Source organism: Mycobacterium dioxanotrophicus, from assembly GCF_002157835.1.
GTDB classification, from domain to species: domain Bacteria; phylum Actinomycetota; class Actinomycetes; order Mycobacteriales; family Mycobacteriaceae; genus Mycobacterium; species Mycobacterium dioxanotrophicus.
This window is the reverse complement of sequence record NZ_CP020809.1, coordinates 1,192,544-1,303,616: the sequence shown is the minus strand read 5'-3', so window position 1 is coordinate 1,303,616 and position 111,073 is coordinate 1,192,544. Positions and strand designations below refer to the sequence as shown.

Below are 111,073 nucleotides of genomic sequence, written 5' to 3'. Positions count from 1 at the left end.
ACCGCTTCCGCTCCCAGTGGCACGGGCAATCCGCTCGCTCGGTGACCAACGCCGTCGACGCCCTGCACAACGCGGCGAACATCCTGCGCCGCAACGCCGATGAGCAGGACAATGCCAGCAAGGCCGACGGCGGCGGTACCGGAGCCAAGCACAACGCCGCGGCCAAGAACTATGGCACCGCACCCACCGGGCTGCACGGGATGTGGGATGAGATCCACAAGGTTCCGAACGGCCCGGACTCGACGGGTTACCGCGTGGTGACCGTTGACGACGGTCACGGGCACAAGCGCTACATCGTGTACATCGTCGGTACGGGCGGCTCCAGCACTCAGACGGTCCTGTCCAACGGTGATGCCGCGATCGGAAAACTCGACGAGGCCCAAGTCAAGCGGCTCGAGGCGCTCATTCCCAAAGGGGCCGACGTCATGTTGGTCGGGTACAGCCAAGGCGGAGTGGACGCACAGAACATCGCCGCATCGCATCGCCTCAACGTGCAGCAGGTCGTGACATTCGGGTCACCGGTACGCCAAGATCTCGATGTCCCGGCGATACATCTGCAGGCCAACGGTGACGGGGTGCCGGGCAGCGCGGCCGGACTCCCCGGACCGTACTTCTGGTCCGCCATCGCATCTGACAACGATCCGGAAGTGTTCCGTGGCACCGCCGAGAACTACAGTCCGTCCAACCACCTACCCCTCGACATCCACAGCGGCGCCTACGGCCCCCTGTCGTCCGAGTTCGACAAGGAAGCCGGCAGCAGTGGGATCGGCGGCGGGCGAGCTGCCACCGCAGCGGACGGTCTGACGAAGTTTCACGGCACTGTCGTCGACCAGGTTGACGTCGCCAAATCCGGTTCGGGAGGGGCCGGTTGGTGACCGATCACTGGGTCGATCCGAATCAGCCGAGCCCGATCAGCCCGCGGGCGCCGGTGATTCTCGCGGTGTCTGCCGTGGCGCTTGCCCTCGTGGTGGTCGCGACCCTGGTGGCAGTTCTGGCGTTTGCGTCCGACCGCAACTCGCCGCAGCCGACCGCCGGTGACGTCACGCTGATCAAGCGCAACGCACCGGTGGATGCTCCGTTCACCCGGTCGATACTGGTTGTCCCGGTCGCTATTTCAGACCAAGCGGAGCAGAAGTCGACCGCGCTGCTGCAACAGCTGCCGGTGCGCGCGGATCGCGGTGTGCGCCCGGTGTCCGGGCGGCAGAGTGACCTGTACGGAACCACCGGTGAGACCTCGCCGTGCGACGTGGTGACGCTGGCGAACTACCTGGACGCCGACGCCGCAGCAGCGCAGGCCTGGGGTCTGGCATTGGGACTGGGTCCGCAGCAGATTCCGTACTACCTCAACACCCTGACCGCGGTGGTGTTGATGGGTGACACCTGGGTGACCACGCATGAATTGGCCGACGGTGCAGCCCATTCCGCCCAGGCAGTGTTGCAGGCCGGCACCGGGGTGCTGGTCGATCCGCTGGGAGTGCCGCGGGTGCATTGCGTGTCCGGCGCGCCGCTGACACCGCCCGCCAACAAGAACCTCACCGACTATCGGGTCAACGGCGACAAGTGGGACGCGTTCGCGCCGCAGACCGTGCTGGCGGTCAACTACGCCGCAGCGGGCGGCCCCGCCTCGGACGGCGACTTCACCCTCATCGATGTCACGTCCGGCCAGGAGGTGACGCGAAAGACCGGCGGCACCATCAACCTGGGGACGGCCACCGTCGCGCTTCCCGATCCCGCCGTGATGAACATTCCCCCCAGCCCGACGATGCCCGGATGAGCCCGGGCACCCAACGAAAACGGAGTCACCTGTGACCAATTACGTCTCCGGCGGTTCGAGCGATCCGCACGCCTCCTACCGCCGCCAAGCGTCTGAGCATTTCGGGAGCCGGCAGCCCGGTGTACCGGTCCTGACCCTGGCCGGCGCCGCGGCCGGCGGGGACTTCGAGCATCAGGACATCGCGCTGCTACCCGGCGAACAGTCGCTGTTCGCCGCGGACTTCACCGCCTCACCGATCCTGCGTCACATCAAGACCGGGGTGGTGGTCACCCAGGATCGCGTCGTGATGCGCTATCCGCAGTACATTCTCGCGTTCATCCGGGTCGGCCACGCTGAATCATCCTGCCCGATACGCAAACTCAGCAAGGTGACGGTGGGCCGCACGCTGTCGCGCAGCCGGGTGTTCAAGGCCCTGCTGTTCGGTGGGGTCGGCGGCATGATGGCGATGTCGGGGCTGGCCTCGCTTACCGTGTCCCTCATCGGTGGCCTGATGCTGTTGGTCGGCTTGGCGCTGCTGGGGGTGGCGGCCTTTCAGCTCTGGATGGCCCGCAGCTTGGGTCTGACCGTCATCAACGACGGTGGTTCCGTGCTGCACGTGGATGTCGAAAAGGCTGAGTACCAGGACATGGTGACCGCGGGCCAACTCATCCAGGAGCTGATGCTCGGCGCGCCTGCGGCGGCGCCCAGCGCCCCCGCACCTCCCGCCGACCTGCCGAAACCACCCGCTCCCCCGCGGCCCGCGCCGCAGCCCCGACCGGTGGCCGTGGACCGTCCGGCTCCGCCCGCCCCGCGGCCCCAGCCATCGCCAGCACCCAAACCGGCTGCACCGCCGTCCATCTGGCGCGCGTAGCGGCCGACCGCTTCAGTCCACTACGAACGAGAAATCGGCGAACTCGGCAGCTCCGGCCCACACCCGGATCACCGGGTTTCCGCATCGCGCTCCGGTTGCAACACTGGACACCTGAAGGCCGTCGATGGACAGCGTGTGGGCGTTGGCATCGATGGCGATCTCGACGTTGTGCCAGTCATGGTCGAGCCGACCGGGTTGCAGCCCGTGGTCGGTGTCGCCTGGGTAGTCGGCGGTGCGGAAACCCTGCTGGCCGAAGTCGAATTGGATGGCCGTGCCGTCGAGGGCGGCTGTGGCCGGGTCTCCCGGAGTCAGCGTGGCCAACCCGATACCGAATCCGCCTGCCACACCGTCGCTGTGCGAGATGTCTCTGACCCGCCCGGTCATTCGCAGATCGCATCGGGCAGGCCCCGGTTGCGCCAGGCCCGACCACTTGGTCCGCCAGGTGTCGGTGGTGTCGTGGGTGTCGAGAACGACCGAACGGCCGTCATCACCGAATTGAGTGTCGATCCCGCCGAACGCGGTCCAGGTGCGGAAGTCGACGCGCAGGGACTTCGGAGCCGGCCAGTCGGGCATGAACGTCGGTTGCGCGGAGCCCGTGGGCGGTGAGACGGTTCCGGCGTCGCGTCGATGCGGAAGCACCGCGACCACCACGACAACCAGGGCGACTGTGGCGCACAGCGCCAGCGACACGATGACCGGCACCAGCCACCGATGCGACCCGGAGGGCATTGACGTCGGGGTTGTGCGCTTTTCGGCGTCCGCCGGGGTGTCGACCCAGAACTGCCATCCCGGCGGTGCGGGAGGCCACTGCGGGTCGGGCTGCCAGTCCGGCGTGGGCGACCATCCCGGTGGTACCGGCCAGCCCGGCGGCGGATTGAACCTCGTCACCGCACCTACAACCCGAATGTCGAAGTGCCACTGAGGATCGCCCACACAATGAAGCACGTGAGGACGACGACGATGGTGACCACGGTGGCCAATCCGGCGAGAATGAGCTTGGTGCTCTGCGGCAATTGCGCCCAGGTGGCTTTTGCGCCGGACGGTGTGACCGCAGACTTTCGGGGAACGGATCTCGCCGGTGCGGTCGGACGACTATCCGCCACCGGCACCCGACCGGTCGAGCCGGGGCGCTGCTTGTTCTGCTGACGTGCCCAGCGTTCATCGTCGATCGCGCACCACGGGCATGCCGCGGGACCGACCGGAACCTGATGCATCCCACGGGGACACACCTCGCGCCGCACTCGCAGCAGTGCGCCGCGCCATTCCTCGGCGCTGGGCCGGGCGTTCGGATTTCGCGCCCCGTCGGTGAAGGCCCGCACGAACAACCGTTGAATCTCGTTGGGCAGGAAGGTGACCGGCGGAGCCAAGGGGTGGGTCCGCAGCGGAGACCCGGGTCCGCCGGCCCAGCTGCCCGTCCGGGCCAGGCTCATCGCATCTGGTTGCTCGCCGCCGGCGGTCCAATTTCCTCGCATGAACGGGTGATTGCCCGCCATCAGCAGTTGATGGATGTGGATGGCGAGCGCGAACAGATCCGACGGTTTGTCCCGCGGGCAGGCGCGTAGGTCGACGCCTGCCAATTCGGGAGCGGTGAACTCGGGTCGCCCTACCCCGCAGAGATACTGGCGTCCTGACCCGTCAATGAACTGCATGGAATCGCAGTCCACCAAGGTGACTTCGGTGGTGTCGGAGACCAGGATGTTGCGTTCCTGGAAATCGCCGATCACCGCGTCAACGCGGTGCACCACCTGCACTGCCAGGCACAGGTTGGCCGCCGTGTTCACCAGATGCCCCCACGAGACCTTCTTCGTCCACTGCGGAGCCGACGGCAGCGGGTCCTCGCGGTTGGTCGGGTTGCTCATGGTGTGGATTTCGACGGAGGTGGCGGTGTCGATCCGCGGCATGACAAAGCCGACCGGGCCACCGTCGTCGACGATGAGGTGCTCCGGCCAGGTCAACACGACAATGCCGTTGGGCTGCACCGCACCTGGCGGGGCCCCTTGGACCATCGCCGCCACCTTGTCGAGCTTGGACGGCAACCCTTTGAGGTCCCGGTGGAAAACCTTGGCGGCCCAATCCGGCCGGTCGGCGACCCCGTACACGGTGCCTTCGCCGGCCCGGGCCAGCACCGGTGTCAGCGTGACGGGCTCTCCGGTCACCAGCCGGACGCCTGCAGGATTCGTCATCGACGCTGCCGCCTTCCCCACCAGTGGCGCTGCGCCGGTTTCGTCGACAGGGGCTCGGTGGGGGCGTCGGTCCCGGCGGCCGGTAACGGATCTGTCCGTCCCTCGCTGTCAACAGGGTTCGGCGCGCCGGCCTGCGGCGGTGGGCTGGATTCTGTGATGACCACGCCGGCGCGGTCCCCGACATCGCGTAATGCCGCCAGCACCATCGTCTTGTCGTCGCCGGTCTGGTCGTCCTCGATGCCGGCCAGCATCGCCGCGAAACTGGTGCTGCCTGCGCCCGATCGAAGATGCTGCCAGCAGCCCCGGAAGAACGGCTGGTAGGCGTCGCCGGTGGCGATGTCGGTGATCTTGTAGCTCATTCCGTCGGTGCTGAGGGCGAAGGCAGTCACATCGGTGCACACCGCGGTCCGCAACGACTCGTCGAGCGCATGGTCGGACTGGATGAACGTTGTGGTGTTGGCGTATTCGTCTTTGCGCTCGATCAGCAGCGACTCGATCTGCTCGTCGTTTTCCGCGGCGATCACACCGTCACCTACCTGGCCGAACACCGCCTTGTCCCAATTGGCCACCGCCACACACAATGTCGTCGACAGCAGGGCCACGTCGAGGCCGGTGGCGTGCGCGTGGCGCTGAACCCGTTGCAGCGCACCGTCGAACAACCACCGGAGAAGTTTCTGGGCATGCTCGGCGGTCGCCTTGCGGTAGCTTTCGATGAACGTCGGCTGCAAGGCGTCGCCCAGGACGCTCTGGCACGCCACATACGCACCCCAGGCCGACGTGCCACTCACCGAGCCGGCCCCGTCCGCAACCGCCGCGACGACGAAATCGCCTGCGACGCCGTAACTGTACGCGTCGTCGCACCCTAGACCACGCTGCTGGTGCATTGCCCCGGTGACCGAGGCACCGCACGCCGACCACCCACACCCGGTCATCCGCTCACTCGAGCGGACCGCCGTCATGCGCTCGTCCACCCACTGACCGAGGGCAACGGAATCCGGTCGCTCATGGCGCCCAACGCATCATCGTTGCGGCCGAACTCCGAGGAATTCGACACGTTGCTCAACGAGGCCGACAACCATTCGAACAACTCCGCGTACTTCAACCCCTCCAATGGGGCGGGGCTGCGCTGCACCGAAAGACGGCTCAGCTGTTGGTAGTCGACGCGTGGGCCGGCACCCACCGCGAATACGGTGACGCCCCTTGCTGATTCGGCGGCGTTGAGCCGGGCGACCGCGGCGTCGAAACCGTCGAGGTTCGGTTTGCCGTCGGTGAGGACCAGGATCCACGGCCGGTAGTACTGCAGCCCGGCGACCTTGTACGCGTGCTTGCGGTCCTCGATGATGTCGAGAGCGAGGTTGATCCCGGCGCCCATGTTCGTCGTACCCGACGCGGTGAACGGCACGGGCTGCAACATCCGCGCCTCCTGCATCGGCACCAGGACGGTCGCCACCGTCCCGAACGTCACCACCGCGACCTCGACGCGTTTGCTGGCCAGGGTCTCGTTGTGCAGGTAATGAGTGAAGGCCGCAAAGCCCCGCTCCAGTGCCTCGATGGGCTCGCCCTGCATCGAGCCCGACACATCGGCCAGCACGACGCAGGCAACCCGCGGGTCGGGGTTAGCGTCGTTGAGCTCGACGGCCCATCCCCACTCGGACACCGGCGGACCTCTCTCCCATTCGACGGGTTGCTCGACGCATCCTCTCACCGTGGCCTCGACCCGACACACCGAACCCCGCAGGAAAACGCGGCCGGGCCCTGCCACGTTCAGCGTTGCACGCCGGGCACGTCGTGCGCGCGGCCAAATTGTCCGTCGAACGGATGACGACGTGGTGGTCCGTCGCGGTGCGGCCCTAAAGTGAGCAGGTATGAGGCTTCTCTGCGCGGTCTTGGCCGCGCTGGCCCTGCTGACCGGGTGCACGACGGTGACGGCAGGAACGCCCACGATGGGGCCCGTCGACAACGAATGGCGCAACGCCGTCATCGACGCGGTGGTCCAGCTGGGCACTGCCCTCGGACCGGTGGGCGACGCGATGTCGAGCGACGACTATCCGGCCCTGCAGACGAGCTGCCGAGACCTGGGCACCTACCTCGACACGATGGAACGCAAGGTCCTGCCCGGGCCCGACCCCAACGTCAACTCCGCGCTGCGCGACGGTATCGACGGCTACCGCGAGGTGGCCACCATGTGTGAGGCGTTGACGCCGACCAGCACGCCGGCCGATCTACAGCAGCTCAGCATTGCCATCGACGGGGCCGACAAGCGGATCAAGGACGCACTCAAGCTGCTCGGAGTGGAGATTCCGAAGCGCTGAACCCACGACAGATCGGGGGTGACGGTCGAAAACCGTCACCCCCGACTGCATTCCGCTACACGTCGCCGCGGGAGAAATCCGCCAGCAGCGTCGGCACCGCCGAGTCGAACCCGGAGATGTCGAGCTGACGCGGGTCGCTCGGATCGGCGATCGAGTTGCGGGTGGCCGTCATGGCGACGACCACCAGGCGCGCGTCGATGCCCATCCGGTGCCGGTACTGCTCGAGCGCCTGGTGCGGATGGATGTTCCCGTACCAGGTTTCGTTGTCGGTGTAGATGTGGAACGTGTCCACCTCCACCCGATGCTTGAGTGCCCAGACCATCGGCAGTGCGCAGTCCGTGGCACCCATCGGCAGCCCCGCGGTGTACCGGCACACGTCGTCGAGGCGACGACGCGGACCGATGTCCAGCTCGGTGACCGCGGTGTCCGGGTATCCGCGACTGCCCGCGGTGAACCCGATGATCCGGTGCTGCGGCTCGGTGGCCGCGGCGACCATCGCCAGTGCGGACGACGCCTCGCGGCACGTCACCGGCAGACCCGACACCGGCATCACCATCGAGCCCGAGATGTCCAGTGCGAGCAGCGTCCGCTTGTTCGCCGGCTGCACCGCCCCGTAGGCCGCGTAGAACGCCGCGTCGAGCGCATCGCTGATGCGTCCGACCGGCGTCCAGGTGCTCTGCCCGCGATCCCCGCGGCCTGACGCGTAGGTACGCTGTGCCACAAGGACATTCACCGGGTGCACCCGGGCCCGCGCCAGCCGAACCGGGTCGGCGAGCTGCGTCGCCACCGTCTCACCGACCGTGCCGGCCAGCAGCCCCAGCCGGGTCAGCCGCGGGAGCTGACGCATCAGCGCCGTCTGCGGCATCCCGCGGGCGATGAGCGCCTCCCACACCGCCGGCTCCGCCAGTGCCGTGTCGGGCAGCATCTCCCACGACAGTCCGTTGCCCCGCTCGATGATCTCGAGCCACCGGCCCGGAGTCGTCGCGGCCTGCGCGTCCTCGAAGTCGGCGATGATCGCCAGCTCCTCGGGTACGACGTCGGCACGCAGCGCCGGGCGGACAGCGTTGCGCTGCCCGGCCTTGAGCTGCGTGTCGCTCAGCGGTACGACGGCTTCGGGATAGTCACCGAGACCCTTGCCGACGGCCCAGTTGAACGCCATGCGGCGAGCCGGGTCAGTGGTGCCCGACGGGCTGGCCAGCCGCAGCAGATCGCGGTGGCTCCACCCGCCGCGCCTGCGGTACTTCACCAGCTGGTAGGCCAGCTGATCGACGGGCCGCTCGGTGTACCACTGGGCGATCGCGCGACGCAGCGTCGGACCCCAACCACGGAACTGCTCGACGTAACTGGCGAACAGAAACAGCTGAGTTGCGGTGCGCGCCACTCGCGGCAGTGCCGCGAGCGCGGCGCGCCGACCGTCGAGGTCCTCAGCCGACGCGGCGATGGCCAGCGCGAACAGCGCCGGGTTGGCCTTGGGTGCACGCCCCGCCTCCGAGACCGCCACGATGCGGTTCACCAGCTCGACCGGATCGGTTGCGGCGGCCCGCAGCACCACCTCTGCGTTGTCACGCGTGAGATCGCCGCTACGGGTGTAGTACGTGCCACCGTCGGTGCCCAGAGTCAGGAATCGGTGCACCCGCGCCCAGTCGTCAACCGGAAAGGCGTAGCCGCCAGCGGTATTGAGCAACTGCTCGGCCTTCGCTGCGCGCGACTGTCGCGTCCAGCGCAGGTTGATCGTCTTGAGAATGTCCATGGGGCTACTCCTTTCCGTGTTGTGTGCCGGACATGGTGCCGCGAGCGTGTGAGGCGCCGACCGGATACGCAACAGCCGAAGCTGCTCCGTCAGGAATCGAACCCAAATCGCCAGATAACCGACCGACTTCCGGCCCGCGGCAATGAACTTGTGCGCCAGGGGATGTGAGCGTGTGAGGGGTCAACCGATATCAAGAGCTCTGCCAGACTGAGCTACCGCCCCCAAGGGACGGACGGGATTCGAACCCGCGACCTCTCCATCCGTAGTGGTAACCGATCAACGTCCGGCTCACATCACCGGGCCCGCAGAACGCTACGCGGGCGCACAGGGGTTCGCTACTGATTATTCGGACTCTCGCATTGCGTTGTGCACCAACAGACTCCGTGCGCCGGGTTCGCGGCATTGTGGGAGGTCAGCGTAATTGCGATGCGCAGAGCACCTGCGCGTTTCTACCATCGGGCAGTGATGCTCAACGTCGTCCGAGGACTGAATGCGATTGCGGAGCGGCCCGTGCCGGTCGCGGCCGTTGGTGCATTCGCAGTGTCGACGTCGGGCCTGTTCGTGGCACTGTCGGCCACCTCGCCCGGTACTGCGTCGTTCTTCCGATGTGTGTTCGCGCTGCCGCTGCTGGTGCCGCTCGCGGTCGCCGAACGACGCCACCGCGGAGCGCCTACCGCTCGCCAATATGGCTGGGCGGCCGCCGCGGGAGTGCTGTTCGCAGCGGATGCACTGTTCTGGACCCAGGCGATCTACGAGGTCGGCGTGGGGTTGTCCGCCGTGCTGGTCAACACCCAGGTGGTGATGGTGCCGCTGCTCGCGCGGTTGATCGACCGGGAGCCGCTGAGCGCCCGGTTCGTTGCGCTGTTGCCGGTCGTCGTGCTGGGCACGGTGCTCACCGGCGGCGTCTTCGAATCCGGCGTGGCGGGGACGGCGCCCATCGCCGGGACGATCCATTCCGCGCTGGCGGCGCTGTGCTACTCGGCGTTCCTGTTCCTGCTCCGCCGCGGCGGGCCGCACCAACCGCCGGTCCAGTCGTACGTGACGATCATGGGATCCGCGGCGGCCGCCGCCCTGATCGGTGGTGCCCTCTGGGGTGGCGTCACCCTGATACCGGGCTGGGGGCCGGCGGGCTGGCTCGCGCTCACGGCGATCTGCGGCCAGGTACTGGGCTGGCTGCTCGTCGCGCTGAGCAGTCCCTTGCTACGGGTCGAAGTCAGTTCTGCTCTGCTGCTGCTGACACCGGTCGGCGCACTTCTGCTGGCCGCCGTAGTCCTGGGCCAGGTGCCTTCGGCATGGCAGGCGATCGGGTGCGTCCTCATCCTGGCAAGCGCCTACTGGATCACCGCGCGCGCCCCAGCGACGTGATGGCGAGGTCGACGGCGACCGCGGCGAGCTGATCGAGCTTCGTCCGGGATATGCCGTCCCGGGCCTGTTGGGCGATGCCGCTCAGCACCGCCATCACGAACCGGCCGAGGGCTTCGGGATTCGCGTCGGCGGCAATGCGGCCGGCATCGATGTCGGCGCGGACCTTGTCGGCGAACTGTGCGACCTTGCGTTCCCGGATTTTGCGCATGGCTCGCTGCACGACGGGATCGGGAGTGCCTGCGTCGCCGCTGACGACCAGGCAACCCGCCGGAAGGCCGCGGCGGGTGTACCGTGCCGGCGCCTCGGTGAAGATGCGGGCCGCGGCCAGCTGCGCGGTCGGCTCTTCAGCGAGGGCGGCGTCGATGAATCCGCCGTACACCCGGTCATATACCTCCACCGCCTCAGCGAACAGCTGCTGCTTGCCGCCGAACGTGTTGTAGAGGCTGGGTGCAGCGATGCCCAGCTCACAGGTCAGATCACGGACCGACGTGGCCTCGTAACCGTTGGTCCAGAACATCCGGATCGCTTTGTCCAGCAGCATGTCCCGATCGAATGACCGCGGACGACCGCGCGTTGTCGCCATCCACTCATTTTATAGCGCTCGTTCCATAATGTGCTACCGTCGAATTATGTAACGCCCACTAAAGAAAGGTTGAGCATGTCAACGCTGACAGGAAAGACGGCAGTCGTGACCGGAGGTGGCCGCGGGATCGGACGCGCGATCGCTCAGCGTCTTGCGGCCGACGGGGCCCGGGTCGGCGTGCATTTCGGCACTCGCGCCGAGGCCGCCGAGCAGACCGTCCACCAGATCCGCGAGGCCGGCGGGTCGGCGTTCTCGTTCGGGGCGAAACTCGGCGAACCCGGCGATGCGGAGCGCTTGTGGACGGCATTCGACGAGCACGACGAGGGCGTCGACATCTTGGTCAACAATGCAGGAATCCTCGGCAGCCGCACCTCTTTCACCGACCTCACCCGCGAGGCATACGAGAATGTGTTCGCCGTCAACACCACAGCGCCGGTATTCGTCACGCAGCAAGGCCTGAGTCGACTGCGCGACGGCGGACGAATCGTCAATCTCTCCACGCGGTTCACCCACGGAATGCGGATCCCCGAACTGCTGACGTACGCAATGTCGAAAGCCGCGATCGACGCCTTCACCGCCACATTGGCCAAAGATCTTGCGCCCCGGGGCATCACGGTCAATGCCGTGGGGCCGGGCAGCGTCGACACCGACATGAACGCCGCGCGATTGGCCACCCCCGAGGGCCGCGCCGCCGTAGCGGCACAGTCACCGTTCAACCGGGTCGCTCAGCCGGAAGACATCGCCGACATCGTGGCCTTCCTCGCATCCGAGGACGCACGGTGGGTCACCGGCCAGTGGATCGATGCGACCGGCGGGTCGATGCTCTGATGCCGGCCGCGGTCTGGTTGATCGGATTCGCCATATTCGCCCAGGGCACAAGCGAACTCGTCCTGGCCGGCCTGATACCGGGGCTCGCAGCAGACCTGTCGGTGAGCATTCCGCAAGCAGGCCTGCTGATCTCGGGATTCGCGCTGGGGATGCTCGTCGGCGCGCCGGTGCTCGCCATCGCGACGTTGCGGCTGCCGCGCAGACTGACGATGCTGGCCTTCCTCGCCGTGTTCATCACGGCCCATGTCGTCGGTGCCCTGACGAGTGACTACGCCATCCTGTTCACCACCCGCTTTGTGGCAGCGTTCGTCTACGCCGGGTTCTGGGCCGTCGGCAGCAGCGCCGCCATGGCCGTGGTCGCCCCGGAACTGCGCGGTCGGGCGATGAGCATCGTCGCCGGCGGGCTGACGGTGGCCATGGTGATCGGACTGCCGGCAGGCACCTGGATCGGCGAGCACCTGGGCTGGCGCGGGACCTTCTGGGCCATCACCGGATTGAGTGTCGTGGCCGGTGGGGCGATCCTGTTCGGTGTACGCGACAGGCGACCTGAGACGCCCGCACGCGCATCAGCGGAGATCCGTGGGCTCGCGACACCGAGACTGTGGCTGTCCTACAGCATGACGGCGGTGTCGACCGCTGCGCTGCTGGGGACCTTCTCCTATCTCGCCGCAATGCTGACGAGCACCACCGGACTGCAGCCACAGTGGGTGCCGTTCGTGCTGCTGACCTACGGCGTCGGGTCGGTGGTCGGGATTGTCTTCGGCGGCAGGATCGCCGATCGTCGACCGCTGGGTGTTCTCGCCGCAGGGTTCACCGGACTTCTCGTCGCGTCGGTCTTCATCGCGGTGACGGCATCTCACGTCGTCCCGGTTGTCGTCGGCGTGTTCCTGCTCGGCATCGCTGGTTTCGGGACCAATCCGGTGCTCAACTCGCGGGTGGTCGGGCTCGCGCCGGCAGCCCCGACACTGTCGATGGCGGGCAATGTCTCGGCGTTCAACGTCGGCATCAGCGCCGGGCCATGGCTGGGCGGCATCGCAATCAGCGCGGGCCTCGGCTACCCCGCCGTCGCGTGGATCGGTGCCACGCTCGCGGCGGTGGCGCTGGCATTTCTGGCCGGCGAGGTGCGCAGCACTACGGCCAATCGTGATCAGCGCCAGCCGGTCTCGGTGTAGCCGTACGGTGGATGGTGATCGCGCGTCCCGCCGAAAGGATGTCTGCAGTGACCAAGAAGCGCTGGAACGACCTGTCCCCGACCGCCAAGGTGGCCATCATCGGGTTAGCCGCGGTCGACGCCGGCCTGCGGGCCTGGGCCCTGCGTGATCTGGCAAGCCGTGACGCCGACCACGTCAACGGTCCCAAGTGGGCCTGGGGTGGTGCGCTCGGGCTGCTCAGCACGTCGGGCGTAGTTCCCGTCGTCTATCTGGTGGCTGGTCGCAAGTCCTGACGAATGGGCTATCAGGCCCCCGCCCGGGCGATAGTGATGCAGCCCTCGGCCAGCTAATTAGGTTTTCACACCATTGCTGTTCCACAATTGTTTACCGTGTCTTTACAGTTCCTCCTGCTCTGCATCGTCGTGATCACGGCACTGATATTCGATTTCACCAACGGATTTCATGACACCGGCAATGCGATGGCGACGTCGATCGCGAGCGGGGCACTGAAGCCACGGACCGCTGTCGGCCTCTCGGCAGTACTCAACCTCGTCGGGGCGTTCCTTTCCACCGCGGTGGCGGCGACCATCGCGAAAGGCCTGGTCGATGCCAATCTCGTCAGCCTGGAGCTGGTGTTCGCCGGCCTGGTCGGCGGGATCGTCTGGAACCTGTTCACCTGGCTGTTGGGTATCCCGTCGAGCTCGTCGCACGCCCTCATCGGCGGCATCGTCGGCGCCATGATCGCGGCGGTCGGCGGACACGGCGTCATCTGGCACGGACTCGTCTCGACGGTCATCGTGCCCGCCGTGTTGTCCCCGCTGATCGCCGGCGTCGTGGCGGGTATCGCCAGCTGGCTGGTCTACCGCCTGATCCGCGGACTGCCCGAGGACCGCACCGCCGCCGGGTTCCGGTACGGCCAGATCGGATCGGCGTCGCTGATCTCACTGGCACACGGCACCAACGACGCCCAGAAGACGATGGGCATCATCTTCCTGGCCCTCATCTCCTACGGCAGCGTCGCCGAGTCCGCGACGATGCCGCCGTTCTGGGTCGTCGTCGCATGCGCGATCGCGATCGCGCTGGGCACCCTGTCCGGCGGTTGGCGCGTCATCCGCACCTTGGGCAAGGGCCTCGTCGACACCGCGGCCCCGCAGGGCATGGCCGCCGAATGCGCCTCGGCGGCAACGATTCTCCTGTCGAGCCATTTCGGATACTCGCTGTCGACCACGCATGTGGCCACCGGGTCGATCCTCGGTAGCGGCGTGGGCAGGCGCACCGAGGTGCGGTGGAGCGTCGCCGGCAAGATGGCCACGGCCTGGTTGATCACGCTGCCTGCCGCGGGCCTGGTCGGCGCGCTGACCTACTACCTGGTGCACGGGATCGGCGGATTCTTGGGCCCGCTCATCGGATTCCTGGTGCTCGTCGGGTCGGCGGTGCCCATCTGGATCAAGTCACGCAAGCCACCGATCGACCACAACAACGTCAACGACGCCTGGGAAGGCAGCCTGACCGGCACGGTCGAGGCTAAGTAGGGACATCACATGAACCACTGGATCAATCTCGTGGCCGTCGGCAAGATCCTGCTGTTCGGCTTGGTTTTGGGTGCTGCCGTGCCGACGCTGTTCGCCCTCGGACTGCGGCTCAACATCACCGCCACGGCCGACGGCCGGTCGAACTCCGGTCGCGCCCGGCTCATGCTCGGCCTCAGCTGGGCGATCTTCGCTCTGGTAGTGGTCGTCGTCATCACCGGCGTGCTGTTCATCGCCAACAACTTCATCGGCCACCGCACCGGCGTCTACCTGTTCGGCAACGGGTCGCACAAGTAGTTGGCCCAGCGCTGAACACGTTTCTCGCCAGGATCGTGGCTTGGATCACCGCCGGCTACCCGGAGGGTGTTCCCGGCCCGGACCGAGTTCCGCTGCTCGCGCTGCTGCGGCGCCGCTTGACCGATGACGAGGTCCGAACCATCGCCGGAGAGCTGATGGGCCTCGGCGATTTCGACGAGGCTGACATCGGGGCGCTGATCATGCAGATCACCGACGAGCTGCCCGGCCCGCTCGACGTCGACCGGGTCCGCGACCGGCTGGCGGCGTCTGGTTGGCCCCGGTGCGACTAGCCGGGGCGCGACGAGCCGCCGTCTGACGGCGGCGGCCATCCCGAACTGGGCCGACGCTGGATGCGCAGGGTCGTCGTGGCTGCTTGGAACTCGGTGGTCGGCGCCACGGGCAGCACCGTCGTCGAATCGTCCTTCAAACGTGCGATTCTCGGCATGGCCGTGGCTTGCGGCTGACGCGCGACCGTCGGAGGCGCGGAGACGTCGGCGGCCGCGGGCGGTGGCGTGGATTTTGCGGGCTTGGCGGTCCGCGCGTCGCGACGGACCAGGTAACCGGCCAACGGGCCGGTGAACAGCATCACGGCCAGCACCGTGACGCTCAGCACGCACACCGCGACGTCGAAGGTGCTGGTGATCTGCTGGGCCAGGTTGTTGCCGTAGATCGCCGCGGGCGCCGCTTCGGCATACCGGGGTGCCAGGGCGACGCCGATCGCCACGTCAGCGACGGTGAAGACGAACAACACCGCGCTGAACGCGGCGGTCACCGTCGCCGAGATCACTCCCCGGTCCAGTTGCCGGTGCAGCCACCGCGCGATGAACCCGGTCACGAGGCTGAACACCGTCATCGCCACGCTGTCGTACAGCGCACGCGGAAGGTCCAAGGACAGCGCGATCACATAGTCGACGACGCGCAGCGCCGCGGCCGCGAACGACCAGAACGCGATGAGCGTCAGGCACTTCTGCGCAGCCCCGCGGTAGGCGCCGATGGTCGGCGGCTTGATCAGCAGGACGGCGTACAGCGTCGTCGGTGCGACGATCGCAGCGGCGGCCGCCCAGGCCAGGTAGCCCTCGTACCCCACCGCGGCGGTCGAGGTGTTCTCCGCGATGCCGTGAAAGGCGTCGATGTCTCGGCCGACCCCGAGCAGCCACACCAGCGTCGCCGCAACGGCACCCGAGACACCGATGGCGGTGGTGGCCAGCCGGGCCGCGGCGGTCCGCTCGGTCAGCCAGCGCGAGGCGATGACCAACGCGATCATCGCTTCCGCGCCGTAGAGCAGTGTCGTGACGATGACGGCGACATCATGGCCGCCGAAGGCCACATCGGTGACGAACAAATACCGCAGCCGCCAATACAGGTTGAACGCGACCGACAGCGTCGCCAACGCGATAGAGATGAAACCGATGATCCGCGCGACCGCATACCAGCGGCGAAACTTGTTGTGCTCGATGGTGATCGACGTGATGGGCGGCTGTGCTGCCAGCAGCGCGCCCGCGACGCCGAGCAGCATGCCGGGGCCGACTCCCGGCGGCACGGCACCGGTACCGCCGCTGTGGACCGTCTGCACCAGATGGAAGACCACGAACCCGATGACCACGACGAGGTAGGCGACGCTCAGCAGCAGCCGGACCCCGCCGGTGCGCCGGACATCCGGTTGCGCCGAGTTGAGCCGGAACGGCCCGACGTGCGGGGCGATTGCGGCCGCGACCGCCAACAGCGTCACGACGGCCAGCACGACGAACGTCGTCGCGTCGCTGTCCGGTACGCCAACGCCGAATTCGAGGTTCCACGGGAGCAACAAAGCGAGGACGAGGAGCGCGACGGCCACCCCGTCCCGCACCCTGTTCGCCCGGCTGGGGACATAGCCGACACGTGGGGACCGCGCCACGACAGGGGCAGCCGTGGTCGCCAACTGGACGGTGGCGGACGCGTCGTAACGCTGGTCGCTCACGTACCGATTCCCTTCTATGAGTGACGTCGCAAGACGATTCAACCAGCGTGCTCACTTTTGCTCTGGCGCACAAGCAGTGCCGACCGTGATCGATTTCATCCGGCCGGGCTCACCGAGGCTGTGCGGTAGCTTTGAGGAGTCGAAAAGCGCAGCACGGGGCAAGAAGCGTCGTACGCCCAACATATGCGTGAGATGAGGAGTGGTAACCGGTGGACGTAGTCCTCGGGGTGGCAGTCGCCGGGCGGGTCGCCCGCCTGGCGATGGTCGGTTCGCCCGCCAGTGGCGGCCAATTGTTGGACCAGTACGCGCTGGACCTGTCCGACGATGCGATGACGGAACTGGCCGACACCATCATCGGCACCTACCGCGAGGTGACCGAATCGGGCAACCGGGTCGCCGCGACGCGGTTGTGCCTGCCCGACCCGTCGGCTGCTGACACCCTGCGTCAGCGAGTGGCGAGCGCCGGGGTGCAGAACGTCGAGGCGGTGGCCGAGGCCGAGGCCGCAGCGGCATTGGCCCGCAGCGCCGGCGCGGACGCCGCACTGCTGCTGGCCGACGACGACACCGTGTCGTTGACCGTGGTCGGCGAAGACGAGCAGTCGACGTCCACGCTGGCATCGGTACCGCTCGGAGCCGCCGGTGCGGCCGTTGCGTGCGCGGCGGTCCTGCAACATGTGCCCGCGGCCGCGGCCCCGATGCGGGTGATGCTCGTCGGCCAACGCCTGGACCTGGATTCCGTTGCCGCAGAACTGCGTTCGACAGCGCCCGTCGAGGTGGCGCCGGATGCCGGTTACGCGATTGCGCGCGGCGCAGCCCAGACCGCCGATGGCTCGGGCTTCGCACCGGCCGGGGCGTCGACACAGATGGCGCCCGCGCTCGACGCGACACAGATGGCGCCTGCCGCAGCCGATGCCACGCAGATGGCCCCTCTTGGCGATGCGACTCAGATGGCGCCCACCGCGGGCGACGCCACGCAGATGGCGCCGGCAAGCGCACAAACCGAAGGCGCCGTCGGTCCGGATCTGGCCTACTCGCAGGAGGGCGGCGAGGAGCCGTGGGCCGACGAGATGCCGATGGAACCGCTGGGCGAGTTCGTCCCCGAGCAGGAGGACGAGGCGGAGTACACGACCGCCATCGCACCACCGGCGCCGCGGATGCTGCTCATGGGCAGTGCCGTCATGTTCGTGGTGGTGAGCTTCGCCACGCTGGCCGTCACCGTCGCGATCAACGTCCGGCCCACCGCCGACGTCGCCGCCCAGCCGGTGCCGCCCACGCAGGCGAACACGGTGCCGGGCCGCTACCTTCCGCCGGTTCCCCACCAGGCGGACCCGGTGGCACTGCCGGTGTCGGTGCTGACGCCGCCGCCTGCGGCCCCCGTCGTGCCGAACGTGCGTAGCAACGATCAGCCGGTTCAAGCGCCGGTGAACCCCGTGCCCGTGGCACCACAGCCCGCACCGGCTCCCCCGCCCATCGAGGTTCCGCCCGCGCCGGTCCCGGTGCCGATTCCGGCGCCGATCCCGGTCCCCATTCCGGTCCCGCCACTCGTGCCGCCGTGGACACCGCCGTGGACGTTCCCCACCACGCCGACGACTCCGCCCACGAGCACCACCACGACGCCGCCAACGACCACCACGACCACGACCCCGCCAACCACGACCACGACGCCGCCAACGACCACCACGACTGTGCCGACGACGACCACAACAGTGCCGTCGACCTCAACACCGACGGAGCCGTCGACGCCGACACACACCGTGACGACGACCTCCGTAGCGCCGGTGACCCCCAAAGAAGAGCCGACCTACACCGCGCCTGCCTACACGCCGCCGGCTCAGACGGCCGCACCGACACATGAGGCCCCGCAGACCACGGTCTATCAGCAGGAGCCGGCGTACGGCGGCGGTTCATCGGGGTCGTCCGGCAGTGGCTCGTCAGGGTCGTCCGGCGGGTCCTCCGGTGGCGGAAGTTCCAGCAGCGGTGGACATTCCGGCGAATCGCCGGTCACCACGGTGCCCGTCAGCCCGTAGCCTCTCAGTAATCGTGATTGGGGCACGCAACGTCGACGTACACCGTGACGAACGTGCCCGGACCGGGCTTCTGGTTGCCGGGGTTGTTCACGCCGGTGACCCAGCACTCCGACAGCGGCTTGGTGTCGAATCCGTTGGTCCAGTTGATCTGCACGGTGTAGCCCTGCGCCTCCAGATCGCTGATGACATCATCGGCGCCTGCTGACGCCATCGGCGCCGTCACAACCGCGGCCGCGCCCAGCAGCAGCGGGGCGCACAGCAACCAGATTCGCATCACGTTCTCCATGATCCGCGTGCCGGCTGGGAATGCCATTGCATGCACGCACTCTCGTGTTCAACCGGGCAAGCCACGCGGACGTCCGCCCATCCGAGGCGGAGCCGGTCGACCAGTCATGGCGGGTTCGCCGTATGCCCATGCCCACCGTCGTCGAGGCGCTCGAACTCCAGACAGTCGAAGAGGGGAAACACCGTATTCATCACGTTGTGCAGCGAGATGTCGACTGAGGCGCGAAATGCCCAAAACGTGTACGTTCGGCCGAAATTTAACACCCACCACGTGTCTTTCCAGAGGGTCGTGTCCGCAGAGAGACTGAGGTCACACCACGTTGACCGTTAGTCCGACGGCTTCCGACGAATGTAGGACGCCAGCCCGGTATGGCGGTCGACGACGTGCACCACGATCACCGAACGAGAGATGGCCATGTCCACTATCGACGAATCCGCACCGAGCGCGGAACACCGACCACACGACGCCCCCAGCGCCGCCGGTGCCGCCCACAACAGCGACGAAGCGCACCTCATCGCGGTTGGGTACAAGCCACAACTCGAACGCAGTCTGAGTTGGTTCTCGAACTTCGCGCTCGGATTCCTCTATCTGTCCCCCATGGTGGGCGTCGTGTCCATCTTCGCGATGGGCATCGCCGCAGCCGGTGGTGCCGCGATCTGGTGGATTCCGATCGTCGGCGTCGGCATGCTCCTCATCGCGCTGGTGTTCGGCGAGATCGTGTCGCAGTATCCCATCGCCGGTGGTATCTACCAGTGGGCCCGCCGGCTCTGGAGCGGTAAGTACGCCTGGCAGATGTCGTGGGTCTACGTCGGCAGCATCACCATGGGGATCACGACCACCGCCCTGTTCAGCTCGAACTTCATCGCGAGCCTGTTCCTCGGCACACCCGAGCAGCCGTCGGTCACGGCCTCGCCGCTGCAGCGGCTCGTCATCACTCTGGGCGTGCTGGTGTTCTGTCTGATCCTGAACCTGCGCGGGACGAAGGCGCTCGGTTTCATCACGAAGATCGGCCTCGTTGCCGAACTGACCGGCGTGGTCGGCGTCGGCACCTACCTGCTCATCTTCGAGCGCAAGAACTCGTTCGACATCTTCTTCTCCACACTCGGCAAGGCTTCCGAACACGGCCTGCTCTACGCCATGCTCGGCGCCTCGCTGGTGGGTTTGTACCTCTTCGGCGCGATCGAGTCCTGCGGCGAACTGGCCGAGGAGACGCCCAACCCCGCTCGTGCCATCCCCCGCGCGATGATTCTGACCGTGACCGTCGGCGGCGGCGCCGCGATGGTCGCCTTCGCGGGATTCGCACTGGCCACGCCCAATCTGGATGAGGTGCTCTCCGGCCAGGAGACCAACCCGATTCCGACCATGTTGCAGGCGACCCTCGGCACCGTGGGATCGAAGATCTTCCTGCTCATCGCGGTGATCTCGTTCATCGCCGGCGTCATGGGACAACAGACTGCCGTGAGCCGCTTCGTGTTCTCGATGGCCCGTGACGGCATGTTCCCCGGCAGCCACGTCATCTCGAAGACCGCGGGCAGGCACCACACGCCGGTCAGCGCGTTGCTGATCACCAACGTGCTGCCCGCCCTCGTCGTGGTGTTCGTGTACTTCTCCCCCGACTCATTGTTCCGGCTGGCGGGCTTCCAGACGCTCGCGATCTACGTCGCCTTCATGATGGTCGTCTTCGCTGCCCTACGCGCCCGGATGAAGGGCTGGCGGCCCGCCGGATCCTGGAACCTCGGCAGGTTCGGTCTGCCGGTCAACATCCTGGCCCTCGCCTACGGGATCTTCGCCATGGTGATCCTCGCCCGTCCCGACAACACACAGGCGGACTTCTTCGATCGGTGGATCGCGTTGATCGGTTTGCTCGTCGTCGTCATCACCGGACTGGCCTACCTCCTCATCGCCAAGCCCGAACGCAAATCGGACGCCCCTGAAGGCGATGCAATCGAAATCGCCAACATGCTGCGCGCCCAACGCAGTCGGTAATCGACTGCTGGAGCACCACACTCGGGTAGAACGCCGCGGTTCTTTCGCGGCGTTCTACCCGAGCCGTTCGCCTCGACGTGCATTCCCGCGCCGCAATCGCAGCGTGGGTCCGTCGACGTTGTAGGCCCACACACTTGATTAGAGAGGCCGTGCCTTCGCCGGCCGCGAACGAAGGAACATAATGACCGGCCGACTGGAACCGCGGACCGCACTACCCCGTGCCCGGATCGCGGTGTCGGCGCTATTTGTCACCTACGGCCTCGCCGTGTCCAGCTGGGCTGTGCACATCCCCGCCGTCCAAGACCGAACCGGAGTCTCGACGGCGATGCTGGGCACGATGCTCCTGCTGCTCGGCGCCGGCGCGCTGGCCGGCATGCAACTCGCCGGGCCACTGATCGGCCGGATCGGCGCGCCGCTGCTCGGGGTCGTAGGCGGACTCACTGCGTCGGCCGCCCTGGCCGTGCCTTTGACCGCCACCAATCCCGTCGTCCTCGGCACCGGTCTGTTCATCTTCGGCGCGACCGGCGGCCTGCTCGACATCGCCATGAACGCGCACGCTGTGTACGTCGAACGCCGGTACGGCCGCGCAGTCATGTCCTCCTTCCACGGTGCGTTCTCGATCGGCAACATCGCGGGCGCAGCCTCCGGAACCGCTTTGATCGCCCTCGGTGCCGGTCCGATCACGTCGGCGCTGGTCGCGACCCTGGGGTGTGCGACGCTGATTCTGGTGTCTTCGCCCTGGTTGCTACGCGGTCCACATGCCGAACCGGGCACCCGTCGCGAGTCGTGCCAGCTCGCCCACGACGCCGTACCCACCCGCGCATCGGACAAGCTGCGGCGGGTTCTGACTCTGGGGACTCTGGCGTTCCTGTACTTCGTGTGCGAGGGTGCCGCCACTGACTGGAGCGGACTTCACGCCCGGCAGCACCTCGGCGCCGACGGCACGGCATCGGCCGTCACCTTCGCCGTGTTCGTCACCACCATGACGATCGGCCGGTTCACCGCCGATCGGCTCACCGACGCTCTCGGTGCCTTCCGGCTGCTACGCGCGGGCACAGTCCTGGCGATCGCCGGAATAACCGTGGTGCTCGTCTCGCCCTATCTGCCACTTACGTACGTCGGATGGGCGGTGTACGGGCTCGGCCTGGCCGGCTGCGTCCCGCTCGTCTTCTCCGCTACAGGAAGCCTGCCCGGGTCTACAGCGACGGATCTATCCCGCGTCGTCGGTATGGCCTACGTCGCCATGCTGGCGGGGCCGTCGGTGATCGGATGGGCTACGCGCGTCGTCCCGCTCAGTGCCGCCATGGGGATTCCACTCATCGCCTTGGGCATCTGCCTGACGATGTCACGGGCGATCCGGCAGCCGTCGACCGCGCCGCCCGCTGTTCCGCAACGCACCGGCTCGTCACCAACCGGAGCCGGCCGGTAAAATCCACCCGCACAACGGATCCTGACGTGCAGAGCACCTCGGCTCAACAGCACGTGCGCTGCTACCGCGGGTCGTCGACGAGGACCAGGATCTTGCCTGCGGCCTTCTGACCGCACAGGGCCACCTTGGCCTCCTCCCACTCGTCGAGCGGGTAGACGTCGGTGACGATCTTGGCGAACAGATCCTGATGACACTCAAGGAGTTTCAGCGCCAACGGAAACGTCCCTTTGGCGATGTACACGCCGTGGATCGAGATCTCCTTATCGACGATTGTCGACGGCGCAATCGTGACTTCGCCGACGCGATCGACACCGAAAACGAGAATTTCACCGCCCTTGGCGACGACCTGTAGTGCCGTCGGCAGCAACGTGCCGACGGCGTCGATCACGGTGGTGGCGCCGCGCTCTCCCACTACGGCGGCGATCTGCAATGAAGCGTCGCCGCCGCGGGGATCGACCACGTGGTCGGCACCGAGCTCGCGAGCCAGACCGGCACGCGCGGGATCCGGTTCCGTCACGACGAGCGGGTGTACGCCTGCCAACTTCGCCATAACGGTGAACAGCAGCCCGATCGGCCCGGCGCCCAGCACGACGGCCGGCTCGCCGGGCGACCAGCGAGCACGCGTGGTGCCGTTGAGAATGCAGGCGAGCGGTTCAGCGAGAACGGCAACGTGCGGTTGCAGACCGTTAGGCACGGGATGCACGAATTCCTCAGGAACCCAAATCTTTTCAGTCAATCCTCCGTCGCTGACCGCACCGATGTGGTCGAAGCGGTCACACAGGTTGATCAGGCCTCGCCGGCATGACTGACATGTACGGCAGGGATAGTTGGGAACCACCACGACGACGTCGCCGGCGGTGAAACGGCCGCTGTCTCCCGGTTCGACGATGCGTCCGACGATCTCGTGGCCGAGCACCGTGTCGGGCGTACATGGCATTCGCGGTGGGTCAGTCATGGTGCGCGCGTCGGAGCCACACAGACCACAGGCGATGACCGCGATCAGCGATTCGTTCGGGCCACCCGGCCGAGGTTCTGCCCGCTGGGTGAGCTCGACGTGCGACGGGGAGGTGAAGACGACGGCTTTCACACTGACCTCTTTCGTAGGGGCACGTGCGGTGGATGCACACGTGGGCGAGAATTCCTCGACGCGCGCTGCTGGATCCGAATTACGCTATCGGCCTCGAACATTCGGCGGAAGTGACACCGCGTGAACCCTTCCGGCGCGCCGACTTCCCGCGGCGTGTAGGGGCGTGCGGGTGCATAGACCGCCACGTCAGTGGGGCGACAGTCGGCGGGCATCAGCCAAACCGGGCGTATACCGCTGCGGGCGGCGACGGGCGTCCGGCTCCCCATACGAACGCAATAGCCCGTTGCCAAGGCTGATCCCTATCCAGGTGATCTCGTTCGGCCCGCATCCAGTCCGCGACGAATCCCTGTGGGTCGCGGTCGAGTTCGACAGTGCGGCGCATCGCCAGGTCCTCGTCGGTGTCCACCCAGATCGAGGCGTGCAACCAGGGCACCAACTCGCAACGACCGGCTCCGACGCCCTCGACGAGCACCGTGTGGGTACGGGCGGGAACATCGATGGATCCCGCCCTGCCCCGCTGCATCCAGACAGGCGGAACGTAGGACACGGGCGCGCCATGTCGGTTCAGGGGTGCGAGGATGCCCTCGACGAGCAGCAGCGTCCAGTCGAAGAACGAGTGGTGCCAGGCGATGTCGTCGGTGTGCACGATCGCGACGCTGGGGTCGTCGTCCGCCAGGATCGTCGCCAGCGATGTCTTGCCCGACCGGCTGCGCCCGTCGATCGCCACGACCACCGGCGCGGGATCGCGTCGCGGCGCACGGTCCACCACCTCGCGGAGGAAGTCGGCGGCGGCTCGAACCTGCCAGTGTTCATCGGGTGGCGGTGCCGTCACCGTGAGCCCACCCGATCCGTGCGCACCGTGCGATTCATCGTCAACCGGAGAGGGCGGCATCGCGGGTGAGCAGACTGCTGGTTCTGCGGACCGCGTCGGCCGCGCGCGCCAGCTGCGATCGGGACAGCCGACCGGAGCGGACTCCTTCCGCGATCCCGTCGGCAACCTCGGAGACCGAGCTCCCGCCGGGGACCAGCATCAGCTGCACTCCGGCCGCGACGGCCGCCACCGCGACGCCGGCGACACCGCGGCCGAGCATGGTGCTTTCGGCGCTGAGGTCGTCGCTGACGACCAGTCCGGAGAAGCCGAGCTCGTGGCGCAGCAGGTCGACGACGACCCGGGAGGTGGCGGCCGGAGACTCGGGGTCGATGGCGGTCACCGTGACGGGGCCGAGCATCACCGCCGCGGCGCCACCGTCGACCAGGGCGCGGAAGGGCAGCAGGTGGTGCAGCACCTCGTCCTGGTTGATCGTCAACGCGACCCGCTCGTGGACCGGGTCGCCGATGAGGCGCGGGTGGCCCGGGAAATGCTTGGCGGTGGCGATTATCCCGGCCCGTTGGGCGGCGGCCAGGTAGCGCAGGCCGACGGATGCCGTGCGGGTATGGTCCTCGACCATCACACGGCCATCCAGCCAAGCGTTGGGGCCACTGAGCGTGTCCACGACTGGTCCCAGGAACATCGTCACGCCGAGTCGGCGCGCCGCGACAGCGTGGGCGGTGAACGCCGCGTCGAGCTCGGCGTCGCTCATCGTCGAGGCCGCCACAGCGGTCGGCAGCGGCGGGCAGAGGTGTTCCAGGCGTTGCACGCCGCCGCTTTCGGCGTCGACGGCGACGATGACCTCCGCGCCGGCCGATTCGCGCACAGCGGCAGCGAAGGCCTCGACGTCGGCGGCTGTCTCTGATCGACGCCTGCCGGGGCCGATCCGACGCACCGCATACTCCTCGGCACTGGAGGCCAGGAACACACCGCGCCCGCCGTGGGTCAGGAAGGATTCCAGCCAGCCGTCGACCCGTGGGGTATGGACCGTCGGCAGCAGAACGGCGTGAGCATCGGCCTCGACAGGCCGGTCGACCGTCAGGTCGTTGATGATGCTCATGATGCTCCCCCTCCGTTTCTGTTGCGCGGCAGGCACGTTGGTGCCGGAATGTGGGCCGGGGGGGACGTCCGGGTGCGGGCCGGTCCGCCGACACTGTCCTTTCGTAACTTAGGACGTGCTGAAGCAATGGCACAGTGGCACGGCGAGCAGCGTTTGTAGTGCCGAGCTACACACTGTGGGAACGTTATTGGGCCCGGTATGCGCGGGCTACGCTAACCCTGCATCAGATCCAGGGCTTTGACGGCGAGGGTGAGCCGCTGCCGGGTGTCCGCGTCGTCGAGGGATCTGCCGAGGATGCCTGCCATGCGTTCGAGCCGGTTGTAGAGCGTGCGGCGCTGGATGTAGAGGGCGTCGGCGGCGTCGGTCTTGCGGCCGTCGTGCTCGAGGAACGCCCGCAGGGTGGGCAGCAGTGGGGTGTGTGAGGCGGCGTCGGCACTGAGCAGCGGGCCGAGTTCGTCTTCGACGAAGGCGGCGAGTTCGGGACCGTCGGCCAATCCCACCAGGATGCGCTCCACTCCGAGTTCGTCGAAGTTGAGCCAGCGGCGCGTCGTGCGGGCGACGGCCGCGGCGCTCTTGGCCTGCCGCACCGCGAGCCCGATTCGGTCGGCAGGAAGGTCGCGGCTGCAGCCGCCGCCGAGGAACCCGTCATCGGCGCGGGCGGCCGTCTCGAAGCGCGCGCGCCCGGCGCGCGGGGCGACGGTGATGACGTAATCGCCCATGTCGGCACTGATCGCATCGGGCCCCAACGGGATTCGCGTCTGATTCGGGTCGCGCGCGACGGCGTCGCCGGCCTTGTTTCCGACCGCGACGAACAGGTCGGCGCCGCCGAGCTGGTAGCCCAGGTGCGCCGCCTGCTCGACGAACTCCGGGCCGCTGAGCTCGCCCAGCATCAGGTGCGTCAACAGCGCGGTGCTGCGCTGGTCGTCGATGGCCTCGCGGCTGCGATCGGTCAGCAGCGCAATGGCGATTGCGGTGGCTGCCCGTTCGGTGACGACGTCTGTGGAGAAGTCCACGTCGGCGGATCTCCCGTTGAGCACGTGCAAATTACCCCAGAGCTGTCCGCGTGCCAGCACTGGACGGCGCACGCACTCGGTGTGCGAACCGTGCAGAACGCGGGCGTGCCGTTCCCAGGAGGCCGCGTCGAATACACCGCCCGCTGCTTCGCATACGGCGATGCGGTGGTTGACGTCTTCGAGCACGACTGTGCCGCCGACGAGACCTGCGAGCGTTTGGACGACGCCGACGTGGTCGCCACCGTCGAGTAGCTGTGTCGAGAACAGCGTCTCGATCTCGCGTTCCCGCTTGATGGTCTGCAGCTGTTGTTCGGTCAGGACGTCGTGTACCTCGGCCGAGACCGCGGCGAAAGGCACCTCGTGGGTCAGCGCGATGACGGGTAGTCCGCAGCGGATGCCCTCGTCGACGACGGTGCGGGGGACGCGGTGGAAAGCCCGGCCGGATTCCTCGATGACCAGCGCCGCGGCCCCCGCGGCGGCGATGCCGCGGACGTAGGCGCGTTGCTGTCCGTCTGTCGATCCGATCCCCAGCCCGGCTGTCAGCAGCATCTCGCCACCCCGCAAAAACCGCGCGATGTCGGAGATCTCGGACGAGTGCACCCACCGGACCGGAGCATCGAGCCCGTCGTCCCCGGTCAGCACGCGGGCCTCGCCGGCCCGCAGCGTCTCCAGTCGCAGGACGTCGGCCACTGTGAACGTCGCCCCCCGCCGGCTCCCGTGGCCGAGCCCGGCGGGTTCCGATGCGGCCCCAACCGCCGGGGACGGCACCAGTTCCAGTGTCGGCGACAGTCGTCTGAGCGCACTCACGGTTGTCCCCCCTCGCAGACGGCGGACCCGGCGACGACGACCGACTTGACCCGACCCCATGGTGTCCGCCGGTGGCGGAGTGGAGCGGAGCGGTTGCCCGAACAGCCTGTGGGAGTGCTCATTCCGGTCACCGGAGGCTGTGGGTACGCGGGTCGGTTCGGCATGTCAGTCTCCGTCGGTGTGACCGGCGGGAACGGGTGAGAAGTCCTGCCCGGTGCTCCCGATCCGGTTGTAGACCTCGGGCCTCGTGCGGCGCCAGCGCAGTCCCAGCACGATGCCAACGACAAGGATCGCGGCGACGACGCCTTGGAACAGCCAGGCCAGCGACGTCGATCCGCCGATGGACATGGCGAAGTACGTCGAGCTCAGCACCGCCAGATAGCCCAGACCGAGGAAGCCGAGGACCGGTGCCACCAGGACGTTCCAGCTGCGTTCGCGGTGCTGGATGAGGCGGAAGTAGCGGATCACGGCCAGGCTGGTGAGCAGCATCAGGATGATCAGGATGAACGTGCCGACTGCGAACATCCAGGAGTACAGGGTTACCGGTCCCAGTCCCGCGACGATGAACGGGATGGTTATCACGACGGCGCCGACCGTGGCCAACGCCGAGGCCGCGGAAGGGGATCCGTGCTTGGGGTGCGGCTTGCCCAGGAACGCCGGCAGGACACCGTCACGCCCCAGGGAGAACGAGTAACGGGCCAGCGCGTTGTGACACGCGAGTGCGGCGGCGAACACGCTGGTCACCACGAGGCAGGTCATGACGTCGGTGAACGTCGTGCCCATGTAGTGCCGGAACCCGCCTGTGAAGAGCGCCGACGGGTCCTTCTGACCGACGGTCGACACGTCGCCCACGCCCCAGAACGTGACCAGGGCCCACGAGGTGATCACGTAGAACGATCCGATCGAGATGATGGCGATGTAGGTGGCCCTCGGAACGGTCCGGTCCGGATCGTGCACCTCCTCGCGGTAGATCGCCGAGGACTCGAAACCCATGAAGCATGCGATCGCGAAGAGCACGGCGACACCGACGTTGCCGGAGAAGACCTCGCTGGGCAGGAACGACTGGAACTGGTAGCCGTGCGGACCACCGGTGGCCAGCACGGGCACGTTGAACAACATGACCAGGACGACTTCGATCACCATCAGGAAAGCCAGTGCGCGCCCGGAGATCTCGACGTTGAAATGTCCGAGCGCCGTCACCACGAGGCAGCAGATCACCGCCCACAGCCACCATGGTGTGTCGCTCGCTCCGAACTGGGTGAAAAGGTTCTGAACCGACACCCCGAAGAACGCGTAGTTGCCGACCAGAAGGATGAGGTAGCCAAAAGCCGCCAGCAGCCCGGCTCCCAGACCCACCGGGCGGGTGAGCCCGGCGGTGATGTAGGTGTAGAAGGCGCCGGCCCGCGGCAGGTTGCGGGTCATGGTCGTGAATCCGACTGCGAACAGCAGGAATATCGCGCCGAGGATCATGTAGATGACCGGCGCACCGACGCCGTTGCCGCCGGTGATTCCCAGCGGCAGCACACCGACGACATTCCCGATCGGTGCCGACATCGCGAGCACTGTGAGCGCCAGCCGCGCCGTGCCCATTCGGCCACTGAGATGGCGCGACGACCGGGATCCGGTGATTTCGTCTTCGACGTTGTTGATCATTGAGTCGCTCTTCGGGGTGGTTGACAGGGAAGACGCGCGGCTAGATGCGCGTCGGTTGAGTGGACGAGGTCGCGGACCGATCGGCGAGGGCGTCAACCGCCGCAGCGGCGGATTGCAGCGCCTCCGGGGCGAGCGCACCGGTGTCCACGGCGTGCACCAGCGCGTTCACACACTCCGAAACATGCGGTCCGGCACCGGGAATGAGCAGCATTTGGACCCCTGCAGCGACGCTGGCCACGGCCACCTCGCCGAGGCTGCGGCCGCGCATCGTGGACACCGCGTCGAGGTCGTCGCTGACCACGATGCCCGAGAAGCCCTGGGCCCGGAGCAGGTCGATGACGACTTTCGAGGTGGCGGCCGGCTCGACGGGGTCGATGCCGGTCACGATGGTGGGACCGACCATCACCGATCCGACGCCCGCGGCGATGAGCCGGCGGAACGGCTCGATGTTGCGGTCGACCTCGTCTGCGGCTAGGTCGAGTACCACGTCCTCGTAGATGGCGTTGGCCGGCAGATCGGGGTGGCCCGGGAAGTGCTTGGCCATGGCGGTCACGCCGTGGGCCTGCACCGCGGTGGTGTACGCCGCGCCGATCCGGCCTGCCTCGTCGAGTTCGGTCGCCATGGTGCGGTCGGTGAGCCAGGCGTTCGAACCGGTGATGACATCGAGCACAGGGCCGACGAACATCGACACGCCGAGTTCCCTGGCGGTGGCACCGTATCCGCCGAAGGCGTCGCGCAGTTGTTCGTCGGTGAGCGACGGCAAGTCGGCGCGGCCGGGGATGGGTGGCAGTAGGTGCTCGAGCCGCTGCACCCCGGCCGGCTCGGCATCGGCGGCCAGCACGACCGGTCGTCCGGCGACTGCATTTGCGCGGGCGCCGAAATCCCGGATGTCCTCGGCGGTTTCGCGGGCGCGCCGCTCATCTCCGATACGCCGGGCCGCATACTCTTCGGCGCTGGATGCCATCAGTACGCTGCGTCCACCCCCGTGCAGGAAGTCGCCGAACCACCCGTCGGTGGCGAAGGTGTCGGCGATCGGGAAGAGCACCGCGTGCGCGGCGCGTGAAACGTCGTTCATATCGGCTTCTTTCAGGGGTTCTTGGCGAGCATGCCGACGTCGACGGGGATCTGGGCGCCGGTCATGTACTTGGCTTCGTCGGAACAGATGAACAGCACGGTGTTGGTGATGTCGATAGGGTGGATCCACGGCACGTCGGGCATGACGTGGATGGACGCGAACGCGTCGACGCAGTCGTCGAGTGTCGGGTTCTCCAGGTCTGGGCGAAACATGTTCAGGACGCCGTCGTTGTCGACGCCCATCACCGTGCGCGTGTTGCTCGGGTGCACGGAGTTCACCCGGATATGGTGCGGGCCAAGCTCGTTGGCGAAGGCCTTGGCGAGGGCCACCACCCCGTGTTTGGATGCGGCATAGTGGCCGATGTTGCCCATGGTCCGCAGGCCGGCGGTCGAACTGGTCAGCACGATGCATCCGCCGTTTCCGGCGTCGACCATGTGCTGCACGCCGGCCCGGACGGTCTTCCACACCCCGGTGAGGTTGATGTCGATCATCTCCTGGAACTGGTCTTCGTCCATCGACGAGAGCAGCCCGTAGGACACGATGCCCGCATTCGCCAGGATGAAGTCCAGCCGGCCGAAGCGTTCCACGCCGTTGGTGATCACCTTGGACAGCCCGGCCAGGTCGCGGACGTCCACGGTGGCCGCCAGGATCTCGCCGCCGAGGCCCTCGACCAGACGCACGGTCTCGGCGAGATCTTCGGCGGTGGCGGTCGGATAGGGGGCCGACGGCACTTGCTGGTCGATGTCGATCGCGATGACTCGTGTGCCGCGCCGGGCGAATTCGATCGCGTGACTGCGGCCCTGACCGCGCGCCGCACCGGTTATGAACGCGACCTTGCCGTCGAAGCTTCCCATGTCCGTTTCCTCTCGAATCCGTTGCTCAGTAGTGCTGTTCAGACTTCTTCGTCGAGGCGTACTGATCGGCCCGCTCATCGGTGACGTAGGTCGGGATCGGCCAGTCCCACCAGCCCGGCGTCCACGGGCCGGCGGCGTCGCGGTCGGTCGGGATCTCGATGAGCGTGGGCTCGTTCGCGTCAATGGCCTTGCGCAGTGCCGCCTCCAGTTCTGACGAGGAGCCGACCCGAATCGAGGACAAGCCGTAGGCCTCGCCGAGCGCGGCGAAGTCCGGCGAGTAGGGGTTGCCGTCGGGGCCGGTGAACTCGCATCCGATGAACCGTGAGGTCTGCTTGCGCATGCCGCCGCGGATGGACATGTAGCCCGCGTTGTTCTGCACGAGGAAGATGACCGGCAGCTGCTGGATGACGCTCAGGGCGATCTCCTGCGAGTTCATCAGGAAATCGCCGTCGCCGAGGATGCACACGACGGGCACCCCGGGCTTGGCCAGCTTGGCACCGACTGCTGCAGGCACGGCCCAGCCCATCGGCGAGAACCCGCCCGAGGTCAGGTGTGTGCGGGGTTCGTACACCGGGAAGGTCTGGCGGACTGCGCCCTGGGTGTTGCCCGAGCCGGACACGATGATGCCGTCACGGGGGAAGATCTCCCGCAGGATCCCGACGGGACGCTGCGACGTGAACGGGAAGCGGTCGCTGTCTCGGCGGGTGGCGAGGGTGGCCTCCCATTCGGCCTTGAGCGACTCCAGTTCGGCGGTGTACTCAGCGCGTTCGGGCGCCTCGGTCAGCGCTTCCAGCAGCGCCGCCGCGGTCACTCTCGCGTCGGCGACAATGCCGACGTCGACGGGGTAGTTGCGGCCGATCTCCTGGGGGTCGATGTCGACGTGCACGAGCTTGGTGTCCGGTATCGAGTAGGTGACGCCCTTGGCGAAACTCGACGAGGTCCAGTCGGTGAAGCGGCAGCCGACGGAGAGGATGACGTCGGCTTTGGACGAGGTCGCGTTGCCGGCACTGGTGCCCGTGTGGCCGATCGCGCCCATCGACAGCGGGTGGTCTTCAGGGAAGGCGCCCTTGCCGTTCCACGTGGTTACCACGGCGGCATTCCACTTTTCGGCGAGCTTGATCAGCTCCGGTGAGGCGTTCGAGGCGATGGCACCACCACCGAGCACGATGACCGGTCGCTCGGCGGTCTTCATGACGTCGACGGCTTTGGCGATTGCGGTCGGGTCCGGATAGGTCACCCCGGTCGGGATGCGCGCCTCGAGGTCGTGCAGTTCGACGTCGGCGCTGGCGGCCTGCACGTCCATCGGCACTTCGAGGTGTACCGGGCCGGGCCGGCCGGTGAGCATGGTGTTGAACAGTCGGTGCAGCGCGAAGGGCAATTCTTCGACGGTGTTGGCGACCCAGCTGCGTTTGGTGAGGGCTTCGGCGATGCGGGGGAAGTCGTTGTCGCGGAAGCGATCCAGTACCTGCAGCAGGCCGTGGCCGCGCATGTGGGTCGGCGGTCCGCCGGTGATGAGCAGCATGTTGACCGAGTCCTGTAGCGCGGTCGCCAGGCCGAGCACGGTGTTGGATGCGCCGGCGCCGATGGAGGTCAGGGCCAGCATCGGCTTGCCGGTGACGCGGTAGTAGCCGTCGGCCAGGTGTAGAGCGCTCTGCTCGTGGAAGACCTGAATGAATGGGATCTTGGATTCCTCGTCGAGGAAGGCATCGGTCACCGACCAGATGCCGTGGCCGGGAATGCCTGCGCAGTGTTCGATTCCGTAGTTCTTCAGGGTCCGGGCGATGATCTGGCCACCGGTGAGTACGGGCATGATGTCCTCTAATCCTTTGTCTCTGAGTGGTTTAACGGGTTTCGTTGCTTCGCGCCGCCCACGCGAAGCCCTGCTTCATCAGGCGGCTGACGGCGGGGTGCTCGAGGTCTTCGATGTAGTGACCGATGGCGTTGTAGTAGACGCGTCCGTGACCCCACTGGTTTGTCCAGATCTGGGGCATGCGCTGACCCTCGATCCAGGCGATGTGCTCACCGTCGAAGACGGTGTCGGCCAACACGTGCACGCGCGGATCGACGTTCATGTAGTACTGCTCGGATGCGACATCGAAATCGGTTACCCCGCGGGTGATCTCGTGCTCCTTGTCGACGATGCGCAGCTGGTAGGGATGCTTGACCCCCTCGCCCGCGGGATGGTCCAGTACGTCGGCGCCGATCAGCCAGTGGTATTTGACGCTGGCGCGGAAGGCTGCTCCGGCGCCATGCCAGGCGACGAAACCTGTGCCCTGCTCGACGGCGCCAAGCAGGTGGGATTCCTGCGATGCGGTCAGCCCCTCCCACAGCGTCGCGTTGTTCCAGTTGCAGGCGATCAGGTCGTACCCGGTCAGGTCGCGATCGAGGGTGAAGATGTCGTTGGACTCCTCGACAGCGAAGCCCAGTTCGTCGAACAGGCCCTTGGCCCAGTCCGACACTCCGTAGGGATTGTGTCCCGGCCAGCCGCCGTAGAGGTACAGAACGCGTGTCATGAGTTGCCTTCTCGGATGTGATGCGCTTCGGAGTTTCACTTGCCAGATTTAGTTGATACGTATTACCTAGCGGTGAGCACGAACATAGCAGTGTGTGTGATGCAGCGCTAGAGGAAGCGTGAAAGAAATCCGGCGCAGATCAGCGCGCGGCGATGCAGCTGTCGCGCACGATCAGCTCGGTCGACAGCGTGATGGAGCGGCCACTGCGGCCGGCGATCAGGTCGATCAGCAGTTGGGCAGCCTCACGACCCTTGTCGATGAGCGGCTGGCGGACCGTGGTCAGCCCGCGACGCGCAGCCGCCGGGACGTCGTCGAAACCCACGACCGACATGTCTCCCGGTACGGACAGGCCGCGCTCCGCGAGTTCATCCATCAGGGCCATCGCCAGCACGTCGGATGCGGCCACTACGGCGGTGACCTCGGTGTTGTCGAGCAGATGGCGGGCCGCGCTGCGCGAGGCCTGGTAGTCGAATCCCCCGGCCTCCAGCACGTAGACGGACGACCAGGGCAGACCGTGATTTCGGAACGCTTCGGCGTAGCCTCCGAGGCGTTCACGCATGACATAGTCGCGCGCCGAGCGGATGCGCGCCGCGCTCACCCGGCCACGCTTGCCGTCGGGGGCCAGCCGGTCGACCATCACCGCGACCCGAGTGTGCCCGAGTCCTAGGACATGTTCCGCGATGCCGATCGCACCGGCGGCGTCGTTGATCCCCACGCTGGGCAGGTTGTCTGGATTGGGCCCGTCGATCACGACGACGGGCAGCCCGCGCCCCACGGCGATCTCGAAGCTGGGGTGGCCCTCGGGGATGGCGTAGGCGAGGAACCCGTCGACCGAGCCAGTGACCAGAACTCCCGACCCGGATGCCAGGCGCTCGCCTCCGACCAGTGGCAACAGCGTCAACGCTACCTCGGCCATCTCGCCGACCTCGGAGATACCTTTGAGCAGTTCGGAGGTCGCCGGGTCGTCGAACGCGTAGTGCAACGATTCGGTCAGCAGCAGTCCCAGCGCCCCGACGCGCCCGGTGCGCAGCGACCGGCCGGCCGGATTCGGTCCCGCGTACCCAAGCTCGGCGGCCACCCTGAGGATGAGTTCGCGACGCCGCGTCGAGACCTTGTGGGGGTGGTTGTAGACGTTGGATACCGCCGCCTGCGACACGCCCGCAGCTCGGGCCACATCGTGCATGGTCACCATGTTCTGCTGGCCCCTTCGGCGATCACTGCTTCGCTGGTCACTCTAGCGTGACGTAATCACCGTCAGTGGGAACGGGCGCGCGGCGCTGCGTCGTCGTCATACATGAATCGTATAACTAAAATTCGGCAGTACAGCTTCCACCCTGGAACTGATCACGCCTCCCGTTCGAACATGCCCGGTGAATCTGTCCCCCGCACCGAGCGCACTCGACACGACCGTCGCGGTCTGGGTCAGCGCCGATCAGGGCGCTAGGCATACATTTCGGCGTAGATGGTCTCTATCTCGCCGGCGGTCGGTACGACGGGGTTGTTGCCCGGCGAACCCGACGCCAGCGCTTGTTGCGCCATCAGCGGGGTGAGATCCGCCCACCGCTGCCGGTCGATGCCGTAGCTCGCCGGGGTCGGCACCGCGAGGCAGTCGCACAGCTCGATCAGGGCGTCGACGAAACGTGCTGCGGCACTGATGTCGTCGAGATCGGTGAAGCCGTAGGCCCGCGCACAGTCGGCGTAGCGCTGCTCGGCGCCGGTGATCGAGAAAGCCGTCACGGCTGGGAACAGCATTGCGTTGGACAACCCGTGCGCTACATGGAAGTGGGCTCCGATCGGGCGGCTCATGCCGTGCACCAGGGCGACACTGGAGTTGGAGAACGACATCCCGGCCTGCGTCGAGGCGATCATCATGGCTTCTCTGGCTCCCCGGTCGGAACCATCCGTATACGCGCTACGGATGTTGTTCGAGATGAGCCTGATCGCCGCCAGGGATAACGCATCGCTGATCGGGTTTGCCTTTCGGCTGACGTAGGCCTCGACCGCGTGCGTCAGCGCGTCTACGCCGGTGTCGGCCGTCAGGCGGGGCGGCATCGACATCGTCAGTTCGTAGTCGACAATCGCCGCGACGGGCAGGAAGGACAAGCCAGGGCACAGCATCTTCTCGTCCGTGTCGCTGTCGCTGATCACGGTGAACTGCGTTGCCTCCGAACCGCTGCCCGCCGTGGTCGGGACGGCGATGATCGGAAGTGCGATGCCCCGGTAGTCGGTGGGTGCCTTGTACCGTCGCATCGGGCCGCCGTTGGCGGCCAGCACGGCGAGAGCCTTGGCAGAGTCCATGGGGCTGCCGCCACCGAATCCGATGACACAGTCGGCTCGGTGGGCTCGGACGGCCTCGACCCCGTCGTCGAGCGAGGCGGTCGTCGGGTCCGGTACCGTGCCGTCGAACAGGCAGGGGTGCATGCCGGCCCGTTTCAGCAACCCGAGGACGCGGTCGGCGGCGCCGGTCGACGTCAGGTATGCGTCGGTGACCAGCAGTGGTCGCGAGAGTCCGAGATCGCCGATGATCTCCGCGATCTCGTCGAGGGCGCCGCCTCCGATCCGGGTGTTGCGGGGGAACGAGATGTGGGTGGACATGGCTGTACTCCGTTCGTGCCGCGCCGAATCTGGTGTCTTACGCGGCGGGGTTGCGATTGTGGGTCAACTGTTTTCGGGTTGCGTGATCGTCGAGCCGGTTGCCGGGATCGTCGAGAACTCCACGGGCACGGTGCGTTCCGACCGGGCCGAGTCGAGAACGGCCAGTGCGACGGCGAGGGCGTCCGCGGCGTCCCGGCCGTCCACGACGGGGCGGCCCTCGCCCGCGGTGGCGGATGCGAAGTGGTGCAACGTGATGTCGTAGGTGTGCCGGCGATCGCTGACTTCGACCTCCCGCTCACCGCGCGCGTCCCGGAGCACGAGCGTGCCATCGGGTTCCGGCGTCATCACGCCGTCGGCCACGATGCTGCCGCCGTCCCCGTACACCTCGAGTCGTGTCGGCGCGTACGGCGTCGTGAACGCATCGTGCAGGCGCACGACGACGCCGCCCTCGTATTCCAGCGCCGACACGGCGACGTCTTCCGCGTGTCCCGGTCCCCAATCATGTTGGCGCGCCGCGATTGCGCTCGCGTGCAGGGCTCGCGCCTCTACCAGGGGGTTGACGACCGACGCGTCGTGACAGGTCAGATCCATGACCACGCCGGAGCCTGCCGCATCGCCGAGTCGCCACCCGCGCAGCCGTTCCGGTAGCAGGGACGTGTGCTGCACATTGACCGCCAGCACTCGGCCGATCGCGCCGTCGCGGACGAGTTCCCGCACGACGCGATGCGTGCCGGCAGCGGGGAGATGGTGGTTCACCCCGAGCACGACGCCATGGGCGGCGCACACGGCGGTCATCCGGTGTGCGCTCTGCAGATCCAGGGCCACCGGCTTCTCGCACAGCACGTGTTTACCGGCGGCCGCGGCCGCCGACGCTTGCGCGAGGTGCCGCGCGTTCGTGCTCGAAATATAGACCGCGTCGATGTTTGGGTCGTCGAGCAGCTCATCGAGACCGAATTCGCCTGTCCCGTATGGTATTTCGTTGCGCCCCGCGAATCGCGCCGCGTGGGCGGCGTCTCCGCTGGCCAGGCGTGCGACGCGGTGACCGACCCGGCGCATGGCGGGGATCATGCGCGTCTCGGCGATGTCGCTGGCGCCGATCAGACCCCAGGTGATGCGCGGTGTCGTCATCGTCGACCTCTCTGTGCGCCGTGTTTACCTTGGGGATCCGTCAGAACCCGCGCTTGGCGACGTAGTCGTCGCGGACCTCGCCGTGGTAGGCGGGGACGGTGATGTCCCACCAGCCCGTGGGATGCATCTCCGTCCACGGCAATTCGCGGGCGCTGATCACCTCGACGACCGCCGGACCCGGCGTCGCGATAGCTCGGCGCACCGCAGCTTCGACCTCTGCCGGATCCTCCACGCGTTCGGCGGTCGCCCCGAGCGAGCGGGCGAACTCCGCGATGTTGGCGAAGTACGGCTTCCCGTCCGGAGTGGTCCAGCCCGAGACGATCTCGCGGTCGGCGCCGAACAGGTTGATCTGCAGGTCCTTGATCGCCTCCCAGCCGCCGTTGTTGAGCACGACGATGGTCAGCGGCACGTTCTGCATCACCGCGGCGGCAAGCTCGGTACCGGTCTGCAGGAAGGCACCGTCACCGACCAACGCCAGCACCGGCGCGTCGGGGTTGCCGACCTGCGCGCCGATAGCAGCGGGTACGCCGAACCCGATCCCTGAGAATCCTCCTGCGACGATGTTGGTCCGCGGTTCGTACATGGGAAACTCGTTGAACGCCTGGTTGGCTGGGTTGCTCGAGTCGGTCACGAGAACGCCCTCGCGCGGCAACGCCTTCCGGATCTCGACCATCGCGCGCGAGTTCGTCATCGGCAGATAGTCGGTGGTGCGCATCGGTCGCAAGTGCTCGTCCCACTGCGCCTTGAGATCCTGGAGTTCGGCGAAGTACTCCGTGCTGCGGTAGTCCAGCGCAGGTTTGATCGCGGCGAGCGCCTGGAGCAGTGCGGTCAGCGTGGATTTGGCGTCGCCGACGACGCCTACCTCGACCGGATAATTGCGGCCGATCTCGAAACCGTCGATGTCGATCTGTACCAGCTTGGTGTCGGGGATGCTGAACGTCACGCCCGGCCGGTACGACGAGGTGATGCGGTCGCTGAAGCGGCACCCCACCGCCAGTATGACGTCTGCGGTGCGGGTGACGCCGTTACCGGGGATGGAACCCATGTCACCGCACGGCCATGCGTAGAGGTCGTGGTCGGCGGGGAAAGCGCCCTTGCCCTGGAAGGAATGGGTCACCGGCGCGCCCAGGTGCTCTGCCACGGCCAGCAGCTCGGCGCTCGCCTCGGCGGCGATGACCCCGCCGCCGGCGAGGATGACGGGCCGCTTCGCGCCGGCCAGCACCTCGGCCGCGGCCTGCACGGCCTGCGGATCGCCGGTGGCGCTGTGATGCGCGCGCCGCGCCCCGGTGGTGGGGGTGTACTCGCCGTACTCGGCCTGCAGATCTTGGGGAATGTCGACGAGCACCGGCCCGCGACGTCCTTCCAGCATGGTGTTGAACGCCTGCTGCAGGGCGGTGGGGATCGATTCGACCCGGTTGGGCTGCCACCAGCGCTTGACGACCGGTTCGGCCATGCGCGGGAAGTTGTTGCCGTGTGGGCGATCCAGCTCCTGCAGCACACCGTGGTTCTCCATGTAGGTGTGCACCGCACCGGTCAGCAGCAGCATCGGCTGCGAGTCGACGAACGCGGTCGCCAGCCCCGTCAACGTGTTGGTCGCGCCGGGCCCGATCGAGGTGCACACCGCGGCGACCTTGCCCGAGGACCGGTAGTAGCCGTCGGCCATGTGGGCCGCGCCCTGCTCGTGGATGGCAGGGATGACCTCGATCTCGTCGGCGCGGTCGACGAACGCGTCGAGGAGCGCGGTATTGCCATGGCCGGGAATGGCGAACACCTTCTCGACACCGTTGCGGATGAGGACGTCGACGACCATCTGGCCACCGGTGAGCTTCTGCGTTGTCATGACACTTCCTTCGTTCGTGCGGCTAACGGGCGGGGCGCGCACCTGCGGATGCGCTTCGTCGTGCGGTCTGCGCGATCACCGGCGCGACGCGCAGAGCGTTGGCCGCGATCGTCAGTGCGGGGTTCATCACCGGCAGGGAGGGAAAGAACGCGGAGTCGACGACGAAGAGGTTTTCGACGTCGTGGGCGCGGCAGTCAGGGTCGAGCACAGAGCTGGTGGGGTCCATGCCCGCCCGCACCGTGCCGGCCTGATGGGAGTTCACCTCGATGCCCGGCGACTCGCTGATCACGATCGGGTAGCCGAGCTTGCGTAGGAGCCTGCGCATTTCGCGTACCAGCACCCGGTGCGTGGCGAGGTTGTTCGGTGTCCAGGCAACCTGGATCGCGCCGTCGGCGCGCAACGTCACGCGGTTCGCCGGATCGGGCAGGTCCTCACTGAACAGCCACCAGTCGATGCTGCGCCTGGTCGCGGCGTTGAGCGCCCACATCGGGAGGTGGGGCCGCTGGCCCTTGATCATCGCGCCCTGCAGCTTTCCGATGAGTTGGACGTGCCCCAGCGGGTACGGGTGATCCTCGGTGCCCTTGCGGTAGTAGTCGTTGACGTAGAGCGTCTTCTGGAACGTCGCCTTGTTACGGCGCAACGGGTTGATCGCGACCATGATGGAGTTGTTGTGCACCATGTAGTTCCGGCCCACCTGGTCCGAGGAGTTGGCCAGCCCGGCGGGGTGTCGGTCAGTCGCTGAGCGCAACAGCAGCGCCGCGGAGTTCACCGCACCGCACGACACCACGACGCTGTTGGCCGACACAGTGTGGGTCTGCTCCCCCGCCCGGTATTCGATGCCGGTGACGCGGTCGCCGGCCGAGTTGGTCGTGACGCGGGCGACGTAGGCGCCAGTCAGCAGCTCCACCGCACCCGAGGCGACCGCGGGCCGGACGCCGCACACGTCGGCGTCCCCCTTGGCCAGGACGCGGCACGGGAATCCGTCGCACGTCGCGCATTTGATGCACGCGCCGCCCTGGCGCAGGTCGACCCCGAGGGACAGATGCGAGGGCGTCAATCCGATGTCACGCAGGCCTCTGGCCGCCCGCGCAATGGCGTCCTCGTGTTCCAGCGCGGGAAAGGGATACGGCTCGGTCCGGGCCAGCGTGGGATCGTCGAGATCGCCGTGGACTCGGTAGAGGCGCTCCGCGGCGGCGTAGTGCGGCGCGAAGTCGTCGTAGTCGACGGGCCAGGCCGGTGACGGCCCCTCGGCGAGGTCGGTGTGCTGGAAGTCCTCGCGGCGGAACCGGACGAGGGAGGCCCCGTAGAACTTGGTGTTGCCGCCCACGTAGTAGTAGGTGCCGGGGTGGAATGGCGTACCGTTGCTCGCGTCGTACCACTGCTCGGCGTTCTTGTAACGGCCGTCGACGAAAACCGCTTGCGGATCCCAGTTCTCGGTCTCCTGCGGCAGGAATCCGCCACGTTCGACCAGCAGGACCGTCAGACCGGAGTCCTTGAGCCCGTGGGCCAAGGTGCCGCCGCCCATGCCGCTTCCGACGATGACGACGTCGTAGTGGTCGCAAGTGGGGCGGTCGACGCTGCGTGGAGTCGATGGGGTCATAAGTGCCCTCCTGCCATCTCGGATGCCGACGCCGGCGCGCCGGCCCTGACGAGGTTGTGCGGGCTCAGGATTGACGCCAGATGTTCCGCCGAGATCAACCCCTGTTCCAGCGCCAGGTCGCTGACCGTTCGTCCTTGTGCGAGCGCGTCGGCCGCCAGTCGGCTGGCCGCCGTGTACCCGATGTGCGGGTTGAGCGCCGTGGCGATGCCGATAGAATTCGTCACCGACTCGGCCAGGCGATCGACGTTGGCCGTGATACCCACCACGCAGCGCTCCCGCAGTACCGTGCAGCCCCGCGTGAGCAGTTCGACAGTCTCGAACAAGCTGTGCGCAATGATCGGCTCGAATGCGTTGAGCTGCAACTGCCCTCCTTCGGCGGCCATCGTCACGACGAGGTCGTTCCCGATCACCCGGAAGGCGATCTGATTGACCACCTCGGGTATCACCGGATTGACCTTGCCCGGCATGATCGACGAACCGGCCTGCACTGGAGGAAGATTCAGTTCCCCGAACCCAGCCCTGGGCCCCGAGGACAGCAGCCGCAGGTCGTTGCAGATCTTCGACAGCTTCACCGCGGCACGCTTGAGCACTCCCGAGAGCTGAACGAACGCACCGACGTCCTGGGTCGCCTCGATGAGATCCGTTGCCGTGCAGACCTCGATGCCCAGGATGGCGGCGAGGTGCTCACGCACCCGGTCTGCATAGCGAGGATGTGCGTTGACACCGGTGCCGATCGCGGTGCCGCCGAGGTTGATCTCGGTGATCAGCGCAGCCGCTTCCTTCAGCCGCTCGACGTCCTCCAGGAGCATGACCGCGTACGTCGCCACCTCCTGCCCCAGCGTCATCGGCACGGCGTCCTGAAGTTGGGTGCGGCCGACCTTCAAGATGTCGGCGAACTCGGCCGACTTGTCCGAGAAGGCCTCGGCCAGCGCCGACATGGCGTCCGTGAGTCGCGAAAGACCCTGGTGCAGACCCGTTTTTATGGCGGTTGGATACACGTCGTTGGTGCTCTGACTGCGGTTGACGTGTTCCAAAGGGTGCAGGTGCTCGTACCGGCCACGCTCGTGCCCCAGCAGTTCGAGAGCGCGGTTGGCGATGACCTCGTTGGCGTTCATGTTGGTCGACGTGCCGGCCCCGCCCTGTACGACGTCCACCACGAAGTGCTCGCGTAACGCACCGCCGCGGATCTCGCGGCACGCCCGCACGATGGCGTCGGCTTCGCGGTCGCCGATCAGGCCCAACTCCGAATTCGCCAGCGCCGCAGCTTCCTTGATGGTGACCAGCGCCGTCACCAAGTCTGCGTGGCTCGACAGGGCGACGCCGGTGATCGGGAAGTTTTCCAGAGCACGCAGTGTGTGGATGCCGTAGTAGGCGTGGTCCGGAACATCCCGGTTGCCCAGCAGGTCGTGTTCGACTCGAGTCATGACGCTCCCGACCCGGCCGGCAGGTCGGCCCAGTGCAGCGGTACCCCGCCGAAGCGTGCGGCGCGCAGGTCCCCGGAACGGGCGTGCCCCTCGAACCGCTCCAGTCGTGACAACCGGCCGCAGATCTCGCCGATGCGTGCACTCGAGGCGGTGTCGCGCACCTCCTGGTAGGTCAACGTCTTCAAGAATTTGCCGACCCACAGGCCGCCGGTGTAGCGCGCCGCGCCCAGCGTGGGCAGCACGTGGTTGGTGCCGATCACCTTGTCGCCGTATGGGACACATGTTCCCTCACCCAGGAACAGCGCACCGTAGTTGCGCATGTGCCCAAGCGCCTGCCGTGGATCCGCGGTGAGGATCTGGACGTGCTCCGACGCGAACCGGTCGGCGAGTGCGTAGGCCTCCTCGATCGTGTCCACGAGGTGTACCTCGCCGTGATCCCGCCACGCAGGCCCGGCGACCGCGTTGGTCTGCAGACCGGGCAGCAGCGCTTCGATGTGGTTGAGGACGTCGCGTGCCACGCGATCGGAGGTGCTGATGAGTACACACGGCGAGTCGGGCCCGTGCTCGGCTTGACTCAGCAGGTCGACGGCGATGGTGAACGGGTCGGCGTGTTCGTCGGCGACGATGAGGGTCTCGGTGGGCCCTGCGAACAGGTCGATGCCGACCTCGCCGAAGAGTTGGCGCTTGGCCTCGGCGACGTAGGCGTTGCCCGGGCCCGTGAGGATCGACACCGGATCGACGGTTTCCGTGCCCAGCGCCAATGCGGCGACGGCCTGCACTCCTCCCAGGACGTAGATTTCGTCTGCGCCGGCCAGGTGCATGGCTGCCACGCTGATCGGCGGTGCACCACCGTCGCTGGGCGGCGTGGTCGCCGCGACGCGGTCCACCCCGGCGACCTTGGCAGTCAGCACGGTCATGTGCGCCGACGCCGTCAACGGGTAGCGGCCACCCGGCACGTAGGCACCCGCGGCCTCGATGGGCACATTGCGGTGACCGAGGAAGACACCGGGGAGGGTCTCGATCTCGACGTCGCGCATCGACTCCCGCTGCGCTTCGGCGAAGGTGCGAATCTGGTTCTGCGCGAAACGCAGGTCGTCCAGCACAGTTTCGGGCACCGAGGCCACGATGCCGAGGACCTCGTCGTCACTCAGGCGAAAGGACGCGGGAGCCCATCGGTCGAACTTCTCGGAGTACCGCCGGACGGCGTCGTCGCCGTTCGTCCGGATGTCGGCGATGACGTCGGCAACGGTGTCGACGACGGCTGGATCACTTGACCTCTGCGCCGATGTACCCGTAGCGCCCTTGACAACCGTTGCCATTGAACTTGCTCCTCCACGTGAGAGACACGGACCAGTTACCAGACGAGCATTCCCGACTACCGCGGACGTCGGGAGACTCATCGCGGGAACAATGTTGAGTTCCGAGAACACATTTCGTGTATCTCCGGTCGACGCCTCCGCACCACGTGGGGTGACACCGTGTGCACCGGTGGGGGCTGTGGCGCCGCCCGCGGCGATACGTTCCGTGTCCCCGGTGGCGCCTAAACGGTCACACCGTGTGTCTTACGGAGCGACTCCCTCTGGGCGGACCATTTCGGAACGGCGTCGCAGGGTGACCCAGCGGTCACGGGGTTGCCGGCGGACGCGAAGGATACAAGACCCGAAAAAGGAGCCACCATGGGACAACTCGACGGCAAGGTCGCATTCATCAGCGGCATCGCTCGCGGTCAGGGGCGCTCACACGCCCTCACGCTGGCCCGCGAGGGCGCCGACATCATCGGGTTCGACCTGTGCGCCAAACCCGCGTCCACGCCGTACCCCGGCTCGACGCCCGAGGACCTGGCACAGACGCGCGACCTCATCGAGAAGGCCGGGCGCAAGGTCGTGGCCGACATCGCCGATGCCCGCGATTTCGAAGCCGTCAGGCGCGTCTTCGACGATGGCATTGGCCACTTCGGGCGCGTCGACATCGTGGTCGCGAACGCGGGCATCTGTGCAGGTGGTCTGGCGTGGGAGATCACCGAGGAGGCATGGCGCGAAATGCTCGACATCAACTTGACCGGGGTCTGGAACACCGTCCGGGCGGCCATCCCCACCCTCATCGAGCAGGGCACAGGCGGCTCGATCGTGATGACCGGCTCCGCGGACGGAATCAAGGGCCATCCCAACATCGCGGCCTACACCGCGTCGAAGTTCGGCGTGAACGGACTGGTGCAATCACTCGCGATGGAGCTCGGGCAGTACAACATCCGGGTGAACTCGGTGAACCCCGGACAGGTCGACACCGACATGATCGGCAACCAGTTCGTGTGGGGACTGTTCCGCCCGGATCTGGAGCATCCGACCCGCGAGGACGTCATCGACGTGTTCAAGGGCGTCAACCTGTTGCCGATCCCGTGGATGACACCTCAGGACGTCAGCAATGGCGTGCTGTATCTGGTGTCCGACGCGGCCCGCTACGTCACCGGCCACGCCCACGTCATCGACGCGGGCAACCTGCTCAAGTCCTGACGCGGGCACGGCGGTCCACGCTGGGTGCTGACGAGAGCGTCGGCGCTCAGTGTGTGCCGTTACCAGCTGGACCAGAAGACCGGTCACACCGTCTAGGCCCTGCGCGGTAACCCGACGCGTGAAAATACTTGCCCTGGAGGGGTTTTCGGAGCCACCCGGGCGCGGAATACCAGGTTCGTGGGTTTGCAGGTGTTCGCCGTCCGCAAGGCTCCGAGGACTTCTTCACTGATACCCGTCGCGGCAGCTACGTCAGGAATGTTCGGACTGATTCGCTGACCGACCCCAGGCCTCTCCGGACTTGCCGGTCGGCACTGACGCTGAACGCGAACGAAAATCAGTGGGCGCGAACAGCCTCAGGCCGTCGGGGTTCGGCATGGCTTGGCCACGCATCGAAGACATCCCAGCGCCGACAGAAAGCACCGAGCCCGACAATTCTTACGGAGCTTACGGTCGGGTGTAGGTGCAGTGCGCAGACCCGGCAGGCTGCTCGGTCACCACCTGGCCGTTGAGAGTAATCCGGCAGCCGGCGTTGTCAGCGCCTACGGCAACCACCTGAAGCAGTTGTACATCGGGTCCGACGGTGATGGTGCGCTGCCATGGCAGCGGCGCGTCATACACCCGATCAGTCGTCGGGTCGGTGTCGATGGTGATCGCCGTTCCCGAGCCGGTGACCTCGAAGAGCACCGTCGCATCAGCTGCGGCAGCGGGCGATTGAGAAGGAGTCGACTCGGGCGCTTCCGCAGGTGTGGACGCGGGTGCTTCGGGTGTGGGTTTGGCTTCATCGGCTGACTTCTGGCAGCCCGCCGCGGTGAAGGTGAGGGCCACGGCAGCAATGGCCGCAGGCAACAAAATGCAACGCCTCGAGACTGGCATCAAACCACTGTGCGGCAAAGCCTGGCGAAATGCGCGGAAACAGCAAATTGTGCGGGCGTAAAACGCGGACTTCGTCGCATTGCCGGTGAACCGGGCCAGGTCGCTGGGCGGGGTGCCGGGGTGAGACTCGGAAACTCAGTCCCAACCCAGCGCCGCAACCCTCTCACCAGTGTGGCAGGTAGTGGATTCGAACCACTGTAGGCGTAAGCCGACGGATTTACAGTCCGCCAGATATCGTTCGGGACCGTTCGGCGTTGTCCGGTCAATACCGCCTGACCTGGGCCGATTGTCCGCAACTGTCCGGCATTGTCCGGCGCTGTTCGGGCCAGGTTGTGACAACTCCGTGACAACTCTGCGGGCGCCGAATCTTGCCGGGGCAAACTGTCACGGCCGTCAAGACGGTGTCGTACGATTCCGCGCATGCACAGGTGGTTCACAGGTGGGCTGGTCGCGGCCGGGCTCGCGGCGGCTGGCGTTGGGCTCGCAGCGCCGGCCAACGCGGGGTGTGAGACGCAGCCGTTCGCGCAGTACTGCGACGGCCCGGTCCGTCCGGACGGCACCTGGGACCGGTGCTTCTCCAGTCAGCCGCAGGCCATCAACGGCCAGTACGGGCAGATCACCGGGTGGGTGCCGTCGGTCGGCCGCTGCTACCCCGTCGACCCGAACGCGTGGCCACCGACGCCGATCGGTCAGCCCCAGTACCACATCTACCCATAATCGAGGTCCCCGTGAGCACGTTCAGATTCATCGCGTCAATCATCGGGTTTGCGCTGCTGACGCTGGCCATACTCGCCGGGTTGGCGTACGCGTTCGCCCCTGCGTTCCCCGGCCCGCTGCTGTGGATCGCGGTGACACCGGGAGCCTTGTTGCTGGGCCTGACCACCACTGCCGCGCTCGACGATCCCATCGGGCTGTAGTCCGTCGGAGCGGTTGCGCCACGCGAGGGTGAACGCCAGCGTGACGCACGCGGTGCTGTACGCGATGCCGGCCCAGCACATCGCGTAGACCGCGGCCATGGTGTCAGGCGGCTGCTGCTGGTGTGGCGGCTGCGATGGCGCCGAGGTGGTCGACGGCGTATTGGATTCCGGTGCGTCCGTCGGCGGTGACCAGTCGCCATTCGTAGGTGATGTGCGGGCCGGTGGGCGGGTTCTGGGCGACGAACTGCAACGCCACCGCGACGCTCTTCGCCAGGGCGCCGACGTTCAGCGGATTCGAGAGCAGCTCGAGCACCTGCTCGGCCAGGCCGCCCTTGCCGGTGAGCGCCGACAGGATCGCGGTGGCCGAGTTGATGTCGAGACCGAGCTGGATGGCCGCCATGTAGCAGGCGGTGATGTTGTCGCCCGCCTGACCGATCGGCACCGAGCCGTACATATCGCCCGGGTTGACGATGTCCACCACGGTGTCCGGGGTGTTCCTGAGGCGCTTGGCGGCGATGCCGCGGCCGCCGGAGAAGAGCAGCCCGGGTCCGCTGTGGTTCTCTTCGCGCATCGGATTGCCGAGGCTGTAGCCGCCGATGAAGTTCTGCCGCAGGTGATAGAGCCGCCCTCCCGGGGTGATGATCTCCAGCAGCACCCGCGACATCGCCTCGGCGCCCTGGGAGTAGCCGCCGAGCCCGAATGTCTGCACCGGGTGAGCCAGGATCCAGGCGATCGCCCATTCCACCGCGATGTCGACGGACTCCGCGTAGCTGGGGGCTTTCGGGTCTGGGGAGCCGATGAACCCGAACGACCACGGCGCCTGCACGGGCACCTCGAACACGGGAGCGTCGAGGGTGTCCGCTGCGCCGGCCACCACCCACGACGGATAGCCGGTGCCGGGCGCGGCCCAGGTGCCGGAGAACGTCAGGATGGCGTGCCGGACGAACTCGACGCCGCGGCGCCCGGCCAGCAGCTCCGCCATGCCGGTCATAGCCACACCACCGCGGCGACGTTGATCAGCATGTGGAGCACGTTGTCGGCGATGATGAGCAGCCACACAGCCAGCCAGTCGGGTCGGTCTGCGCCGTGGCCAGTCGCGGTGTGCGGCGGCCGGAACGCGCTGGGGGCGAACTGATTCTTGAACCACACGACGTGCCGAGCCAGCCGATACCGGTCGATGACGGCGTGCGTGCTGATGATCACGAGCAGCGCCAGCAGCGACTGGGTGACGAACAGGAACGGGATGCCGTACGTCAGCGCGTGCGCGACTGCCGGCCACCACCGCTTGGTTTTCTCCTGGGCCATCCAGTCGGACTGGATCAGGTAATCGCCGACCATGTGCGCCAGGCCGGCGGTCGCGATGGCCGCCGCGATGCTCATCGCTACTTGGCCTTGAGCGCGTCGCTGGCCGGGCTGGTGGACTGTCCGGCGGCCTTGCGTCGGGCGATGAGGTCCTCCATCAGCTCGATCATCACGTCCCCGTGGTCCCGGACGATGCCGTCGGAAAACTCGTTGCGCCAGGCGATCTGCTCACCGATGGTGACGGTCTGCTCGTCGCTGTCGGTGTGGCCGTTCTGCCAGCTGCCGTCCGGCTGGACACGACCCCACGGGCCGCGCGCCGGGTCCTTCACGATGCTGTTGAACGGGCGAGCAAAACGTGAGAACACGAACCGCCACGGCTGCGGCCAGCCGGACCGCTTGGCGGGGTCGGACGGTGGGAACACACCGCGGGACTGGGCTTCGAGCTCTTCGGCTGCGGACATGGTGATTTCTCCTGACTGGGGTGAGGTTTCGAGGTTGAGAAGTTGGCGGAGCTGCGTGGGTGTGCCGCGGAACGCGTTGGCGTCGACCGATTTCCCGGCCACTAGGGCACGGTCGGTGAACTGCAGAATGTCGGGCGTCCGGCCGCCGTACGCGCCCCACATCGCCCAGGAGTTGCCTGGGTACAGCACCGACGCGTATCCGCTGCCCGAGACGTACTCGGAGCGGATCAGGCCCGGCACCTGCGACAGGTCCGGCTTGCCGATCGTCTCCCAGTACCAGTCGGGGATATACGACAGCGCGACCCGGACGCCGAGCTTCTCGATCTCGGCCTTGACGGCCCAGAACTGGCCGATGCCACCGGATCCGGCTTCGAAATCCAGCATCGCTGGGATGGACTTGTCGCCAAGCTGGTCGACGAACAACCGTGCCTGCGCCGCCGGATCGTCCGGGCGGACGTAGTGGTAGCCGGCCAGGATCAGGCCGAGCCGTCGGGCGTCGTCGCGAGTCTTGGGCCAGAACGGATCCCGATAGACCGTCCCCTCGGACACCTTCGCGAACACGAAGTCGAACCCCTCGGCCTTGACGCGGTCGAGGTCCATCACGCCCTGGTGGTTCGAGATGTCGATGCCGTAGGTGACAGCGTTGGGGTCCGGTGCCACTTCGGTGCCGTCCTCGGTGATCGGGCCGGGTAGGTAGGCCCAGTCGTTCGCGTATCCGGTGTCGTAGACGCTGCGGGCACGATCACCGGTGACGCAGCCATCGGTGCCGTTGGATTCCATTCGGACGCCGTCAACTTCGATCCACATGTGCGAGTTGGCACCGCCGCCGGGCCCGTGGTGGATCGCGATCTTCACCGCGGCGTCGGCCGGGAAGTCGTTGGGGTGTGCGACGGTGATGGTGCCGAACGGTCCGCGGTCCCCCACCTCGATGGGGCGCCACGATTCGGTGGTGATCCATGCGCCGGTCGCCGGGTCGAGGCGCCGCCACTGCATGGCCTCGCCGTAGATCACGCCGTTGAGCCCGTGAGCGGCCAGCGCGGAGCAGTCGCAGCCCTGCCGCACGTTGGTCTTGGACCACTCGCCGCCGTAGACGTAGTCGTTGCCGACGCGTTCCCGGAACCGGGCCTTGAGATACTCGACCGCTGCCCGTGTCGGCATCAGCGGCCACCGCCGAACAAGCCGCCGAGGTTGGGAAGTCTGCCGACGAATTGCTGCAGCTGGGCCACCACGGTGGTGAGTGCGCCGAGATCGGGCAGGTGACCGGCGATTATCGGTGCGAGACGACGCGCCAGGCTGTCGAGGACCTGGTCATCGAGCTGGCCGGGGATGACGTTGGTGGCCTTGTCGACGAGGGACGGCAACACCTCGGCCACCTGCTCCCGCACGAACTTGGTTGCTGAGTCGATGTCGTCGCGGTTGGCGGGGTCCTTCAACCACGCCACCGCGGCGTCGAAGATGGCCTGGCCAAGGATGGGCATCAGTTTGGCGAGCACGACCACGGACGGTAAAGCCGCAGGGTGCAAGCCCTATCCGGCCTCAATCCAGTCGATACCCGCCGAGAACCGCCGCGGCCCCAGCAGGTCCTTGGAACCATCGACCCGGGCGCCGACGCTCTTGTAGCCGGTGCCGCTGGCGGCCGACGCGCCGGTGTCGTTCCACTCCCCCGCGAACTGGCCGTTGCGGCGCAGCGTGTGCAGGTTCCCCACCCCGGATAGGCGGATGATGTCGCCGGCGGCGAACGCGCCGCAGTCCGCAGCCATGATGGTGTCGGTGCTGGCGACGCGGCGCACGATCGCCAACTTGCTGTTCAGCAGCTCGACCCCGACACCGTGAGTGAACGCCGCATCGGAGACGCGGGCGAACACCTGGGTGCGGTGCTTGGTGCCGGTGATCGAGTCACCCGAACCCTGTGTGCCGACACGGAATTCGACGTAGTAGTCCGTGCCGGACACCTGGGCGGCGTTGAACCGGATCCGGTCGGTCTTGAGCGCCGCCGAGATCAAACCGTCGGGGACGTCCAGGCGGAGCATGCCGTTGACGATGTTCGCGACGTAGTCATTGGCTGGGCCGTAGTGCGTCCACGTGGCACCCAGGGCGCCGTCGGCGCGGTTGAAGTCGTCCCGCACACCAGATTTCGACCAGACCAGCGTGCTGCCCTTGTAGAGCTGCTGCACCGGCGTCGAACCGATATAGAGCCCCTGGACCGGTGCGCTGCCGATATACAGGCCGGCCATCAGATCACCGCGTACATCACGTTCGGGTTCTTGCTGGGCAACGCCCCCCAGTCCGCTGCGGTGATCGGTACGACGTCGAGTGTGATGGCGTTGCCGTCCTTGTCGTGTGCTGTGACGACCCCGGTGCCGGCCTTGTCGGCGGTGACCGCGTCGTCGTCGAGCTTCGCGGTGGTGACGGCGCCGGGCGCGAGGTTGACGGCCTCCACACCGTCGGTGGCGATCTTCTCGGTGGTGACAGCCCCGTCGGCGAGCTTGCCAGTGGTCACGGCTTTCTCGGCCAGCTTCGCTGTGGTGACAGCCCCGTTGGTCAGCCCGGACGGTGCGACCTCTTCGATCTCCTGCTGCATCTGCGGCGACAGCCGTTCGCCAACCGGCTTTTCCGTATCGAGGTAGGGAACGAGCTTCGCCATGCCCGCAGGTTATGGGCTCAGCGTGCAGCTACCGCATCCCCGACATCGCTCGGGTGAACGCATCGAACGATGCTTCCACCTCCCCAGGGGTGAAGCCCTCGGGCGGCTTGACCTGCGCGCGATAGTCCTTGCCGTTCAGGCGTTCCGCCCCCTCGGGTGCCGGTGCATACAGCCGGTCCATCAGGTCCTCGCGGGCACGGCGGTCCCGATCCTTGTCTCCCGTGCTGGCCGTGCCCTCCAGGGCGAGGGTTTCGATCTCATCGATGACGGCGTGCATGTGCGGTAATTCGCGCATCGGGTCGGCGATCCCGTCCGACCGCATCCGCTGCCGAACGGTGCGCCAGTGCGTGCCGGCCATCACCGCCAGGATGATGACGGCGACATAGGGGCGGGCGGTTCCCCACGTCGCCAACCCGCGGGCCACGAGCGTGGTCGTGTCGCCGGGGAGTTCGTCGGCCATCATGGCGGACAGCAGGCGCTCATACTCCCCGTCATCGAGGTGGTCCCGGACGAATTGGGTCAGGTAGCGGTGCCGTTCCTCCGGGGTGATCTTCGGGTTGCCTGACATTGCCAGCGCGGCCGCCGATCTCGGCATCGGTCGCCGGGCGCGCACGACACCGACGTCCGGCACATCGAGGTCCAGCACCGGGCCCGTCAGCGGCGCCAGGGCGGCGTCGCCCAGCATGTCGTCGAAACCCTCGGGCGGATCAAACATCTGGGCTGGCTCAGATGACGGGGGTGCCGGGCACCAGCACCGACAGGGCGATCGCGCGGCCGGACCACTGGGGTTCCTTGGTCGGGGTGAACGACCGGTCCAGCGTGGGCCGCGGCGGACTGGCCAGCGCGGCGACCGCCATGGTGGAGCCGGTGGCGTCGACGTCGGACAGCGCGGTCATGCCGGCCGGGGGTGCCTGGTTGATCGGCGCCTGCAGCGGCGTGTGAGCGATGTGGGAGGCGCACAACAGCAGTTGGCCGCGGCTGTCGATGCTGGGGCACACGTGGCCGCCGTCGCCGCGTTCCCAGAACCTCCGGGACAGGGTGGAGGCGAATCGCCACTCGGTGAAGTCCGTGGAGGCGTCGCGCAGCACCACGAGCGTGACGATCTCCTCGGCCAGCACGCCGGTGGTGAAGTGGTAGGAAGCCGGTTCGGCTGCCGACGCGATGCGGCCGTACACCTTCATGTGGACGTCGCCGATGCCCATCAGTCCGTCATTGCGGACGTGCAGCTCGGTCCAACCGTCTTCGGATGGGGTGATGTCGGAGGCCAGGCCGATGTTGTTCGCCACGATCGCCAACATGGCGTCGCCCGCCGCTGTTCCGGCCGGCACATCGACGTCGGTGGGGAATGTGTTGTTGGTGGAGTGCTCCACCCCCACGACCGTGGGGATTGGACGTGATGGCAGCGGACCGCCTGCGACGCTGGGGATTCCGAACAGGTCGATACGGGTGTCGCCGGAGATGAACAGCGACTCGGTGTTCTGGTCGCCGCCGTCGATGGTGGTGTTCTCCCAGAAGTCGGAGACGAATCGGACGGTCACGCGCGCGAAGAACGTCTCCCCCGGCGCCACTATGGGCCACCCGGGGGTCTGTGGCATCAACGGTGCGCTCTGGCTGTTTGCGCGTACCTCGTGCACACCGAAACCAGTGCCCAATGCGAGGGTGCCGCCTTTGCCGATGTCCATGCCGCACCCGAACCGCGAGACCTCCACCATGTCGAAGCTGCTCGGTGGTGTCGCGGTGGGGCGGATGTCGATGCCGTGCGAGGTGACGAGGTAGCCGCGGGATCGGGCCTGCAACGTCACCTGCGCGCCGGCCCGGGTCACGAGGCCGTAGACGTGTTGTGGCACTGGGCTGTTGTTCGTCCACTGAATGTCGACGGTGTGCACCAGGTCTGCTTTGTTGCCGCCACCGCTCGTGTCGTAGCTGCGGGATACCGATGTGGCTGTCCGGCTGGCCAGCTGGCGGTATTGCGTCCATGGCTGCGGTTCGATCGCTTCGTCGACGATCGCGAAGTGCTCACTGTTGGCGCCGCTCATGCTGACCCCACCGGGGTGGCGAATACCAGCAGGCGGGCCCAGCGGGCGTGCGCTTCCCACCGTGACTCGAACTCGCTGGCCGACGTCCACACGCCGGGAGTCTGGACCGCGGCGAGGTAGCGGAAGTGCAGCGAATGCTTCGCCGGCAGGACGCCGATCGGCACCCACGCCTGCGACGCGTCACCGTCGATGAACAGGCGCCCGTATTTCAGGTCCTCGGCGCGGGTCTCGGGCCGGTCGACCTGGGCGCGGCCACCGAACGCGTCCTGAACGATGCTGGGGTAGTCGGCGGTGGGGCTGACACCCTGCGCGTGCGACCAGGCGTCGTGGATCACGACGGTTCCGGGGTTCTGCGCGACGATGCTGCGCGGTGCTCGATTGACCTGCACGGCAACGACTTGCGGGTCACCGGTGTTGTTGTACCAGTCGATGTCGCCGCTGATCATCGTCACCGGGTCGGGGGCGCGGCTGATCGTGCCGTCCTTGGTGGATTCGAGGAACCGTTCGGCGACGATGCGGGGAAACCAATGCCGCGCCATGTCGAGCCCATCGACCGTGGCCAGCATCCCCTCCATGGTGCAGGGTTTGACGGTCATCGCCGGCCCCTCCAGTAGCGGCCCCACGCCACGCCCCAGGACGCGACGTAAACCGCCGTCCAGACCAAGATCCCGATCAGGATGCCCACGAAGAGGTTCATCCGGTCACCACATTTCCTTGCTGTCCGAACGCGATCAGTTGCAGCCGAGCCCAATTCGCTTTCGCCTCATGCTTCGGGCTGTTCTTGTTCGCGTTGTCCGAGAACGGCGGAGGCGTCCACACGTAGCAGCGATACCAGGCCTTGAACGACTGGCCGGGCCCGATCGGGTACGGCACCCACTCGTCGACCATGTTGGTGTCGGTCCACATCCACTGCTGCCCCGGCTCCGGCTCGGCGACACTGTTGGTGCCGAGGTCGATCGCAGAGCCGGTCTGCCCGTTGAAGATCCCCGACGTGATCGGCGGCCCGGGTTCGGCGTCTGTCGCGTAGGTCCAGCGGTCACGGAACTGGATCGCATTCGGGTTCGACGTCAGCCAGTAGCGTGGGCCGCGCACCACGCGGATCAACACCTGCTGCTCGAGCGGAGTGTCATTGCGCCACCCAGCTTTGATGTCGATCAGCAGCTTTCCCGGCAGCGCAGTGGTCGGGTACACCTTCCCGTCGCCACCCGAATTGCCACGCACATCAGCGACGAGACGCGGCACCGCCCACGGCTGCAAACGGAGCTGGCCGGCGTCATCGGTGGTGAGGTTCTCCCCGACGCAAACGTTCGGCTCGGTGTACTCCGTGATCGCCACGAGCGCGAGGTTACGGAGCCCGGGTGCTAGCGCTCGTGCGGTGAGCGGCTGGTCATGATGGCCATCGTGACGGTCCAGCTACCAACCAGCCCACCGAGCATGAACGCGAGAATCAGCAGGTGCCAGGGCACTACACCCTGGTCCAAATCCTCGCTGGCGCGGTGGCGAGTTCAAAGTCCTTGGCGTACTTGTTGGTCAGGTTGGTCTCTTTGAGCGTCTTGAGCGCGGCCCGTGCGTCGGCCTCACCGCCGGGCAGGACGGTCAGCGCCGTCTGCCAGCTCGCGGGGTCGGCCAGCGCCTGGTCCACGATGTCCTCGCGCGCTGCCACCGCGGCCTCGTAGGTCTTGAGGTCGGCGATGTACTGGTCCTGCAACGCCTGCTGCTCAGGGGTGAGCACCGGTGGGATGGGGTTGCCCGTCGCCGGGTCATAGGTCGGCAGCGGCAGCTCGGGCCGGGCCGGCGGGCTCGGTGGCGCGGGTACGGTGCCGTCGTCCGGCAACGTCGCGACCTGCCAGATCACGGCCCACTCGTAGTCGGTGCCCTGCGGCGTCGGGGTGCTCATCGAGGTCTCCTAGTTGGCGGCGATCGGGCTGAACGACAACGTGTCAGTGGCGATGCGGATGATGTCGCCGTTCACGCCGCCCTTCGACACGCTGGCCGCGGCGGTCCACAGGCAGTTCCCTCCGGCCGGGCCAGCGGAATCCCAGAACGACACATAGGCAATCGTCTCGGTCGCGTTGAGGGTCCACTCGGGGGTCGTATTGGCCGAGATGCTGCCGGACGCCGCCGCGGCAAACGAGAGGGCAAGACGGGCGGTCTGAGCCGAGGCGCCGTTCGCTCCGGCCGCGCCGGGGTCGGTGAGATGTGCCTTGGCGTAGACCGTGGCGGGCGGGGTGTACGCGACGTTGCGGCACACATGGTCAAGCAGCTTGTTCGCGAGGTACGCGGTGATGCCAACGGTCACGGCGGTGATGTTGTCAGGGCGGGGTGTAGCTACTGGCGGGCAAGGTAACTGGCCTGGCCTCGCGCGCCCGCTCCGCCAGATCCGAATGTGGTCTGCGCTCCCGCGCCTGCGCCGCCCGGCGCATTCCCCGTCCCGCCGTTGGAGTTCTGCTGAGCGCCGCCGATCATCGTGAGACTGCCTTGAGTTCGGTTGCCCGGACTGAGCCCCGCGACTCTGCCTGCATCCGAGGTTGTCGACCCTGCACCGCCCGTCCCGGTCAGCGTCGCGGCACCCGTGCAAACCGAGGTGGTCGACGCTCCACTGCCGCCGTTGCCGGTGCCGCCGGACGCTCCACCAGTCCCGACGGTCCCGGTGATCGCTGTGACGGAGTACGGCACGCCGCCGGGGCCGCGTGTGATGGTGTCGCTGGCGTAGCTGCCTGGGGTACCGCCCGCGCCCCAGACGCAGCAGAAGCCGAGACCTTTACCGGCGCCGCCGCCGCCGAGGACGATGCGGTCGATGATCTCGCTGTTGCGGGGGAACGTGTAGCTGTAGGCGCCGGTGGCTGTCTGGTCGAACTGGATCGGCAGGCCGGTCGGCGGGAACGCGGCGGCCACACCAGCGGACAGGGCGACGGCTTGGGCGAAAGCCAGATCCAGGCGTTTGGCCAACTCTTGAGAACTTGACAGCGACAGCGCCCGAGACAGGCTCAGCGGTCCTATGCCGGTGAACGTCACACCGCCCGCCAGGCCGACGTCGCGCGACGCCGACAGCGGGCCGATCCGATCCAGATCCACCACCGCAGCGGTGAGGATCTGCCGCTGCAGATCAAGCACGCGCACCTTGTCCAGACCCACCGTGCGGCCAACGGAAAGCGACTGCGCCAGATCCACACCGGCGACCCGCAGCAACGTCAATGCCCGGTTCACCGTCACGGTCTGCGCCATGTCCAGCATGGCCAGCTTGGTCAGGCTCACCGAGGCACTGGCCACCACGGTCCGCGCCAGGTCCAAGAACTTCAGTGCCATCAGGTCCACGACCCGCCCGGCCTGCACCGTCTGCGCGACGTCGGCCGTGCCGATCTTGGTCAGGTCGACCTGGCGCCCCGCCGTGATCGTGGTGAGCAGACCGAACGCGGTGAATTGGGCGAGCTCCACCGTGCTGGTCGTGACGATGGGGGCGTTCACGTCGATGGTCGAGATACGGGTCAGCGCCACCGACCGGGCCAGGGCGACCTGGTGGGCGACGTCGAGGCCACCGAGGGTCGACAGGCCAACCGTGCGGATGACAGAGAGACTCTGCTGGGCGGCGATCATGCCGAGCTTCTGCAGGGCCACGCTGCGGTCGAGCGCGACGGCGCGCACCACTCCGAGGTTCTGGAGTTGGCCCAGCTCGACGGCGCTGACCATGTGCAGGGACAGTGCACCGTCGATGCCGAGCACGGCCCACCAGGACGGCGCGACGACCTGGCTACCGGAGTGGTCCGGTGCAGCGCCCCAGCCGTTGCGTAGCAACGAGGTGTGAGGGCGATCCGGGAACCAGGGCATGGATGCTCATCTCACTGGCCCAGCGTGCACCGGCTGACTGTCGCAGTCGTCAATACATCGAGCCGGTTGATGGCATCATGAGCGCGTGGGGAGACCGCCAATCGGATGTCCAATCGACGATTGCGACGGCGCACACCTGGCTGAGAGGGTGTGTCACTTCGAGGACGGCAAGGTTTACGCCCGCGGGCTGTGCAGTTGGCATTACCACCGGTTCCTCAAGGGCAGACCGTTGGAGCCTCCGAAACGCCACGAGGGACGCACCCGCGTCCTCACCGCGGATGACGTCGAACAGATCCGCCAATTGCGGGCGAAGCCGGGTTACCAACACCAGGAACTGGCCGAGATGTTCGGCGTAAGCGAGTCCGCGATCAGTCACATCTTCACCGGCCGAACATGGTCGCGAACGGACTAGAAGAACGCGAAAAACCTTCCCGTATCGGCAGGTATCGGCGGGATATCAGTCGGCAAGTTGATGTTGTCAACCTCGGACAGATCACTGCCAACCCCGCTCTGAATTAGCGCCATCCTCACAGTGGAGGGCAGCGGGTTCGCCGCCGTTCCTCGCGATGTCCAGTTCGATCCGTCTGGCGACGTCTCCAAAATTAGGGTGCCTGACTCGTCTCGCAGCTTCCACCACCGGAGCGCCGCCGGGTCAAGAGGCCCTGTGTGGATCAGAAACTCCGTCGCCAACAGGTCGACAACGCCGATGCCGCCGATACCGTCCAACCCGAACTGGATTGCCGTCGAGAAGTCAGCCGAATACAGGGTAGGGGCCGGATTGCCTCGAACAATCTCAAGCAGCAGATGCGAGTCGGTGAACTCGTAGTCGCTTTGCGCTTCCAGGTAGTCGTCTTCGCCGAGGTGCAGTGTGCCGCCGCTGACATACGGGCCACCGCCCAGTATCGCCCACTTGATGGTGGTGTCCAGGGTGGTGAAATCATCGGTGAGGGTTTCAAGTTTCGCCATCAGACCTCCTGGCCTACAGCGATCACATCGAGCACGGAGTCGGCGGCGTTCCACTTGCAGCCGACATAGAGCCATTTCCCGGCAACCGTTGTTGTTGGCAGAGTTACGCCAATAGGTCTAAACCATGAAGCGCCGCCGCCGATAGTGGCCCACCCCAATGGGACCGCGGTTCCGGTGTCCTTGATCCGAATAAGTAAGGACTGACCGTCAAGGGGAGAACCGGAGAACTGCCAGCCGATACTAGTCCCTACAGGCACGGAGAGGTTCAACTGCTCGGTGGTATTCAGGTTGATGGTTCCAACAGCTCCGCCTGCGCTTGTCATCGACACCACTTTCGGTGCCGAGACAGGCAACTGCGTCCGCCTCAATAGCGCGTTGGTGTCCAGCGTCGGAACATTGCTGGCCGTGTCGGTCACCAACAACGACGTTGCAACCTTCCCCGACCCATTCAACCCCGCCACACCATTGTTGACGTTCGTCTCCAAATAGCTCGTCGGCACCTTAGACGATGAATTCAGCGGGGCAACGCCATTCGCGGAACCCTTCTGCGACAGCGGAATGGCGTTCGACGATCCGCCGCCGAACCATTGATTCCACCAATCTTTCACCGACTGCACGATGGAGTTGACCGGCGTCACAACATTGTTGTTGAAGATGTCGCCGATCTGATTCAACGTTGTCTGCAACGAACCCAGATCGCTAGGCAGATTAGTGATTATCGACTGCGGGGCTGTCCCATTCGCCGTCGACAATTTCGTGACATCGAACAGACCACCGGAAGTCAAGAACTGAATCTTGTTCGTCAAACCAGCAATCAGCGACTGCGGGAGGCTTCCCAACACACTGGCCGGATTATTGGCCAGCGCATTACGAAGCGTGTCCCACTGCCCCGACAGCCAGTTGTTCCAGTCACCGATACCAAGTTTGTCGGACAAGGCGCCGAGTGCGTTTTGCGCGTTGGCGAACGCGTCCTCGGCGGCGTCCTGCAGATCCGACAGGCCATCCTGGAAGTCGAGCAGCTTATCCGCCAGACTGCCCAATGCCGGGATGCCCAGCGCACCCAACCCGGCGTTGACCGTGGCCTCGATCCACCCGAACAGTGACTGGAGATCCGCGGGCAGATCCTTGACGTACATCTGCAGGAAACTGCCGGTCTTGCGGGCCTCGGCGTCGTCGAACTTCACAGTTCCCGCTGTGGCGCTGGCCATTACGGTCAGCTCGACGGTGACGAGCACCGCGGTGTCCGGCACCGTGTAGGTGCCGCTGATCGTGGTGCCCCACCCGTTGGTGCCGCCGCTGTTGCCTGACGGGCTGGCCACCGACGCCACCATCGTGGGGGCGCCGCCGATCATCACGCCGCTTGCGTCGTAGGCGGCGACGTTGAGCCGGATCGCATCACTGCCTGCCAACGCTGTCAGGCCAACCCATTTCACCGCCACCGACAGGTTGAGCTTGTCGTCCTTGGCGACCTGGATGTCGTTGCTGTAGATGACGTGCGAGGTGCCGTCGGCCGTTGTGACGGCACAGCCGGGCTGGCTGCGGCCGTCCGTGTCGTCGTGGGCCCAGTCCGGCAGGCCCAGCAGGGTGTCGCCGGTGTCGAACCCGCCGTCGAGGATCAGGTTGCGGTTGATGTCTCGGATATGCGTCAGCGGTATCAACGGGATCCGGTCGGCGCTGATCGGGCCGCCCAGTTCGATGCGGAAGAAATCGGACAGGCTCTTGAGCGCATCAACCGGATTCAGCTGCCCGGTGAGCTTCTCGTAAAGCTCCTGCCACGCCGACGTTTTCGCCTCGTTGACGACCTCTTCACGGTCAGTGCTGGTGAAGCCGCGCAGGCTGCCCAGGTCGACCGACACCGGGCCAGTGGGGTTGTCCAGGTTGACGGACTGGCCGGGCCGCGTCGCGATCAGTTTCCCGTCGACAGAATTGATCACCCAGTCCGACACTCGCAGTGACCGCGGGTTCTCGAGCACGTCGAGCCGACGTGAAATCTGCCGCGCCCATTCCTGATCGGTGCGCGCGGGACGCTGCAGGGTCGCGACGCCGCTCATCGACGGCCCCGCTGCGCCTGCTGATCAAGCTCAACCAACTCGGGCAGATCGTCGTTCACCGACTCCAGATCGATCCCGACGGTCACCCCGCTCGAAGAGCAGTTCACCGTCACCCCAGCCAGTTCCATGGTCGACAACAGCCCGTACGCCTCCACATTCAGCCGCACCGACGGCACCAGCAGTTGCATGGAGATTGGCGTGTCACGGTGCAGCGACGAACCCGGCGGCACCTTGATGGCGTCACGGATAACCCCGTTGTAACGGGCGTACTTGTACGCCTCCCGATCAGTGTTGGACACCCCGAACATCGAGTCGATGTTCACGATGCTCTGCAGGCTCAGACCACCCATTTCGACTCGGCCGCGTGACACCGCGTCCGCGGCGCGCAACAGCACATCGTTCGACGTATTGGAGCCGTCGCGGATCACCGACAGTCCGCCGTCGACGAAGTCGTCCTCGCTCAGCGTCGCGACCGCTTCGAACTTCGCCGGGCCGAGCAGTGGAATGCCGGCCACCACCGACCAGTACAGGCCGCGGTCGGTCAGGTCCTTGATGACGTTGTCGGTCATCGCGGTGTCTGCGGTGCAGGAGAATTCGAACCGGTCACCACGCGGGTCGGGCCGCGAGATCGGTTTGATGTTCAGGCCGTGGTGGTCGATCGCCGCGTCCCACAGTTCCCGCGCGACCTCGGCCGGGTCGGCGGCGTCCCACCGTTTCGTCAGCGGGCACCGTGTGCGGCCCATCAGCGAGCTCGCGTCGCGCGCCGACAGCGCCAGCCAGTCGCGACCCTGCTCGGCGGACTGGATCGGGCCGGACCAATAGAGTTCGCGGCCCTGACCGTCCCACACGTCCACCCAGTGCATCCACGGCGTGATGTCCGGGATCCGCACGTAACCGGCCTTCGGTGGAACACCCAGGTTGCAGATCGACACTTCCCGCAGCTCCCGGGTCCACTTCAACTGTGAATAGCCACTCGACAGGAACTGGTAGAGCTGCTTGCCGCTGGCGGTGCGGACCGACACGATCTGCTCATCCGAGACGATCACGGCTCTATGCCTCCCGGTCGGTCAGCACCATGTCGACCTCGAATTCAGCGGTGCTGGCGGCCTGGATGATGAAGTCCCAGCAGCCTTCCCGGTCGATCACCGGTGGCCGCCACGGCGCACCGTTCGGCGTTCCGACCACGCCGATCACCGCGCGGGTCCGTTCGTCGTAGTGCGCCCAATACCGGCCCGTGATGCCGTCGAGCACCAGTTCCGCCCCGGCCGGCAGACCAGAGATCTGCAGGGGGAACCGGTTGTCCTCGCAGCGGATGTCCGAGCCGCATTCACGCCAGAACGCCTGCAGCGTCAGGGATGTCTCGCCGGTGTTGCGGATGATCGTCGTCACCACGGTCTCTCGGCAGCGGAACGCGTAATCCATCGTCGGCACCCGGAAGCTGTACTTGTCGATCTCCCCGACGGGCAGGCAGCCGCCGCACACCGGCGGCGGCGTCGTGATCGCGGCGATCTCTTCCGGTGCGCATTCGGTGGAGAACATGACGGGCATGTCGACGCACGTCTCCGGCTTCTCGCAGTCGGCGGCGTGAATCCAGTTGATCGACTGGCGGGTGATCTCGTCCCAATCCACCGATACCGAAACGCCGGGAAGGTAGGCGTAGGGGCTCAGAACGGTCATCTCCCAGGAGATCCGGTAGAGGGTGGCCTGTTGGTGCTGGCGGGGCTCTGTGTTGACCTCCTCGACGATCGTGGGGGCTTTCGTCAGGACGACGCCGTGCACCTCACGCACCAGGCCGGCCGGGTCCACCGCGGAGTGCGATGGCGACGCCGCCAGGTACCGCAGCGTGCTGGTGGTGTTGTCCGTGGTGTCGCGCAGTAGGCACGACAGCCACTGCAGCCCGTACTCCACGCCGGCGTGGGTGCAGGCGATCAGCAGCGCCTCGAACGTCAGCGTGCGGGCTGTGTCGCGGCTCGGCCCGGCCGCCGAGCCCGGCCCTGCCATCGGGGTGATGGACCGCTCCACCGGTGTCGGGCCCAGGCCGTCGAGGCGTGTCAGCCACACACCGCCGAACTCGCCCGACTCCGGCAGTTGGGTGGTGTACCACGGCGCCAACTCGGGCCGATACTCCGTGTCGCCCAGGAACTCCCGCAGACCGGGCCAGGTGTCGTCGTAGACCACCGCGGTGGAGCACGACGAACAGATCGCGGCGGGCCCCCAGCAGGTGCCGTCGACCTCGAACAGGCCGGGCCCGTAGCGGCGAGCACCGTTGGGTGGCGTCAGCAGCCCGGGTGACACCTCGACAGAGCTGTCGGGGATCTCGAACATGCCCGGGTAGTCGACGGACTCGACCAACGCGCACGGCCCGCCGCCGGGGTTCAGGTCATCGCCGGGGTACACGTCCCCGCCGGGATACGTGGCCCCCGAGTCGGTGATGAAGATCCCGACGTCGCTGGTCGGTGTCTCGGCGCCCAGGTGGGCGATCAGCCGTGAGGTGTTGGCGATCTCGACGCCGTTGAGTCCGATCCATCCTCTGTAGGCCATCAGCTCATCAACTCCAGTAGCGAGTCGCGGACGCGGCGGCCGGCTTCGGGTCCGCCGTCAACGTGAATCTGGGCCTGCACCAACGTCTGGCCGGACTGACCACCACCGCCGTTGCGTTCGAGCGCGGAGACCATCCGCGCGAACAGGGCAGTCTGTTCAGGGTTGAGCACCCGCTCAGGTCGGATCGTCGCCTTCGGCATCATGCCCACACCGTTGGCGACACCCCCGTTGTCGAACGACGCGCCACCGACGATCGCGGCCAACGGTGCGAACAGTCCCGACAGTCCGCCGGTGAGTGCGCCGATCATCGCCAACGGCATCGCCAGCGCCGCGGTGATCGGCGCCGCGATGAGGTTCTCCATCATGGCGCCACCGAAAATGCCGGTCATCACGCCGGGGAACGATGACTGCAGACTCTCGGCCGTGATGTTGATCAGCTGCTCGCTGATCGCCAACGCCAGATCGGTTCCCACCTCAGCGGCGATATCCACACCAGCCGAACCTGCCGACGAAATCAGCGACGACACCACACTGCCCGCGCCCGGGGCCTGACTGTTGACCGCGGCGCCGGCGGCCGATGCGCCAGCATTGATGGCCGCGTTGGCGACCGCCTTGCTCAGCGGGACGATGACCTTTTCGATGATGTACTTGATCAGCGCCTGGATGACGATCTTGAGGATCCGGATGCGTTCCTGCGCAGCGATTTCCTCGCTCGACTGCGACCGGTCCATCAACGCGCTCGTGTCGTTGAGCAGGCGGCCCGACGCGTCGAACGCCTGGAAATCCCCACGGAACTTGCGGAATTCGTCGGTCATCTCGTTGAGGGTGTCGCGGGCCTCGATCTGCACACCGAGCACCTGCAGCAGCACCCGCACGAGCAGGTTTACGATCGCGCCGAGGATCGGGACCTGGGACACCCCAAAGAACTCTGCGCCCACGGTGTCGTTCACGATGACACCGCCACCGGTGGCGAACCCGGGGGCATTGTGCAACGCGCGGCGGAACGCGTAGACGCCTGCGTGGCCGCCCATCGCGTTCACGTCGTCGACGGTGAGCATGTGCTCGCCGGGCATGGCCATGATGGGTACCGAGTCCTTGCCTGGCACACCGCCCCAGATCGGGCCGCCCGTGGCCTTGCCGGCTGCGGCTTGCACACCGTTGACGGCGTCGGCGGCCAGGCTCGTGCCGGTGGAGTTGCTCGGGATGGCCGACCTGACAGCGTCGGCGATAGGCGGGGCCGCGGCCTGGCCCATCGCGGTGCCGATCGCCGCGCTCACACTGTCTTTCAGGCCCTCGAGAGCGTTCTGCACACCGGTCTTGACGATCGGCTCCAGTGCCTCGTCGTTGAGTTTCTTGTTGGTCTGCTCGATCACGCCAACCAATTGCTCACGCATGGCTACCAGCTGAGCGTTGAGATTGCTGAACGTGCGGTCCAGCAGTGACGACGTATCGGAGAACACCCGCCCGGTGGAGTCGAACGCCGGTCCGTCGTTCTTCATGACGTCGCCGCCGTCGCCGCCCTGGCGGGTGAAGTCCTCCACGTTGAGGCCGAGCGCCTTGGCCAGTGCGAGCGGGTTACGTTCCCGCACGAGCTTGTTCAGCTCGGCGTAGGTGGCGTTTTTCGTGTTCCACGGTTCCTGGCCAAGGCCGGCGACGGCGCTCATCGCATCGCCGGTCACGTTGGCTGCTGCTTGGCCGCCGCCCTGGCCGAGCGCGTCGAGGATCGACCCGCCCAGGCCGGTCATCTTGCCGTCGAAGTTGGTGACGTACACGGGCACCACACCGCCCGCGCCACCCAGTCCAGCAGTTGACAGACCCATGGGCACAGCGCCATTCACCGGCAGTGACCAGTGTTCGGTGAACTGCTTGTCGCCCGCCCCGACTGCGTTGCCGCCGTACGTTGCGCCCTGGCCAGTACCGCCGCCGGACTCGAAGTTCACACCGTTGGGCAGGGTCGCCGCCATGTGCCCCGAGTTGAAACCGATCTGCAGAGTGCCCGGGATCAGGCCGGGCGTCGCACCGAGGGACTTGAGCACGCTGGCGGCGTCAGCCGTGGAGAACAATCGCTCTGGCCCAGCCTGGCCCTTCGTGATCAGCTCCACCAGATCGGACACCGCACCGGAGCAATCGGACAGGCCCTTGGCGAGATCGGAAGCTCCCCAGCTGTACTGGCCGCCGCTCGTCTGCTGAGCAAAGGCGCTGACCGCGTCCATGGGCAGCCCGGACATGGGTACACCCGTCGGGCCCGCCACGTTCGCGTAGCCGCCCCGCGCGCTGGTGGATCGGCCGGGTCCCTTGGCCAGCTTGTCGCGGAACGTCTGAAGGGAGCTGATTAGGCTGCTGTTCGAACTGTCGAGTGTGCCGGTGTATCCGCCGCCGCCGACCACCTGCGTGACGAGGTCGGCGATCGCGTCGCCGCCGAGCGCGCCCTTTTTCTTGTTCCGCGCCGTCGTGATCGCCTTGACGACAGGATCGTTCGCGTCGAGACCCAAGCTGGTCAGGTCGGAGCCGAGGTTGCCCGATCGTGCGAATGCTGACAGCACCGCCGCATACTTCGCGAAGTCCGCGCCACCACCCGGCAGGCCAGCAGCGGTCATGATGGGATTCGGCAGGATGCCGCCCTGCGCCACGGTCAGCGTCGCCGGATCGGCGCCCAGCCACTTTTCCGGGTCGCCGCCAAGCGCCTGAATCGCCGCCGCAGCAGCCTCGTAGCCGCGGTGACGCGGCTTGATCGGAGTACCGAACGGGCCGAGCTGCTGGCCGGTGGCCCCGGCCTTGTCGACCGCGGTGCTCATGTTGCTGGTGTTCGCAGCCGTCGCCGCCAACGGATTGCTGGCCGTGCCGCCCTTGCCGGCCAACAGATCCCGTATCTGAGTCAGCAGCCCCAGCACAGTGGTGTCCTCGGGCAGTCCCGGCATTCCGCCGACCACACCGCCGTCGGCGTAGCCGCTGCGCGAGATGCCATTGCGGAACGACGAGTTCAGGTTGTACAGCCACGCCGGGCCCAGGGCACGCATGGCCTCCGGGATGATGACGCCCTCACCGCCGGACATCGGCACCAGCATGTTGTCCACGCCCGGCGAATAGCCAGGCAGCACACCACCATCGGCGCGACCGCCCTTCGGGACCGTGGTGTCCCCAGGGAAGGCCGGAATGAAGCCTGGGGTGCGGAGCTGCGACGGGTCGATCGGGTTGCCGTTCGGATCCCGGAACACCACCCGCACGGTGACGTTTCCGTCTGGCAGCTTCTGCACCTCGTAGCCGAGGTCCTTGACCCGCTGGATCGCCTCGGGGGTGTCCTCTTTGAGCACCACCTGGCCATCGGGCAACGTCTTGATGTCGTTGGCCAGCAGCTCGGTGTTCTTCCGCGCGTTGGCTGCTTGCTCCGCAATCTGCGCGAATGTCGCGTCCGCATTGGCGGGGTCGACGCCGGGGATCTGAAACTTGCCGTCCTTGACGTCCTGCAGCATCTGGTCGTAAAGCAGCGACCCTTTCTCAGGCATGCCCAGGTTGGCCGGATCGGAAGCGTTGGGGAGCCGACCCAGATCGGGGTAGAACTTCTGGACGGTGGCCTGGTCCTTGACCTCCTGCGGCACGTTCGGATCGCCCTGCAACTTCACGTACTCGTTGTCGGACTTGATCTTCTCGACCAGCATGGTGATCGTCGTGAACAGCGCAGTGAGCCCCAGCGTGACGGGATTGAACGCAGAGGCGAACCCCGTCGCCGAACCCTTTGCCTTGCCCGGCATTCCGTCGAGCAGGCCACCCATGTTGGTCAAATGGCCGATCACATCGGTGATGCCGGTGATGGTCTTCCACGCCAGGAACGCCGTTACAACACCAGTCACTCCACCGGGCATCGCGGCAATGACGTCCGTCACGGTCTTGAGGATCGGCAGCAACACATCCGCCCACTGCTTCACACCGTTGTAGACGTCGACCACGCTGGACGCGATATTCTTGAGAATCTCGATCCACCTGCTCAGCTGCTCTTTGCCCTCACGGAAGAACTCAGTGAGCTTGGTCTGCCCCTCGGTGCTGGTCAGGAACGCGTGCAGGTTTGTGGTGGCGTCCTCCAGCCACTTCAAGAATCCGCCGTCACCACCGGCCGCGGTGGTGAGGTCATTGAGGATCTTGCCGATGTTCAGGAACGTCTCACCGAGGTGGCCGGCGGCGTCGATGCCCTCGTTGATCCACTTGTCGAGGTTGCCGTTTTCGACCGACTTGGTGATCCAATTGTCGAACCGGGTGGTGAGGCCCTTGAACCCATCAGCGAGACGCGGCAGGAAATCGCTCGACTCCGACGTGAGTGTGCCGATCGCGTGGATCAGTGGTTCGATCGCCGCGTTGGCGCGGGTCTGCGCCTCCGCGGTGTTGCCGAACAACTTGTCCAGGAACGACTGTGTGGTGTCCAGGCCACCGACGCGGCCCAGTTCCTTGAACGTGCCGTTCCACGCCTTCGAGATGCCGCCGAGACCCTTCTCCAAGGTAGGCATCGACTTATTCGTCAGGTCCGTGATGGTCTGATCGATGCCCTCGAACATGTTCTGCTGCACGATGTCGCGCTGCAGATGCTCGACCTGCGGCCGGACCGCCACGATGGCCTGGACGGTCGCCTTCGCGGAGTCGGCGAGGTCCTTTTGCGCCTCGACGGCCTTCAGGAGGTCTTTCGGGTCGCCTGACTTGGCTGCTTCCCAGGCGGCCGAGATCGCATCGGACATGCCCAAGAAACCAAGCTTCGCGGTGCCGACGGACGACACGATGCCACCGATCACGCCGGGCACCAGGCCGCCGACCTGGATGAGCTGCTGGATCGCGCCCGTGAGGTTCACGACCGCAGTCGCTGCGGCAGGGAAGCTACCGACCCCGAGCGCGATGGAGTTCAAACCCAATGGGCTGGTGAGGAATCCACCGAGACCACCACGACCGCCACCACCGCTGCGGCCGCGGGAACCTCCCCCGCCACCACCGCCGCCTGGTGTCCGGGGCGGCGGAGGTGGTGCCGTAGGCTTCGGCGCCGCAGCAGCCGCGGCCTGAGCCGCAGCCAGCCGAGACCACGCCGCGGCCTGCTTATCCACTGCACGGGTGACGGCGTTGATCTGCCGAGTCGTCATCGTCGCCGACGCCTTGGCCTTCGCTGCCGTCTTGGTGTGCTCGTCGCCGACGTGCTCGACAGCTTCGGCCACAGCCTCGTTCGCTGCGGTCTGCTTGGCGGCACCCTTCTCGGTTTCCCGCGTCAGGTGCTGCTCCGCGCGTTCGACCGCTTCGAGCCGGCGCTGGATGTCCGCCAGGACCGGCGCCAACGCGCTCTGGATCTCGCGCAGCGTCTCAGCCGGTATCGCTGACCCGTCGATCTTCAGGTCAAGCTTGATCGATCCGACGGGCGTGGTCACCGGGCCAAGCTAGCGAGACAGGGTGCTACGCCTTGGTTTTGCCGCTCTGCACCGCGAGGAGCGCCTCAGCGTCGCGGGTGGCGCGATCCCCACCGATCTTGGCGATGATCCGCAGCAGGTCACCCCATACACCGATCTCCACAGCCGCGTACTCTTCGTCGTCCGGGTCCGACATGCGCTCGAGCACTCGCTCGATGCTCTCCTGGGAGATGTGGCGCTTCACGAACTTCTGTGTGAGGTCGGCCTGGAATTCGGGGCTGCACTGCTGGCCCGCTTGGAACAGTGCGGTGAGCGCGTTCTGGTGGGGGACGCGGATCGCGAGCTTGTCGCCCTTGTAGTCGAGCCAGTCGTACTTCCATTCGGACTGGTGCACCCACTTCTCATCGGCAGCGGGTTCGTCGTCGGCCACGACGACTTCGGCGTCGTGAATCGCATCATCGTCGTCGCGCACCACCGCCAGCGAATCCGACTCCACAACTTCGGGTTCGACGACGACGGCCGCGTCCGGCTCGACGACAGGCGGTTCAGGGACAGCGGGGCTGGTCAGTTCAGTTCCATCCGAGGCGAAAGTAGACATGCCGAGCATGGTGCTAATCCCCGGTGCAAACCACCGGTCAGCGTTCGCGGGATGCGATGCGCAGACCCGCATTACGCAGGAACGGCCGTGCCTTCGTGCCCGGGTGCCGCACCAGCTTCGCGAACACCGTGCGACCACCGATCTGGAATCGCAACGCCTGCGCGTTGCGGGGCCGGATCAGGTGCGGCCGACTGCCCTCGTGAACCGGGGCCGCGTACTTCGCCAGCGCGTGGACGCTGCCCTCCACGGTGCGCGGCCCGGTGAAACGGATCTGCCCCTCACCGATCGACTGCCCAAGGTGCCCGGTGTCGACCGGGACGTCAGCGCGCGCCTGATTGGCGATACGCCGCTGCAGCGACGCCATACGGCGCCGCTCGAACGTCCGCACCTGGTCGTTGAGCTCGCGTTCGTCGAGTTCGACGTGCGCTCTAACCATCGCCATTTGCCTGCTGCCAGATCTCACGCAGCTCGTCGCGGGACTTGCCCTCGGTCACCCCGAGGCCCTGGCTGGCGATGAACTCGGCCCAGTCCTCGCGGCTGGCATTACCTGCCGGCACCGGGTACCCGGGGACCTCGCGCACCTCGGCGACCTCGCCGACGGCGTCGTCGCTGTCACCGTAGGCCACAGTGTCGGGCTCATCGAGGCTGCCGGCCACCACGATGGCGCCGCCGATGGCCACGAGCTTGCGGATGTCCTCGGTCACCTCGACGGTGCGCCGCACACCGCGGGGCAGCCAATCAGTCGGGGTAAAACTGCCTTCGATAGTCACGTGATGCGCCACAGCACAACCTCTCTCAGAGTTGGACGTAGGCCATTCCGGTCCACGCGATGATGCCGCCGGCCGGCCCGTACGGCGCCACGGTATCGGTGGCCACTGCACGGTCCGGGCCGCGTAGACGGCGAGTGACGGCCTGCAACGTCTGTTCGATGCGCCACGAGTCGTCGAGGCTCATGATTGCCTCGTTGTCGAGGGTGTCCCAGTCGGGTTCGGCGTCCATCGTGGTGCAGCGGCCGACGCCGATCTCCACGGCCAGCACGCGGATCGGCTGGACCGTGCAGTCAGCGGTGTTCCCTGTGAATGGATCCGGGAACGTCCGGGGCAGTGAGTGGTACCGGTGCGCGGCCCGCACCCATAGGAACGGTGCATCGCAGTCGTCGCCAGCGTTCCACGCGGGGAGCGCGCCGTCGCCGGCGAAGAACCGCACCGTGATGCTGCCGCCGCCGTCGGGTGGGCACGGTCCCGCTGGGTCGAACCCCTGCCGCAATCCCTTGGCGAAGGCGGCGATGACCTCCACTGCCGGGTCGACACACTGCGGTCTGCTCACAGCACCTCCGGGGCCTCGGCCAGACGGTTCGGGTTCACCGCGGCCAACCACAGGTCGACCTCGGCCAGACCGGTCTTGCCGTTGGCGTAGATGTCGCGCGGGTCGTACACCTCGTAGGTGACCCCTTGCCGCGCCACATTGCGAACATTGCGGGGCAGTCGGCATTTCCCGCCACCGCAGGCCGCCAGGAATTCTTTGGCCAACAGGCCACCGAGGCGGTCGACACCCGCCGGGACGGGGTTGCCGCGCGTGTAGGTCACCGACCACGTGCTGGACTCACCCAGCGGTCGGCCGAGGTCTTGACGTGGCCACGGTGTGCCCTTGCGGTACAGGACGTTTCCCTCCAGCTGGTACTCGCTGAGGTCGAGTGTCACGCCGTCGATGGTCACCGCGGTGATCTCGTCGACCGGTCCGGGTAGGTGCACCACGCGGGGCCCGCTGAGTGTGCAGCTTCCGACGCAGCCGCACGGCCAGTTGAACCAATGGCCCTCGTCGAGGGTCAGGACGAACGGTGCCGCCCAGGGCATTTCGTAGCCGGCCAGGCTCACGTTGGTCGGGCAGGGCCGCACGGTCGTTTCCCAAGTGCCGAACTGCCGTCCGGACAACGCCCACAGCACCTGCACTGCGAGATCCTCGGCGCCGTTGCGTTGCGCCAGCGCGACGTCGTAAGCGGCCTGCTCGTCGGCGGTCGGAGTGTCCGGCAGCACCGGAAGCTCCGGCAAGCATTCTCGCGCGATTGGCCAGACGAAGGACATGTCAGTAGCCAGCCGTGTTCGCGATGGTCCCTGCCCACTTGGCCGCCGCCGCGTCGTACCGGTACGTGCACACGTGGGTCTTGCCTGCAACCGTGGTGGTGAGCAGTGTTCCGACGAAACTGGCTCCGTGCGCGATGGCCTGCGCGGTGCCGTTGTCCTTGAACCGAATCGTCAGCTCTTGTCCATCCCGCGGGGTTCCGGTGACCGTGATGCCGGTTATCGGCACGGCCTGTGCGGTGATGTTCAGCTGATCGGTGGTGTCGCAGTTGATCGACGGGGTGGCGCTGGAGGCGATGGACGCGGTGCGCTGCGCGCGGGTTGCTATCTCGTCATGGAAGATCGCCGCGTCGGTGGAGTCCCCGCCGGTCCGGCGTGCCGTGACCTGGCCCAGGTCCATGTGGTTGATCAGCGCGGAACTGTTGGTGGCCGTACCGAAGTCGATGGCAGGGCGTGACGGGGTGGTGCGGGTGTTGGAGTTGTCGACCCAGTTGTTGACGACCAGTCTCGACGTGCCGAACATGCGGAACACCGGATTCGACGCTGACCCCGAGAACGTGTTGAAACGCGCCGTCCCGGAGTTGATCACGGCCCGCGAATTCGACAGGTACAGCAGGGCCGCGCCGTTGAAGCTCGAGGTGATCTTCTCGAAATGCAGATCGTTGACCACCAGGTTGTTTACTCGGATCAGACCGAAAACGTCTGTGGTGTTGACGGTTCCATGCTCGATGTTCAGCTGATTGAACACCACCTCGTCCCAGTCGCGCAGCAGAACTGCATACGACGAGCACGCGGTGCCGTCGGAGGTGTTGTTGATGTAGACGTTCTGGAAGACGCAACCGGTCGCGTAGGCGCCGACGTCGTTGCCGCCGGTGAGGCTGATCGCCGAAATGCTGTAGCTGGGAATGTCGATGCCGAAGAACATGCACGAAAACAGGCCCGCCACTGTCGCGATGTCCGGGTTCATCGCCAACGCGGTGGCGCAGTTCACGAACCGCAGATCGCGGAACTCGCTGGCGAAGCACGAGCCGACGGTGTCGTCTCCGAATGCCATGCCGATCGCGGAGGTCTGGACACTGGTCTGCTGTGAGGTGTACCGGAACCCGAGACCGCGGATCAGTTGGTGCTGGCCAGCCACCTTCACGATCGGAATGTTGTTGGTGCCCTGTAGGATCTGCGACTGGCGGGAGCCATCACCGATGACGACCAGGTCGTTGACCATCCAGTCCAGCGTGCTGGTGACCTTGTAGGTGCCCTTCGGGATGTAGAGCGGCAGACCCGCCGCCACCGCTGCCGACTTGGCGTTGTTCAGCGCCGTGGTGTCGTCTGCGGTGCCGTCACCCTTCGCCCCATACGCCCGGTCCTTGACGTTGACGAACGACGTCAGCGCCACAACGCCTTGCTCGATCCGATTCAGCTCCGCAGCAGTGATCGGTGTCGACCTGTCAGGGATGTCATGCCAAGTCTTCGGGGTGAAAGTCACGCGGCGCTCCGATCAACCATGGGGAAGGTGAAAGACCCTGGGCGGGTGGCACCCCCCAAGCTGTGAGTGCCACCCACGACCAGAACTGCCTACAGGGGCGTGACGGTCACAGTGCCGCCGGTCAGGCCCGTGCTGTCCGCGGTCAGCGCAGGCAGCGACGGATCCAGCGTGACGGTGTAGTTCCCCGCAGTACCGACCACCTGCACCTGGCCCACCTCGACGTTGGACAGTGCCTCGATCGCCGACTGCACAGCGGAGGCCAGTGCCGTGTGCGCGATGTTCGCCGACGGGACGGTGCCGACCTTCGCCTGCCAGTTGCCGGTGCCGCTGACCGCGACGGTGTACTTCTTGCCGTTGCAGATCGGCTGCGGCGGAGCGACATCCGCGGCCGGCTCGGACGCCGGGCCACCGAAGTAGTAGTTTGGCGCCGCGAACACCGACGAGATGTTCAGCTCGCACGCACCATCGGTCGGCTTGGGCGGCTCGACGGGGGTGCGGAAGAACAGCAGGTGGTTGTCGTCTTCCTTGCTGTACGCCGGCACCAGCAGACGACCCGGCGTACCGGAGCTGTCGATAGCGGCGACGTTGTAGGGGCCGCGGCCCCAGTTCTTCGGCGCGATGGTCCGACCGGTCAGGGTGAACGTAGACACCTGGGCACCGACGGGGATAGCTCCCGACACGAACTCGGAGCCGGCGAAAGCCAGGTAGCCGTACTGCTTTCCAGTCGACGCCGCGGTGAAGATCGAATCGTCGGTCGGGGCCGGGCAGTCGTCGTCGCCCTCACCGCCGGTCCAGATCTCGAACATGACACCGGTGTCTGCGTCGACGGACTTGCGGTCGCGGACACCGATCGGGTTGCCGTCGTAGTCGAGGATCCGGGCCCAGGACAGCATCATCGACCACAGGTCCGGGTCGACGCCACAGAGCTGCAGTTCGGTGTTCCACCAACGACGCTCGGGCGGGGTGCGGTCGGACACGCATTCCTTGCCGGCCGCGTTTTCCTGCGTCAGCTCGTTGGCGTCCTTCATGTTCGGGTCCAGGTTGGCCTGGATGAACCCGTCGGTGACGATGCGATTCGCGAGGCCGGGCAGCGGGGTGCCGCAGCGGTCCACCTTGGTCGCGCGAAGTGAGAGTCCTTTTACGACTGCGAATGCCATGAGCTGGCCTTCCTCCTGCTATCAGGCGCTTCGCGCCGGTCGGTATCCGAGGCTGCGCCGAACAGTAAGAGCAGTGGGTGCACCAGCAATCCGAGCGGAACCATCCACGCTGGCGCTGCGTCTAAACCGGTTGTGAGAGCACTCCACGCCATCGAGGCCGAACTGCGCGTCCTGGCTACCTACCGGGCACTGTGCGCCGAGTCCGGCCGACCTGTTCGGTCGACAACCGTGCCAGACCAACTGCTCGACGAACGTGCTGCTGTCACAGCGGATCCTCACCGGGATGTACCCGCTTGATGAACCCGTTGACGCCGGCCTTGAATTCACGCAGGTTGGTGCGGTCGTCGCGCAGTTCGCCACGGAGGCCGCCGACATCGTCACGCACGGCGCCGACGTCCTCGCGGAGACCGCTGATGTCGCGGCCGTGCGCGAGCTGTCGCCGGCTCATTTCGGTGATATGGGCTTCCATGCGGTCGAGCTGGTCCCGCAGATTCTCTTCGTCAGGATGATCGTTCTTCACCTGGTACCGGACGACGTCGGTGTTGGCCTTGACGTCGCTCAGCACCTCGCGGTCCTCGTCGCGGCGTTTGATACCGCGGCGCTGGCCAATGATCATGATCACCAGATTGGTCACAAGGCCTGCTAGCACAGCGAGGAATGCCCAGGCGTTGTCGATCTCACCCCAGTTCACAGCTCGTCAACCGCGTCGATAAGCGGCGCGTTCTTCGTTAGAAACACACCTATCGCGGCGACGAACGCTATGCCGCTGGCGATAGGCCCCGCCCACCCCGCCGGAATCCACGTGGTGAAGACGTCGACCGCGGATGTGGCCAGTGTGCCTACCACGCCAACACCGGCGACGGCGGCCTTGCGGATTTGGCTGGGCTTGTACTTGCCGATCCGCATGCGCTACTTCGCTTCCTGGATCGCGGCGAGCACCTCAGCCTTGTTCGACAGCTTGCTGGTGTCGATGCCGTGCGCCGCGGCGTAGGCGTCCAACTGTGGCCGCTTCCAGTCGTCGTCTGGCTCACCGTCGGGCCACGCCTTCTGTAGGACGTCGTCGTCATCGTCCCCAACGATCGTGTCCTGCACATCGGCTTCGTCGAGCAGTCCGGCCTCGCGGGCGTTGCCCTCCGGCACCACATACACGGCGCGCGGCCCCGACCGGGTCAGCTTCTCGATCGCATCGGGAGGTGTCCCGATCTCGAACAGCTTCGCCAGCGCCGGGCCCCGCTTGGCCTTGTCGACGAAATCGATCGTGGCGAAGCCATTCTCAACCACAACCAGCACACCAGCAGGCATGACTATCCTCCGCTCGGGAAATTCGTGCTACCAGGGAAATTCAGCAGCCCAGGGAAGCCGTCGCCAGCGACCGGCGCAGTCACCTTGACAGCACCGACCAGGGCCTCGTAGCCAACGACAAGGCTCCGTTCAGCGACCGCCACAAACTCGTCGAACCCCGCAGTGGGGGCGTCGCGCAGCGCCACCGGCCCGCGCCAACCAAACGTCGGTGATGTCGCCACCAGAGTCGAACCCAGACCCCCGACGTAGCCGCCACCAAACACCCACTGATGCCCCAGGGGAGTCACCAGCTTGCTGCCGTTGTAGCGCACCAGATTCGCGTACGCCGCGAACGTCGCCCACTCCGCCGACGCGTGAATCTGGCCGACCGTGTTGGTCTTCGCCAACAGCCCCTCCAGGAATGCCACCGCGGCCACCACGCCCGCAGCGCTGCCCGGCGTGCCCGCGTCGGCCAGCATTCGAGTGGCCAGTTTGGCTTCAACCGCGTTGGGTTCCTGCAGCCGGTGCACCTGCTGTGCCCGTACACGGACCTCGTCGCGGCTCCGCTGCGTCAGATCGCACTCGTCCGACGCCCACGACGTGAACGCCATGAACGTGTCCGGAAACTCGGGCCGGACACCGCGTTTGGCGTCCGTGTCGGGATCGAGATCGTCCTCCGACACACACCACGGGTGTTCCCACACACCGAACTGCGCTCCGCCACCGTAGTTGAACACCCGGACGTCGACACCGGACGCCAACCAGCGCAGCGGCCCATCCTCGTCCGTCCACTGGGTAGCACCGAACAAGCCGTTCGGCGCCGGGTTCACCAGCGGAGCGTCGAACACCACCGGAGAAAATGCAGTGGTCATGGCGTGCGGTCCTCTCTACCGGGGAAGGCGGGCAGCGTGAGAAAGCCTCGGATGCTGTTCACGCCGCCCGCCTCGTCCATTGCGATACCCGGGCCTCGACTAGGAGATGTTCACGCCAGCGCCGGGCTGGGTGCCACCCGTCAACGAGTTGACGGCCAGCTGCAGGTCTCCCAGCTTCGCCGGGTAGGTCACCACCAGCGGAGCGCCCGGCAGCGGGCCACCCGCAACGGTGATGTCGCCCGCCTGGGTGACGCCATCGTCGATGGCGGTCAGCGCCGTGTCCGCGTTGGCCGCGGACGAGTTGAACGCGATCGACCCGGACGGGATGTTGTTGGCGGAGAACTTCAGCGTCATCCCGCCACCGGTCGGGGTACCGGGCACGGCGACCGTCTTCGTCACCGTGGCCGACTGGCACACGATGGTCTCGCGCGCACCGACCGCACCGTTCGTGCACAGCGGCACCCGGATCAGATCCGACGGGCCGCAACGCTTCCCGACAAGGAACGAGTCCTCCAAGAACCCATGGGTGTAGCGGTTGAGCTGCACCTGCTCGATCGGGTACTGGACACCGAGGGTGATGACGTTGTCCAGTGACCGGAAGAACGTGCCCGCCGGGTACAGGATCACGTCGACACTGCCAGGCCACCACGAGGTGTCCAGGTGGCCGGGCTGTCCGGTGCCGAGGGACTGCCAGGTGCCCTCGTACTGCAGGTAGATCCCGCGGACCGCCAGCCAGTTGTCGATCTCGGCGTCAGACACCGACAGCATGTCCTTGCCGTCCCGCATCGCCAGATCGGCGCGCAGCACGTCGCGGAACCACACCGGCGCAACACCTTCAATGGTGTCCCGGCGGGTCTTAAGCTGAATGTTGCGGGCCCGCACGTGCAGACCGTTCAGGACGCCGGTGGTGGCGCCCAGCACCGCGTCGGTGGGCACGACCTTGGCGGCGCTGGACTCGCCGAGCATCTTCTGCACGGTCTTCGCCGAAACGCGGTACTGGTGGGCCACCAGGAACTCGTCGACGAACTTTTCGATCAGCTCCGGCCACGCCTGCCGCTGCAGGATGCCGGCCTTGACCGCCCAGCCGATCGCCTCGAGTCGGTATTCGATCATGTCGTCGGGGCAAGGGATCTCGACGAATTCCTTGACCGCGGTCGGGTTGCCGTTACCGTCGGTGGCTTCCAACTGCGGCTCGGTGTAGTGGAAACCGGTCTGCAGCGCGGTGAAATCCGGCTCGGCGGGGAACCGGATACCGCCACGCTTGATCGCGATCTCCGGCAGCGACAGCAGGTTGGCCGCCGCGGGGGTGGGGCAGAAGTCGTACAGCTGCTCCGACGGGGCGCACCAGCCACCGGCGGCGACGAGCGCCTCAGCGGAAACCTTGCCGCGCCCGGGGATCTCGTCGACGATGAGGTCCAGTTCGGCCCACAGGTCCTGCGCGTTCTCGATGACCTTGCCCTGCGGCCGAGCCATCTTGGCCAGCGCCTGGGTAGCGAACGCCTGACCACCAAGGGTGGTCTCGCCGGTCGGCTGGCGACCGGTCCGCTGACCAGCCTGCACCGAATCGATCGCCTCAGCGATCTCGCGGGAGCTGACGTTGGCGCCGCCGAACTCGGCGAACTTCGGCATCGACGCCAGCGGCGTCCACCGCTTCGGCTTCTCACCGGCCGGGGCGTCGGCTGGGATGTCACTGTTGCGGACGGCGCCACCGAAACTCACCCCGGCGCCGGCGGTCACGGCAGCACTGGATTCGGCGGCTTCCGCTGTCGCGGCCTCAGCCTCGGCGACTACCTCGGCAGCGGCAGTGTCGGCGTCGGCGGCTGGCACTTCTGCCTCGGTGCCGGATTCCGCATCGGCGTCGGCGGCCGGCGCCGGGTCGGTGGCTTTCTTGGTGGCACTGGTCGAACGCTCGATGAGGCCCTTGACCTTGTCGGCCTGGGTCTGCTCGGCGGCGGCGAGGGTGTCGCGCTCGGTGGTGACCTTCTCGTGCGCCTCGGTGACGTATTCGAACCGGGCCACTTCGTCCTCGGTGAACTCGTCACCGGCCGCATAGCGGGCCTGGAAGACGTTGATCTCGGCGGCGACGGCCGCGGCCAGTTCTTCCAGTTCGGTGACGGTGGCGGGCAGCTGATCGGGCAGCGTCGTGAACTTCACTGCAATGGCTCCTGTCTCGGATCAAAAGGGGTACTGCCTGTTTCCGATCGCTCCCCGGCACATAGCGCATGGCAGGAACTCTCTGGCGCCGGACAGTAAGAGGGCACGGTGCACCGACCCGGGCACGCGAAAGCCCCGGCGGAGACCGGGGGCTTTCGGCAGCCTTTCTGCAGCTATCGGCTATGCGCTGCTGGTAATCGTTTTGATCGTGCCGCCGCCGTTGCGGAGCTGCTCTTTCTTCGCTTCCAGGTAGATCAGGAACGTCTTCACCGTCTTGTCAGGCGCGGTGTACTCGTAGCCCTCCACCGTCGAGCCCGTCGACGTCTTGGCTCCGGCACGCCGACCGCCCCTGCAGCTGCACCCCATCAGGCACGCCCCGCGAGCATCTGACCGATCCGCTCTGTTGGCGTCAGCTCAGCAGGCGGATCACCAACTGCGGCGAAAGCCCGCGCCAACACGGCGTCACGACGCTGCGCCAACTCCGCAGCCCGCTGGGAATCTGCCAACGCCTCCGCGACGGCCGCCTTGATGTCCTCCCGCGACAACACCGGCCGAGCCGGCGCGCCTGGTCGCGGCGACATCGACGCGACCAACGACAGCGGGTTACCTCGCGAGTCGGTCGTGGCCCGGCACAGGAACCCTGGAGTGTTCACCGCGAGCGCGGCGACCAGTTCGAGCGCACCACCGTACGGACGCCAGTCACCGGACAGCGGTGCCGCCAAACCCATTTCGATCTTCTCCGGCGTGGCCCACGGAGCAGCGACACCCGACACCCAGATGCCGTGCGCGTCCTCACCCGCGCGGACCAGCGCGAAGCAGGCCTCAGTGTTGTCGTAGTGCGCTTGCGCCTCGGCGTTGCTGATCCCCGAGGTCGGGGCGTGCCCGATCCCCACGGTGAGCCGGCCGACCGGCAGGCGACTGCCGTCCGACAGGTGCACCGGCGGGCTGGTGTGAAAGTGCGCGTACCCGGTCTGAGAGTGCGGCGGCGAGATGTGGCCCAGCCCCACAGAGCGGTGCTTTTCCTTGAAATCCGCGATGTGCCCGTAGATCCGACCTGTCTGGGGGTTCATCGTCAGCATCGTCGGCCCGGGCAGCTTCGGATCGGAGAACAACGCCGGGTCGTACACGCGGGGCTGGAATTTCGCGGCGGCTGACGCCACCAGCGCCGTGTCCCGGGATTCCCGTTCGGCGTTCAGCGCGATGCGCGTCTGCCCAAACGCCGGGATCGCCACGATGGTCGCCGCCGTCAGCGTGGCCTCGGTGACCGTCTCATAGATCGGCAGTTCTGGGTCGTAATTCTCGTCCGTGACGATCGTGCCGTCTTCGTAGGTCCACGTCGCGGTGGCGTTGGCCAGATCGACCGACGGGTTGCACACACCGTGCGCAACGAGATCCATCGCCTTGAGCGCGTTCTCGTTGTTCAGCATGTAGCCCGACGCGAGCACCTGGCCGTTCTTGAAGTCGATCGACTCGATGACACCGACGGTGACGGATCCGTAGTGGCCGCCCTCCATCTTCTCGCACCACTGCAGCGGCATCGGGGTGTCGCGCATCGACAGTGCGATGTCCGCGGCGAGCATGCGGCGGTCATCGGTGGGGGTGCCGGTCACCGCGAACAGTGCGTCGGTGAAGGTCAGATAGGTCTCCGAGTCGGTGGTGTCGCCACCGTCGGCGGCGAAGGCCGACAGTTCGGCCTTGGTGGGTCCGCCAATCACTGGGGTCGTCATGTCGTACTCCTGTTCACTTGGTGCGGCCCAGCCGCCGGATGCCACTTGCCCAATACCGTTCGGATCGTCTCGGGCCCGGACGTTCCCGCTGTCGGCCCGCCGCCGGATCTCGTCGGCCTGGCTACCTTGACGGTTGACCTGCACGCTGTCGCGACCGTTGAGACGCTCGGTGTGCCGGTCCACCTCGTCGGGAATCTCCTCGTCGACGGCGAGAATGCCGACACGGCAACGGCAGTTCTTCACCTCAGCCGGCGAGCCCGCCGGGTCACCGGGCACGAACAGTTGGTCAGCGCCGACGGAGAACCGCCCGGCGAGCGGCACCCGCTGCCCATCAGCAGCCCAATGCGTCGGCCTCGTCTTCCCGTCGATCGTGCAGATCCACGTCTTCTCCAGTTCCTCACCGGACTCACGCGCCGACGCCACCGCCGCAGCGACGACCGCGTGGTTCATCACGCCAGCCGCCTGGTACCCGCCGCCACGGGCGATCTCCCGCATCACAGCCGACGACGGCTGCAACACCTTGGCCGCCTCCGCCTGCAGCACCGCGGGCCGATCCTCGGGGATCACCGACACCGTCAGCACCGGATCGGAGATCGCCGCAGTGACCTTGGCGCGGACCGCTTTCGGGGTGCTGGTGAAAATGTCCTCACGTTTTGAGGACAGGAAATCGTCGCGCGCAGCAGCCAGCGACGGCGTGGCCTGCACATATGCGACAGCGTCGTTCACCTCCGCACGGGACTGCCGCACCGATGCCGAAATAATGTCGATCACCGCGTCGTCGATCTCGGGCACCGGCGGACGCTCGTCGCCGCCGTCGCCACCTATCGAGGGAACGACGCCAGCGAGGCCCGACAGGGTTTCGTAGACCGCGACCGCCCACAGGACCGCAAGGCCGGCGACGATCACCGCCGTGGCGGCTGTCTCCCACGACGGCTGCTGCTGCGCGACAGCATCGGGGTCCGGCGGCAGCTGCTCTCCCGCGGCCGAGGCCGTCAGCGACGGCAACACCGCGGCCTGCACATCCGGCGCCCACCGGCGGATCGCCTCCGCGTACAGGTCACTGATCGCCGTCTCCGCTTTGATGGTGTGCGACAACGCTTCATCACGCCCAGGGAAGAACATCAGCCCCGCTCCTCCACTGGCTCGGCGGCCCTCAGACGGCAGTAGGTGTAATCGCCCATCCCGCCGGAAACGTGAACCCACTTCGGCCCAAGCAAGAAGTTCCGGTGCTCAATCTGTTCGCCACAGTGCTTGCAGACGTGCATCAGACCACCTGCCCGTCGACCACCTGGGCGGTGAGCTCGCGGCGCGCGATACGCCGCACCGCCGCCCGAACGCGCTCAGGGTCCAGACCGTGCGCCGCGGCGAAATCACCGTCGAGCACATCGTCAAATCCCTTGATCAACCTGCCGACTTCACCGTCGTCGACCGGCGGCATGAACCGGTGATAGTCCCGGGTCGCGACGTCACGCAGACGCGCGTGCTGCACACGGTCGTTCGTTCGAACCCTGCGCTTGCCGGCCAACTCCAGTGCCCGGCCGACGAGCAGGTCCACAACGGCCAGTTCGACATCGCCACGCAGGCCCGCGGCCTGGTCGCCGCTGTTGTCCTCGGTGGCCGGTTCCTGCTGCCCATCCGCGCCCGACTCGTCATCGGATTGCTGGTTGTCGGCCGGCGGCGGCAACGCAGGCTGCGGCTCAGGGAAATCGATGGCCTGCACGCTCGCGTCGAGCAGCGGCAGCAACGTCGGCAACAGCGTCGGATCCTGCGAAACCTTGTCCTGCGCCCACTGTTTCCAGCCATCCAAACTGGTGAAGTCGTAGAGCGCATCATCCGGCAGCCCGTACTGACGGACCAACGCCTCGGCCGTGATAGCGCCGCGGTCGAACGCGTCGCGGGCCTCGTCGGTCTTGTCCGGGTCGGCGGTCAGGCGACTCGCGTCGTACCACAGGACATACTTGTCCGGATCGATCCCAGCCGCGACCAGCATGTGGCGCAGCACGCTGTCATAGATGGCCTGGCAGATCGTTTCCAGCACCGGCGACACGTGCAGCTGCACATCGTTGTCCGACATCAGCCACGCAGACCAGTGGTTCGAGTTGCCGAGCCCGAGCAACTGTTCCGGCGACATGTCCAGGCCCATCGCGAGCCGCGCGATCGCCTCCGTGCGCGTCTTGAGCGCAATGTCGGTAACGTCCTTGCCGATCTCCTGGTGATGGATCTTCGACAGGTGCTCGCCCGGGGCCGCGACCACGACAGGCACCAGGGCCGCCATGCTGTCCGGATCCTTGGCTGCCGTCTCACCGACGCGAACGATCATGTGCTGCACCTTCTCCGCGACACCCTGCCGGCGAGCTGGTGACGTCGGTGACCCGGCCGGCTTGTCCGCCGATACCGGGGCCTGCGAATCTGGCAGGCTCGCCTCCGACGGCACAAACAGCAGCCCGTTGTTCAGCAGCCGCGAATTATCAGCGTTGCGGATCTTCTTTGTCGTGCGGACGATCTCACGCAGCGGATCCAGGCACGCCTGCACCGGCGACGTCGGCTCGGATGCGTCCTCAGCGTCCTGATTCCACACCCGAAACATGCCATCCCCGGCCGCGGCGTCGAACTCGTGCTTGGACCCATCCGGCAGTTTGATCACGACGCTGTTCCGCCGCGCACCCTTCTCGATTTCCTTGCGGCTGACCACAAACCACCGCTCAGGCAGCAGTGACCCATCCGCCCAACCCGCCGCCGGCCGCACAAGGATCGCGATCCAATGCTCCCCCGGCACCGTGAGGCACTCAGCCGCGCGTTTGATGATCTTCGCCTGCCCCAGTGGGCCGCCGGCGATCTCGCGTACGATCTCCGCGAACCGCATACCCTCGGCGTTGTCGGGATCGATGCTGCCGGTCGGCAACCCAGTGTCGGGATCAATCTCCGACGCGACGAGCCGCACACGGGAGCACGAGTTGGCGCGCCAACGCACGTAATAGCCGAGCTCACCAACAGCGCGGTACATCTCCCAGGCTTCGGCCTGCCAGTTGTTGCGGCGACCCATCGTCGCGGAACCGAACACCTTGCTCGGGTCACTCACTGGTGCGCTGGCTGCCGTCAGCGCGACAGGACGCGCACCGGACGCGACCAGCGCGGTGCCCTTACGGCGTCGAACGACGCGCAAATCCGGAGCTGCCACGAGCGAGACGGTAGCCAAGCTGGGTGTTTACTCGTCGTTCTCGACGATCTCGATGTCCTCGTCCGCCGACAGCGGCGCCGCCAGCCCGACGAGGTGACTGGTGGCCAACGCAACTCCGAACGCCGCCCACCACGGCCACCCGACGAGCACCACCGGCACGATCGCAGTCGCCAGCGACAGCCAGAACCCCACGCACCACGGGCATCCGATGAAGTACGCCAGGGTGTTCCACCGCGCCATCGTCCGCAGATGCAGCTCCGCCGCGATGGGCTGCATGTTCACCTCCGCCTCTTCACCGGCCGACTTCGCGGTCTGGGCCCGGCGTGCGATACGGATCCGCAACGGGTCCAGCACGGTGTCGAAGTTGACCAGGCGAACGAGCCGCATCACCGCCAGCACGTAGACGATGAGAATCAGAATCGTCACACCGAGGTCGTGACTCATATGGTCACCGCTTCCTGCTTGCTGATGAGTTCCCGTTGGATCCGAACGTATTCGGGGACCTTGCGCGGCTTTGGCCGGACGCTCGCGATGTATTCGAGGATGTCCGTGGTCAACTTGAACCACTCGCCGCGCACCCGATGTTCAGCAAACCGTCGATGAAGTTCCCGCTCCAACTTCGGGCCGCCGGGCATCTCCAGCACAATGGTCAGTTCCGACGCATTCGCCACTTGAAGATCAGCGAAACGAGCCTGGACCGAAGTGGCGTAACCAATCTTGACGTTCCCATGCTCATCGGAGATGAAATAAACCGACTGGGCCGGCTGCTCCATCCGCTCAAGATTGATGAACCCAGCCTCCACACATTTTCGGCAGTAGTCCTTGTTGCCACGCCGCACGACGTTCGCGCCCCGTACCCGATGGCCTTCCGCGCAGATTCCCGGACATCTCCCGCCCGTCTTGGCGTACAGCTTTTTCAGTTGTTCTTGTTCCGTGATATGCGGTGCTGTGAATCCGAGGCTCATGACGCGGAAGCTACGGCGGCAGCGTGCAAAACCGTCACACGATTGGTGTGATTGCCATTCTGGCCAGCGGTTTTTCGGCGCGCCCTGTACTGAGATGCACGCTCCCGGTTGCACTCCCGGCAATAGTCGCGGCCCTGGTGACGATACAAGTTCCACTTAACCTTGGGATGCCCGCAGGTACGGAACGTCTCGATCCGCTCGCCAACCCTCAAGACGTCCAGCAGCTGATCCACCTGGGCCCGCAGACGTTCCGCTTCCGTGCGTGATTCTCTGAGCTCCCGCCGTGTCAGCGCGTGATCTGATCGTTCAGTGCGCAGATCGTCGCCGAGCGCACGGGTTTCGGTCTGCGCGACGACGGCCATCTGGGTGATGTCCTCCGCGCGGATTGACCGCACCAGCCGCAACGAACAGCTCATCCGGTCAGCGATGTCTTGCGCCGTCACCCCGGCGAGCGTGAGGCCGGCGACGATCCAGGCGCGGTCAGCGTCGGACAGTTCGGTCATCTTCCGCGAGGCTTTCGGCGTCGACAGCACCGCGGCCACCATGTGCTCGTCGGGCTGCCAGCGTTGCGGCGCCGTCAATGCCGATACCCGTTCGTCCCCACGGGGCCAAGGTAAGCCCGCTGCCAGCAACTACCCAGGCACGCACGCGAATGACACCTAAACCGTTACGCTGCAAGTGATCCTAGACACGGGAATGGTGGAGCCTCGGTAACTATCGCTAGTGGACTGCCGCTACCTCTCTGGTCGGAAATTGAATTTGGCGAGTTCCTCCCGAAGATCGACGCCAAGGTCAGCTCCGAGGCGGTCAAATACGGCGAGCATGGAAGCCGACAACGACATGACGAGATCATGCATTCTGGCCGGGTCGTCCTGCTCGGAGCAGTACCACTCCACCCGCGAGCGGAGATCTTGTGCAACTGCCGTGAGGAATTCGATGTCCTTGTTCATGAGGCCGAACGTAGACGGTTCGCGGTCACACCGCGGCAGTTTCGCCTTGTCCCTTCGGCGCGAGGACGCGGTACGAACACGTCCCTCAACTGATCTTGCGCGACATCCAATCGCCCAGGTCCACCACCGAGCCACCGCCACCGAACGCGCCCGGCATCGCCTGGCCAGTGCCACTGCCGAATTGTTCCCCGCCCGGTGCCGCGATGTCCCACTCCAGCCCAGCCGCGTGCACGCACTCATCATGGCCAATCACCAGCGCCGCCAGGTTGTCCGGCTGATGCTGGCCCGCCTGCCACGCCACCGCTTTGGTCTCGAAATCAGGGAAATGCCCCGCCAGACGGCAGGTTCCGGTTTCCAGCGCCTGCAGCAATGCCGCCGAACGGGCCACCGCATCCCCCACCCGCGCGCGGCCTTTCGGCGGCCACGACGTCACCCGAATCTCACGGCCCAACGTGCCTGCCTCGACCGCCCGCCCGATCGCCGCCCGAACCACCCGCACATACGTCTCCCGCGCGGAAAACCCCTCCACCGTGATCTGACTCGCCCCCACCTTCACCGCGAGGTCCACCGCAGCCACGGCCCACGCGTCCGACGTCATCGGCGCCGAAATGTCCGCGATCATCGCCACCACACCGCCAGCCGTCATCGACGTCGCCACCAAACCGCACGAGTCGCCCTCACCCGAATCGCTCGGGTCCACCGCCACCACCGTGAACACCGGGGAGCTCGGCGCAACCGGCAACCGCCAGCGTTCCAACCACGCCGCCTTCACCAAGCTGCCCGCCGGGGTCTTCGGCTCACCGCAATACAGCGCGAACCACACCCGCTCCCCCACCATGCGGCGCGTCGCCGCGAAATCCGCTGCCGTGTAGCCCAGCGCCGAGATCATCGCAACGCCCGGAGGCCGACCCAACGCGTCAGGAATCTTCGCGTCGCTCACGGCGGGAATGTTGGTGCGCCGCCACCGCTTCGGATCCTGCTTCAACAACGCGCCAGCCAAATCCTCCTCATGCCACCGCGTCATCACCAACAGGATCGAGCCGCCCGGATGCACACGCGTCGACAACGTCGACTGAAACTCGTTCAGCACACGCTTGCGGTGCGCCTTCGAATCCGCCTCCGCCGCATCCTTAACCGGGTCATCGATGATCATCAGATCCGCACCGAAACCCGTCACACCCGAGTTGATGCCCGTCGCCAGGACGCCACCCTCGTGGCCCTCGACGCGCCACTGCCCTACCGCCGTCTTGTCCCGCGCCAACCGGAAGCCGAGAAAGTCGCCGTGCTCGTTGATGATCTTGCGGACCTCACGAGAATGCACCTGCGCCAACTCATCCGAGTAGGACACGATCACGATTTCGAGGTCAGGGTTTTCCATCAGCGCCCAGACGGACGTCCAGATGGCCAGCATGCGGGACTTGCCGGTCCGCGGCGGAGTCGACACCGCGTCACGCTCGTCAGGCTGTGTGACCGATCGGACCGCGAGGTCGGACAGCAGCCGAATCGTCGGCGTCACACGGAACTTCGGGTCCAGCAGACGCGCCAGTTCGGCGGGTGACTTCGGCCGGCGTTGAGCACGCGTCGCCCGCACGTGCCGGATGGCCGTGAGCACCTGGACTGGATCCACGGCGACCAGAGTGGCAGGGCGCGGTGAGCGCTCAGCCGACGATCCTTACCTTCCGAACACCCTCGACAACGTCTGCGATCACCTGATCCACCGAAAGCCCACTCCGTTCGGCGGAATGCTCAGCGAGCGTGCGCGCCACATTTGCCAGGCCCGTGATGATGTCCGGAGCCACCTTCGCAAACGCTGCATCCGTCGCACGGGGCCCACCTGGGACCAACTTCGCGACCTCCATAGTCGCTGCGGCGGCGCTCTCCTCCGGATCGCTGCTACTGACCGCGGCCCGCACGATATCGACAGCTTTCAACGCATTCACCTGCTGCTCGAGAGTCCATTCCGGCGCTGCATCCTCCCTGAGCATCTTCAACAGCCGGTCACGCGCCACGGTCGACGCAGGCAATCCCCGCCGCTCCGCTGCCCGCTCGACAGCTTCGAACTCGTCGGGGTTCAGTCGGACCTGCAGCACCTTGCTGCGCGCCCGGTTCGGCCGGCTCACGGTCACATGCGGGGGCAGCGGCGCCCCGTCGTCCTCGTCGTCGTAGGCGGCAGCCTCTGCGGCCCGGGCCTCTTCGTCCATCAGGTCGCGGAGCTCTTCGTTGCTCATCTTGTGCTGGTCCATCGTGATCACTCCTGTCCGAAGTAGTAGCGGCGGTCTTTACGGTTGGCGCGGAACGCGGTGGTGCCCTGCTGGACACCGTCGTTGTCGAAGTAGCTCAGAACGCTGAGCAGGTCGCCGTAGCTGGCGGAGTAGCCGATGGTGCGGATGCCGAGGCCGGACTTGCTGTTGTAGTCGGGGTTGATGGTGAGCGCGTCCTCGTGGGCGAACGCTTCGTCGGCCTGGGCGGTGGTGACACCGTGGCGGGCCAGATGTTCGTCGCGGTCCGTGTCCCAGTGCAGCGCCATACCAAGAGTGTATTACAGATGTAATACAGATGCAAGGGTTAGGACGCGCTGCCTGCGGTCTCCGCGATGAACGCCTGCCGAGCTTCCTCGAACGAGCAGTACGTGCCATGCCGGCCCGCATAAATCCGATCCGGCGGGAACACATCCCACCGGCACCCAACCGTGCGTGCGATCACCCACCTACCGCCGTCACCCCACACTCCGGCCATCACCCGTCGAGCCGCCATTCATCGAGCACCCGCGGATTGCCGCAGTGGTCACACACCGCCACCACGCGCCACCGATTCCACGACTCCGCACCCTCACTGGTGTTCCGGATCTCCGACCACACCAACGTCTGCGCGGCCCGTCGCCACTCATGGTCCAGGCCCTCGACGCACGGCGGATCCATGAACACCCCGACGGCACGCTGCGCCAGCTCCAGGACGGCCTCGACGTCGTCCGCGTCCGCGTCGCTGTCCATCACCAGCTCGTCCATCAGCGCCTCGTGAACCTTGGCAGTCAGCTCGGCACGCACGTCGTCACTCATCGCCACCTACCTCATCGTCGGGGATCTCCGGCAGCTCACCGAACCGGTCCGCATCGGCCGCGAGCGCTAGGTACATCGTCGCCAGCGAAGCCGCCAAGATCGCCTCCGCCGGATTATCGTCAGCAGCCTTCTGCGCGGCCCGCGCTTCCTCACGGGCATACCTCCGCCACCGCACAATCCGCTCAGGAATCGAGAAGTCCACGATCGGGCGGTCAGCCTCACCCGAACTGTCGCCCATCACTCGCTCCCCTCGGCCAATGTCCGGTAGAGCGTCGCACGCGACACCCCGAGCTGCGCCGCGATATCCGGCATCGGCTGGCCCGCAGACCGCAGCTGCTCCGCCATCTCGACCTGCTGCGCCGTCAACGCTTTCGGCCGGCCGATCGGCAGGCCACGTGCCCGCCGGGCCGACTTCGACGCGGCCCGGCGTTCCCGCTGCAACTCCAGCTCCAGCTCGGCGAGTGAGGCCAGGACGCCGGCGATCATGCGGCCCGTCGCGTTGGAGGTGTCGATGCCCTCACGGAGCGATCGCAGCACGATGCCCCGTTCCCCGAGGTCTCGGATGGTCATCATCACCTCGGCAGCGTTGCGGCCCAGGCGGTCGATGCCGACGACCACGATGGTGTCGCCCTCGCGGGCGTAGTCGAGCAGGGCAGCGAGGCCGGGTCGCTGCTCCCGTGTGCTGGTGCCGGTCAGCTTGTCGTCGTAGACCTTGGTGACCCCGACGGCCTCCAGTGCGTCGTGCTGCTGGTCGAGGGACTGGTGTCCGGTGGAGACTCGGGCGTAGCCGAGCAGCGCGCCGTCCATCAGGCCGCCCCGAGCCATTCCGGGGTGGCGTACGGGTCGGGGTGGCCGCTGATCTTCCAGGCCGCGACGCTGGCGGCGTCGGTGCGGGCCATCTCCGCGATCGCCACCCATACCGGGTGGTGGGCGGTGAGCTTGGCGGCGTACTCGCATTTGAAGTCGTGATAGTCGAGTCCGGCGGCGACGATGGTCTGGATGACCTCGTCGCTGGTGATCGGGGCGGTGGTCTCGGGCATGACCCAAGCCTATCTCAAAAGTTTTCGAGACACCATATCGATACGCGACAACTTTTGAGAAAATTGACCAGCGGATACACCGCACCCAGCGCCACCCTAGACGGTCGTCCCGAAACTAAAGTTCTGAGACATCCTCAGGCGGCCCATCACGCACCTCGACCGGCTCGCCGGTGTCGTTGACCATCGACTCACCCGGCGGCAGCTCGCCGCCCGCATCGAACGGCTGCACCGGCCAGGCCAGTACCTCGTCGCACGCCTCCGCCGTCCACTCCCCCGCGTCGGCGTCCGGCTCAGCCTCGACGCCTTCGGCCGCGCGGGTCACCGCCAGCCACTCCGCCAGCTCACCGGCCGGGATGCCACCACCGACGGCGAGCACCTGGCGCGCCACGTCCACATGCAGATCCCACAGCGGATCGTCGGGGCCCTCGACACGACCGAACAGCGCCCGAGCCTCAGCGGCCGCAGCGGCGTCGAGCGCGGCCGGGTCGAGCCGGCCCGTCGCGATGTCCTCGGCCAGCGACATCGCCGCATCCACGCCGGCCTTTTTCGCGGCCTTCGTCGCGGCCTTGAGCTGCTCCACGGTCGTCATCGCTCCAGCTCCTCAGGTAGCGGCACGATCTCGGCGTCGATCGCGGCCTGCAGCTTCGCCCGGGTGTCGGTGATCATCTCCACCACCGTCTGCGTCACGTTCAGATCCACCACCTGCGGCACCGCGATGTGCAGGCCTTCGAGCTTCGCGCGCTTGTCGACGCCGTCGAGCACCACCTTGCCCAGCTCGGCCGCGTCACGGAACTTGCCCGCCTCGATCGCGTCGACCATGCAGTCGTGAAGCCGGGCCGTCGTGTCCGCCAGGAGATCCCCTCGGGCGCGCCGCATGGTGTCGATGTCGGCCGGCGGGTTCTTCTCCAGGTAGGACTTCACGGCCTTGTTGGCTGACTGCCGCGATTTGAACCCGAGCTCGTCGGCGATCTCCTGCCACGTCCTCCCACGCACGTGGAGCCGCCAGGCCTCAGCGGCGCGGGCTGTGCTGCTTTTGCGGTCCATGACTGGGGGCATGTGGTGGATTTTCTGGGGTGGGGGTGCTGGGTGTGTGGACTGTGGTCCGGTTGCGGTTGGGCCGTTTTGGGGTGTCGGGCTGAATCACAAGCGTGTGCTTTTGGGGCCGGAATGCGATTCTGCGGGACTTTTAGGGTGTGCCTGGTGTCTTGGTGGCGGGCCAGCCCATTTGGGCTCTGATTTCGTTGATGTGTCGGCGTGCTGCTGCGCGGTGGTCGGTGTGGTCGCAGACGTGGGTGTCTCGGTAGCCGTCGGTGTCGCAGAGCGGGCAGTTGGCGATGGCGGCGAGTCGGTCGGCGTGGCGTCGGCGGTTTTGTTCGGATGACCAGATTTGGTCGGGTGTGGGGCCGGTGGCTTGGCGTTCGTCGGCGTGGGGGTCGTAGGGGTCGCGCATCACTCGATGGCCTTTCCGAATCCGCTTGTGATGGCGGCGAGTTTGGCGTGGTTGCGTGCTTCGAGGGCAGCGTCTTGGCGGTCTTCGCGGGCTTCGCGTTCGGCTCGGGATTCGGCTTGGCAGCGTTGGGCGCGGTATTCGCGTGCGGCGGTGATGATCTCTGCGGGCTCTGGGGCTTCGGCGTTTCCGAGTGCGCGGCGCTTGACTCCGGCGAGTAGGTCGGGCAGTTCGAGCCCGTACTGGCTGAACAGTTCGGCCCAGATGGTGGCGGTCGCGATGGTGGCTTCTCGGTCGTCCATGCGGGGTGCGGTGCGGTGGTGGCAGGCGACGATGAGGGTCATGACTTCGAGGGCGTCGGCGACGGTGGTCATGGGGTGAGTTCCTTCCGCTGAGTGGATTCGATGTCGGCTTGCTGTTCTTGGGCGCGGACTTGTTGTGCGAGTTCGGCGAGTCCGCGCATTTTGTGGACGGGGCGGCCGTTGTTGCCGGGGGTGGCGCGTTGGTTCTTGACGAGGTCGCCGAGGACGGTGGGGAGCCATTCGGGGCGTGCGTCGGTGCGCTTGTCCCATTCGGTGAGTGCTTGGCGGATGAGTGCGTCGGGGTGTCCTTCGCGGGTGAGGTTTTCGACTTGGCGGGCGAGGCGGTCGACGAATGTGCGGGGGTAGGCGGCGAGGCCGGTGTTGCCGAGGGTTTGGCGGACGACGGTCTTGGCGGCCTGGCTGGGTTGGCGCGGTGTGGGCTTCGCTGCGGCGTTGTCGATGTGCTGGGGCACGGTCCCGTAGTCGTCGTCTGGCTCCGGCTCGGGTGGCAGCGGGATGTCGTTGTTGCCGCTCGGATTACTTACGTAAGAGTCGTCATTTAGGTGAGTAGAGATCTCTTTAGTTGGGTTGGTGTTGGGTAATACCCGGGACTCCCCGGGGGACATTTGGGTGGTTGCGCTGGTGGGGGCGCTTTCGGTATGCGCGTTTTCGTCTATGTACCGCCCGTTGTATTGCGTCTGTACCGTGCGTTGTGTCGCGTCTTTTTGGGTGCTTCCGTTCCGGCTGTCCCCTGGGGACACTTCGGGGTTGTCCCCTGGGGACTCCCCTTGGGACGCGGCGCGCTGCGCGGCCTTCTTCTTCCGCCACTTCTCGCGGTCGGCTTCGATCTGCGCACGGGAGTCCTGGCGGCCCGGTCCGGTGAATTCGTGGAACTGGTAGCCCTTCTCGCCGTCGCGCTCGGCGCCGCCGTGCCACAGTCCGGCCGCGATCAGGCGCTTGGCCTTCGCCACGCCCTTCGGCTGCTGCTTCACCCACCAGTCCGGCACGAATCCGTCGGTGAGGTAGGCCATGCAGAACGATCCGGCGCGCACCCACATGCCGATCGCGTCGTCGCCGGCGCGCTGCGCCTTCGGGTGCCCGTGCAGTGCGTCATCGACGCGGAAGTGCGGCACTACCTCACCGCCGATTCAGGGTTGGTGGGTGTGAGCATGGCGTCGATCTCGTTGAGGTCGTAGCGGATCAGGCGCGGGCCGACGTTATGGGCGGTGAGTTCGCCGCGGGCGGTCATGCGTTGGACGGTCTTGACGCTGACGCGGATGTGTTCGGCCACTTCCTCTTTGGTGGCCCATCGCCGGGTGTTCGTCACCTGTCCCCCTGCGGTCGTGTCATGTCCCGTTGTGTACCCGGTTGGGGTGCAGCGTCGGGATCGCTGTCCCACGTTGGACATTCGGGGTGGTGGCCCTGGGTGGGCTCGTGCCATCCGCAGTCGGCGCAGCGCTTCATAGCGATGAGTTGGGCGCGGGTGAACAGCAGGCGGATCTTCGGGTCGGTCATCGGGGGGCTTCTGCATCGAGTTGCCCCGTCCGATACGACGCCTCAGCCACCGCGTCCTCACGTGCCTTCAGCCGTTCGACCTCGGCGCCGAGTTCAGCCAGCCTCTCCCATATCAATCCCCAGTCACCGTCGCCGTCCTCGTCGATCAGGTGGTGTAGACCGGACGCATCGAGAGCCATCCGGCATTGGCTCTCCACCACCTCGCCGAGCCTCCTGCATGCGCGCCGCGCTCGCTCCAACTCGGCGACCAGCTCAGGTACGAGAGTGCGCGCAGCGGCTATGAAATCGGCGTCCTGAGGCCTGATTGCGCCGAGGCCGCATCGGATGGCGAGCGGGTAGATGAACCCATCTCGCACGTCCCACGGCTCCGGCGTGACGCCTTCCAGCGCGGCCTTCGCGCGCTCAACAACATCGCTCATCGTGTGTTCCTTCCGATTCGGTAGCCGCCTTTGGGCATGGGGCCGGGTGGTCGACGGGCGCGGCCCTTGTCCGTGCGTTCGAATCCGCCCCAGATGCCGTGGCGTTCGCGGCGAGCGTTGGCGTCGGCGAGGCATTGGAAGGTGACGGGGCACGCGGCGCAGATGGCTTTGGCTCGGGCTTCGGCGTGCACGTCGGAGGGGTTGGGGTACCAGATGTCCGGGTTGGGGTGGCCGCGGCATTCCGCCCGGGATCGCCATGTCGGGTCGGTGGTGGTCATGAGGCTTCTCGCTCCCGCTCTTGGGCCGCGGCTGCTGCTGCTTGGGCGGCGATGCGGGCTCTGATGCGGGCCTGCAGCGCGGGGCTTTGGTGGGTGAGGTGCCAGTGCTCGCCGCACGGGCATAGGTAGGGGTAGAGGCGGTCTTTCTTCTCCCCGGCGGGAGGCCGTCGACGCCGTTGGTAGCGGTTGGCTTTGGCTTTCGATCGGTAAGTGCGTTTGTCCGGCGTCGGGCAGGTGATCTCGTCGCCGTCGCGCTCAGGCGCGGTCATAGCGGGATCTCGCTGAACAGGTCTGGTGACGGCGGGGCACCATCGGGCGGCGGAGACTCCACTGCCGCGGCTGGTGCTGGCGGTGGTTTGGCTGGGCGGCCGGCCTTGCCGAGTTCGGTGAGCGCCGCGCCGAGCCGGTCGAGTGCGCCTTGGGTGTTCTTGACGGGGTTGGCCCACCGGTCGGTCAGTGCCGACATGGCCCGCTGCACGTCGCCGAACGCGCGGACCGCTGTGGCGATCTCGCGGATCTGCGCGAGCGTGACTTCGCCGCTCCACCCGTACCGACCCGACGACCGATCAGTCGCGCCGGCGGTGAAATCGATCTTGGCGCCGAGTGCCTGTTCGACCTGGGCGAGGCGCTCGCGGATCTGGGCGGCGTCGTGCAGGCCACCGGCGGCCAGGCGGCGGTCGACGGCAGCCTGCACCTGCTTGTCGAAGTCGCGGCGCGCGTCTTCACGGGCGTCGCGGCGCACGGCTTCGGCGGCCTGGGCGCGAAGGGTGTCTTGGCGGGCCATGATGCTGCGCACCGCATTCCAGCCCGGCCGGTGCACGCGGGGGTCCTTGCGGTGGGCCTGGGTGTGGACCTGCATGCGGTTCTTCGACCGCGGTGACGGGCTCATGAGGCCCCACCCGGCGGGTAGTTCGCCGTCGTGCACAATCGCGGGATCGCTGACGACGAGCCACCATTCGTGGCATTCGTCGGCCCAGGCATCAGCCTTGCCGGGCTTGCTCAGTTCGTTGAGCCAGTCGCTGCGGCTGATCTTAAGTTCGTGGCCAATGAGGATTCTGCCGCTGCTGCTGGTGAATCCGACGTAGATGGCGTCGCAGCGGCTGCCGCTGCCCCAGCCGCCGTTCTGCCCGACTTCGGGGAGGAACACGCCGCCAGGCATCGGCGCCGAGGGTTTGATGTAGTGCCGCTCGAGCTGAGCGAGCAGGTCGCTCGAGGCGCTCACCTGTCAAGCTCCGGTGTGTAGAGCACGCGCACGGGCAGCACGATGGCGGTCGCCGGTTCCTCGACTTCGGACCCAGTCGCCCACCACGGTTCATTGCGCGTGTATCTACCGTCTTTCATCCATGCGACGTCGCGGTGCGACTCGTGAACGATGCTGCGGTCAGGCAGCGCGTCGAGCTGCTCCACGGTCTCGATGAGCGTCGGGCGCAGACGCCGCACCTCGGCGATCAGCAGTCGGTGCGCGTCGACGATGCGGCCCAGCTTCTCGCTCGCCCGGGTGCCATCGGACATGTACACCAGTCCGCGGGTTGCGTTTTCGAGTTCATCGAGGTCGAGTTCAGACATAGCGCCACTCGATTCGGGTGACCATCGAGTCGGGCCGGCAGCCCTTGTGGGAGTCGCAGAAGAACCGCACGAACTCGTCGGGTGTCAGCTCGGGGAAGCCTTCGCGGGCAACGTCATCGACGTCGATGCGGTTCAGCGGCTCCCGCCGGACGCTGACCACCTCCACATCGGTGATCCGCACCAGCGGCTCACCCTTGCGGCGGCCCATCACTTTGCGGCACAGGGTCAAACGGTCGCCGGGCTTGAGGATCAGCCACCCCATGCGGCGCGTCACGTCCTTCGTGCGGGCGACCACCTGCACCTCGGTGAGCGACACCGACATCAACCGCGCCATCAGCAGGCCCCGTCGCAGTAGCAGCCACCGCATTCGCAGCAGCAGCCGTCGTTGTCGGTGCCGAATCGTCCGGCCGCGCAGTCGGTCGTCGAGGTGCCGTCGTCCTCGACACCACCGCCACAGGTCTTGCAGGTGTTTGGGTCAGCCATGTCAGTCCTCCTCGTCGTCAGCGGGTGGTTCCCAGCCGGGGCAGTCGCACATCTCGTCGATAGCGGCGCCGGGCGGTAGGTGGCAGCAGGCGGTGTGCACCACGCCGTCGCCGTGGTCGTCCCGTGGGTGATCGCAGAGCGCGCACACGATTTCGTCCATCAGCCCGTCACCTCGAATAGTGGGTCCATCTGTTCCTCCAGTGCGGCGCGGCGGGTGGCCGCTGCGGTCTGCTTGTGGTGCTCGATGTCGTAGTGCAGGTGGCAGCCCTGGCACATCGCGCGGAGGTTGTCGTCGCGGCAGTCCTCGGGCGTGTGGTTGAGGTGGGCGACGGTGAGCACGACCTTGCTGCCGGTGCCATATGCGGGCTGCCCGTGGCGGTTTGGGCACCGGCCGGTGTGGGTGCCGCGGCCGCACTCACCGTGGCATTCGCAGCGGCCCTTGGCGCGCTCGAACCGGATCCGCCGGCTGATCTCCCGCCAGTCGGCTGGGTAGCGGTCACGGTTCTCGGGTCGGATCGGCATCAGGACCGCCCGGGATCGGCGTCCGGGTCGTGCACCGGTTGCCACTCTGGGCATGCGTCTGGCTGCGCGGTGCGTTGCGTCGACTCCGCAGCGTCGGCGGCGGCAAGCACGTCCGCGGCGAACACGCGTGCCTCGAGAACGTTGGCGCGGAACACGTACTCGCACCGCGCGCCGATCTCGATCTCGTCGCCGTCAACCCTGGTGTACGGGTAGTGATTCCACTGCGGCTGGTGCTCTGGCCCCCAGTACTCGGACGGCGACTTGGGCAGCTTCACGAGCGCGTACCCGTTGGTCTTGAGGGCATCGAGGTGAGCGGCGATAGCAGCATCGGCGAGGTGATCGGTGTAGCCGAAGCCATGCTCTGGCTTCCAGCCGCGCGCAGCCCGGATCGCTTCGGCGACCTTCTCGCGTGCGGTGTCGGTCATTTCGTGCCTCCTAGGGCAAGTTGTTGGGCGCGGATCATGGCCCGTGCGTGGGCGTTGGGCCAGGCGGTGACGCGGTAGAAGTTGAGTTCCCGGTTACCTCGGTTGATGGCCCAGCCCTGGATGCGTCCATTGGCGGCGCGGACCGGCACGACCCTGATGCGGTTCGGGCACCGAGGATTTCCCTTGCATGTGCAGTCGTACCCGCCACCAGCGATTGGTGGGCACACACCGCAACATCCGATCGGTCGGTCAGTCATGGCCAGCCTCCAGCGCGGCGATGATGCGTTCAGGCTTCACAGCTACTACGCCCGTACCCGAATAGGTTGCGGGATTCTCGGCCAGTTCCCGCACCCGCTCAACGATCGCCCGTAGCCGCTCGTTGTCGGTGCCCAGCTCGGCAAGCCTCTCCCACACCAGTCCCCAGTCACCGTCGCCGTCCTCGTCGATCAGGTGGTGCAGGCCACTCGCATCCAGGGCCATCCGACATTGGCCTTCCACGACCCCGCCGAGTGTCTTGCATGCACCGCGCAGCTTCTCCACTTCGGCGACCAGTTCGGGACCGTGGTCCAGTGCCACATGACGCGCCATCTCCGGTGATCTGGCAGCCATCTCAATGTCAGCGCGGATAGCGTCTAGGTCGATGTCACTCATGGCCCAACTCCTCGGTGGTGTAGGCCAATCTGGCTGTTGCACACGGCCATACCTTCGGACCGAGGCAGTGGTTGCACACCACGTCATGCGGCGAACGTGGATCGTTCGTGGCGAAGGGGCGATGTAGATCCCGGATCGGGGCCAACGCCTCACGGGCAGCGTCGACCGACAACCTTGTGACCTCGCCGGACTCGTCTCCACGAACTGCCCACGCCCTTCGAGCAGCTTCGATTGCTGGGTCGCTCATCGTGTCCTCCTGGTCCACATTGATCCGGTGATGCGTCGTCGATTTCGGTGGGCGAGCATCGATTCCGCGTTCACTGGTCGGCCTCGGGGTTGTAGAGAACGGTTGCTGGAAGCGGAACCTCACCGGGGTACTGGCCGTCCTCGCACCCCGCGTCGTACCAAACAGCCGAGGGCAAACGTGGATTCGGTGAGTGCTTCGCCCAGGCGAAGCCCCGCGCGCATCGAACAATCGACCTCATCGGCAGTGCGTCGAGTTGCTCAACGGTGGTGATCGTGCGGGCCTTCACTACAGCCGCACGCTGCTCCTCGGCTACGTGTCGGGCCCACTCGTCGGCGGTCAGCACGATCCGCCGACACCCACACCGCGAATGCGTGCCATGAAAGAACGGGCCCTGATGCACACGCAGGACCGCCGCCAACTCATCGATGGTCATCGGAAGCTCAGAAGGACACAACGGTCAGCGGGAATGCTCCCGATGTCTCAGCGGTGCACCAACTGAACCTCTCGGCGTTGTGATCTACGAACTTGGCGTAGACGTGCTCAACTCCGGTTCCATCGATGTCGTCGAAGTCGCCCGACGGGATCATGTGGTTCAGGTAGCGGGTGACCTCGGCCAACATCTGGACTTCGGGCACGTGGCCATATGCGTAGAAGCGTTCTCCGTCCTCGTCTTCCGTGACGGTGAACACTGCGCCGCAGTCCTCGGTGTTGAAGTCACCCTGCTCGGCGACGGGCCAGTTGATCTGATCGATGGTGATGGTCTTCATGGCATTCCTAACCTTGAGATTTTTCGTGGCCTGTCGCCACCCGGCGGTACGGTGCCGTCCATGTCCCGCCCCACCACCACTGACTGGTCCTGGTACCAGTCCGCGATGGTGCAAATCCGCCCCGACGCGTGGATCGCCACACTCCCCATGAGCTGCCCACGCTGCCTACTCCCCTGGTCCGACGACGGGCTGACACCGATCCGAGGACACGTCCACCGCGGCCGAGGACACCCACCCCAAGCGCAGGTATCCACCACCAGCTATCGGTGCGCCCAGTGCGGACACACCGCCTACGAACAGAAGTGATCACGCGGCCACCGCCGACACTGGAAGTAGCCAGCGCAAAGCAGCGATGGCCTGCTGCGGGCAGACACCGTTGCCGATGATGCGCAGCGCGTCGTTGCGGCTCACCCCAGGGACATCAGTGACCCAGCCAGCCGGCCAGCCCATCATCCACTCCGGAAAATGCGCTGCCAGCCTTGGGTTTCCGAATGTGTTCGGCTCAGTTGGCGAAGGCGCTGGTCGGGTCACCGCCTCCCAACGTTTGATGGCCGGGGCGTACTTGCCCCACTGCTGAGCCATCTCCACGGCCTGGCCCGGTAGCAGGGGCTCGTTGCCCCGGTCCCCGCCACGCGCCTTCCTGCTTCCATCGCCGTCAGCAGCTCTGGGCGTTTGCAGCAGCCGAATGACCCTGGTCTCAACGTCGTCCATCCGCTCGGCGCGAGACAGCGGGTTAGCCCCGCCATCGCCATCGCTTCGCCTCGGCGTCGGTAGAAGATCCGTGATGCTGTCCAGTGACGGGCGAACCGCTGCACCCGGCGACGCCGACTGATTGTTGCCCGACCGCGCAGCGCACGGGGTAGCAAGCAGATCTACGGCTGCCAGCTCGGCGGCAGCTGCTCCCATGTCTCGAATTCCCGCGGCAGCTTCCCGGCTGCGATCTCGATCGCCTGCTCCAGCGACGGCGACGACATGCTGTCCCGCCGTGTCGCCGCTCCGCGCGATGTCCGCTCCGCGCACCCTCGTGGAGTCGGCATCAACTGCGAGGATGATGACTCGCTCGCGCTTGTGGGGTGCGCCGACGCTGGCAGCGGAAATAGTCGTCCATTGCGCGTCATACCCGAGGTTGGCCAGGTCGGCAACAACTGTCCCGATGGCTCGTTGAACAAGTCGACGCTTGAGGGTTCGGAATCGAGCCAATGCCCGGTCTCGGAGTCGAGCCATCCGATGCAGCTCGAATTGCTTGCGCTGCTTGTACTGTCCATGCCACCAGTCCTCTCGCATGGCTCGGTTGATCTTGCTGTGGATGAGGGCGACGACGCGAGCAAGGCGCGCCCACTCGGCGTCGGCGGCGACCACTTCAGCCGGCCACGCCTCACCGTCAGCGCTGAGCAGGTTCCTTACGTTCTCGATGACCACCAGACGCGGCCGGAGCGCTGCGATGGCACGGGCGAACTCGGACCACAGGCCCGAGCGGGTACCGGCGCCCATCCCGGCCTGACGGCCAGCGCTACTGATGTCCTGGCATGGGAACCCGCCGCACAGGATGTCGATGGCCTCGACGGTCGACCAGTCGACGGCGGTGATGTCGCCGTGGTTAGGTACGCCCGGCCATCGATGAGCGAGCACCTTCGACGCCGCCGCATCGAGCTCGCAGTGCCACACTGTGCGGCCGCCGAAGAACTGCTCGACGGCCATGTCCAGGCCACCGGCTCCTGAGAAGAGCGATCCGACCCTCAGCATGGGTAATGCGGCATCAGTTCGTCGGCGCGCAGCGTTTCCACTGGTCCGCCGGGTTGACCTTGGAACGAGACCAGGCAGTCAGGGCCGCCGAGTTCGAAAATCCAGTCGAGGCAGCTACCGCACGGGGTGAATCGCTCACGCGCAGCAGCGATCACGATCGCCACAGCCGGGCCGTCGCCAGCGGCTGTCATCGACGTGAGCGCGTTCACTTCGGCGTGCACGTCGTGGGCGCGGAACCGGTGCTCGACGTTGCAGCCCGAGTACATGTTGCCTTGCGCCGACAGTGCGGCGGCGCCGACAGCGGTCTTCCCGTGGAGGTGCGCGTTTTCGCGTGCACCCCACGCAGCATCTGAGAGGACGGTGATCATGCGCCCGCCTCATTGATAGCCCTGATGGTCGGGCACGGCCATTTATCGGCGCATTCGATGCACAGCGTGGTCTCGCGCTCGTGCAGTTCCCGGATGGCGTTGAGCGCCTGGGTTTGTCGTTCGGCGAGTTGCTTGGTGGCAAGCACCGCGTCGGCCGCCCCGAGGACACCGATCACGGAGCCGCGTTCGATCGCTTCCAGCAGGGTGCCGATGCCGGCGTCGTAGCGGGCCGGGACGTCGGGGTTCTCGCCGAGCGGTTCGGACTGGTCTTCGCAGGTGTTCATGAGCCACTCACCTGCGGCTCGACTGAGCGCACGCGGTCCAGTTCGCCGGCCCACGTCTTCGCCGAGTCCAGCGACGCGAACGCCTTCCCCTCGACCGGGATGGCGAGCATCGTGAGACCGTCGTGGCCCTGGCCCTGCAGGATCCACTCCGGGCCGACTCGTTGCACGCTGTACACGCCGCGCATCCCAACCGCGGTCTGGGTGCCGATGATGTGGTCGTGGGATGTCCACTGCAGCATCACAGTTCGTCGCCTTCCACTCGGATCTCGACGCCCGCCGTCTCCCCGATCTCAGCGAGCCGCTTGTACGCGGATAGGCCGATGACCTGCGAATCGTCGGAAAAACATACGTCCGTCAAGGCATCGAGACAGGCCCTCGAGAGCTTGTCGATATCCGGCCTTCTCACCGCCGCCGGGGTCCTGGTCTTCGGCGCCGACTTCGGGCGCGGCATCACGAAGTTCAGCGACACCGTCACTGCGCCGCCGAACAGCGGCCGGCCAGCCATCGCCTGGTGCGCGGCCAGGGCGACGCGTTCACGCCACGGCCCAACCTCTTTCGACGACTCGACCAAGATGCCGCGCCCGACGTGCCGCTTGCTGCCCTGCGGGGCGGCCTTCCCCGGCACGAAGAACCGCACCGAGGCGTCGGCCCCTGGCAGTGTCGGGGCGGTCACTGGTCGCTCACCTTCGCGGCGGCGTCGGCGATGATCCCGCCCAGCTCCGTCTGTGGGTTCTCCACCGACACGGACACACCGCTCGCCTTCATGTCGCGCAGCGCCGCAACCAGATCGGCGTCAGCGGCCAGGACGGGCTCGATGCTGGGGCCGTCCGTCGCATCGCCGGGCACAGGCGTGCCCGGCATCGCGATGCCGATCCACGTGTCGCCGATCTGCACGATCTGCAGCAGTCGAGTCGGCGACCGGAACATCTGGATCTGCATGTTGCGGCGCCTGGCTACGGCCACCAGCGGAGCCAGCACTGTCGCCGACCAAAGGGTCAGCGGTACCTCGGCGTAGTCCTCTTTCGTGACGAACGTGTCGGTGCCGATCCGGTGCACGATGCTGATCGGGAACTTCGTTTCGTGGTGCGCGTGGAACTGAAACTCATTGTCCGAGTCGAACAATGCTGGCGTCTCAGCGAGTGTGACCGTCCAGCCGGGGTGCTCGTCGTCCTTGCCGTCCTCCGGTGGATCGGCGAGCACCAGGCTGATGTCGACGGTGTGCTGGTCGCCCTTGATTTTCTTCCATGACTTGATCAGCGACAGCACGTTGGCGACCGACTCGCACGGCCACACCATGGGGTCGATGCGGCCATCGCAGGGAATCCACGTGTGCCCGAGCACGTACCTGTTGGTGGACGATGCGGCGAGCAGGTCGACGTCGCTGGGTTCGTCGCGCCAGGGCGCCCTCGTGGTGGTCAGGTGGACGCCGCCGACGTCGTTGCTGGCGGTCTGCAACGCGTCGGACAGGATGTCGATCAGCTTCGTGGTCTGGACAGTGATGCCCATGCTTGTTCCTTTCCGAGGATGGGGATTACAGGCGGTCGCCTGTGGCCTTGCGGGTGTCGATGGGGTGGCGGCCAAGGATCAGCTGCGTGAGCCGGTGGCGCTGGGCGCCCGGGTCCAGGTCGTCAAAGTCGGCATAGTCCGGCTCGTCGACTAGTCCGGGCCACCACGGGGATTGGGCGAACTGAGCGTGCAGTTCGGCCAGCCGGAGCTTGAATGCGACGTGGGGCAACTTCGGCGCCACCTGCGGGTCGGCGTGCTCCAACTCAGCCAGCAGCTCGTCAGCACGCTGGTAGTGCTCAGCGGGGGTCAGGGTCATCGGAAGACCCACCCGAAGACGACGAACAACGCGATCCACGTCGCCGCCTCAGCCCACGTCATTTCGACGCCTCCGCGAACTCCGGGTGCTTGTTGGCCATGTGCTGACCGAGATTCGCGAAAGACCGGTTGCAGCAGGGGCACACACCCTTGGCGATCCGGTTGCGCGTCTTGGTCAACTTGCCCTTCGTTACCGCGTGCGCCGCCTTCGCCGCGCGCAGATCCTCATCCCGGTTGGCCAACTGCCGCTCGAGCCGAGCCACTGCAGCCTTCGCCACCTCGGTCTCGTTTTTCTCGGGGTAGTAGCGGCTGTGGCCGTTCGGGCAGTACCACGTCCGGTGGTCCCTCCTGCGCTCGCGGATGAAGTCATCGTTGAGCGCGAACGGCACACCGCATTCCCCGCAGTGGACGATGGAGTACGCCTCCACCACGCTCAGGGCCGTCACTGCTCCGGCCCGTCGAACAGCGAAATAACCGCGGCGGCTTCGTCGTACGTCACATCAGCCGTACGCCTAGCCTTCACCCCAGCCGCATCACCGAGGTAGGAAAACCACTCGTCGTCGGAGTCGTACTTCTCCGACTTCTGGATCTGCGCCAGCCTGGTGAGTTGCGCCTTCGTGGCCATGCGGATCTGGGTCGGCTCGCCGTCAACCATCTGCGGGTCATCGGCGGGAGTCTCGGCCGACGCGGCGATCTCCGGCTGCCCGGACGGAACCACCTCGCCGTCGATGAACTCCGTCTGCGCATCCACCAGTGGGCCCACATCGGTGCGGACCGTGCCGTCCAGCGACACAGCGCTATTGAACTCCGCCGACAACGGCAACCACTTCGACAACTGCCGCACCGCGGTCTTCTTGGCCATCGCTTCCCAGTCCGTCACCCACGGACCGTTATTCGCCGCCATCGACCGCCTGCGGATCGCCTCGACCTCGTTGACCGTCATCGTGACGAACGTGGTGGTCCCGTCCTTGAACTTCGCCACCGCGTACACGTCAGTCGGCTTGCCGCGGTTGTTGCGGTCGGCCGCTTCCTCATGCTCGATGTTGCGCTGCAGACCACGCGTGACCTTGAACTTGTCGTTGGCGTAGACGATTTCGGCGTAGATGTCGGACACCTGACCCGACTGGCGGGCCAGCTTGATCAAGCCCCGATAACCCGGGATGAACGTGCACGTCTGCTTGTACGGCACGAAATACGCCTCACCAGTCGGGCCCGGCTCCAACCCCAGCTGGCTGGCCGTGAGCAGCGCACCCAGGAACGACGCGGGCGAGCACTCCGCCAGCTTCGGTGTCGCCCGCACAACCGTGACGGCGATGCGCGCCATACGTTCGGGGGTGACGTGCCTCGGCAACGCCTTCGCCAACTCTGGCGTCATGTCGGTGATGAGCTTGGCGAGCGTCTTCTGCTGCGGTGTCTGGCGAACCACTTCGGCGCTTGTCACTGATAGATCCCTTCCAATTCGGCAATGAGGTGTTCTGCTTCTTGTTGCGTCACTGCGGCCTCGGCCTCACGGGCGGCCCAGCCGGGCAGGCTGATGGTCACGACGTCGTCGCTGTAGCCCGGCCACACACCGCGCTCCTGGCACTCGGCATAGAGGCGGATGGCCTCACGGTTGAGCCGCTGCCCCTCGGCGATGGCCTGGTCGTCGTACTCCACGACCGTCACGACGAACGGCGGTTCTTTCTCCACCACCACGAACCGGAACCGCGGGTTCTCCGCGATACCCAGCGCGATGACGAGATCCCGGTACCAGGCCGCCTGCATGAAGTAGCTGAGCGTCCAGAACTTCCGGACCAACTCGGCCGGGTTTGCGGTGGTGCTGGTCTTCACGTCGTCGATGTCGCCGTTTGGTTCGAGCCAGTCGACCCGGCCCCGCTTCTGCACACCGGTCTCCGGATCGGTGTGGTAGAGGCTGACTTCGGCGTCACCGTCACGGAAGATCGGGCCGGCCGCCGGGTGCTGCAGCACGCTGGCGGCCAGCATTTCGGCTGCGCTGTGGTCACTCAGCGAGATCGGGACCTGGCCACGCTCGCGCGCCTCGGCGGCCGCGTTCCTCCACTTGGTGGTCGCCGTCGGTTTCTCCGACATCGTGCCGTCGGCTTTGAGCCCGTGCACCGCTGGATCCAGCACCGCGAACTCGGCGCCCTTGCCGAGGATCAAATGGTGGGCGACGTGCCCGAAGTCCCATTCCTTCTTGGGTTTCCGCTCGTTGTCCATGGCCCACCGGAATTTGGCCGGGCAGCTGGGCGGCAGCAGCAGCTTCGCGCCCGACACCGAGAGCGATCCACGGTCAGCGTGGTAGACCTCTTCCGGAACGACCCGGTGGAGACCGTCTTTCATGGTCGCGGCGGTCATCGGTAGTCGGCTCCCCCGTATCGCACGTCGTCCAGGTCGCCGCACATCCCGACCGACTGGCGGGTGCTGATCGCCGTTGTGGCGCGGTCCATCTCGGACAGCTGGTGGTTGGCCCTCGCCCACTCGTCGGACTCGAATTCGTACGCCATCACCGATTCACCCCTTGCTTGTTCTTCCGATTCGTCTGTCCACCACTCGTCGTTGGCCCATTCGTCGGGGTCCGGGTGGACACGGAAACCCCACGCCAATACCGATGCGGCGGAAAGGATCGCGGCCGTCACGAACAGCGGCAGACACACCGCCAGCCCGATGTAGGCCAGCGCGCCGAAGACCCAAGCGGCGAGCCACAACGCGCGCGTCACGACGCCACCGCCGACATGTGCCGCCCCACGCGCGACTCCGTGATGGCCTCCACGCGCTCCTGCAGCGCAACCGTGCCCTCATCGGGATTTACGAAAGCCGCGAGCGCCATGGTGATCTGGGCGTATTTCGCCGGATAGCGTTGCGCCAACAACCGCAACTCCTCGAACAGCCGACGAGGGTCGTCGTCGCGGATCTTCACCGCCAACCCCAGCGCCACCTCGGCGACGCGATCGAGGTTCGAGTCCAGCGTCTGGTCAACCACCGGCGGCTTCACTGCGCACCGCCTGGTCTGAGCGACCTGAGAACGAAGGCCAGGTTTCGTCTGAACTCGTCGTACGCCTGCTCCTCCCGGATCTCGGTCTGCAGGTCGGTGACTCGTCGGCTGAACCTATTGGCGCGGTGCCTGCCCCGGTATCGGCGGCCACGCGTCGCGGCAGGGACCGCTGCGACCGGCTCGTGCAGCGCGGCGGCCGCAACGGTGGCGTCGAAATCGGCCGGCGTCCACACCGGTTGCAGTGCCGTCATCGGATGACCACCGATCCGGTTGGCAGCCAACCAGGTTCATCCGGTAGGACCGTGGCGTCGGTGACCGCGTACTCCTCGTAGCGTGCGACGCTGTCACCGACCGGGTAGCCACCCGAGCAGGACCACCGGTAGCACGACACCGGCACGTAATGCGCCGGCGTCCAATACTGCCGGGTGCGCCACCAGCTGCCGTCCGCGTTGCGGGGCGAGTCGCAGATGGTGCGTTTCTGCCCCCAGGCAAGCAGGCCCGGCGCGGCGATCGTCTCGCAACCCACGTTCGGCGAGGCCTTCGCTGTGCCTGCGGCCCACAGGGTTCCGACGCCGGCGAGGATCGCGCCGTAGACGATGAGCGCCAGGCCTCGGCGCACTGCTCGCGCCGTCACGCCGACACCGCCGCATTCTCACGGGCCTCGACGAGACGCGCCACCAGGGCAGCGTGAAAATCCAAGACCTGTAACGCCGCTGCCCGGTCCTCGGCGAGAAAGTCAGCGCTGCCAGCGTTCTCGTCCCAGACGATCACGAGCCAGCGTTCGCCGGACGGGTGCGGCATCGCCACACCGACCTGCCTCGGCACCTCGGGCCACTCCGGGCGCTCGACGGTGGCGACCAACGCGCCGTCCTCGCGCTCGTTGATCTGATAGGTAGACTCTGCGGTTGGCACTGGCGTTCCTTTCGATGGGGTGTTGCTGGTGTCGTGGGCTCCGAGCTGGTGACGCAGCACGGGGCCCTACTTGCTTCGGAGAGCGATGGAGTGGTCGGCGAGAAGGCCACTGGCGATGAAGTCGGCGGCATCTTCGAAGTTCCCTGCGTGGGACATCCGGAACTCGCGAATCGACGCGGCGACGTGCGCGGCCAGGTCCTCGTGGGACACCGAGACAGGTGCGTTGGGCCACCGGACGATCGCCCGGTCGGGGTGCTTGTACGAGATGTGTTCTCCCGCATGCGCTGCGGGAAGCTCGCAGAAAATTGGGTTAGCAGGTCGAATCGGCAGAGCATCACCGGCGAGATAGACGCCGCACGGTGGCACATCCTCGGCCCGCCGGTCCCCCTGCTGCTGCCACCGCGACTCTGCCGAGCCCGTGTCCAGATCAGCACCACCCGATCGACCACAACCATCGGCAGCAGCAGGGGAAGTAAATCCGTCGCGGACCGTCGCGCACCCCCAGGTGATCGGCGAATCGTCGTCGCTGTGGAACCAATACGTCGGGCCGTCGGGACCTTCGGGCTCGCTATAGATCTCGCGGCCGCACCCGCAGTACGACGGGCACTTGCAACCAGGGCAGTGCACCTCGGCGTCGACCACATCGTCGGCGAACTCGTCTGGCACCATCGAGTCGGCCAGCCCGGCGGCGTCGAGATAGTCGCCGGCCTCACGCTCAGAGAAGCCCGCGCGACGTTCCTCGAGCGCCTGGTTGACCGCGTCGATGAAATCGGCTGCGCCACGCATCAGGTCGGTGATCACGGCGTCACCGCCGCACGGTCGCGAGACGACGGCACGGGTTCCTTACCGAGGAAGTCCAGTCTCTCCCGCACCTCCTCCAGTTCGGCAGTCAGTTCGTCGACGCGGACCTGCAGCTCATCTCGCTCATCGCGGACCTGCTCGCGGTCCCCTAGCAGTTCGGTGAACTCGCGTGCGATGGCGGCGTTCGCCTCGCACGCCGACCGGAGTAGCGGCCCGAAATTGTGATGCTCGGCCAGAACCTCGTTGAGTTCCTCACGGGTGGCGTGCAACTCAGCGATCGCCGCGTCGTAGGTGGCCGGGATCGGCCAGTGCCTGGACGACATGTTGAGACGGCGGTGCGCCTCGCCGCCAGTGAACGGACGATTGTGCTCCGCGGCAGCGTCAGCCAGATCAGTGATGCAGGCGGTCATGCGGACACCTGGGTGTGCTCGGCGATGAACCGGTCGATCTCCGTCACGGGGACGAACCGTCGGCCCGCCACCTGTAGTGAGCCGAGCAGCCCGGTTTTGAACAGCTCGTACACCGTGGTTCGTCCGACGCGCAGCGCGGCGGCGGCCTCGGGGATGGTGAGCAGCTTCCTCAACGGGCTGCTCGGCTCTTCTTGTGGCACAGACCTTTCCTTTCTGCTGATGTCGCCAGGTTTCGGCGGTCAGGCGGATTGACTGGTGACACATGCACCAGTTGTCACATCGGACGGCAAAGAATCCTCACGGGCCTCGAAGAGGTCCTCCCACGGCACGTCGAGCCGTGCAGCGAGAGCCAACGCCAGGTCCTCGCTGATGGCCCGCAGCTTCCCGGTTTCGATGAGGTAGATCGTCGACTGGGTACGCCGCACCAGGAACGCGAGCTCTCGCTGGGAGTAGTGACGTTGCTTGCGCCACCGGCGGATCCGGGCTCCGTCTATGACGTGCATCCACACGTCCTTTCTTCGCTGCGGGGGCTTACGCCGTTGTGATTTAGCCATCATGGCCTCCAATCTTCGGGTTGACAAGTGAAGCGTGCACCAAGAACCATCTACTCGTCAAGATGACAACTGGATAGATTGCTGGTTGTCGCATCGCGGAGCGTGATTCACTTGTCACAAATTTCGTGCGCGTGTCTGGCACGACTGAACGAGAGAGGCACATCATTTCTGGCGTGACCGAGAAACACACGCTCCCCGAGCTCATCGAGCAGGCGAGCGGCAAGCACAACGGGGCGTCCGGTCGACGCCTCGCGGACATCGCAGCCGAAGCCGGTTTCGATGTGTCACACACCACCCTCAACCGAATCCGTAGCGGCACATACCAAGGAGTCCCAACACCCACAACGATCAAAGCCATCGCCTGGCTGGCCGGCATCACAGACGAGGAGGCGTTCGCCGCGGCCGGCCAGGGTGTCCCCGGCGCCCCGTTCGCCAGCGTCCTGCCACCAGGGGTCGACAACCTCGGACCGAGCGAACGCCGCGCCGTCGTCGAGCTGCTCCGAGTGTTCACCCAGTACCACCAACGAGATTGGGATCGGTCGCAGCGCGAATGGGCCCGAATCAGAGACCTGACGGCCAACGTCGCCGCGTCACTGCGGGCCGGCGCCGACCTTCACGAATGGGCAAAGGAGCAGCTGCCCGACGGCCAACAGGACGAGCTCGATCGGCTCATGCTCGCCGTCGCGCAACCACTGCTCCACATCGCCACCTGGTGGGGAGAGCACGCCCAAACGCTGGCCAAGGAACGCAACGCATCAATCGCCGCGCGCTCCGAGATCGACGAAATGTTCAACGCCGTTGCTGCAGTGCAGCACCTTCACAGAGGAGAACGCGATGACCTGGAAACTACGACGCAACCGGATGCATCGGCGGAAGGCCAGCAAGGCCAGGAGGCCGGCGCAGACGATGCCGGCGAGGAGGCAGTCAGGACGTCAGGCCCTGAGCCGCCGCCTGGATCGCACGAGCCCTCCGCGGCACGGACGGCTCGGGCGTTCCGACGGAAGGCTGCCAAGAAAGTCGGCGACTAGCCGGGCTTGCAACAATGTCCAGACCTCCGGCGGGTACGCCGCTAAGGCGTCCTGAATCTGGTCGTGAACCCGGTCTAGCTCGTCCATTCCCCTCTAATCCCCTCGGCTGAAAAGTCCCTGTGAGACCACACAGTAGGTCCTTCCCCCGACAAGTTTTTGACGACCTAGCAAATTACATATGTGTTGTTCAAACAAGCGTTTGACCCCGTATCCCACCCGCGAAGAAACCCAGGTTAGCGACATCAGCAAAATCGCGGGGGGGGGCGTCCAGGCAATCTTTTTTCACCAGCTATCCGCAGATGCAGGGCGAAAATCGTCAGCTAACACCGGCTGCGGGTAACCCGGTTTCTCGCACCCAATGCCCACACAAACATGCGTTGCAGGGCAGGCCCCCAGCAATCATCACCTCGCCAGAAAGGGCGGCTTCACCATGGCTGAACGACGGCAGCTTCCGCCGCAGATCAAACGCGTCGAACTTGCTGCGCGCCGCGGCGGCCGCCCCGTCGTGCGCTACCAGCTCACCGTCGACGTCGGCCAGGTCGACGGGAAACGCAAGCAGTTGCGGAAGCGGTACCGCACCGAGGCCGAAGCCCGGGACGCGCTCGACACGATCCGCGGCGACGTCGCCAAGGGCACCTATGTCCACCCAACCGAGCGCACCGTCAAGGCGGCCATCGATGACTGGCTCGCCGGGAAGCGTGCAGCAGACAGGGCAGAGTCCACCGTCGACGGGTACGCCGAGAAGTTCTCAGTGGTGATCGACCAGCTCGGCGATGTCCAGGTGCAGAAGCTGACGAAACGACATGTCGCCGACCTCGTCATCGCGCTGCGCGCCGGCGGGCTGCTCTCCCCCACGGGCAAGGCCCGCAAGCCGTGGTCGCCGCGCTCGGTCAACTACCTACTGGGAATCCTCGAAAGCGTTCTGGACAGCGAGGTCAAGCAGGGTCACGTGGTGCGCAACGTCGTCGCGCTCGTCGACCGCATCGACGGTGACGCGAAGCCACCAGACCCACTCACAGAGGCGGAAGTGGAAACCCTGCTGGCGCACATCGAGGGTGACAGATACGCCATCGCATGGCACCTCGCGCTGGCCGGGCTGCGGCTCGGCGAGATCTGCGGGATGCGGTGGTCCGCCATAGATCTTGACGCGAAGACCATCACGGTTGAGAACACACGCCTACAGCGCGGCAAGAAACAGATCGAGAAGACGCCGAAGTCGCGCGCCGGGCGCCGCAAGTTGCCGTTGCCGGACCACCTCGTTGCGGTCCTCAAGGCCACCCGGAAGATCCAGGCGGCTGATCGGTTGAAGCTGGGCGAGGCGTACGAACCGAGCGGGTATGTCGTCGTCAACGAGGCTGGCGCGGCACTGACCCCGAACGCCGTCGAGGATCGTTGGCCCCGGGTCCTGAAAGCCGCCGGCCTGCGTCATCACCGCCTTCACGATGCCCGGCATACCTGCGGGACGCTGATGCATCTGAAAGGTGTTCCGATAGCGGTCATTTCAGCGTGGCTAGGTCACGCGTCGAAGGCGTTCACGCTGCAGACGTACGTGAATCCGAAGCCGGAAGCGCTGGCGGTGGCCGCGCAGAGTTTCGCGCAGGTTGTGACAATCCGTGACAAATCCGGATCCTAGAAACACCTCAGGCCCCCTCGAAAGGGGGCCTGATCAGTGTGGCAGGTAGTGGATTCGAACCACTGTAGGCGTAAGCCGACGGATTTACAGTCCGCTCCCATTGGCCGCTCGGGCAACCTGCCTGGTGTCGCATCCGCCCCGTCTCCGGTTTGGTGCGACTAGCAGGGTACAACGAGGATGTACCAAAGTTACAAACCGGCAGCACACGCAGAGGGAGAGGAGAGGCGTTCCAATGGCGGATTCCAGCTTCGACGTCGTCAGCAAGGTCGATCGCCAGGAGGTCGACAACGCGCTCAACCAGGCCGCGAAGGAGCTGGCGACCCGGTTCGACTTCCGCGGTACCGACACCACCATCGCCTGGAAGGGCGACGAGGTGATCGAACTCACGTCCAGCACCGAGGAGCGCGTCAAGGCCGCCGTCGACGTGTTCAAGGAGAAACTGGTTCGCCGGGACATCTCGATGAAGGCCTTCGATGCGGGCGACCCTCAGGCCAGCGGCAAGACCTACAAAGTGTCCGGCGACATCAAACAGGGCATCAGCAGCGAGCAGGCCAAGAAGATCACCAAGATCATTCGTGACGACGGCCCCAAGGGCGTCAAGGCGCAGATCCAGGGCGACGAGATCCGGGTCAGCTCGAAGAAGCGCGACGACCTGCAGGCCGTCATTTCCTTGCTGAAGGGCGCCGACCTCGACGTAGCACTGCAGTTCGTCAACTACCGCTGAGCTGACGCGTCGAGTCTGCGGTGAGGGCGCTCGCCTCTCGGTGTTTTGCGCCTCCACCGCAGACTCGATGGGGAGGTAGTCGAGTGCTAGTCGACTGCCCAGCGTCGCACCCGCGCTGCCTGCATTACTGCTCGGCCGTGACGAGCGTGCGTGAACTGCTGTCCTTCCCCGGCGTGTCGGGCAACAGACCCGCACGCTCGCGGTGCAGGGTGAACCGGCTCGGCTGGTGGGAGAGGCCGTAGTGCCCGCGCAGTGTGGTGGCGGTGTACTCGGTGCGGAACAGCCCGCGCCGGCGCAGGATCGGTACCACCTGCTCGACGAAGTCCTCCAGACCGCCGGGCAGATACGGCGGCATGATGTTGAACCCGTCGGCGGCGCCTGCGGTGAACCACTCCTGCAGATCGTCGGCGACCTGCTCGGGCGTGCCTGCGATGGTGCGGTGACCGCGGCCGCCGCCGAGCTTGGCGATCAACTGCCGCACCGTGAGCGCCTCGTGGTCGGCCAGATCCTTGACCAGTTGATAGCGGCTCTTGTTGCCCTGGATCTGCTCAATGGGCGGTAGCGGGCGCAGTGGGGCGTCCAGAGCGTGGGCCGTCAGGTCCACGCCGAGCATCTGCGACAGCTGGCGCAACGAGTACTCCGGCGAGATGAGGTCGGTGAATTCCTGCTCCAGCTCGCGGGCGGCCGCAGCAGTGGGCCCAAGGAACGGCACGATGCCGGGCAGGATCAACACGTCGTCGGCACTGCGGCCGAATGCGACGGCGCGGGCCTTGACATCGCGATAGAACGCACGCCCTTCCTCGACCGATCGCTGGGCGGTGAAGATTGCCTCGGCGTAGCGGGCCGCGAAGTCCCTACCGGTTTCCGATGACCCCGCTTGAACCAGCAGCGGCCTGCCCTGCGGCGACCGAGGCGAGTTCAGCGGGCCCGCCACCGTGAACTGCTCCCCCGAATGGTCGATCGAGTGGACCTTGGCGGGGTCGGCGAAGATGCCCGTCGCCTCGTCGAGGATCAGCGCATCGTCCTCCCAGCTGTCCCACAATGCCGTGGCGATATCGACGAATTCCGCTGCCCGCCGGTATCTTCCGGCGTGGTCGGGGATGCCGTCGAAACCGAAGTTCGCGGCCTCGTCGGCGCCGGCCGACGTGACGATGTTCCATCCGGCCCGGCCGCCGCTGATGTGGTCGAGTGAGGCGAAACTACGAGCCAGGGTATAGGGATGCAGATACCCGGTCGACGCGGTGGCGATCAGACCGATGTGCTCGGTGGCGGAGGCGATCGCGGTCAGCAGCGTGATCGGTTCGAAGATCGCCTGGATGT

The 111,073-nt window shown here is 66.5% G+C and carries 130 protein-coding genes and 2 tRNA genes (2 of these 132 cut by a window edge); 21 read left to right on the top strand and 111 right to left on the bottom strand.

Annotation, left to right across the window (positions count from 1 at the left end; translation table 11 throughout):
• The 3 genes in view from BTO20_RS06405 to BTO20_RS06395 are tightly spaced (at most 31 nt apart) and all read left to right on the top strand, a layout consistent with a single transcriptional unit that may run on beyond the window.
• A protein-coding gene (locus tag BTO20_RS06405) for a WXG100 family type VII secretion target (RefSeq protein WP_087074335.1) crosses the window boundary here: on the top strand, window positions 1-875 show its 3' portion. The gene continues 142 nt to the left of window position 1, outside the view; the window shows 875 of its 1,017 coding nt (coding positions 143-1,017); its start codon lies beyond the left edge, outside the window; the stop codon is at window positions 873-875.
• Complete coding sequence (locus BTO20_RS06400; RefSeq protein ID WP_087074333.1) at window positions 872-1,774, top strand: DUF6777 domain-containing protein; 903 nt, start codon at window positions 872-874, stop codon at window positions 1,772-1,774. The genes BTO20_RS06405 and BTO20_RS06400 overlap by 4 nt, the downstream gene beginning before the upstream one ends.
• 31 nt (window positions 1,775-1,805) lie before the next feature.
• On the top strand, window positions 1,806-2,624 hold the full coding sequence (locus BTO20_RS06395) for a hypothetical protein (RefSeq protein WP_087074331.1): 819 nt from the start codon (window positions 1,806-1,808) through the stop codon (window positions 2,622-2,624).
• Between the two features lie 12 nt (window positions 2,625-2,636).
• Here BTO20_RS06395 and BTO20_RS06390 read toward each other — a convergent pair whose 3' ends face one another.
• Genes BTO20_RS06390 through BTO20_RS06375 form a run of 4 tightly spaced genes read right to left on the bottom strand, consistent with a single transcriptional unit; the run spans window position 2,637 to window position 6,464 of the window.
• Window positions 2,637-3,512, bottom strand: a complete 876-nt coding sequence (locus tag BTO20_RS06390) for a hypothetical protein (protein ID WP_087074329.1) — start codon at window positions 3,510-3,512, stop codon at window positions 2,637-2,639.
• A 5-nt stretch (window positions 3,513-3,517) separates the two neighbouring features.
• On the bottom strand, window positions 3,518-4,807 hold the full coding sequence (locus BTO20_RS06385) for a hypothetical protein (RefSeq protein ID WP_087081702.1): 1,290 nt from the start codon (window positions 4,805-4,807) through the stop codon (window positions 3,518-3,520).
• Window positions 4,804-5,766: a PP2C family serine/threonine-protein phosphatase gene (locus BTO20_RS06380; protein WP_232491064.1), complete on the bottom strand. Its 963-nt coding sequence runs from the start codon at window positions 5,764-5,766 to the stop codon at window positions 4,804-4,806. The genes BTO20_RS06385 and BTO20_RS06380 overlap by 4 nt, the downstream gene beginning before the upstream one ends.
• Window positions 5,763-6,464: a vWA domain-containing protein gene (locus tag BTO20_RS06375; protein WP_232491063.1), complete on the bottom strand. Its 702-nt coding sequence runs from the start codon at window positions 6,462-6,464 to the stop codon at window positions 5,763-5,765. The genes BTO20_RS06380 and BTO20_RS06375 overlap by 4 nt, the downstream gene beginning before the upstream one ends.
• A 208-nt stretch (window positions 6,465-6,672) precedes the next feature.
• Here BTO20_RS06375 and BTO20_RS06370 point away from each other — a divergent pair, with 208 nt between their 5' ends.
• On the top strand, window positions 6,673-7,119 hold the full coding sequence (locus BTO20_RS06370; protein ID WP_087074327.1) for a hypothetical protein: 447 nt from the start codon (window positions 6,673-6,675) through the stop codon (window positions 7,117-7,119).
• 55 nt (window positions 7,120-7,174) lie between these two features.
• Here BTO20_RS06370 and BTO20_RS06365 read toward each other — a convergent pair whose 3' ends face one another.
• Complete coding sequence (locus BTO20_RS06365; protein ID WP_087074325.1) at window positions 7,175-8,869, bottom strand: TROVE domain-containing protein; 1,695 nt, start codon at window positions 8,867-8,869, stop codon at window positions 7,175-7,177.
• Between the two features lie 465 nt (window positions 8,870-9,334).
• Here BTO20_RS06365 and BTO20_RS06360 point away from each other — a divergent pair, with 465 nt between their 5' ends.
• Window positions 9,335-10,234: a DMT family transporter gene (locus BTO20_RS06360; protein WP_087081696.1), complete on the top strand. Its 900-nt coding sequence runs from the start codon at window positions 9,335-9,337 to the stop codon at window positions 10,232-10,234.
• On the opposite strand, the gene BTO20_RS06355 is transcribed toward BTO20_RS06360, so the two are convergent.
• The gene (locus tag BTO20_RS06355; RefSeq protein ID WP_087074323.1) at window positions 10,209-10,817 is read right to left on the bottom strand and encodes a TetR/AcrR family transcriptional regulator; all 609 of its coding nucleotides are present in this window, start codon (window positions 10,815-10,817) and stop codon (window positions 10,209-10,211) included. The genes BTO20_RS06360 and BTO20_RS06355 overlap by 26 nt on opposite strands.
• A gap of 75 nt (window positions 10,818-10,892) precedes the next feature.
• Between BTO20_RS06355 and BTO20_RS06350 the strand changes: the two genes are divergently transcribed.
• The 6 genes from BTO20_RS06350 (at window position 10,893) to BTO20_RS06325 (ending at window position 14,912) form a co-directional block, all read left to right on the top strand.
• A complete protein-coding gene (locus BTO20_RS06350; protein ID WP_087074321.1) occupies window positions 10,893-11,645 on the top strand; it encodes an SDR family oxidoreductase in 753 nt (250 codons plus the stop codon).
• Complete coding sequence (locus tag BTO20_RS06345; protein WP_087074319.1) at window positions 11,645-12,817, top strand: Cmx/CmrA family chloramphenicol efflux MFS transporter; 1,173 nt, start codon at window positions 11,645-11,647, stop codon at window positions 12,815-12,817. The genes BTO20_RS06350 and BTO20_RS06345 overlap by 1 nt, the downstream gene beginning before the upstream one ends.
• 47 nt (window positions 12,818-12,864) lie before the next feature.
• On the top strand, window positions 12,865-13,089 hold the full coding sequence (locus tag BTO20_RS06340) for a hypothetical protein (protein WP_408632156.1): 225 nt from the start codon (window positions 12,865-12,867) through the stop codon (window positions 13,087-13,089).
• Window positions 13,090-13,185: 96 nt separating this feature from the next.
• Window positions 13,186-14,328: an inorganic phosphate transporter gene (locus BTO20_RS06335; protein WP_087074317.1), complete on the top strand. Its 1,143-nt coding sequence runs from the start codon at window positions 13,186-13,188 to the stop codon at window positions 14,326-14,328.
• A gap of 9 nt (window positions 14,329-14,337) precedes the next feature.
• The gene (locus tag BTO20_RS06330) at window positions 14,338-14,622 is read left to right on the top strand and encodes a hypothetical protein (protein WP_087074315.1); all 285 of its coding nucleotides are present in this window, start codon (window positions 14,338-14,340) and stop codon (window positions 14,620-14,622) included.
• 11 nt (window positions 14,623-14,633) lie between these two features.
• Window positions 14,634-14,912 carry a DUF3349 domain-containing protein gene (locus tag BTO20_RS06325; RefSeq protein WP_087074313.1) on the top strand — a complete coding sequence of 93 codons (279 nt, stop codon included), beginning with the start codon at window positions 14,634-14,636 and terminating at the stop codon, window positions 14,910-14,912.
• Here the strand turns inward: BTO20_RS06325 and BTO20_RS06320 are convergent.
• Window positions 14,909-16,579 (bottom strand): DUF7937 domain-containing protein, encoded by a 1,671-nt coding sequence (locus BTO20_RS06320; RefSeq protein WP_087074311.1) that lies wholly within the window; start codon window positions 16,577-16,579, stop codon window positions 14,909-14,911. The genes BTO20_RS06325 and BTO20_RS06320 overlap by 4 nt on opposite strands.
• Before the next feature lie 209 nt (window positions 16,580-16,788).
• On the opposite strand from BTO20_RS06320, the gene BTO20_RS06315 reads away from it, so the two are divergent.
• Window positions 16,789-18,606 carry a hypothetical protein gene (locus BTO20_RS06315; protein ID WP_232491062.1) on the top strand — a complete coding sequence of 606 codons (1,818 nt, stop codon included), beginning with the start codon at window positions 16,789-16,791 and terminating at the stop codon, window positions 18,604-18,606.
• 4 nt (window positions 18,607-18,610) lie between these two features.
• On the opposite strand, the gene BTO20_RS39195 is transcribed toward BTO20_RS06315, so the two are convergent.
• Window positions 18,611-18,919, bottom strand: a complete 309-nt coding sequence (locus tag BTO20_RS39195) for a hypothetical protein (RefSeq protein WP_157680148.1) — start codon at window positions 18,917-18,919, stop codon at window positions 18,611-18,613.
• Window positions 18,920-19,306: 387 nt separating this feature from the next.
• On the opposite strand from BTO20_RS39195, the gene BTO20_RS06305 reads away from it, so the two are divergent.
• Window positions 19,307-20,878 (top strand): APC family permease, encoded by a 1,572-nt coding sequence (locus BTO20_RS06305; RefSeq protein WP_087081690.1) that lies wholly within the window; start codon window positions 19,307-19,309, stop codon window positions 20,876-20,878.
• A gap of 181 nt (window positions 20,879-21,059) precedes the next feature.
• Window positions 21,060-22,307, top strand: a complete 1,248-nt coding sequence (locus BTO20_RS06300; RefSeq protein ID WP_087074308.1) for an MFS transporter — start codon at window positions 21,060-21,062, stop codon at window positions 22,305-22,307.
• Window positions 22,308-22,368: 61 nt separating this feature from the next.
• Here the strand turns inward: BTO20_RS06300 and BTO20_RS06295 are convergent, their stop codons facing one another.
• The 16 genes from BTO20_RS06295 to hisD form a co-directional block, all read right to left on the bottom strand.
• A complete protein-coding gene (locus BTO20_RS06295) occupies window positions 22,369-23,394 on the bottom strand; it encodes a zinc-dependent alcohol dehydrogenase (protein ID WP_087074306.1) in 1,026 nt (341 codons plus the stop codon).
• A 211-nt stretch (window positions 23,395-23,605) separates the two neighbouring features.
• Window positions 23,606-24,226, bottom strand: a complete 621-nt coding sequence (locus tag BTO20_RS06290) for a nucleoside/nucleotide kinase family protein (protein ID WP_157680147.1) — start codon at window positions 24,224-24,226, stop codon at window positions 23,606-23,608.
• 40 nt (window positions 24,227-24,266) lie between these two features.
• Window positions 24,267-25,322, bottom strand: a complete 1,056-nt coding sequence (locus BTO20_RS06285; protein WP_087074302.1) for a glycoside hydrolase family 3 N-terminal domain-containing protein — start codon at window positions 25,320-25,322, stop codon at window positions 24,267-24,269.
• Between the two features lie 212 nt (window positions 25,323-25,534).
• Complete coding sequence (locus tag BTO20_RS06280; protein ID WP_232491061.1) at window positions 25,535-27,142, bottom strand: PucR family transcriptional regulator; 1,608 nt, start codon at window positions 27,140-27,142, stop codon at window positions 25,535-25,537.
• A 165-nt stretch (window positions 27,143-27,307) separates the two neighbouring features.
• Entirely contained in the window at window positions 27,308-28,795 is a 1,488-nt protein-coding gene (locus BTO20_RS06275; protein ID WP_087074298.1) for an APC family permease, read from the bottom strand.
• Between the two features lie 40 nt (window positions 28,796-28,835).
• Window positions 28,836-29,870, bottom strand: coding sequence for a glycoside hydrolase family 3 N-terminal domain-containing protein (locus BTO20_RS06270; RefSeq protein ID WP_087074295.1), 1,035 nt, complete (start codon window positions 29,868-29,870; stop codon window positions 28,836-28,838).
• An 11-nt stretch (window positions 29,871-29,881) separates the two neighbouring features.
• The gene (locus tag BTO20_RS06265; RefSeq protein ID WP_087074293.1) at window positions 29,882-30,724 is read right to left on the bottom strand and encodes a mycofactocin-coupled SDR family oxidoreductase; all 843 of its coding nucleotides are present in this window, start codon (window positions 30,722-30,724) and stop codon (window positions 29,882-29,884) included.
• Window positions 30,725-30,749: 25 nt separating this feature from the next.
• Window positions 30,750-32,534, bottom strand: coding sequence for a thiamine pyrophosphate-binding protein (locus BTO20_RS06260; RefSeq protein ID WP_087074291.1), 1,785 nt, complete (start codon window positions 32,532-32,534; stop codon window positions 30,750-30,752).
• 31 nt (window positions 32,535-32,565) lie between these two features.
• Complete coding sequence (locus BTO20_RS06255) at window positions 32,566-33,237, bottom strand: ThuA domain-containing protein (RefSeq protein ID WP_087074289.1); 672 nt, start codon at window positions 33,235-33,237, stop codon at window positions 32,566-32,568.
• 139 nt (window positions 33,238-33,376) lie between these two features.
• Complete coding sequence (locus tag BTO20_RS06250; RefSeq protein WP_087074287.1) at window positions 33,377-34,429, bottom strand: LacI family DNA-binding transcriptional regulator; 1,053 nt, start codon at window positions 34,427-34,429, stop codon at window positions 33,377-33,379.
• Between the two features lie 248 nt (window positions 34,430-34,677).
• Window positions 34,678-35,832 carry an iron-containing alcohol dehydrogenase gene (locus BTO20_RS06245; RefSeq protein WP_087074285.1) on the bottom strand — a complete coding sequence of 385 codons (1,155 nt, stop codon included), beginning with the start codon at window positions 35,830-35,832 and terminating at the stop codon, window positions 34,678-34,680.
• A 63-nt stretch (window positions 35,833-35,895) separates the two neighbouring features.
• Entirely contained in the window at window positions 35,896-36,960 is a 1,065-nt protein-coding gene (locus BTO20_RS06240) for a Gfo/Idh/MocA family protein (RefSeq protein WP_087074283.1), read from the bottom strand.
• A 40-nt stretch (window positions 36,961-37,000) separates the two neighbouring features.
• The gene (locus tag BTO20_RS06235) at window positions 37,001-38,800 is read right to left on the bottom strand and encodes a thiamine pyrophosphate-binding protein (RefSeq protein WP_087074281.1); all 1,800 of its coding nucleotides are present in this window, start codon (window positions 38,798-38,800) and stop codon (window positions 37,001-37,003) included.
• Between the two features lie 22 nt (window positions 38,801-38,822).
• Window positions 38,823-40,400, bottom strand: a complete 1,578-nt coding sequence (locus BTO20_RS06230) for a GMC family oxidoreductase (RefSeq protein ID WP_087074279.1) — start codon at window positions 40,398-40,400, stop codon at window positions 38,823-38,825.
• Window positions 40,397-41,824 carry an aspartate ammonia-lyase gene (locus BTO20_RS06225; protein WP_087074277.1) on the bottom strand — a complete coding sequence of 476 codons (1,428 nt, stop codon included), beginning with the start codon at window positions 41,822-41,824 and terminating at the stop codon, window positions 40,397-40,399. Before BTO20_RS06225 ends, BTO20_RS06230 begins: the two co-directional genes overlap by 4 nt.
• Window positions 41,821-43,143 (bottom strand): histidinol dehydrogenase, encoded by a 1,323-nt coding sequence (gene hisD / locus BTO20_RS06220; RefSeq protein WP_087074275.1) that lies wholly within the window; start codon window positions 43,141-43,143, stop codon window positions 41,821-41,823. Before hisD ends, BTO20_RS06225 begins: the two co-directional genes overlap by 4 nt.
• A gap of 357 nt (window positions 43,144-43,500) precedes the next feature.
• On the opposite strand from hisD, the gene BTO20_RS06215 reads away from it, so the two are divergent.
• Entirely contained in the window at window positions 43,501-44,334 is an 834-nt protein-coding gene (locus tag BTO20_RS06215; RefSeq protein ID WP_087074273.1) for a mycofactocin-coupled SDR family oxidoreductase, read from the top strand.
• Window positions 44,335-44,778: 444 nt separating this feature from the next.
• Here the strand turns inward: BTO20_RS06215 and BTO20_RS06210 are convergent, their stop codons facing one another.
• Window positions 44,779-45,207 carry an MmpS family transport accessory protein gene (locus tag BTO20_RS06210; protein WP_087074272.1) on the bottom strand — a complete coding sequence of 143 codons (429 nt, stop codon included), beginning with the start codon at window positions 45,205-45,207 and terminating at the stop codon, window positions 44,779-44,781.
• A gap of 172 nt (window positions 45,208-45,379) precedes the next feature.
• Window positions 45,380-45,480 (bottom strand) — tRNA-Tyr (locus BTO20_RS39190).
• A 147-nt stretch (window positions 45,481-45,627) separates the two neighbouring features.
• Here BTO20_RS39190 and BTO20_RS06205 point away from each other — a divergent pair.
• Together BTO20_RS06205 and BTO20_RS06200 are read left to right on the top strand one after the other, a co-directional pair.
• Window positions 45,628-45,924 (top strand): CDGP domain-containing protein, encoded by a 297-nt coding sequence (locus BTO20_RS06205; protein WP_087074270.1) that lies wholly within the window; start codon window positions 45,628-45,630, stop codon window positions 45,922-45,924.
• Between the two features lie 11 nt (window positions 45,925-45,935).
• The gene (locus BTO20_RS06200; RefSeq protein WP_087074268.1) at window positions 45,936-46,124 is read left to right on the top strand and encodes a hypothetical protein; all 189 of its coding nucleotides are present in this window, start codon (window positions 45,936-45,938) and stop codon (window positions 46,122-46,124) included.
• A 103-nt stretch (window positions 46,125-46,227) separates the two neighbouring features.
• On the opposite strand, the gene BTO20_RS06195 is transcribed toward BTO20_RS06200, so the two are convergent.
• From BTO20_RS06195 to BTO20_RS06125, 13 genes are all read right to left on the bottom strand, one after another.
• Window positions 46,228-47,115 carry a hypothetical protein gene (locus BTO20_RS06195; RefSeq protein ID WP_087074266.1) on the bottom strand — a complete coding sequence of 296 codons (888 nt, stop codon included), beginning with the start codon at window positions 47,113-47,115 and terminating at the stop codon, window positions 46,228-46,230.
• Complete coding sequence (locus BTO20_RS06190) at window positions 47,112-47,504, bottom strand: DUF3307 domain-containing protein (RefSeq protein WP_087074264.1); 393 nt, start codon at window positions 47,502-47,504, stop codon at window positions 47,112-47,114. Before BTO20_RS06190 ends, BTO20_RS06195 begins: the two co-directional genes overlap by 4 nt.
• Before the next feature lie 2 nt (window positions 47,505-47,506).
• On the bottom strand, window positions 47,507-49,048 hold the full coding sequence (locus tag BTO20_RS40265) for a glycoside hydrolase family 25 protein (protein WP_408632182.1): 1,542 nt from the start codon (window positions 49,046-49,048) through the stop codon (window positions 47,507-47,509).
• Window positions 49,045-49,380 carry a hypothetical protein gene (locus BTO20_RS06175; protein WP_157680146.1) on the bottom strand — a complete coding sequence of 112 codons (336 nt, stop codon included), beginning with the start codon at window positions 49,378-49,380 and terminating at the stop codon, window positions 49,045-49,047. The genes BTO20_RS40265 and BTO20_RS06175 overlap by 4 nt, the downstream gene beginning before the upstream one ends.
• A 33-nt stretch (window positions 49,381-49,413) precedes the next feature.
• Window positions 49,414-50,121, bottom strand: coding sequence for a DUF7257 domain-containing protein (locus tag BTO20_RS06170; protein WP_087074260.1), 708 nt, complete (start codon window positions 50,119-50,121; stop codon window positions 49,414-49,416).
• Window positions 50,121-50,531 (bottom strand): hypothetical protein, encoded by a 411-nt coding sequence (locus BTO20_RS06165; RefSeq protein ID WP_087074258.1) that lies wholly within the window; start codon window positions 50,529-50,531, stop codon window positions 50,121-50,123. Before BTO20_RS06165 ends, BTO20_RS06170 begins: the two co-directional genes overlap by 1 nt.
• A gap of 28 nt (window positions 50,532-50,559) precedes the next feature.
• Window positions 50,560-51,246: a YueI family protein gene (locus BTO20_RS40260; protein ID WP_232491059.1), complete on the bottom strand. Its 687-nt coding sequence runs from the start codon at window positions 51,244-51,246 to the stop codon at window positions 50,560-50,562.
• Between the two features lie 10 nt (window positions 51,247-51,256).
• Window positions 51,257-52,567: a DUF7172 family protein gene (locus BTO20_RS06150; RefSeq protein ID WP_087074256.1), complete on the bottom strand. Its 1,311-nt coding sequence runs from the start codon at window positions 52,565-52,567 to the stop codon at window positions 51,257-51,259.
• On the bottom strand, window positions 52,564-53,163 hold the full coding sequence (locus BTO20_RS06145; RefSeq protein ID WP_087074254.1) for a DUF7172 family protein: 600 nt from the start codon (window positions 53,161-53,163) through the stop codon (window positions 52,564-52,566). Before BTO20_RS06145 ends, BTO20_RS06150 begins: the two co-directional genes overlap by 4 nt.
• Window positions 53,164-53,260: 97 nt before the next feature.
• A complete protein-coding gene (locus BTO20_RS06140; RefSeq protein ID WP_087074252.1) occupies window positions 53,261-53,902 on the bottom strand; it encodes a DUF7172 family protein in 642 nt (213 codons plus the stop codon).
• A gap of 130 nt (window positions 53,903-54,032) precedes the next feature.
• Window positions 54,033-54,464, bottom strand: coding sequence for a hypothetical protein (locus BTO20_RS06135; protein ID WP_087074250.1), 432 nt, complete (start codon window positions 54,462-54,464; stop codon window positions 54,033-54,035).
• A 9-nt stretch (window positions 54,465-54,473) separates the two neighbouring features.
• A complete protein-coding gene (locus BTO20_RS06130) occupies window positions 54,474-54,866 on the bottom strand; it encodes a phage tail fiber protein (protein ID WP_087074248.1) in 393 nt (130 codons plus the stop codon).
• A 29-nt stretch (window positions 54,867-54,895) separates the two neighbouring features.
• The gene (locus BTO20_RS06125) at window positions 54,896-56,392 is read right to left on the bottom strand and encodes a glycine-rich domain-containing protein (RefSeq protein ID WP_087074246.1); all 1,497 of its coding nucleotides are present in this window, start codon (window positions 56,390-56,392) and stop codon (window positions 54,896-54,898) included.
• 148 nt (window positions 56,393-56,540) lie between these two features.
• Between BTO20_RS06125 and BTO20_RS06120 the strand changes: the two genes are divergently transcribed.
• A complete protein-coding gene (locus BTO20_RS06120) occupies window positions 56,541-56,804 on the top strand; it encodes a helix-turn-helix domain-containing protein (protein WP_157680145.1) in 264 nt (87 codons plus the stop codon).
• Here BTO20_RS06120 and BTO20_RS06115 read toward each other — a convergent pair.
• The 70 genes from BTO20_RS06115 to BTO20_RS05785 form a co-directional block, all read right to left on the bottom strand.
• A complete protein-coding gene (locus tag BTO20_RS06115) occupies window positions 56,801-57,358 on the bottom strand; it encodes a hypothetical protein (RefSeq protein ID WP_087074242.1) in 558 nt (185 codons plus the stop codon). The genes BTO20_RS06120 and BTO20_RS06115 overlap by 4 nt on opposite strands.
• On the bottom strand, window positions 57,358-59,409 hold the full coding sequence (locus BTO20_RS06110) for a hypothetical protein (RefSeq protein WP_087074240.1): 2,052 nt from the start codon (window positions 59,407-59,409) through the stop codon (window positions 57,358-57,360). Before BTO20_RS06110 ends, BTO20_RS06115 begins: the two co-directional genes overlap by 1 nt.
• The gene (locus BTO20_RS06105; RefSeq protein ID WP_087074237.1) at window positions 59,406-60,455 is read right to left on the bottom strand and encodes a hypothetical protein; all 1,050 of its coding nucleotides are present in this window, start codon (window positions 60,453-60,455) and stop codon (window positions 59,406-59,408) included. Before BTO20_RS06105 ends, BTO20_RS06110 begins: the two co-directional genes overlap by 4 nt.
• A 4-nt stretch (window positions 60,456-60,459) precedes the next feature.
• Window positions 60,460-61,950, bottom strand: a complete 1,491-nt coding sequence (locus BTO20_RS06100) for a hypothetical protein (protein WP_087074235.1) — start codon at window positions 61,948-61,950, stop codon at window positions 60,460-60,462.
• Window positions 61,950-67,343 (bottom strand): hypothetical protein, encoded by a 5,394-nt coding sequence (locus BTO20_RS40255; RefSeq protein ID WP_087074234.1) that lies wholly within the window; start codon window positions 67,341-67,343, stop codon window positions 61,950-61,952. The genes BTO20_RS06100 and BTO20_RS40255 overlap by 1 nt, the downstream gene beginning before the upstream one ends.
• Window positions 67,344-67,368: 25 nt before the next feature.
• A complete protein-coding gene (locus BTO20_RS06090; RefSeq protein WP_157680144.1) occupies window positions 67,369-67,920 on the bottom strand; it encodes a hypothetical protein in 552 nt (183 codons plus the stop codon).
• Window positions 67,921-67,957: 37 nt separating this feature from the next.
• Window positions 67,958-68,362, bottom strand: a complete 405-nt coding sequence (locus BTO20_RS06085) for a hypothetical protein (RefSeq protein ID WP_087074231.1) — start codon at window positions 68,360-68,362, stop codon at window positions 67,958-67,960.
• Complete coding sequence (locus tag BTO20_RS06080) at window positions 68,349-68,690, bottom strand: hypothetical protein (RefSeq protein WP_198344619.1); 342 nt, start codon at window positions 68,688-68,690, stop codon at window positions 68,349-68,351. The genes BTO20_RS06085 and BTO20_RS06080 overlap by 14 nt, the downstream gene beginning before the upstream one ends.
• 25 nt (window positions 68,691-68,715) lie before the next feature.
• The gene (locus BTO20_RS06075) at window positions 68,716-69,246 is read right to left on the bottom strand and encodes a hypothetical protein (protein ID WP_087074227.1); all 531 of its coding nucleotides are present in this window, start codon (window positions 69,244-69,246) and stop codon (window positions 68,716-68,718) included.
• Window positions 69,243-69,953, bottom strand: coding sequence for a hypothetical protein (locus tag BTO20_RS06070; RefSeq protein WP_232491058.1), 711 nt, complete (start codon window positions 69,951-69,953; stop codon window positions 69,243-69,245). The genes BTO20_RS06075 and BTO20_RS06070 overlap by 4 nt, the downstream gene beginning before the upstream one ends.
• Window positions 69,954-70,002: 49 nt before the next feature.
• Window positions 70,003-71,481 carry a glycosyl hydrolase family 28-related protein gene (locus tag BTO20_RS06065; RefSeq protein WP_087074224.1) on the bottom strand — a complete coding sequence of 493 codons (1,479 nt, stop codon included), beginning with the start codon at window positions 71,479-71,481 and terminating at the stop codon, window positions 70,003-70,005.
• Window positions 71,482-71,570: 89 nt separating this feature from the next.
• Complete coding sequence (locus BTO20_RS06060) at window positions 71,571-72,638, bottom strand: hypothetical protein (protein ID WP_087074222.1); 1,068 nt, start codon at window positions 72,636-72,638, stop codon at window positions 71,571-71,573.
• A 262-nt stretch (window positions 72,639-72,900) separates the two neighbouring features.
• Window positions 72,901-73,329: a DUF2746 domain-containing protein gene (locus BTO20_RS06055; RefSeq protein ID WP_087074220.1), complete on the bottom strand. Its 429-nt coding sequence runs from the start codon at window positions 73,327-73,329 to the stop codon at window positions 72,901-72,903.
• The gene (locus BTO20_RS06050; protein ID WP_087074219.1) at window positions 73,326-73,544 is read right to left on the bottom strand and encodes a hypothetical protein; all 219 of its coding nucleotides are present in this window, start codon (window positions 73,542-73,544) and stop codon (window positions 73,326-73,328) included. The genes BTO20_RS06055 and BTO20_RS06050 overlap by 4 nt, the downstream gene beginning before the upstream one ends.
• Window positions 73,545-73,547: 3 nt before the next feature.
• On the bottom strand, window positions 73,548-73,940 hold the full coding sequence (locus BTO20_RS06045) for a hypothetical protein (RefSeq protein WP_087074217.1): 393 nt from the start codon (window positions 73,938-73,940) through the stop codon (window positions 73,548-73,550).
• A 2-nt stretch (window positions 73,941-73,942) separates the two neighbouring features.
• Window positions 73,943-74,791 (bottom strand): hypothetical protein, encoded by an 849-nt coding sequence (locus tag BTO20_RS06040; RefSeq protein WP_232491057.1) that lies wholly within the window; start codon window positions 74,789-74,791, stop codon window positions 73,943-73,945.
• Between the two features lie 99 nt (window positions 74,792-74,890).
• On the bottom strand, window positions 74,891-76,945 hold the full coding sequence (locus tag BTO20_RS06035; protein ID WP_157680143.1) for a major capsid protein: 2,055 nt from the start codon (window positions 76,943-76,945) through the stop codon (window positions 74,891-74,893).
• Window positions 76,946-77,125: 180 nt separating this feature from the next.
• A complete protein-coding gene (locus BTO20_RS41055; RefSeq protein WP_456299081.1) occupies window positions 77,126-77,311 on the bottom strand; it encodes a DUF7196 family protein in 186 nt (61 codons plus the stop codon).
• Entirely contained in the window at window positions 77,311-79,794 is a 2,484-nt protein-coding gene (locus BTO20_RS06030) for a structural protein (RefSeq protein ID WP_087074215.1), read from the bottom strand. The genes BTO20_RS41055 and BTO20_RS06030 overlap by 1 nt, the downstream gene beginning before the upstream one ends.
• A 142-nt stretch (window positions 79,795-79,936) precedes the next feature.
• A complete protein-coding gene (locus BTO20_RS06025; RefSeq protein ID WP_232491056.1) occupies window positions 79,937-81,850 on the bottom strand; it encodes a hypothetical protein in 1,914 nt (637 codons plus the stop codon).
• Between the two features lie 27 nt (window positions 81,851-81,877).
• Window positions 81,878-82,294, bottom strand: coding sequence for a DUF1360 domain-containing protein (locus BTO20_RS06020; protein WP_087074213.1), 417 nt, complete (start codon window positions 82,292-82,294; stop codon window positions 81,878-81,880).
• Window positions 82,291-82,815 carry a GIY-YIG nuclease family protein gene (locus tag BTO20_RS06015; RefSeq protein ID WP_087074211.1) on the bottom strand — a complete coding sequence of 175 codons (525 nt, stop codon included), beginning with the start codon at window positions 82,813-82,815 and terminating at the stop codon, window positions 82,291-82,293. Before BTO20_RS06015 ends, BTO20_RS06020 begins: the two co-directional genes overlap by 4 nt.
• A complete protein-coding gene (locus BTO20_RS06010) occupies window positions 82,812-83,396 on the bottom strand; it encodes a hypothetical protein (RefSeq protein ID WP_232491055.1) in 585 nt (194 codons plus the stop codon). Before BTO20_RS06010 ends, BTO20_RS06015 begins: the two co-directional genes overlap by 4 nt.
• Before the next feature lie 153 nt (window positions 83,397-83,549).
• Window positions 83,550-83,765 carry a hypothetical protein gene (locus tag BTO20_RS06005; protein WP_087074209.1) on the bottom strand — a complete coding sequence of 72 codons (216 nt, stop codon included), beginning with the start codon at window positions 83,763-83,765 and terminating at the stop codon, window positions 83,550-83,552.
• Between the two features lie 85 nt (window positions 83,766-83,850).
• Window positions 83,851-85,392, bottom strand: a complete 1,542-nt coding sequence (locus BTO20_RS06000) for a terminase large subunit domain-containing protein (protein ID WP_087074207.1) — start codon at window positions 85,390-85,392, stop codon at window positions 83,851-83,853.
• 31 nt (window positions 85,393-85,423) lie between these two features.
• A complete protein-coding gene (locus tag BTO20_RS05995; protein WP_157680142.1) occupies window positions 85,424-86,008 on the bottom strand; it encodes a hypothetical protein in 585 nt (194 codons plus the stop codon).
• A 5-nt stretch (window positions 86,009-86,013) separates the two neighbouring features.
• Entirely contained in the window at window positions 86,014-86,292 is a 279-nt protein-coding gene (locus tag BTO20_RS05990) for a BrnT family toxin (RefSeq protein WP_087074203.1), read from the bottom strand.
• Between the two features lie 208 nt (window positions 86,293-86,500).
• Window positions 86,501-86,821 (bottom strand): hypothetical protein, encoded by a 321-nt coding sequence (locus BTO20_RS05985; protein ID WP_157680141.1) that lies wholly within the window; start codon window positions 86,819-86,821, stop codon window positions 86,501-86,503.
• Complete coding sequence (locus BTO20_RS05980; protein WP_087074199.1) at window positions 86,814-87,059, bottom strand: hypothetical protein; 246 nt, start codon at window positions 87,057-87,059, stop codon at window positions 86,814-86,816. The genes BTO20_RS05985 and BTO20_RS05980 overlap by 8 nt, the downstream gene beginning before the upstream one ends.
• Window positions 87,059-87,646, bottom strand: coding sequence for a recombinase family protein (locus BTO20_RS05975; protein ID WP_087074197.1), 588 nt, complete (start codon window positions 87,644-87,646; stop codon window positions 87,059-87,061). The genes BTO20_RS05980 and BTO20_RS05975 overlap by 1 nt, the downstream gene beginning before the upstream one ends.
• Window positions 87,628-87,861: a hypothetical protein gene (locus BTO20_RS05970; protein ID WP_087074195.1), complete on the bottom strand. Its 234-nt coding sequence runs from the start codon at window positions 87,859-87,861 to the stop codon at window positions 87,628-87,630. The genes BTO20_RS05975 and BTO20_RS05970 overlap by 19 nt, the downstream gene beginning before the upstream one ends.
• 115 nt (window positions 87,862-87,976) lie before the next feature.
• Entirely contained in the window at window positions 87,977-88,450 is a 474-nt protein-coding gene (locus BTO20_RS05965) for a flagellar hook-length control protein (RefSeq protein ID WP_232491054.1), read from the bottom strand.
• Window positions 88,447-88,917, bottom strand: a complete 471-nt coding sequence (locus tag BTO20_RS05960; RefSeq protein WP_157680140.1) for a hypothetical protein — start codon at window positions 88,915-88,917, stop codon at window positions 88,447-88,449. The genes BTO20_RS05965 and BTO20_RS05960 overlap by 4 nt, the downstream gene beginning before the upstream one ends.
• Window positions 88,918-89,047: 130 nt before the next feature.
• Window positions 89,048-89,311: a hypothetical protein gene (locus tag BTO20_RS05955; protein WP_087074191.1), complete on the bottom strand. Its 264-nt coding sequence runs from the start codon at window positions 89,309-89,311 to the stop codon at window positions 89,048-89,050.
• Window positions 89,311-89,682 carry a hypothetical protein gene (locus tag BTO20_RS05950; RefSeq protein ID WP_087074189.1) on the bottom strand — a complete coding sequence of 124 codons (372 nt, stop codon included), beginning with the start codon at window positions 89,680-89,682 and terminating at the stop codon, window positions 89,311-89,313. The genes BTO20_RS05955 and BTO20_RS05950 overlap by 1 nt, the downstream gene beginning before the upstream one ends.
• Entirely contained in the window at window positions 89,679-90,743 is a 1,065-nt protein-coding gene (locus BTO20_RS05945; protein ID WP_087074187.1) for a hypothetical protein, read from the bottom strand. The genes BTO20_RS05950 and BTO20_RS05945 overlap by 4 nt, the downstream gene beginning before the upstream one ends.
• Window positions 90,743-90,937, bottom strand: a complete 195-nt coding sequence (locus BTO20_RS05940) for a helix-turn-helix domain-containing protein (RefSeq protein WP_232491053.1) — start codon at window positions 90,935-90,937, stop codon at window positions 90,743-90,745. The genes BTO20_RS05945 and BTO20_RS05940 overlap by 1 nt, the downstream gene beginning before the upstream one ends.
• A 184-nt stretch (window positions 90,938-91,121) precedes the next feature.
• Entirely contained in the window at window positions 91,122-91,544 is a 423-nt protein-coding gene (locus tag BTO20_RS39840; protein ID WP_198344273.1) for a hypothetical protein, read from the bottom strand.
• Window positions 91,541-91,822 carry a WhiB family transcriptional regulator gene (locus BTO20_RS05925; RefSeq protein WP_087074182.1) on the bottom strand — a complete coding sequence of 94 codons (282 nt, stop codon included), beginning with the start codon at window positions 91,820-91,822 and terminating at the stop codon, window positions 91,541-91,543. Before BTO20_RS05925 ends, BTO20_RS39840 begins: the two co-directional genes overlap by 4 nt.
• Entirely contained in the window at window positions 91,819-92,091 is a 273-nt protein-coding gene (locus BTO20_RS39180; RefSeq protein ID WP_157680139.1) for a hypothetical protein, read from the bottom strand. The genes BTO20_RS05925 and BTO20_RS39180 overlap by 4 nt, the downstream gene beginning before the upstream one ends.
• Window positions 92,088-93,044 carry a hypothetical protein gene (locus BTO20_RS05920; protein WP_087074180.1) on the bottom strand — a complete coding sequence of 319 codons (957 nt, stop codon included), beginning with the start codon at window positions 93,042-93,044 and terminating at the stop codon, window positions 92,088-92,090. Before BTO20_RS05920 ends, BTO20_RS39180 begins: the two co-directional genes overlap by 4 nt.
• Complete coding sequence (locus BTO20_RS05915) at window positions 93,041-93,388, bottom strand: hypothetical protein (RefSeq protein WP_087074178.1); 348 nt, start codon at window positions 93,386-93,388, stop codon at window positions 93,041-93,043. Before BTO20_RS05915 ends, BTO20_RS05920 begins: the two co-directional genes overlap by 4 nt.
• The gene (locus tag BTO20_RS40250; protein WP_232491052.1) at window positions 93,381-93,722 is read right to left on the bottom strand and encodes an ASCH domain-containing protein; all 342 of its coding nucleotides are present in this window, start codon (window positions 93,720-93,722) and stop codon (window positions 93,381-93,383) included. Before BTO20_RS40250 ends, BTO20_RS05915 begins: the two co-directional genes overlap by 8 nt.
• Window positions 93,722-93,871, bottom strand: a complete 150-nt coding sequence (locus BTO20_RS39175) for a hypothetical protein (RefSeq protein ID WP_157680138.1) — start codon at window positions 93,869-93,871, stop codon at window positions 93,722-93,724. Before BTO20_RS39175 ends, BTO20_RS40250 begins: the two co-directional genes overlap by 1 nt.
• A 1-nt stretch (window position 93,872) precedes the next feature.
• Window positions 93,873-94,031, bottom strand: coding sequence for a hypothetical protein (locus BTO20_RS39170; RefSeq protein ID WP_157680137.1), 159 nt, complete (start codon window positions 94,029-94,031; stop codon window positions 93,873-93,875).
• Entirely contained in the window at window positions 94,031-94,393 is a 363-nt protein-coding gene (locus BTO20_RS05905; protein WP_087074176.1) for a hypothetical protein, read from the bottom strand. Before BTO20_RS05905 ends, BTO20_RS39170 begins: the two co-directional genes overlap by 1 nt.
• The gene (locus BTO20_RS05900) at window positions 94,393-94,818 is read right to left on the bottom strand and encodes a hypothetical protein (RefSeq protein WP_087074173.1); all 426 of its coding nucleotides are present in this window, start codon (window positions 94,816-94,818) and stop codon (window positions 94,393-94,395) included. Before BTO20_RS05900 ends, BTO20_RS05905 begins: the two co-directional genes overlap by 1 nt.
• A complete protein-coding gene (locus BTO20_RS39165; protein WP_157680136.1) occupies window positions 94,815-94,967 on the bottom strand; it encodes a hypothetical protein in 153 nt (50 codons plus the stop codon). The genes BTO20_RS05900 and BTO20_RS39165 overlap by 4 nt, the downstream gene beginning before the upstream one ends.
• 100 nt (window positions 94,968-95,067) lie before the next feature.
• Entirely contained in the window at window positions 95,068-95,469 is a 402-nt protein-coding gene (locus BTO20_RS05895; RefSeq protein WP_157680135.1) for a hypothetical protein, read from the bottom strand.
• A 317-nt stretch (window positions 95,470-95,786) separates the two neighbouring features.
• The gene (locus tag BTO20_RS05885; RefSeq protein ID WP_087074169.1) at window positions 95,787-96,149 is read right to left on the bottom strand and encodes a hypothetical protein; all 363 of its coding nucleotides are present in this window, start codon (window positions 96,147-96,149) and stop codon (window positions 95,787-95,789) included.
• A 7-nt stretch (window positions 96,150-96,156) separates the two neighbouring features.
• Window positions 96,157-96,483 carry a hypothetical protein gene (locus tag BTO20_RS05880; RefSeq protein ID WP_087074167.1) on the bottom strand — a complete coding sequence of 109 codons (327 nt, stop codon included), beginning with the start codon at window positions 96,481-96,483 and terminating at the stop codon, window positions 96,157-96,159.
• A 306-nt stretch (window positions 96,484-96,789) separates the two neighbouring features.
• Entirely contained in the window at window positions 96,790-98,226 is a 1,437-nt protein-coding gene (locus BTO20_RS39835) for a DNA cytosine methyltransferase (protein WP_198344272.1), read from the bottom strand.
• Window positions 98,220-98,594 (bottom strand): hypothetical protein, encoded by a 375-nt coding sequence (locus tag BTO20_RS05870; protein WP_087074165.1) that lies wholly within the window; start codon window positions 98,592-98,594, stop codon window positions 98,220-98,222. The genes BTO20_RS39835 and BTO20_RS05870 overlap by 7 nt, the downstream gene beginning before the upstream one ends.
• Window positions 98,591-98,878, bottom strand: a complete 288-nt coding sequence (locus BTO20_RS05865; protein WP_087074163.1) for a hypothetical protein — start codon at window positions 98,876-98,878, stop codon at window positions 98,591-98,593. The genes BTO20_RS05870 and BTO20_RS05865 overlap by 4 nt, the downstream gene beginning before the upstream one ends.
• Complete coding sequence (locus tag BTO20_RS05860) at window positions 98,875-99,117, bottom strand: hypothetical protein (RefSeq protein ID WP_232491051.1); 243 nt, start codon at window positions 99,115-99,117, stop codon at window positions 98,875-98,877. Before BTO20_RS05860 ends, BTO20_RS05865 begins: the two co-directional genes overlap by 4 nt.
• On the bottom strand, window positions 99,117-99,551 hold the full coding sequence (locus BTO20_RS05855) for a RusA family crossover junction endodeoxyribonuclease (protein ID WP_083161521.1): 435 nt from the start codon (window positions 99,549-99,551) through the stop codon (window positions 99,117-99,119). The genes BTO20_RS05860 and BTO20_RS05855 overlap by 1 nt, the downstream gene beginning before the upstream one ends.
• Window positions 99,548-100,384 (bottom strand): DNA translocase FtsK, encoded by an 837-nt coding sequence (locus tag BTO20_RS05850; protein ID WP_232491050.1) that lies wholly within the window; start codon window positions 100,382-100,384, stop codon window positions 99,548-99,550. Before BTO20_RS05850 ends, BTO20_RS05855 begins: the two co-directional genes overlap by 4 nt.
• A gap of 25 nt (window positions 100,385-100,409) precedes the next feature.
• Window positions 100,410-100,700, bottom strand: a complete 291-nt coding sequence (locus BTO20_RS05845) for a hypothetical protein (RefSeq protein ID WP_087074159.1) — start codon at window positions 100,698-100,700, stop codon at window positions 100,410-100,412.
• Window positions 100,701-100,758: 58 nt separating this feature from the next.
• Window positions 100,759-101,145, bottom strand: coding sequence for a hypothetical protein (locus tag BTO20_RS05840; protein WP_087074157.1), 387 nt, complete (start codon window positions 101,143-101,145; stop codon window positions 100,759-100,761).
• The gene (locus BTO20_RS05835; protein WP_157680134.1) at window positions 101,142-102,140 is read right to left on the bottom strand and encodes a recombinase RecT; all 999 of its coding nucleotides are present in this window, start codon (window positions 102,138-102,140) and stop codon (window positions 101,142-101,144) included. Before BTO20_RS05835 ends, BTO20_RS05840 begins: the two co-directional genes overlap by 4 nt.
• The gene (locus BTO20_RS05830) at window positions 102,137-103,054 is read right to left on the bottom strand and encodes a PD-(D/E)XK nuclease-like domain-containing protein (RefSeq protein WP_087074153.1); all 918 of its coding nucleotides are present in this window, start codon (window positions 103,052-103,054) and stop codon (window positions 102,137-102,139) included. The genes BTO20_RS05835 and BTO20_RS05830 overlap by 4 nt, the downstream gene beginning before the upstream one ends.
• Window positions 103,051-103,416, bottom strand: coding sequence for a microaggregate invasion protein 1 (mip1, locus tag BTO20_RS05825; protein ID WP_087074151.1), 366 nt, complete (start codon window positions 103,414-103,416; stop codon window positions 103,051-103,053). Before mip1 ends, BTO20_RS05830 begins: the two co-directional genes overlap by 4 nt.
• The gene (locus BTO20_RS05820) at window positions 103,413-103,679 is read right to left on the bottom strand and encodes a hypothetical protein (protein WP_232491049.1); all 267 of its coding nucleotides are present in this window, start codon (window positions 103,677-103,679) and stop codon (window positions 103,413-103,415) included. Before BTO20_RS05820 ends, mip1 begins: the two co-directional genes overlap by 4 nt.
• An 8-nt stretch (window positions 103,680-103,687) precedes the next feature.
• The gene (locus BTO20_RS05815; protein WP_087074147.1) at window positions 103,688-103,942 is read right to left on the bottom strand and encodes a hypothetical protein; all 255 of its coding nucleotides are present in this window, start codon (window positions 103,940-103,942) and stop codon (window positions 103,688-103,690) included.
• Window positions 103,939-104,325, bottom strand: coding sequence for a CDGP domain-containing protein (locus tag BTO20_RS05810; protein ID WP_232491048.1), 387 nt, complete (start codon window positions 104,323-104,325; stop codon window positions 103,939-103,941). Before BTO20_RS05810 ends, BTO20_RS05815 begins: the two co-directional genes overlap by 4 nt.
• The gene (locus BTO20_RS05805) at window positions 104,322-104,603 is read right to left on the bottom strand and encodes a hypothetical protein (protein WP_083161949.1); all 282 of its coding nucleotides are present in this window, start codon (window positions 104,601-104,603) and stop codon (window positions 104,322-104,324) included. Before BTO20_RS05805 ends, BTO20_RS05810 begins: the two co-directional genes overlap by 4 nt.
• 66 nt (window positions 104,604-104,669) lie before the next feature.
• Window positions 104,670-105,404: a hypothetical protein gene (locus BTO20_RS05800; RefSeq protein WP_087074143.1), complete on the bottom strand. Its 735-nt coding sequence runs from the start codon at window positions 105,402-105,404 to the stop codon at window positions 104,670-104,672.
• The gene (locus BTO20_RS05795; protein ID WP_087074141.1) at window positions 105,401-105,814 is read right to left on the bottom strand and encodes a hypothetical protein; all 414 of its coding nucleotides are present in this window, start codon (window positions 105,812-105,814) and stop codon (window positions 105,401-105,403) included. The genes BTO20_RS05800 and BTO20_RS05795 overlap by 4 nt, the downstream gene beginning before the upstream one ends.
• A complete protein-coding gene (locus BTO20_RS05790; RefSeq protein WP_198344271.1) occupies window positions 105,811-106,014 on the bottom strand; it encodes a helix-turn-helix domain-containing protein in 204 nt (67 codons plus the stop codon). Before BTO20_RS05790 ends, BTO20_RS05795 begins: the two co-directional genes overlap by 4 nt.
• A gap of 39 nt (window positions 106,015-106,053) precedes the next feature.
• Window positions 106,054-106,317, bottom strand: a complete 264-nt coding sequence (locus tag BTO20_RS05785; RefSeq protein ID WP_087081678.1) for a helix-turn-helix transcriptional regulator — start codon at window positions 106,315-106,317, stop codon at window positions 106,054-106,056.
• Window positions 106,318-106,541: 224 nt separating this feature from the next.
• Between BTO20_RS05785 and BTO20_RS05780 the strand changes: the two genes are divergently transcribed.
• Both BTO20_RS05780 and BTO20_RS05775 read left to right on the top strand, forming a co-directional pair.
• On the top strand, window positions 106,542-107,396 hold the full coding sequence (locus tag BTO20_RS05780) for a hypothetical protein (protein WP_087074138.1): 855 nt from the start codon (window positions 106,542-106,544) through the stop codon (window positions 107,394-107,396).
• Between the two features lie 430 nt (window positions 107,397-107,826).
• Window positions 107,827-109,029, top strand: a complete 1,203-nt coding sequence (locus BTO20_RS05775) for a site-specific integrase (protein ID WP_087074135.1) — start codon at window positions 107,827-107,829, stop codon at window positions 109,027-109,029.
• Window positions 109,030-109,068: 39 nt separating this feature from the next.
• On the opposite strand, the gene BTO20_RS05770 is transcribed toward BTO20_RS05775, so the two are convergent.
• Window positions 109,069-109,151: transfer RNA gene (locus tag BTO20_RS05770), tRNA-Tyr, on the bottom strand.
• A gap of 110 nt (window positions 109,152-109,261) precedes the next feature.
• Between BTO20_RS05770 and BTO20_RS05765 the strand changes: the two genes are divergently transcribed.
• The gene (locus BTO20_RS05765) at window positions 109,262-109,753 is read left to right on the top strand and encodes a YajQ family cyclic di-GMP-binding protein (RefSeq protein ID WP_087074133.1); all 492 of its coding nucleotides are present in this window, start codon (window positions 109,262-109,264) and stop codon (window positions 109,751-109,753) included.
• A 124-nt stretch (window positions 109,754-109,877) separates the two neighbouring features.
• On the opposite strand, the gene BTO20_RS05760 is transcribed toward BTO20_RS05765, so the two are convergent.
• Window positions 109,878-111,073, bottom strand: the 3' portion of a protein-coding gene (locus tag BTO20_RS05760; RefSeq protein WP_269770331.1) for an LLM class flavin-dependent oxidoreductase. 199 nt of this gene lie beyond the right edge of the window; 1,196 of the gene's 1,395 nt are visible here — the last part of the coding sequence; the start codon falls outside the window, past its right edge; its stop codon occupies window positions 109,878-109,880.

Coding starts and splice junctions, on each gene's coding strand:
- BTO20_RS06305 (WP_087081690.1), top strand. CDS start 19,307: ATGTCCACTATCGACGAATCCGCACCGAGCGCGGAACACCGACCACAC.
- BTO20_RS06360 (WP_087081696.1), top strand. CDS start 9,335: ATGCTCAACGTCGTCCGAGGACTGAATGCGATTGCGGAGCGGCCCGTG.
- BTO20_RS06135 (WP_087074250.1), bottom strand. CDS start 54,464: ATGAGCACCCCGACGCCGCAGGGCACCGACTACGAGTGGGCCGTGATC.
- BTO20_RS06015 (WP_087074211.1), bottom strand. CDS start 82,815: ATGAGCCTCGGATTCACAGCACCGCATATCACGGAACAAGAACAACTG.
- BTO20_RS05785 (WP_087081678.1), bottom strand. CDS start 106,317: ATGCACGTCATAGACGGAGCCCGGATCCGCCGGTGGCGCAAGCAACGT.
- BTO20_RS06165 (WP_087074258.1), bottom strand. CDS start 50,531: ATGGCGAAGCTCGTTCCCTACCTCGATACGGAAAAGCCGGTTGGCGAA.
- BTO20_RS05970 (WP_087074195.1), bottom strand. CDS start 87,861: ATGCCCGAGACCACCGCCCCGATCACCAGCGACGAGGTCATCCAGACC.
- BTO20_RS05815 (WP_087074147.1), bottom strand. CDS start 103,942: ATGACGGCACTGCAACCGGTGTGGACGCCGGCCGATTTCGACGCCACC.
- BTO20_RS06260 (WP_087074291.1), bottom strand. CDS start 32,534: ATGCCCGTACTCACCGGTGGCCAGATCATCGCCCGGACCCTGAAGAAC.
- BTO20_RS05860 (WP_232491051.1), bottom strand. CDS start 99,117: ATGCTGCAGTGGACATCCCACGACCACATCATCGGCACCCAGACCGCG.
- BTO20_RS06030 (WP_087074215.1), bottom strand. CDS start 79,794: ATGTTCTTCCCTGGGCGTGATGAAGCGTTGTCGCACACCATCAAAGCG.
- BTO20_RS06270 (WP_087074295.1), bottom strand. CDS start 29,870: ATGAACGACGTTTCACGCGCCGCGCACGCGGTGCTCTTCCCGATCGCC.
- BTO20_RS06210 (WP_087074272.1), bottom strand. CDS start 45,207: ATGCCAGTCTCGAGGCGTTGCATTTTGTTGCCTGCGGCCATTGCTGCC.
- BTO20_RS06110 (WP_087074240.1), bottom strand. CDS start 59,409: ATGAGCGGCGTCGCGACCCTGCAGCGTCCCGCGCGCACCGATCAGGAA.
- BTO20_RS05845 (WP_087074159.1), bottom strand. CDS start 100,700: ATGACCCTGACCCCCGCTGAGCACTACCAGCGTGCTGACGAGCTGCTG.
- BTO20_RS06215 (WP_087074273.1), top strand. CDS start 43,501: ATGGGACAACTCGACGGCAAGGTCGCATTCATCAGCGGCATCGCTCGC.
- BTO20_RS05885 (WP_087074169.1), bottom strand. CDS start 96,149: ATGACCATCGATGAGTTGGCGGCGGTCCTGCGTGTGCATCAGGGCCCG.
- BTO20_RS05895 (WP_157680135.1), bottom strand. CDS start 95,469: ATGAGTGACATCGACCTAGACGCTATCCGCGCTGACATTGAGATGGCT.
- BTO20_RS06085 (WP_087074231.1), bottom strand. CDS start 68,362: ATGGCGATGGTTAGAGCGCACGTCGAACTCGACGAACGCGAGCTCAAC.
- BTO20_RS06275 (WP_087074298.1), bottom strand. CDS start 28,795: ATGATCAACAACGTCGAAGACGAAATCACCGGATCCCGGTCGTCGCGC.
- BTO20_RS06350 (WP_087074321.1), top strand. CDS start 10,893: ATGTCAACGCTGACAGGAAAGACGGCAGTCGTGACCGGAGGTGGCCGC.
- BTO20_RS06050 (WP_087074219.1), bottom strand. CDS start 73,544: ATGCGGATCGGCAAGTACAAGCCCAGCCAAATCCGCAAGGCCGCCGTC.
- BTO20_RS05980 (WP_087074199.1), bottom strand. CDS start 87,059: ATGGGCGACAGTTCGGGTGAGGCTGACCGCCCGATCGTGGACTTCTCG.
- BTO20_RS06355 (WP_087074323.1), bottom strand. CDS start 10,817: ATGGCGACAACGCGCGGTCGTCCGCGGTCATTCGATCGGGACATGCTG.
- BTO20_RS05995 (WP_157680142.1), bottom strand. CDS start 86,008: ATGGACCAGCACAAGATGAGCAACGAAGAGCTCCGCGACCTGATGGAC.
- BTO20_RS05795 (WP_087074141.1), bottom strand. CDS start 105,814: ATGACCGCCTGCATCACTGATCTGGCTGACGCTGCCGCGGAGCACAAT.
- BTO20_RS05915 (WP_087074178.1), bottom strand. CDS start 93,388: ATGTCTGAACTCGACCTCGATGAACTCGAAAACGCAACCCGCGGACTG.
- BTO20_RS06230 (WP_087074279.1), bottom strand. CDS start 40,400: ATGACCCCATCGACTCCACGCAGCGTCGACCGCCCCACTTGCGACCAC.
- BTO20_RS05870 (WP_087074165.1), bottom strand. CDS start 98,594: ATGATCACCGTCCTCTCAGATGCTGCGTGGGGTGCACGCGAAAACGCG.
- BTO20_RS05960 (WP_157680140.1), bottom strand. CDS start 88,917: ATGCCCCCAGTCATGGACCGCAAAAGCAGCACAGCCCGCGCCGCTGAG.
- BTO20_RS05830 (WP_087074153.1), bottom strand. CDS start 103,054: ATGACCGCCGCGACCATGAAAGACGGTCTCCACCGGGTCGTTCCGGAA.
- BTO20_RS05955 (WP_087074191.1), bottom strand. CDS start 89,311: ATGCGCGACCCCTACGACCCCCACGCCGACGAACGCCAAGCCACCGGC.
- BTO20_RS06090 (WP_157680144.1), bottom strand. CDS start 67,920: ATGTCTACTTTCGCCTCGGATGGAACTGAACTGACCAGCCCCGCTGTC.
- BTO20_RS06250 (WP_087074287.1), bottom strand. CDS start 34,429: ATGGTGACCATGCACGATGTGGCCCGAGCTGCGGGCGTGTCGCAGGCG.
- BTO20_RS06195 (WP_087074266.1), bottom strand. CDS start 47,115: ATGACCGGCATGGCGGAGCTGCTGGCCGGGCGCCGCGGCGTCGAGTTC.
- BTO20_RS39195 (WP_157680148.1), bottom strand. CDS start 18,919: ATGGCATTCCCAGCCGGCACGCGGATCATGGAGAACGTGATGCGAATC.
- BTO20_RS06265 (WP_087074293.1), bottom strand. CDS start 30,724: ATGGGAAGCTTCGACGGCAAGGTCGCGTTCATAACCGGTGCGGCGCGC.
- BTO20_RS05880 (WP_087074167.1), bottom strand. CDS start 96,483: ATGAAGACCATCACCATCGATCAGATCAACTGGCCCGTCGCCGAGCAG.
- BTO20_RS06300 (WP_087074308.1), top strand. CDS start 21,060: ATGACCGGCCGACTGGAACCGCGGACCGCACTACCCCGTGCCCGGATC.
- BTO20_RS05765 (WP_087074133.1), top strand. CDS start 109,262: ATGGCGGATTCCAGCTTCGACGTCGTCAGCAAGGTCGATCGCCAGGAG.
- BTO20_RS06330 (WP_087074315.1), top strand. CDS start 14,338: ATGAACCACTGGATCAATCTCGTGGCCGTCGGCAAGATCCTGCTGTTC.
- BTO20_RS39180 (WP_157680139.1), bottom strand. CDS start 92,091: ATGACCGCGCCTGAGCGCGACGGCGACGAGATCACCTGCCCGACGCCG.
- BTO20_RS06115 (WP_087074242.1), bottom strand. CDS start 57,358: ATGGCGAAACTTGAAACCCTCACCGATGATTTCACCACCCTGGACACC.
- BTO20_RS06345 (WP_087074319.1), top strand. CDS start 11,645: ATGCCGGCCGCGGTCTGGTTGATCGGATTCGCCATATTCGCCCAGGGC.
- BTO20_RS40250 (WP_232491052.1), bottom strand. CDS start 93,722: ATGGCGCGGTTGATGTCGGTGTCGCTCACCGAGGTGCAGGTGGTCGCC.
- BTO20_RS06145 (WP_087074254.1), bottom strand. CDS start 53,163: ATGACCGTCAAACCCTGCACCATGGAGGGGATGCTGGCCACGGTCGAT.
- BTO20_RS06255 (WP_087074289.1), bottom strand. CDS start 33,237: ATGACACGCGTTCTGTACCTCTACGGCGGCTGGCCGGGACACAATCCC.
- BTO20_RS39170 (WP_157680137.1), bottom strand. CDS start 94,031: ATGGACGAAATCGTGTGCGCGCTCTGCGATCACCCACGGGACGACCAC.
- BTO20_RS39175 (WP_157680138.1), bottom strand. CDS start 93,871: ATGGCTGACCCAAACACCTGCAAGACCTGTGGCGGTGGTGTCGAGGAC.
- BTO20_RS06150 (WP_087074256.1), bottom strand. CDS start 52,567: ATGAGCGGCGCCAACAGTGAGCACTTCGCGATCGTCGACGAAGCGATC.
- BTO20_RS05925 (WP_087074182.1), bottom strand. CDS start 91,822: ATGACCACCACCGACCCGACATGGCGATCCCGGGCGGAATGCCGCGGC.
- hisD (WP_087074275.1), bottom strand. CDS start 43,143: ATGGCAACGGTTGTCAAGGGCGCTACGGGTACATCGGCGCAGAGGTCA.
- BTO20_RS05950 (WP_087074189.1), bottom strand. CDS start 89,682: ATGACCACCGTCGCCGACGCCCTCGAAGTCATGACCCTCATCGTCGCC.
- BTO20_RS05965 (WP_232491054.1), bottom strand. CDS start 88,450: ATGACGACCGTGGAGCAGCTCAAGGCCGCGACGAAGGCCGCGAAAAAG.
- BTO20_RS06020 (WP_087074213.1), bottom strand. CDS start 82,294: ATGAGTCACGACCTCGGTGTGACGATTCTGATTCTCATCGTCTACGTG.
- BTO20_RS06285 (WP_087074302.1), bottom strand. CDS start 25,322: ATGAGCATCATCAACGACCTGACGGTCGACCGGCCTGTCGAGGCCGAT.
- BTO20_RS05865 (WP_087074163.1), bottom strand. CDS start 98,878: ATGAACACCTGCGAAGACCAGTCCGAACCGCTCGGCGAGAACCCCGAC.
- BTO20_RS05985 (WP_157680141.1), bottom strand. CDS start 86,821: ATGAGTGACGACGTGCGTGCCGAGCTGACTGCCAAGGTTCACGAGGCG.
- BTO20_RS06005 (WP_087074209.1), bottom strand. CDS start 83,765: ATGAACAAGGACATCGAATTCCTCACGGCAGTTGCACAAGATCTCCGC.
- BTO20_RS06170 (WP_087074260.1), bottom strand. CDS start 50,121: ATGGCCGGCCTGTATATCGGCAGCGCACCGGTCCAGGGGCTCTATATC.
- BTO20_RS06100 (WP_087074235.1), bottom strand. CDS start 61,950: ATGGCCTACAGAGGATGGATCGGACTCAACGGCGTCGAGATCGCCAAC.
- BTO20_RS05775 (WP_087074135.1), top strand. CDS start 107,827: ATGGCTGAACGACGGCAGCTTCCGCCGCAGATCAAACGCGTCGAACTT.
- BTO20_RS06385 (WP_087081702.1), bottom strand. CDS start 4,807: ATGACGAATCCTGCAGGCGTCCGGCTGGTGACCGGAGAGCCCGTCACG.
- BTO20_RS06190 (WP_087074264.1), bottom strand. CDS start 47,504: ATGAGCATCGCGGCGGCCATCGCGACCGCCGGCCTGGCGCACATGGTC.
- BTO20_RS06235 (WP_087074281.1), bottom strand. CDS start 38,800: ATGACAACGCAGAAGCTCACCGGTGGCCAGATGGTCGTCGACGTCCTC.
- BTO20_RS06040 (WP_232491057.1), bottom strand. CDS start 74,791: ATGACCACTGCATTTTCTCCGGTGGTGTTCGACGCTCCGCTGGTGAAC.
- BTO20_RS40260 (WP_232491059.1), bottom strand. CDS start 51,246: ATGTTTGATCCGCCCGAGGGTTTCGACGACATGCTGGGCGACGCCGCC.
- BTO20_RS06045 (WP_087074217.1), bottom strand. CDS start 73,940: ATGCCTGCTGGTGTGCTGGTTGTGGTTGAGAATGGCTTCGCCACGATC.
- BTO20_RS06240 (WP_087074283.1), bottom strand. CDS start 36,960: ATGACGACACCGCGCATCACCTGGGGTCTGATCGGCGCCAGCGACATC.
- BTO20_RS06380 (WP_232491064.1), bottom strand. CDS start 5,766: ATGACGGCGGTCCGCTCGAGTGAGCGGATGACCGGGTGTGGGTGGTCG.
- BTO20_RS06365 (WP_087074325.1), bottom strand. CDS start 8,869: ATGGACATTCTCAAGACGATCAACCTGCGCTGGACGCGACAGTCGCGC.
- BTO20_RS06205 (WP_087074270.1), top strand. CDS start 45,628: ATGCACAGGTGGTTCACAGGTGGGCTGGTCGCGGCCGGGCTCGCGGCG.
- BTO20_RS39835 (WP_198344272.1), bottom strand. CDS start 98,226: ATGCTGAGGGTCGGATCGCTCTTCTCAGGAGCCGGTGGCCTGGACATG.
- BTO20_RS06225 (WP_087074277.1), bottom strand. CDS start 41,824: ATGACTCGAGTCGAACACGACCTGCTGGGCAACCGGGATGTTCCGGAC.
- BTO20_RS06370 (WP_087074327.1), top strand. CDS start 6,673: ATGAGGCTTCTCTGCGCGGTCTTGGCCGCGCTGGCCCTGCTGACCGGG.
- BTO20_RS06060 (WP_087074222.1), bottom strand. CDS start 72,638: ATGGCATTCGCAGTCGTAAAAGGACTCTCACTTCGCGCGACCAAGGTG.
- BTO20_RS41055 (WP_456299081.1), bottom strand. CDS start 77,311: ATGGGGTGCAGCTGCAGGGGCGGTCGGCGTGCCGGAGCCAAGACGTCG.
- BTO20_RS06245 (WP_087074285.1), bottom strand. CDS start 35,832: ATGTCCACCCACATCTCGTTCCCCCGCAACACCCGGATCGGAGGCGGC.
- BTO20_RS05990 (WP_087074203.1), bottom strand. CDS start 86,292: ATGGCGCTGCACTGGGACACGGACCGCGACGAACATCTGGCCCGCCAC.
- BTO20_RS05900 (WP_087074173.1), bottom strand. CDS start 94,818: ATGACCGACACCGCACGCGAGAAGGTCGCCGAAGCGATCCGGGCTGCG.
- BTO20_RS05975 (WP_087074197.1), bottom strand. CDS start 87,646: ATGGCTCGGGGCGGCCTGATGGACGGCGCGCTGCTCGGCTACGCCCGA.
- BTO20_RS06125 (WP_087074246.1), bottom strand. CDS start 56,392: ATGCCCTGGTTCCCGGATCGCCCTCACACCTCGTTGCTACGCAACGGC.
- BTO20_RS05905 (WP_087074176.1), bottom strand. CDS start 94,393: ATGCCGATCCGACCCGAGAACCGTGACCGCTACCCAGCCGACTGGCGG.
- BTO20_RS39840 (WP_198344273.1), bottom strand. CDS start 91,544: ATGAGCGATGTTGTTGAGCGCGCGAAGGCCGCGCTGGAAGGCGTCACG.
- BTO20_RS05850 (WP_232491050.1), bottom strand. CDS start 100,384: ATGGGCATCACTGTCCAGACCACGAAGCTGATCGACATCCTGTCCGAC.